Source organism: Snodgrassella sp. B3882 (assembly GCF_026535915.1).
In the GTDB taxonomy this organism is placed as follows: Bacteria; Pseudomonadota; Gammaproteobacteria; order Burkholderiales; family Neisseriaceae; genus Snodgrassella.
The window spans coordinates 716,299-831,641 of record NZ_JAFNPF010000001.1 but is presented as its reverse complement, the minus strand read 5'-3'; the positions used below and the strand labels follow the sequence as shown (position 1 = coordinate 831,641).

Below are 115,343 nucleotides of genomic sequence, written 5' to 3'. Positions count from 1 at the left end.
TTGTGAGTTTATTGCTTTATTTTTATCGGCGACATTGGTTATAACTCAAAGTTAAACCAACAAACCCCACCTTGTAGCTGATTAAGTTCACTTAAGACAACGCAGTTGCTTGCATGAGCAGTATTGTTATAAGCATTTCCCTCAACCATGGGTTTGCTTTTGTCGGGATGGGCGAACACAGAACTTTATTCTTTTTTATAGATAAAAATAACCTGCTAACTGATCAATCTAAAAAATGTCCCTGTGGGTTGACTCGCGTGCTGTTTCAATCTTTGCTTGGTTTCTATCGAATTACTATACTTATGCAAAAAAAAGTATATCTAAAGAACCGTATTGCTTGCTATGAGTTAAAAGTGGCTCAATATTATACTAACCGTGGCGCCTATTTCCGTGGTTAATCGAGTCATTCAAATGTGAGCGTTATTTCCAGATACTGATTCAACAAAAACAGCATTATCGTTATTGCGTAATGCTTATAATGAATTAGGTTTGACTGACGAAAGCCAAAAAGTTGATAAACTTATACAAGCTAATCTTGAAAATATGCCAGTTGAAGAGAACAAATCTTACTTTTCTCGCTTCTTAAGTATATTTAATGGTGGTTAATTTATTGTAGTTTAGATCTAAAAAACAATGGCTATTTATATATTTAAATGGCCATTGTTTTATCAGTAATTTATAAACATTAAATGCGCATGAGTTACTTTCTAACATATAAATAACGGTATTCTCCATGATCATAATTTGTATTTGTTAATGCTTTTGTTAGTTCTTGGATAAGTTTAGTTGATAACGTTGTATCCGATGAGGATAATGTAAAATCTGGCTTTAGAATTTGTTCCTCGACATAGCAGAAAATCAAGCAACAGGAAGGGATTTAGGAAATTTTTATAGAGAAAATGATATTAAACCTGGCGATATTTTTGACATTGAATTAATAGAATAAAATTATGGAACAACAATTTATATTGTACTTACAACAATCAGATAAGTTAAGAAGCGGTTATTACACAAGTTTGCTCCCCATATATAATAATTGGGAAGTTAAATTAAAAGAAGTTATGAATGAAATCCCTGAATTATTTAAAATAATCTATAGTAGAATATCAGGAACTAAATATGAAATTAATAACCAAATATTCATGGATTTTGTACCTGGTTTTTTATTAATACATATTTTAGAGTACCATCAAAATTATCTTGATTTGAATAAAATAACTAAGGACTTTGAAACAAAAGGAATTTTTTATCCTATCGTTAGAAATTATTCTTCTGATTTCATAGCAATGGATAAAGACTTAAATAAGATTTATTTAATATATTATGATGATCCCCAAATTTATTTAATTCATAATGATGCAAATAAGTTTTTAGAAACATTAAATGAAAATTACAAGCAAAACGTCTATTTTCTTGATCAAGACGGTTATTTAGATTATGACCAAGATTTAGAATATAAAGTAGCAAAAGAAATAAATAAAAATATTGAATTTTGGGTTGAATAAAAAAAATATATTGATGAACTCACTAGCAAATACGCTCCCGGTACTGTTATTAAAAATATCAATTGAAGAAATTGATCAAAATCTTTTTTGGATAAATATATACTTTTTGCCACCATCATATTAATAAGCTTATTGTCAAACTCCAAAATAATCGTTTGATAAGCACTACGGTACTTTCAAACAATATTACTGTTTGTAATGCTGACCATTGAAACGTTTGATTCTATTTTTTATGGTCATCAATATTAATCGAATATGATTTGACATTAAGCGTCATTTTTTACGGAACAAGCGAGCAATACACATAGCAAACAGAAAGATAGAAATAATTCCGGAACAAGCATTCCAACAATAAAATTGACCTCAAAGTATCGGTTGGGAATTATCAACATGATCGCATCAGAGAAAAATAAATACGTGAGACAACCAAGGACTAAAACCAAAGCAACAAATGAGTATCATTAAACTTATAAATGAGCGCCGAGTAAAACAGCGAAATTCAAATGTACGATTTTCCATAAACTATTCCTGATATTTTTTAGAAATAAATCTTAAGTTTTTTTAATATATACTGGGAAGCAAAGATTTATTTCTTTTAATTTATAACTTTATTGATTTTGATTCATATAAATATTGGTATCAAATCATCCTCCTTGCTTGATACATCGTTTGTAAAAAGTGCCATTCACCAATACAATTGGCAAATTATTTTTTATTAGCAATAATAGATAGGACATATATCTATCACGCAAGAGCAATATTGCCCCGATGAGATTGAAGCCAAAAAGTCGATGAACTTATTTAAAGCTATATCGGAAATATACCGGTTGAAGAAAAATATCATTTTTCACGCTTCTTAAGCGTATTTAAGGGTGGTTAATTTATTGATAAGGCAGTATTTGGGTTAATATAAATTTCTGATCAAATTTTTTATCAACCCATCATTGATCTATACCGAACATTCATAACGCTTGCAACAGATAGATTTGGATGCATAAGCTATAGCAAAAAAAATATAAAAATTCGATTTTTATTATCTACTACGATGGTGGATGTGTTTGGATAGAATCCAGGTGATCCTTAAGGAGCTAAATTAAAAGAAAATTTAAGGCAAACCCAAAAATATGGACAAGGGGGAGTAAAAGAATTAGAAAATGGAAGGATTCGTTATTATGATAAAATAAAACCAGCAAGTACACTAGGAGAGATGGCAGGTATGAGACCTGTGAGGGAATGGGATCCAGTTACAGGAAAAACTAGAACTTGGATGGAAACAGTAGATCATAGTGGAAGAGTTAGGCAAGTTAGACCTCAAGAAAGTATCACTAACGGACAGAAGATCCATTATATATTTGATGAAAATGGAAAATATATAGGAACAAAAGAGGGAATTACAAGTAAAGATTTAAAATTACCATGTAAATAAAAATTAATGATATGTTATTAAAAAAAATTATAAAAGGATATTATAATGAACTTTTTGAAGAAGATAAGTCTAAAAATTATGATGATAGTAATATTAGAGGGGTATTATCAACTAAAGCATCTGGTTTACTTGAAGTATTGGATGAAAAAGATATGAATGGAGAAAATATTGATAAAAAAATCATTTCATTTTTAAATTTTATTAGTGGTTATGATACTCCAAGATTTGAAGATGATGGATATTTGTATGATAAAAATGATTTAGAGAGAGAGTATGCACAATTAGGTAATCTTGATAGTTTAGAAGGGGCTGATATAGAATGCAAATATATCTAATTACAAACCCCTTAACTTAAATTAAAAAGCCAACCCTAAAGGTTGGCTTTTTAATTTAAGAATTATTCTTCAATTCATCTAACAATTTCCATTCGCTGGTAGAGCGTAAAGCTTTAACAAGCCAGAGCAAGTTCTAAAAGTCTAGCGGAGAGTGGCAGAGCGTAAGCCCCTTACTTTCCGTTTACGCAAGCAAAGCCGTTTGCGCAATATTACAAATAGAGTTCAGCGTAAAACCCAGCTTTTGGTAGCTTTCTAAAAAAGGGGGCCTATCCAAGGCGGTTAAAAATTCTTTAAAGTTTTCAAGGTTAAAATCTGTGTTTTTTGTTCGACATTGTCTTGTGTTAGTATAGCAAAATATTTTTGAAGTGAATAAAAAACAGCAGGCCACTAATAACAGATTCTAAAGAATAGAAAAGTCACCGGACTTTCACCTCAATTAATGCTTTGCATTCAGTTTTAGAAATAACCCCCTTGAAACCTGTTATCTACGCCAGTATGACAAATTGTTGCATTAATCGGTTTTCTTTAATTCTGAACCTTCTCTTCATTTCGTCAGTCGAAATCTATTTAATCAGTTAGATACATAAAATGTGTACCACTCACCTTCTGGTATATTAAAATCAGCATTAAACTAGTTGAAATAATCATGTCCACATCAAGCCAAATCAATTGGCGTAATACAATCAATGAAAGTTGAATCAAATGTTTACAGGCATCGTTCAAGGCTTAGGCACAATCACCAATATTATTGAACACAATCAGCTAAGGACTCTTCAAGTAGGCTTACCAGCAGGCGCAAGCGACAATTTGAGTATTGGTGCATCAATTGCCAATAATGGCTGTTGTCTAACCATTACTGAAATTAATGGTGACGAAGTAAAATTTGATGTGATGGCTGAAAGCCTGGCCAAAACTAATTTAGGACAAGTAAAAATTGGTGATAAGATTAATATAGAACGTGCAGCTCGCTATGGAGATGAAATCGGCGGGCATGTCATGAGCGGACATATTTTTACCACCACAACCATAACCAGAATTGAAGATAGCGACAATAATCGAACTGTATGGTTTGCCCTTCCCTCTGCTTTATCAGCTTATATTCTGCCTAAAGGTTTTATCGGCTTGAATGGCTGTAGCTTAACAATCGGTACAGTGACAAAAGAAGAATTTAATGTGCATTTAATTCCAGAAACAATGTCTCGCACCCTTTTTGGGCTATGTCAGGTAGGGGATGCAATTAATGTAGAAATTGATGCTCAAACTCAAGCCATTGTTGATACCGTGCAAAAATATCTGCACACGCATCATGCGTCTTAAACATAGACTGTGATGACCATTCATGCAAATATAAAAAAACATCCTATTTTTTCTCAGAGCATGGCAAGCAGTTGTACTAAAAGCAAATAACTGCTTACCCAAGCCAAGATAAAACATTCAATTTTCGCCACAGATGTCAACATTAATGAGTACACAGCTAAAAGAAACCCTTTCGCGATCGGTTAACCTTGGTGTAACTAAACGAATGTGTTCCTTTTAAACCAGTCTAAGCGGTATGAACAACTGTATGAATACATCATCGCGATAGGCCATGAACGATCAACTAATAAAATATTTAATTTAAAATTCCTATTTGATTAAATAAAATTAGATTTTTTCCTGATGCAGAATGGTTTTAGCATACAATAGCATTAAGAAAAACCGCTGTTATAACCCAACCGATCACATCAATTAAGAGTAAAATAATCATTATTTGCCGAGGGAGCGTTGTTTACTATTATGAGTATTGCCACCATTCCAGAAATCATTGCCGATATTAAAGCCGGTAAGATGGTCATTCTGACTGACGCAGAAGACCGTGAAAACGAAGGCGATTTGATTATAGCCGCACAATTTGTTACGCCAGAAATCATTAATTTTATGATTAAATATGCGCGCGGATTAGTCTGCCTGCCACTGGAAGAAGAAATAGTAGATAAATTGCGATTGCCATTAATGACCGAACATAATGGTGCCCAATATGGTACTAATTTCACCGTTTCTATTGAAGCAGCTCATGGCATTACCACCGGCATTTCTGCGGCTGATCGAGCACATACCATCCAGACTGCCGTTTCACCAACAGCCAAAGCCGAAGACATAGTACAACCTGGCCACATCTTTCCATTACGTGCAGTTAAAGGCGGTGTATTAGTACGGACTGGTCACACCGAAGCGAGTGTTGATTTGGCTAAATTGGCCGGATTAACACCAGCAGCAGTCATTTGTGAAATTATCAATGACGATGGCACCATGGCTCGAATGCCTGAGTTAAAAGTATTTGCGCAGCAACACAATATCAAAATAGGCACCATAGCGGATTTGATTGAGTATCGCAGCAAACACGAAAGTTTAATCAAAGAATTGGGCATCAACAATATTCATACAGCCTGGGGAGATTTTACTCAGCATGTATATGTTGATCAGCTATCAGGTGAAACTCATCTGGCTTTAGTAAAAGGTGATCCGGCAACCGCGGATGAGGTGATTGTGCGCGTGCATGAACCGTTTAGTGCTATGGATTTTCTTCAACCAGACCAATATCATAGCTGGCCTTTACCAGCAGCCATGGAACGAATCCAACAAGCTCAGGCAGGCGTCATTATTTTGATGCATCGCACCGAAACGGGAGCAACCTTACTTGACCGTACATTACCAAAAGGAACTCATCAAGCCAGACAATGGGATAATAAAACCTTTGGCATTGGGGCTCAAATTCTGGCTGGACTTAAAGTCAAGCGTATGCGCGTTCTAGGTAAACCGTCTGCTTTCACCGGTTTGCATGGTTTCGGGCTGGAGGTTAGCGGATTTGAGGAATTGAATCAACAATAAATATTTACCCAATCCGTCTATATTTTGCTACTGAACTTGCCATAAAATAGACCCTTCAGGCTGTTTAATATCTGTTGATCAGATATTTTGAACAGCCTATTTTGATTATTAGACCGAATGATTTGAATTGAGATGATGAAGAATGAAACTGAGTATGCTTTTTCCCATTCTTAAAGATAATCATTTTAAATAATCAGCAAACTGAATTGAGCTAAGCGAAAAATACAAATATATCGTTTTCAGCTATTTAAAATCAAAACCACTACCCCAGTGTTTTTTGTTTAGGACCAGTATTTATGCAATTTACCCCGCAGAAATGGGCTGCTTCCGGCTTAATTTTTGGCTGCATCATGTTCGGATTAGGCAGCCTGATTGTCAAATTTGTGGCGGTGGGTTCTTATGCCATCGCATTATGGCGAATTTTAATTGGCGGTTTGGTTTTCTGGTTTCTGGCACGGCGCTTTGGTCAGAAAATGCCAACCAGTACGCGTGCAAGACGTTTTGCGGTTTTATCTGGCATCTTCCTCGGCTTTGATCTGGCATTCTGGCATGAGAGTATCCATGCAGTAGGACCAGGAATATCAACTTTACTTAATAGCATGCAGATATTTTTTCTCGCTGCTATAGCTTGGTTTTTCTTCGGTGAACGCCAGAGCAAATTGCAATTATTTAGTCTGCTTTTATCCATTATTGGCATTATTTTGATTGCCTTTCCTGAGCTCAAACACAACGTTCAGGGTGGATATGGTATATTTATCGGATTAATTTCCGGTGCAGGACTCGCCTCCTCCATGGCGTGTATCCGGCAGGCACATCAAGCGGAAAAAGTGGCGATTTTCCCTTTAATGCTACTAATCAGTGTGGGGGGTGTCGCTGCACTTATCGTTCCAACGCTATTACTGGATTACCATCACTTCTGGCCTAATAACAGCATCGATTTCATCTTGATTTTGATTTATGGTGTGGTCATGCAGTGCTTTGCCTGGGGACTGATTGCTTATGCTGTACCGTTACTGTCCTTGACACTGACTGGATTATTACTATTAAGTGAACCCGTTGCCGCTTTGCTAATCGATTACTTTTTACTGCATAAACCCATCAATGCTATTCAATGGGCTGGTACCGCCCTAACTTTGATTGCGATCTATTTAGGATCCCTACACCCTGCGCCAGTACAGAAAAAAACAGCTTAGTCATTCCACCACAGCAGCAATTTCGGTAAAATTATTGCAGTAGCTCATCTGCCACCGACATCGTTTTATACGCATCGTTCACTGAGATTGCAAAAGTGGTGACAGACAGAAAATTAATGAAAAAGGAAATAAAATGAATATCCTGCCCCCTAACCACAACGGCACAGGCTTACGCATTGGCATCGTGCAGGCACGTTTTACCAATCCCATTGGAACCCAACTGGTTAAGTCATGTACTGAGCGGCTGCAAAAACTGGGGGTAAGCGCCAACGATATCACTTTAGCCACCGTACCAGGTGCACTGGAAATCCCTTTAATTTTACAAAGTATGGCTCGAAGCCGTCAGTATGATGCTTTAGTAGCTATTGGCGTCGTGATCCGCGGTGAAACCTATCATTTCGAACTTGTTGCCAATGAAGCAGCGGCGGGCGTTTCCCGCATCAGTTTGCAAGAGCATATTCCGATTGCTAACGCCATTTTAACCACTGAAAACGATGCTCAGGCCATTGCCCGCATGTTTAATAAAGGCAGTGAAGCCGCTGTTGTTGCGGTTGAAATGGCCAATCTATTGAAAACCCAAAACCAATTAGCTTAAAGGACATTATATCTATGTCAATGATTACCCCGCGCCGTCGTGCCCGTCAGTTTGCGGTGCAGGCGCTGTATCAAGCGCAATTAAATAAAGATGAATCCGCCGTGATTATTGCGCAAAATATTCGCGATAATGAACATTTTTCCAAAGCGGATGAAGAGTTATTTAATCAAATATTTTTTGGTGCCTATAATAATCAGCGCGAATACATGAAGCGCATTCGTCCCCTACTGGATCGTCATGAAGATGAACTTAATGCAGTAGAACGCGCTGTATTACTTATGGCCTGCCATGAGTTATCGTCCATGCCACAAACTCCCCATCCGGTAATCATCAATGAGGCCATTGAAATTACCAAAACATTTGGCGGTACTGATGGTTATAAATTTATCAATGGTATTTTAGATAAACTGTCTGCTGAGATACGCAGCTAATTTAAACACCACAAATCCAATGTAAATCAAACCGATATATCAATTCAGGTATATCGGTTTTTTGATAGTCATCCATACCCACCCAGCCCGCATGATATTTCTCAACATTAAAAATTCAATATCAACTTCCTTGGCAGCCATCTTGAATCTAGTTTAGGGAATTTTGGCACAACCAAATGCCGATTAATTTTCATCTTTTTTTTGTGATTTCATCCATAGCACTATTAGGTATGAGATCACGCCAACCATAAGCTGACTGGTGTCCTATTCTGCTTCTTAACATCTCCATTTTGAGGACAGATTAAGGGGTTGTACTGACAGGACAAATAGATTCAATTTGATCTGTCCATTATCTAGCTGCGAAAAAAAATCTTTAGTTTTTTTACTCTGTGCCCAACAAACCATCTGCAGTCAAATCGATATACCGCCATCATTATTGCTATGAAGATCAAAAGGTAGACACAAATTCATTGCAAAACTGCAATAAACTGATCAATAAAGAGGAAAAAAAGATTTTCAGATCTTACTGATTTGAAAAAATCATAGCAATTTTGCCAATACTCTCGCCTGAATGCTCACACAGATTAGATCAGAGTTATACCAATATACGCAAAGTGGACATCGACATCGAATGACAGTTAGATGAATAATGAACTAAAAATCATCATATTTGTTAAATAACAAAAAAACAATTCGAGATACTATGAAAGAGACTATTGAGTTATATTAATATTAGTTTACTTTTAATAACTATTTTTAATAAAGTATGCTATGATGATTTGAAGAAAAATATAATTCCTTCCCGCTTAGATATGCAAGATAATCCAAAATTGCGCCAAACCGCGATTCAATCAAATTCACTATTGACTAAGAGTGGTGTTACGGTACAACTGGCATCCCCTTGGCGCCGAATAGTCGCATATAGCATTAATTGTGCTCTGTATTATTTAATTCTTTTTATAGGGATTCAAATTTTTAATCAGTCTAATAAATTGAATGAATATGGTAATGATTACCCTTTACAGGTTTGGTTTTTGTCTGACTTTGGCGATTATAAACCGATTAATGATTTGGGAAATTTGATTTTTCTGGATGATATCTATAATCCAACCTTACTTTTAATCTATATTGTAGTGCCGATTCTATTGTTCAGACTGGTACAAACCATCCTGATGAGCAAAAAAGGACAGTCAATTGGCAAATTGATAATGGGTATCAAAGTCATCAATTATAATGGAAAGAAAGCGGGATTTGCACGACTTGTTTTAGTTCGGGAAGTGATTTTTATTTGTCTAATCTCTATGCTACTCTATAATAAATTCTTTTCAATCAAATATTTTAAAAGAACAATCAATGAGATATTTTATACAAACATTTTTTCTTCAAGTGATTTACTTTATTATAAATTATATTTAAAACTGATGAATTGCATCGACCCTATAGTTATTATTTGTGTCATTATGCTGTTTATAGCGAGAAGCAATCGTCGGACACTACAAGACTATTTTGCCGGCACCATCGTGGTTAAAGCAACAAAACCGCAAAGCTAAAGATATTCTACCTACCCTTAATTAATTATTCTGTAAGCGATCTCCTTTCACGCCATGAAACAGCTATACAGAGATTGTATGAGCTACTGCTCATTGTAAATAGTTATGATAATATATAGGCATAGTTTGTTAATTTTTATCTGAATTGGTTATTTTCGGCAAGGTGGTACCCTGGCTTAATAAGTTGCTATAGGCATAGGTTGGTGGTTGAGAGTTAAACCTTGCCCAGTATTCGATCACCAATTAAAAAATTTTATTTTTACTCGTTTTGAAGGCATCACTATTTAATTACTATCTACAATCTTACTCGTTTAAATTTTAAACTTAGTGGTATTCACTTTGGTAGCCACTGTTATGCTTGGCGTGAAATTATGGCGATGCGAACTATTTTATATCTTTTGCAATGAATTCGTTATTCAAAAATGTTTTTAGCCACTATAGGCATGATTAATTAACGCTTTGAAGTAAAAATTTAATCACCCATATACTTGATAACCTAACATTAAGGGCTAGTTATGCGTTTGGCAAATAAGTTGGTTTGGTTGTTCAGAAAAATTTTAATCGTCCTTTTAGCTGGACATATTGCACTTATTTACGCCAGCAATGCTGATATTGTGCAAGGCGCTAAAGCGCAACTGGGTAAAACCCTTTATTACGATCCAAGTTATGTGGTTTTAAGCTATCCTGGCGGAGATGTGAAGATTGACCGCGGTGTTTGCTCTGATGTGGTTATACGGGCATTCAGACAGAGTCACATTGATTTACAAAAAGCTGTTCATGAGGATATGAAAGCCCATTTTAAACAATATCCTCAAATCTGGGGCTTAAAGACGACAGATAGCAATATTGATCACCGACGAGTACCGAATTTGGAAAAATGGTTTCAACGTCAAGGTAAAGCACTAGCCATTACTCATAATGGTCAGGATTATTTGCCGGGAGATATCGTATCTTGGCGATTGGATAACGGTTTAGCACATATTGGCATTGTTAGTAATAAAAAAACCGGAACGATTCCATGGATTGTGCATAATATCGGACAAGGCGCCAAAGAAGAGAATGTATTATTTCAGTGGCGAATTGTTGGACATTACCGTTATTATAATCAGTAATAAACATTTATCATATTTAATTCCCCGAAGTAAGCATAGTATTTTTCTTTATTTTCTGGATGTTTTAAAGCATTCATTTTATTTAATTTAGGTGAAATATTTCAACATTGATCTGTTAGACCTTGGTTGCAAGGGAATTTTTTTACATGAGCTGGTTACGGCAGGAAAAGATGACTAAAAATTTTGCTTTGGAAATAGAAAAACTTCATACTTTAGATACGTCTAAAAGTAACAATGTTGTTGACTATACTTTGGCTACACCCTCTCAACGAATTGCAGCAGTGGTATTAAACCTGATCATTCTGGCTGTTGTTGCATTTTTTAGCTTTTGGTTGGTAGCTTTGATCAAATCAATGGTTTTAAACAATCCGCATAAATCTAGATCTATTGTCTATTCCTTTTTGCTGCTAACTACTTTAGTTTATCTGTGTATTCAGATTATTCAGATAACCAAGACAGGACAGTCATTAGGAAAAAAAATAATGCGCATAAAAGTGATTAAACCTAATGGTAAAGAGCCCAGCTTTATAAATTATTTTTTATTACGCGAATTATGTTGTTTTTGTTTAGTTATCTTTTTTCCGGTTTTTATATTTATTGTTTCGATACTTTTTGATATCGATTTGTCACTTAAATCAACTATTTTGATTGTTGGTTTTATCTTTTTTTCAAGCAGTTTGATTATGCTTTTTTTAAAAAATTCCAAACAGCGTACCATGCAAGACTTGATAGCGCGTACCATAGTCATTCAAACGCCAAAATAAAATAAAAACTTGCCTCAATAGCTGCGTTTTCATTTCTCTGATATACCTAATTGATTCAATTGAAAAAACGCAATTTATTGCAATAGGCGCAGTAAACATGAGTATATTGATCATCTGAACATAAACGAGTTTAAGTGAACGACCCTCATCAAACACCTCACTATTGGTCTGGGTGTTGATGGTTTGTTTAAGATTTTAATTGTTCCACCAGTCAAAATGTCGGGAAAAACATCTCTACATTTGCCAATAATGTTTTAAAGAAAAAACCCTTTTTTATTGATCATTGAGCAATATTAAGCTTTAAATGCATGAACGTAATCATTTTTCTAGATAAATATGATCAAATGTTTTGACTAAAGATAAGTTAGCGCAATTTATCTCAATGCAAGATTGTGCTTCAGTTTTACGAATCATGTGGAATAAATTTGCCTATGATTACGGTATTCAGTAACAAAAAACGACAATTTGTAGGATATTTTTGCGAGCAAATTCACTAGCTCAGTTTTAGCTAAGATGCTGAATCTTAGTTTTAATCATGGCGAAAGATTCAAATTATTCACCGTTCAGTTGCCTAAGTGGCGCGATTTACGCTGTATGGGTGCAATTTAATATTTCTTACTCTATCAATTACGCGTACACTTAACGTTTGTTTGGTTAATCTTTACACCCTTAATCAAGCTACCAGCATTAACTGCTTAACGTTTTTTTGGATTCAGTTTTTTTACAGAATAAAATTTATTTCAGGAACCCCATATGCCACAATATCGTTCACAAACTTCTACTCATGGGCGAAATATGGCCGGTGCACGTGCACTTTGGCGTGCAACCGGTGTAGGTGAAAATGATTTCGGTAAGCCGATTATTGCTATTGCCAATTCATTTACACAGTTTGTACCCGGACACGTTCATTTACATAATATTGGTCAGTTGGTTGCGCGTGAAATAGAACAAGCCGGTGGCATTGCAAAGGAATTCAATACCATTGCAGTGGATGATGGTATTGCGATGGGCCACGAAGGGATGCTGTATAGTTTACCTTCGCGCGATTTGATTGCGGATAGTGTGGAATATATGGTCAATGCCCATTGTGCTGATGCACTGATCTGTATATCAAACTGTGACAAAATTACCCCAGGCATGCTAATGGCATCGATGCGTCTGAATATTCCGACAATATTTGTATCTGGCGGTCCCATGGAAGCGGGCAAAATCATCGCAACCAGTGGTGGCGTGGAAACCATGCGCAAGCTGGACTTAATCGACGCGATGATTGAGGCAGGTAATGATAAGATCAGTGATGAAACCGTGGCCATGGTAGAACGCAGCGCTTGCCCTACTTGCGGATCCTGCTCCGGTATGTTTACTGCAAATTCGATGAATTGTTTAACCGAAGCATTAGGTTTATCTTTACCGGGTAATGGTTCTTTGCTGGCTACGCATGCTATGCGTAAAGAATTATTTTTGCAAGCAGGCCGTCTCATCGTTAGTTTGGCTAAGCGTTATTATGAACAGGACGATGCCAGCGTACTACCTCGCAGTATTGCCACTAAGGCTGCTTTTAATAATGCCATGAGTCTAGATATAGCCATGGGTGGGTCAACCAATACGGTATTGCATCTACTGGCCGCTGCTACTGAAGCCGGGGTTAATTTCAAAATGGCGGATATTGATAAGCTCAGCAGACACGTACCCTGTTTATGTAAAGTGGCACCGGCAACGCAGAAATATCATATGGAAGATGTGCATCGTGCTGGCGGGGTGATGGCTATTTTAGCCGAGTTGAATCGCGCTGGTCTGTTGGATACTTCCGTGCACACGGTACACATGCCTACCTTAGGCGAAGCGATTGCACATTGGGACATTAGCAATCCTGACAATCAAGAGGCACAACAACGTTATCAAGCTGCTCCTGGAGGAGTAAGAACCACGGAGCCATTTTCACAAAATCAAGTCTGGTCTTCGTTGGATCTGGATCGTGCACAAGGCTGTATTCGTGATCAACAACATGCCTATTCACAGGACGGCGGTTTGGCCGTGTTATTCGGTAATTTAGCTGAACGAGGTTGTGTCGTTAAAACCGCCGGTGTGGATGACAGTATTTTAAAATTTACCGGTCGCGCACGGGTATTTGAAAGTCAGGATGAGGCGGTAGAAGCCATTCTGGGTAATCAGATTGAAGCCGGAGATGTGGTTATTATCCGCTATGAAGGACCAAAAGGTGGCCCGGGAATGCAAGAAATGCTGTATCCAACGAGTTACTTAAAATCTAAGGGACTGGGTAAGGCCTGTGCACTGCTCACTGATGGGCGTTTTTCAGGTGGCACATCCGGTCTTTCCATCGGTCATGCTTCTCCTGAAGCGGCTGAAGGTGGCAACATTGGTCTGGTACATGAAGGCGACACCATTGAAATCGATATTCCTGAACGACGCATCCATCTGGTGGTGTCTGATGCTGAGTTACAGCAACGTCGTGCAGAAATGGAAAGCCGTGGAGCACGAGCATGGAAGCCACAGGCACGTCAACGCCATGTATCAGTGGCACTGCGCGCCTATGCTGCCATGACAACCAGTGCCGATACCGGTGCTGTGCGCGATGTTACTCAGGTTGAACGTCAAGATTAAAATTTCTGAATATTTTCATACCACTGTTCTACTGCATCTGCAGTAGAACAGTTTTTTTTATGCAAAAATAAAATCTTTATTGCATGCAAATACTTATACTAATCATTGATGCTTTATTTGCATAAAAATACCGCAAAAAGATTCGAGCTGGATAGAGGTGGTTGCAAAGTGATGGTATTGCTGAGTCTTTATCTGGCAAAAATCTAAAATCAGGCTCAGGTGATGATTTAAGCTGTTAAAATTAACATGTCTAACCAACAGACATCAGCATAAGCCATGGGTGATAACTAAAATCTGTTTGGGGCTATCTACTTGTTAAAATCTTTCGACTGCAATGTGTGTCAGTATCGATCTCATCACTGGTCTGGATTAAATAAAGAACCTTAATTGGTTGTATTATTCGATAGTTTGATCCATTGCCAAATTGTCCTGCTCGTTCATTTTCTGCTAATGCTCAAGGTTAGTTAAATGGTCAGTAGCAATAGATAGATCATAAGACGCGAAGTTTAGAAGGCACATAAGAAATTTAACTTTTGCGCTTTTAATGGTATTGTGATGATACTTTTTACTGAGAATCTTACGTTAACCCGCTTACCTCTGCCTATTTTGCCATGTCTGACCAATTTCATTTTCCTTTTGCTGTCAGTGCTAACACCTTATCCAAATTAGCTAAACTGAATATCCGCAATATTTGGGATCTGGCTTTACATCTGCCGTTACGTTATGAAGACGAGACGCACATCACACCCATTGCTGACGCTCAAATCGGCATACCAGTACAAATTGAAGCCACCGTCATTCAACAGCAGATTCAGTTTCGACCCCGCCGGCAATTGGTAGTGCAAGTTAAAGATGTGTCCGGACATGTGCTGCATCTACGTTTTATTCACTTTTATCCAACTCAGCAAAAGCAATTGGCAGAAGGAAATGTTATCCGTGCGCTTGGAGAAATCCGCCATGGTTTTTTTGGGGATGAAATGGTGCACCCCAAAATTCGCACCGATATTGAAAAAGGCCTATCAGAAAGTTTAACCCCAGTCTATCCCACCGTTAATGGTTTAAACCAACCTACTTTGCGTCGTCTGATTGAAACTGCGTTAAAAAATTTGCCTGCTGATGACACTTTGCCAGAAACATTATTATCCCAATTGCAATTACCGCCACTGTTGGAAAGCTTACATTTTCTACACTCTCCACCGCCGCAATATACCCCACGTGATTTACATGAGGGCACGTTACCCGCCTGGCAACGACTTAAATTCGATGAGTTGCTGGCACAACAATTATCCATGCGATTGGCTCGGCAGCAACGACTGAACGGTCATGCCTCTGCATTAATTGGAGATGGGCACATCATACAGTCATTATTAGCCAATCTGGGTTTTGAATTGACTCTGGCCCAACAGCGAGCTTTTAACGAGATTAAACAGGATATGGCGCAGAGTCATCCGATGCATCGTTTACTTCAAGGCGACGTTGGCAGTGGAAAAACCATTGTCTGCGCGCTGGCAGCAGCGGTTGCCCTCGAAGCCGGCTTTCAGGTTGCCGTCATGGCGCCTACAGAAATTCTGGCAGAACAGCATTATCTGAAATTCCAGCAATGGTTTGCTCCTTTGGGTATACAGATTGCTTGGTTATCCGGCAGCATGCGCAAAAAAGCAAAAGACGAAACCAAGGCTTTGCTGGCTAATGGAACGGCACAGTTGGCTATTGGCACACATGCCTTATTTCAAGAAGATGTGCAATTTAATCAGCTGGGGCTGGTCATCGTGGATGAACAGCATCGCTTCGGTGTCGCCCAGCGGTTAGCATTAAAAAATAAAGGGGAGGATGTGCACCAGCTGATGATGTCAGCCACACCGATTCCACGCACGCTGGCGATGAGTTTTTTTGCCGATTTAGATGTATCCGTAATAGATGAATTGCCACCAGGACGAACACCCATCGTGACTCGTCTGGTCAACAGCAGCCGACGGCAAGAAGTAGAAAAGCTGGTCAGACATACCTGCGCTCAAGGCAGACAAGTCTATTGGGTTTGTCCTTTGATTGAAGAATCAGAGGTATTGCAACTGCAAACGGCGGTGGATACTGTTGCCCAGCTGCAAGAATCTTTACCTGAACTCAAAATCGGTTTGATTCACGGGCGAATGAAACCAGCCGAAAAAGCAGCGGTGATGTCTTCATTTGTACAAGGTGAAATCCAAGTATTGGTGGCAACCACAGTGATTGAAGTTGGTGTGGATGTACCTAATGCCAGTCTAATGGTCATTGAACACGCTGAACGAATGGGGTTAGCGCAATTACATCAACTGCGAGGTCGCGTTGGACGAGGAGCCGCAGCCAGCCGCTGCGTACTGCTATTTAGTGAACCTTTGGGTGACATTGCTAAAGCTAGATTAAAAGTAATTTATGAAAATACCGACGGCTTTGAAATCGCACGTCAGGACTTACACATTCGTGGACCGGGCGAGTTCTTGGGCGCACGACAAAGCGGCGTGCCTATGCTGCGATTTGCTAATCTGGAAGAAGATTTGCCTTTACTGGAAAAAGCTCGTGATCTGGCTCCGATTTTGATCGCGCAACAACCCGAGGTAGTCAAAAAGCATCTGGAACGTTGGTTGTCTCAACGCGCTGCTTATCTGGGCGTGTAGGCAAATTCTAATGACTTATCTAAGCTGGATGAACCCAAAATAAAAAAACCTGTCTGATATACAGACAGGTTTTAAGAATCTGGTACGCCCACGGGGAATCGAACCCCGGTTACCGCCGTGAAAGGGCGATGTCCTAACCGCTAGACGATGGGCGCAGCGACTTGATGGTGCACCCGGAGCGATTCGAACGCCCGACCCTCTGGTTCGTAGCCAGATACTCTATCCAACTGAGCTACGGGTGCATTGCTTTCGATCTCGTTAAAGAGTCACCGAAAATCAAGAAGCGCGATGATACGCAATTTATTGCAGCTTGGCAAGTAGTAAATCAATCTTTAAGGTGCAATTCAAACTTATTTATTGTTTTATATAACTATTTAGCAACATCATCGATTTGATTTATAACATACCAATACCAGATACTTCACGGGCTAGCCGCGCTGCCGTGTTGTCTGTCATACCACCGATAAAATCAAGTATTTTCATATATGCCTGATATAAACTGTCCTCTTTCTTGAGTTTTTGTTCTTTTAATAAAGAAAGTGCCAGCTCTTGTCGTCGACTGACAGCAGGTGCTGTAATAAAGGCATGGACTGCAGGTACCAAAATATTCAGTATTGAAGCCAGACATGGAAATGTAGCAATTTCCGTGATCAACTTGCTTTCATGGCGAAAAATGCGTGTCCGCGCCAATTCTTTAGCTTCATTTAATGCATCATTGACATCTGGGCTGGCCAAAGCCAACAGATCTTTACCCTGAAAAGTCCCTCGTAATAAATCCCGATGGTGGGTAATAAAAGTTTGCGCAATATTCTCTACCGCCCGACCTATCGCCACACCCCGCAGCCGTGCACACCGTTCCCGGCTACTAAACGATTGCCATGCATACTCAGGATTAGTCAGTTTGGAAAGAATTTTTTCTACTTCATCAACATGAAGTAACTCAAGTTCAACCGCATCTTCTAAGTCCAGCAAGGCATAACAGATATCATCTGCTGCTTCCATTAAGTATGACAAAGGATGACGTACCCAGTGATTTTCACCGATTTGCGCTAAACCCAACTCCGCTGCAACGGCTCGGATAATAGGTAATTCAGACTGGTAAATATTAAATTTATCTTCTCGGTGAGTGGCAGAACTCGTCCATGGATATTTTAGTAGCGCACCGATTACCGCTGCCGTCAGACGCATGCCTCCATCATTTTGGTACATTTCCAATGTGGTGACCAAACGGAGGCTGTGGGCATTGCCTTCATAGGTTTCTATATCGTGGCGTTCTGCAGGGGTTAAGTCTTGTAGGTAAATATTGTGCTGAGGATCACGAAACCAGTCCCGCAGCGCATCTTCGCCTGTGTGACCAAAAGGCGGATTACCGAAATCATGGGCCAGACAAGCCACCTGCACAACAGCACCGATATCAGCCGGATGATTACTAGGTGGTAGAAAGCCCCCTTTATTGAGCATAACCCCTACTCTATTGCCTAAACTGCGCCCCACACTGGCCACTTCAACACTATGGGTTAAGCGATTATGCGTATGATCATGGGTGGCGAACGGATGTACCTGTGTTTTACGCGCCAGCCGACGAAAGCCACTGGAAAAAACCACACGATCATAATCAATGTGAAAATCGGTACGTAACGCTTCTGCCCCCTCTTCGCTGGAAGCGGTAACTGTGGGAAGGATTTGCCCGTTTTCCGGCTTAAAACGCTGGGTACTGAGTAAATTTTCCCACTGCATACAATCAGATTTGGTTTTATTCATGCCAATATGTGAACAGCCTCATGCACCTTACTGATTTTGCTGGTAGCAATCCAGATAACAACTATCGATGCTAATAAGCCTAATTCAACTCATTCTTTCTGTAGGTATTATGCGTATCAAATGATAACATAGCCATGATGATGCGTTAATCAAAAATGATTTTTCCATTCGCGTAAACAACTCAAAACAGCCATGGGCTGATTAACTTCTGCCCTCGGCAAGCCATGTTGCATCACTGCTGCTTTTACTTGTGGCTGCTGCAACCGCAAAAATGGGTTTACTAAGCGTTCATGGGCGAGCGTAACCGGTAAAGTTGGTAGAGAACTTGCATCATGCAGAGCTTGCCTAATGGCCTGATTATCTGGTTCTACAGTTTGGGCAAAGCGTAAATTAGCTGCGGTATATTCATGTGCCGGATACAACCATGTTGATGCCGGCAAATTGTTTAGTCGCTGCAAACTATGATAAAGCTGCGTCATGGTACCGGTAAAAACTCGTCCACAGCCTGCACTAAACAGCGTGTCACCACAAAAAACCCGCAATAATTGACTGGCATTTGTTAATAAATAAGCCAAATGATCTGCTGTATGCCCTGGGATGTGCCAGATCCGCACAGGATAGTCAAAAAAGTTGAATTGACTCCCTTCTGCCACAACCTTATTGACTCCATGCCAATCAGCAGCCCCTAAGACATGACACTGTGGATATGCTTGGCACAATTTGGCTACACCACCTATGTGGTCTGCATGGGCGTGGGTGAGCCAAATAGCCGTTAAAGTCAATTGATGGGTTGCCAGATACGCCAACACCGGTTCAGCTTGTCCCGGATCTACCACAATCACCTGATTTTCATGTTGCCATAACCAAATGTAATTATCTACAAAGGCTTTTAGTGGAAAAATTTGCAGCATAGATGGTGCCCTCAACGGTGTAACACACCAGTATTATAAGGCAATCAGAGTTTTTGCTGCGTGGATTGAATGAGTTATTAGTGCTGCGTATACCTCATTCTTTTCCATTCTTCTAATCCATTTCCTTGCAAAGCAAATGTTCGGTTGACTATTGCTTTACTGGGTAATAATCGAGTCCTTTGATATTATTTTTCTTTAAAAGTTGGTATAGCTTTTGCGATACAAAAACTTCTTTATAATTGGCACAACCTGAGCCAAAATTTTCTTGCGATACAAAAAAATCAAAGTTTCCCGGATGATTTTCAAAAGATGGAAAAAATCCTTGATTATTTAAATGAAACCTAGTCATTTCCCACTCTGGGATATGTATTTTCTCATCTACATTATTATCATTTATATTTAATTTAGATGAGGATATCCCCTGTGGTAACAATTGAACTACTGTAACTAGAGGTTTTTCATTACCATACTCCATGACACTTTTGCTTTGTATATTCAGTGGTTTAAATATATTTTCATAAATTGAAGGTGTAGTAAAAAATGTATCTTCAAGCCAATAGATTGTTCCTATACCCTTTTTATTCCATTTAGGTTCGCTTAATAGTGAGATATTTCCAATTTGCTTCCCTCTAATAATTCCAAAATGTTCACTTTTTTTTGTTATTTCAAATACATTGTTTAAATAAGGAAAAACATTAAAAGGAAATTTTTCCAATTCATCATTTCCGTCTAAATCTTCTGGTTGAGGATATCCCAAAACTTTACTAGACCTAATTGATAAATAATCGGCATTAATTCTTTCATTTTCTGAAAATTCTGTTTTGGCAACAGTTATATAATTTTTATAGTTGCTTCCGAATATGGATAGAAGTTGCTCGTTCATTTGGTCATGTTCATAGAATGTAAAAGCATCACATCCCACATCGACATAAATATTGCTCGTTTTTAATTTAGAAACTTCTTTGAAGGAAAAATTTTTAAAAAATCGATATTTTATTCTCATTATTTAAATACCTCTTGGATAGACTTTTTTTCCTCTTGCCATGACTTGCATTTTAATTCGCTTTTTTTTAATCAACATAGCGAAAACGTATTTGCTCGTGAGATTTTCAACTTTTTGGTGTACAGCCTATAGAACATATTTAAACCATACAAAAATCAATAGCCATCATAATCGTTTCTGCTTATTTACCTTCTCAATTCTGTTCAATAACATTGAAATATCGTCAATTTTACAACAACTTTTCTTGCCTATTTCTGCCAACCTTATCATTGCTTATGCCCTGAAATGATATCAATCAATACTGGGCGTTCGAGTTGGATGATGCCTTGGTATTGACCGAATTCGGGATATTTTTCATATAAGCCGGAAAAGTCCAGTGTTTGATTGCCTTTGTAATCTTCGTATTTCCTCTTAGAATCGATATATTTTCGGGCTGCATAGTTTCCGTCCTGATCAAATACAAAGTGGATCCGGTACTCTTCGTCTTCGCTGCTGTTTCCTGCAATGTATTGCATAAACCAAACTTCTCGTAGAAATAACGTTCGATCTTCTTTTACTTCATGAAAAAGATAAGTTAGATACTCACGATTTTCATTATCGATAAAATGAACGCCAACATGTTTATTTCTTGGCACGATGGTAACGTAACAATCGGGGTATAGTGATTGTTCGGACTGTAATACGCAAAACTCATATCGCAATAAATGCTCGTGGTTGTATCTAGCAACTTCTTCGGAGGTGAGCTGGCCTTTTTCTACTTTCTTCTCAAATTTAGTATTATTCAATAGGTCCCAATAACCAACTGCAAGCTATTCTTCTCTTACTTTTTTTTTCGGAAGTAATCTGTATATTTTATCATAATTTGCTTCTATTCTTTTGGATCAATCCACTGTCTAAATTCAATGAACAATGTTTATTTAAAAGTTCTTCTTTGTCGTGCTTCATTTATTTTGCAACGTGTACTTCGTTCATCAGTTCATGCAAATTTATACTCTCTGTGCACTATTCATCATTGCTCTTTGTCCTTTTGCTGTAACACTTTAAATGAGTCATGGTGTAACAGGAAATTGAATTGCTCATTACTGATTCATCAGTATGTATACCAAATCCGCATAAATTTCTTTTTTAAGTTTGCAACCCAGTTTTAAAACGCCTTAGTTATTTTTAGATTTTCTTTATTTTCTGAATGATTCATATATTTTTCCATTTTAAAAAAATAGAATTTTTAGTCAGGAAGGTCATTTATTCTTTCAGCTACTTGAATATGTAAATCCCATAAAACTTCTGTATTGATTATTGCCAAATTCTCAATATCATCTTCTCCACCCAAATGGAGGAATATTTTATGCCCTATGCTTTCATCATAGTTAAGTTTACTGCTATTTAAATAACCCATCACTTCTTTAAAATAATCTTCAAAGATGATATCGAACTCTCCATCTACCAGTACATTATCAAAAAAATTAGTAATTGATGTATTATCTGCGGAAAAAAAATCGCATGTTGCGGGATCAAAATAAGTTATTAAGTTATTTGCTGAATTAACACAATACATACACCCCTGCCAATTAGAGGCAAAACAAATTAATTCTTGCCCTTCTATTTCTTTTTTAAAATAATGGTTGGTTATTAAGTTTGTCCACTTTTCAAGGTATGCAAAAGTATGAATTTTAAAAAGCCCATTATCGAATACATCTCCTCCGTATTGATAAATTAAATCATAAATAAAGCTAAAAGCATGATACTTATGTTGAAATGTTTCCTTATTAATATTCTGATTAGGTTCAGAATATGAATGACTATATTTTTCTAAAAATTTTTTCATTTTCGAGTTAATTTCCGGCAATAAATTATTTACTATCAATGACATTTAGCTTAAATGGATGATAAAAGTTGATTTGATGATTATTCTCTTTTGTATAATTTTATCATTGCTTATGTCCTGAAATGATATCAATCAATACTGGGCGTTCGAGTTGGATGATGCCTTGGTATTGTCCGAATTCGGGATATTTTTCGTATAAGCCGGAAAAGTCCAGTGTTTGATTGCCTTCGTAATCTTCGTATTTCCTCTTAGAATCGATATATTTTCGGGCTGCATAGGTTCCGTCCTGATCAAATGCAAAGTGGATCCGGTACTCTTCGTCTTCACTGCTGTTTCCTGCAATGTATTGCGTAAACCAAACTTCTCGTAGAAATAACGTTCGATCTTCTTTTACTTCATGAAAAAGATAAGTTAGATACTCACGACCGTCATTATCGATAAAATTAACGCCAACATGTTTATTTCTTGGCACGATGGTAACGTAACAATCGGGGTAAAGTGATTGTTCAGACTGTAATACGCAAAACTCATATCCCAATAAATGCTCGTGGTTGTATTTAGCAACTTCTTCGGAAGTGAGCTGGCCTTTTTCTACTTTTTTCTCAAATTTAGTTTTATTCCATGCATCCCATAGTGCAACGGAGCTACCTTGATCTTTTATTTTCTGCAAATAAAATCCTAAATACTTGATTATCATAGCTTACCTCTTTTATCTGTTATATTTATATCGTTTTCCTGATATATCTCTTATTATTAAATACACCTTATCAGAGTCCTATTTCAGGTAACCTTATCGTTGTTTATGCCCTGAAATTATATCAATCAATACTGGGCGTTCAAGTTGGATGATGCCTTGGTATTGTCCAAACTCGGGATATTTTTCGTATAAACCGGAAAAGTCCAGTGTTTGATTGCCTTCGTAATCTTCGTATTTCCTCTTAGAATCGATATATTTTCGGGCTGCATAGTTTCCGTCCTGATCAAATACAAAGTGGATCCGGTACTCTTGGTCTTCGCTGCTGTTTCCAGGGATAAATTGATAAAACCAAACTTCTTGTAGAAATAACGTTCGATCTTCTTTTACTTCATGAAAAAGATAAGTTAGATACTCACGACCTTCATTATCGATAAAATGAACGCCAACATGTTTATTTCTTGGCACGATGGTAACGAAACAATCGGGGTAAAGTGATTTTTCCGACTGTAATATGCAAAACTCATATCCCAATAAATGCTCGTGGTTATATTTAGCAACTTCTTCGGAAGTGAGCTGGCCTTTTTCTACTTTATTTCTAAATTTGGTTTTATTCCATGAGTCCCATCTGCTTACTGAACTTGTTTGATCTTTTATTTTCTGCAAAAAAAATCCTAAATACTTGACTACCATAGCCAACCTCCTTTATCTGTTATATTTATATCGTTTGCCTGATATATCTCTTATTATGGCAGCTTTTTTTAGTCTCGTAGTTTAAAACTTCTTTGAAAATTTTTCTGTGTGTTTGGCTACTTCTCATATCATCTTTTCTGGTAATTCGTTTTCTCTTCTTGCAAGAACTTCGACATGTTGTTCGCTATGTGTGATAACTGTTGAGCAGGCGTATTTGCCCGTGAGTTGCTTAATAAATTTCTTTGTTTTTTTATTTATATTTTTAGAACTGAATAACTTTTTTGCTTATTATTTTTTCTAAGCCATATTATTTGCTTCTATTCTTCTGAATCTAGCCAATTTTTAAATTGCATAAATTGAGTTGCATCATTTAGTCTTTGCGCAATAGCTTTTTCAATTTCTTTGTCATCAAAATCACTAATACCAAACATTAATACAAATTCTCTGTTTAAATTTTTAAATAGTGATTCCTGTTTTAGTTCCTGCAAAACTTCTACTGCAATGTTTAAGATTTTATCTTTATGTTTTTCAAATAATATTTGCTTATCAGATATTTTTCTGTGTTCATTTAATAGTTCTTCATTTATTTTTGCAACGTGTATTTCATTTATCATTTCATATTGCCATTCATTAATACTCCATTTGAAGTAATCATCATAGCCCTTTTCCTCTTGCTGTAACTCTTTTAAATGGGTTATGGTGTTACAACAAATTGACATGTTCATAACCGACTCATCGGTATATATACCAAATCCGCAGATTTCTTCTGGTTTTAAGTTTTTAGCGCACTTTAAAAAAGTCGCTTTAGTTATTTTTTTTAGGTTTTCTTTAAATTCTGAATAGTTCATATTTGTTATTCCGGATATTTTTTAATATAGCGTTCTAGTTGTACAATGATATTCAGTATTTCTTTTTGATTAACGCTAAAGAACAATGAATATTCCGAATCAAAATCCTTTTTGTATTTAGGGTTTAATTGATACCTTAAACTATTTCAAGCTGATTATTTTTAAATTTAATCGATATGACGGGTTCTATAAAATGAATTTCATCAGTTTCATCAAAATATTTTTCAAATTACTCAACCATTCTTTTAATTTAACTAATTCTATTGTTAACAGGCAATTATCACTATTATCATAAAAAAGATTGTTTTGAAAATCTTTAATTTCAGTATTAATACTGAGCCAATTTGAATCCCAATAATCTGGAAAATGGATAAGCATAACCTTCTACAGTGAGTTTAAATGCTGTAGTATTATTTTTTAGAATGATCATATTTTTATCGCTTAAATCTTATCAGAGTTACCGCTATCCCTTATTATTTTTCAATACTCTTTTAATTTTCCACAGGTTTTTTAGCTGTTTTTTGGCTACATATTCACCATACCTGTTTAATATTTGGTCTACAGTCTTCCTCATTCCATTGAATATTTCGCTACTGTGGAGAATATTTTGGGTAAGACTGATTAATATCATCCTTGTTAATTATCCTAAGCATGGCATAGACATTTTTGCAGCTTAGAGAAATATGAAAAGGGTTTCACCTTATCTTTAAGTTAACGCTAAGTAATGGATATGATGATATAAAAAGTTCTTACCCTAAGCCCTATTATGCTGAAAGCATACCGGATTTCATCAGCCACTCGATATATTTTTTTCCACTATTGATGAGCTCGTCTTTGGTCATCGCATAGCCTGCTTCCGGTTCGTTATTGGCCCCATAAACGGCAAAGATTGACTGGTAATCAGCTTGAATATAATTCATGGTTAATTCAAAGGGTTTTAGCAGTTCTGCTAATGTAACGCCGTATTTTCCAGTTTTGGCATAATCACTTTCTCTGATCCCAGCACTGACCGCTAAGCCTATTTTTTTATTTTTCAATTTGTAGCTGTGATTGCCATACGCCCAACCATAAGTTAAAACATCATCTAACCATTTTTTTAATAAGGGTGGGCAATTAAACCAATAAATGGGAAACTGTAAAACAACATGGCTACTTTCTTCCAGTAGTTTTTGTTCAAAAGCGACATCAATGTTTCCATTAGGATAGTGCGCATAAAGATTATGTATTGTGAGTTTATCTTCATAAGTTTGAAGTTGCTCTAACCAATAACGGTTAACTGTTGAGGTATCCAAATTGGGATGGGCGACAATAATCAGTGTTTTGTTCATGTTCAATTTCTCAATGTCAATTTATCAAGGTGTGCTAACGTTTTTACGCAAAAATTAATGATCTTGATTAATTTAAGTTTACATGCATTTTGCTCTTTGGGGATTATTATCGATAAATAATTTATAAGCCTTTAATTTTATTTATCAATCTAGATACAACATAAAATTACAATCCCATGTTAATTAAACAGAATGATTTAACATGATCAATCTGATCTATTAAAATTGTGATTCAAGCCCCTTGAAGTTTTTGCAATGACAAATAATGAGTACTAAGCTTTAAGTATTGAAAGATCCACACTACAATGTTAGACCCATTTGAAGATTTTCTCTGTCTCGATCTACCTAAAGTTTTCCACGGGACGCTTTAAAATTTTAGACTTACTGCTGGGTCGGTTATATGTATTTATCAGTTATTGCTATCGCTTGTGGAGCTGCATTCGGTGCCATTTTAAGATGGCTACTGGCTATCAGTTTGAACACTTTGCATTCGGCTATACCCTATGGCACGTTGGCGGCGAACTGGGTAGGAGCCTATCTTGCTGGTATGGCAGCCACTTTTTTAACTCATTACATTGATATTGCGCCGCAATGGCGCTTACTGATCATTACGGGATTTCTTGGTGGGTTGACCACTTTTTCGAGCTTTTCTCTTGAAGCAGTCCAATTATTACAATCACATCGTTGGGGATTGGCTTTAACCCACACGCTGTTGCATACGGGGGGTTCAATCCTGCTAACCATACTGGGCATGCTCAGCATGCAGTGGCTACTCAAATAAATTCAACGCAGAATATTTTTTTAAATCATCTATCAGTAGGATGGACTTAAAATAGAGTTTTACCCGTTTGTTTATTCTGCAATAATATACCGAATAATGACTCTTTTGTCCCTTTAGGATTTGCAAACGAAAACCCAAGATGATCTGAAAAAAGTCTCATTAGCCATGATGCTTTAACCATCTATGGGTTGGTCTGGTGTGTCGAGTATCAGCTGATAAAATGCTGCATTCAGCCAGTGCCCAAATTTAAAACCAATCTGTGCTAAAGTCCCGGCGTGGGTAAAACCTAACTGTTCATGTAAGGCGATACTGCCACCATTATCAGCATCAATGACGCCAACTAAAACATGTTTACCGGCTGCTCGAGCACGGATGATCAATTCATCCATCAGTTTTTTTGCCAATCCCTGCCGTCGGTGATCTTTGTGCACATACACACTGTGTTCAATGGTATATTTATTGGCGGGATAATCACGAAATGCGCCCCATGAAGCAAAAGCCAATAATTTTCCTTGGTCATCCACTATACCGATCACTGGACAATGTTGTGCCTGTTTTTTGGCAAACCAGTGTTTCATTGATTCTGGTGGACGTGGATGATAATCATACAAAGCAGTAGAATGGACTATGGCGTCATTAAATAAGGCCAATATGGCTGCAGCATGTTCTGCCTCATTGCAGTCTATCAAATGTGTATTGTTGGTTTGTGCTTTGCTCATGTTTGTAACGCCCCTATAAAAAAGACTGCCATAAATAGGCAGTCTTGTATCGTTAAATCAAGCCTTTTTTGGTCAAATAACCTTCATAATCACCCAGATAATATTCGAAGCCACCTTCACCATCCAATTCGATGATTTGTGTCGCCAGACTGGATACAAATTGACGGTCATGGGAAACAAATATCAAGGTGCCTGGAAATTTTTCCAGCGCCATGTTTAACGCTTCGATGCTTTCCATGTCCATATGGTTGGTTGGTTCATCCATGATCATGACATTAGGTTCTTGCAAAATCAGTTTACCATACAGCATGCGTCCTTTTTCCCCACCGGATAATACCTGAACTTGTTTGCCCACTTCATTGCTACCAAACAGCAAGCGTCCCAGCGTACCACGAATGACTTGTTCATCGTCGCCTTCTTTGCCCCACTGACGCATCCAGTCGGTTAATGTTGCCGGTTTATCAAAATCATTTTCATGATCCTGCGGGTAATATCCCACTTGGGCTTTTTCTGCCCATTTGATTGTTCCAGCGTCAGCCTTAATGCCTTCGGCATATTCTTCTTGATATGCTCCAGCCAACAGTTTCAGCAAGGTAGACTTACCTGCACCATTTGGACCAATGATCGCCAGACGCTCACCGGCATCAAGCATAAAACTCAGATTTTTGAACAATTGCTTATCAAAACGTTTCGATAAGCCTTCCACTTCCAATGCCTGACGGTGAAGCTTTTTCTTATCGTCATAGTTAAAGCGAATAAACGGACTTTGGCGACTAGAAGGCTTAACTTCTACCATATCTGCTTTAATTTTATCAGCCAGCTTGGCACGACTGGTTGCTTGACGAGCTTTAGATTTATTGGCAGAAAAACGCGCCACAAATTCCTGTAGCTCTTGTAGTTTTTCCTTGGCTTTAGCATTGTCTTTCAGTGTTCGCTCACGCGCTTGGGTTGAAGCCAGCATATAGTCATCATAATTACCCGGATATAGCGTTATACCACCATAGTCCACGTCAGCCATATAGGTACACACTTCGTTCAAAAAGTGGCGGTCATGGGAAATAATAATCATGGTTGATTCGTAGCTGTTCAATACTTCTTCCAGCCAGCGAATGGTATTAATATCCAGATTATTGGTTGGCTCATCTAATAATAAAACATCTGGCTTGGAAAACAGTGCCTGCGCCAACAAAACACGCAGTTTAAAGCCCGGTGCCACTTCGCTCATGGTTGCATTGTGCAGATGTTCATCAATGCCAACACCAGCCAATAATTCTGCGGCACGTGCTTCAGCGGTATATCCATCATATTCGGCAAATTTGGCTTCCAACTCAGCCGCATGCATGTAATCATCTTCACTTGCCTCAGGATTGGCGTAAATGGCATCACGTTCAGTCATGGCTGCCCACATTTCTGTGTGCCCCATCATCACCACATCCAATACACGCATGTCTTCATAGGCGAACTGATCCTGACGCAGCTTACCCAGACGCATACCGTGATCGATGGCGACTTCTCCACTGGTCGGTTCTAAATCCCCACCCAGTATCTTCATAAAGGTAGATTTACCTGAACCGTTGGCACCAATCAGACCATAACGATGGCCACCACCAAACTTCACTGATACATTTTCAAATAATGGCTTTGCGCCAAATTGCATCGTAATATTATTGGTACTGATCACAGAAGTGATTCCTTATAAAATCATGACAAAATAGGCTAATTTTAACACAAGGTGGTCATAAAATTCGGAAAACCGGTGTTTATCGATTACAATAAAGCCATAATAATTGTAAATGAAACGCTTTCCTGAATTGAGTGCTACCTGCATTATGCCCAAACTGACCCTCAAGCTAATTGTGTTGTTAATGACCGGAGGCGTAATTGCCGGTCTAGTCGGTATCGCGCTAATCACTTTGCTGCACCAAATTCAGCAGGCAGTTTATGCTATCAGCCGCACAGATGGCGTTACTTTCCGTATCATGGTAGAACAAACTAGCGGTATTCACCGTTTTTTGGCACTACTGAGTTGTGGTGTCATTGGTGGTTTAGGCTGGTGGCTGATGCATCGTTTTTTACCCAAGCTGGTTGAGATTAAAAAAGCCATCAGCTCTGCAGCCACACCATTGCCCTTTTGCACAACCTTATTGCATGGTTTGCTGCAAATTGTCACGGTAGGCATGGGATCACCGTTAGGTAGAGAAAGTGCACCGCGTGAAATCAGCTCAGCACTCATGGAACAATGCATTCGTCGCCTGCACCTCAGCAGCGACGAGCGCAAACTATTACTCGCCTGCACGGCTGCTGCCGGTTTGGCAGCGGTATTTGATGTTCCACTTGCTGGTGCACTTTTTGCGTTAGAAACTTTGCTTATCAGTTTTCATTTCACTGCCGTGATTGCTGCTCTTATCTGCTGCACCATAGCGGCATGGGTGGGTAGTCTTGCTCTAGGTGGGATGCCTACCTATCATTTACCTGAGCTCCACTTGAATCAGGCCTTATTGTTATGGGCGGTGTTATTGGGTCCCATCATTGCCATTAGTTCCTGGCTGCTACAACGACAATTACGCGCCTGCCAACCTAAAAACCGTCAAAATCCTCAGCAGATCTTCATCAGCATTGTTGCATTTAGTCTGATTGGCATGCTCTCGATATGGCTTCCGGAGATATTAGGAAATGGTAAAGCTGGAAATGAACTGAGCTTTGCCGACGCCATCACTTGGCGCTATGCACTGGCACTTTTAATTGGAAAGTGGTTGGCGGTACTGCTCGCCAGTCGTGGCGGTGCTTATGGCGGATTTATTACCCCATCTATGATGTTGGGCAGCATGCTGGCTTTAATATTAGCGTGTTTATGGAATAGCGCGCTTCCTGAAATTTCAACAATCGCCGCATGTATTATCGGCGCCTGTGTTTTTTTGGCAGTACAACAAAAAATGCCTGTCACGGCTATTGTCTTCATTGTGGAAATTACTGAGGTTACGCCGCACATCATCATGCCTATCATGCTCTGCCTGCTCTCGGCACTGCCCACTCAGACCTATTTACAGAAAATATCATCTTCATAGCAGCAGACGAATCCATTCCCTTTTTTTTCCTGCTAAAAATCGCATTTCAGGCTAATAACTTGTACCCAATGTCGGTACTCAGGCTGAATTCAGAGGCATCATTCAGCCCGATTACAGTGATTGATAATGTGCTTCGATTAAATTAAATCGATTTCGGAGAACCTGATCAATCATATCTGCGTTTAGCTTAGCAATACATTAACTTTGGTTGAGCACAAATAATTCATCACTCAGCACCCGCAAAGGCTGCATATTACTTTCTCCTTTGATCACTCGAGACTGATCTGAACGCAAGCAAGCCCCACCATAATGACCGCCTACCGTGAAAGTACATACCTGAACATATTGATCATCTACCTTTGGTAAGCACCATAATTGCTGATAAATATTTTCCTGCTGCGCGAATTGACCATGAGTCATGTCCAAAACCTGCTGTTGATGATCCACCAGCTCAATATTATGACCACATCGCCCTGCTATTGGTTTAACGGCATAGCCTTCCTGAATCAATCGTTCATTTAACTCATAATTAGAATCAAGCAGATAACGATGATTAGGAAACATCGACCACAATACTGGCAAAATCGCTTTATTGCTGGTAATCACCGTCCACAAGGGCTCAAACACCAATATTTCGGGACGCAATAATACATCGATTAAGCGCACTTGATTATCTGGTTGCCCAGTACTCACCGGTAAGGCACTAATCTGTTGTGCATCTTCCTCACGCACCTGTTCCAACACCGTTTCCCAAGCCCATGTTTTCCACACACATTTAACTTCACGACAATCCGCATCGATCAAACGACCATACTGATCCCAATGCAATTCACCCAAGCCACATAAAATCTTACTTTGGTAACCCGCTCGTTTTAACGCCTCTTGCATAAAACGCGCATGATAATTTTCTTCTGCATCTTTATCCTGCATGATGTGGACAAAATCACATGCATCACTGTGCTTCCAGCAATCAATCAAAGCATCTAATAGACCTTCACCTGGATTGGTGCCTGCATTCAAGCCACCTTGATCAGCCCACTTCTGTAGTATCAAACCCGTTTCAGTATGGCAGGAAGCAGAATCAGCATTGTATTCATAAACTTTTAACCCTCGCTCATCCATACAGAAATCCAGTCGACCAGTGATCATTTGATAGCGGCGGTTTTGCCAGGACAAGCGCAGCCTAGGCCACAATATTTCCGGTACATTAAAATTTCTCAATAAACCATCATCTTTGATGACCTTCTCCGTTGCATGCATATACATCAAATGCAACTCATTACTAGCCATAATCAATTCCTGTTCAGCACTGGCTGACATCGTAAAATAACGGTAAGCATTATCTTTACTGACATGGTGTCCATTGGCGGCAACATAAGCCTGTTCAATTGGATCAAGTTCATTAAGCCATTCTTTTTCAAACTGCCCTTTTTGCGGCAAAAAAGCCACGTGAATGGGTCTTAATTCCGCTGCAATTTCAGGCTGAGGTAGGCTGTAAGTTGGGTCATCGGTTTGGATCATCCAGCCTAAAATAGTTGTATCTGGATAAGTATCTTGTAAAAAATATTCACCATTGATCACGGATAAGGGCAATTCACGCGTCCATTGCTGCCCGCTAGGTAAACGGTGTTCTGCTAGATTTTGCTCTACAATACGCACCTTATCACTTAACACCTCTGTAATAATGGCTACATGCCCGGTGTACTCGAATATTCCGCCTTCATCCCAGATCAACAAAGCTCCAGCCTGAGGAATTTTTCTACTACCATTGGCATAAGCTTTTAATGGCAATAACGCTTCGTCAAACACCCGACGCAAGATACGTAATGAAAAAATTTCATATGCCATGCCAACATCAGTGAATACCAGTCCATAATTGATATATAAAAAGCGTCGCGCAAATTCAACACATTGCCACTTATAACCCATGTATTCATGACCGACATAACTTCGATAGGCAGCGTCATCCTTAAACACCGTTTTATCAATATGAGTTTCGTCCGCTGAGTAGATAGCAACTCCTCCTGGCGCAAACCCCAAAAGAGTACCAAAAGGTTCACATTTTTCCAGACATTTCTTTTCCTTCATAGAGATACAAACCCATTAAATTATTAGACTTTTGCATCATAAACCTTTTTAAATCATAGTTATAATTAATTACACTAAGCTAACATTATGGGTTTACGGTATCCCTATCAGCGATATACAATCACCGAAAAATAAATCAGAGAATAAAATAGTCACAACAAGTTTAAGCTTTATTAGCGACAAACGCCTTCAAAGCGGGTCAAACCATCATTAGTGAACTTAACCAGTATAGAAAAATCCCGTGCTTTAATGCCGATATTTTCTATATTGATGTTTACAGCCGAACAAAAAAATGAGGTAATTGTATGCAACTCTATATTTATGATCATTGCACTTATTGTGTGCGAGCCAGAATGATTTTTAGCTTTAGAAATATACCGGTGACATTAGAATACATTCTGAATGATGATGAAGATACACCTAAGAAATTAATTGGGCAAAAAATGGTACCGATACTGGTGAAAGATGATCATACTGCTATGGGTGAAAGTCTGGATATCGTGTCTTACATCGATCAGTTAGCCAGCACCACACCCTTAGACACAAATATTCGTCCAGAAATCAAACAATGGCTAGACACTGTAGACGAGTACCGTAACGATTTGATCGTACCTCGAAGTACCCGCCTGAATCTACCAGAATTCGCTACGCAACAAGCAAGAGATTATTATATTGCGAAAAAAAGCGCCCGTTTTGGCGATTTTCAACAACTGCTGGAAAAAAGTCCTGAACTCATCAACCGTTTACAAAGCGATTTACATCGATTGGCACCATTAATCAAAAGCAATCAAGCTGTTAACGGAACTTTCAGCCTTGAAGATATTCTGCTTTTTCCAATAATCCGCAATCTGACCATGGTAAAAAACATTGAATGGCCTGCTATCGTATTAGATTATTTGCAAACGATGAGTAGTCAAACCAACATCCCCTTGTACCTCGACCGCGCTATTTGATCGATTAACTACAGGTAGGCAGTTTTCTCCAAACTACCTACCTGATACAGATTATGCAGCCATTATCCACGCAAATTCATCTGCTCCTTGAACTCATCATTCTTGTACAAAAGAATATGCTTCTCTCACAGCCATAGCGCAGAGATAATACCTTTATTGAGTATTGGCTGATTACGCCAATCATCTCATCTATAGCTACAAAGCAAATACAGATAGTGCGTATAAAAGCCAATTTGCCAGCTACAGATTAGTAGTCTTGTTCATCATGGGGATTTATTTCATCATTCACAAACTACATAACAACCCACAATAGTTCTGCGCAATTTCCTGAGTCAGCGCGTTCATTTCTCCGATTCCTTCGTATCAACAATCTTCGCTAAACCACAACAATTCACCCCTTTAAAGATACGAGAAGTTATTCTTGCTGAGTGACACTAAAATACTACAACTAGGCAACGCTGATGTAACCAAGAATCCAACAGCTTTTTAACATTTAAATAGCATAAAATAAGAATTATTTTATTAAATTTACATATTAATGCTATTCGAAGTTTTCATTAACTTTCTCCAGCTTATATATATGATATTAATAGAAAAATAAAGATTTAACAGATTAACAAAAACCAAACTAAACCAACATAAGTTTGACAAAGTAAACCTATATCTTACCTATTCAATGCAGCAAGTAGCCTCAGAATGGCATAACCATATTTCAGTAAAATAGTGATTTCAAACTTATTTCACTATCCTAAGATAGTCATCTTGTATATAAAAAAACTAAATACTACAATTAACTTAACTTAAGTATAGATTAACAAAACTAAAATTTATGCTTAAAAATCATAAATAAATATGAGGAAATAAAGATGTCTAAAACCAAAACAGTTTCAGAAGTACTTGTAGATGTCATGATTGAAGCTGGTGTCAGCAACTGCTACGGCATCATTGGAGATACCTTAAATTTCGTTGGTAAAGCGATTGAGAAAAGCAACATCAACTGGATTCATACCCGCCATGAAGAGGCTGCAGCCTTCGCTGCCGGTGCCGAAGCCATGATCACCAACAAATTAACTGCTTGCGCTGGTTCTTGTGGCCCAGGTAGTCTGCATTTAATCAATGGTCTGTACGAATCAAACCGTAACAATGCACCGGTACTGGTCATAGCCAGCCAATTGGCTGCTTCATCCATGGGCACAGGATTTCCACAGGAAGTGGATTTTCTAAAAGTTTATCAGGACACCAGCGTCTATTGTCAAATGGTTAACCAGCCTGATCAAGCGCAGCGTATCTTCACCCAAGCAGCGCAAGCAGCATTAAATAAACGTGGTGTGGCGGTGGTGATTCTGCCTAGCGATATCAGTAAAATGACTGTTGAGGAAAAACCGATCCATATCTGGCGTCCGCAACCAGTGATTAGTCCAAATGACGAGGAAATTAATGCGCTGGCACAATCCATCAATCAAGGTAAAAAAATTACTATTTATGCTGGTATCGGCAGTCAGAACGCCCATGATGAAGTGGTCGCTTTGGCAGAAAAACTAAAAGCGCCAGTAGTTCACACGTCACGCGCCAAAGACAGCATTGCTTATGACAATCCCTATCAGGTGGGAATGACCGGCATGTTTGGCACCAAAGCCGGATACGACGCCATCAAAGATTGCGATACCTTGTTGTTACTGGGCTGTGGCTTTGCCTGGTCAGAATATTATCCACAACATGCCAAAATCATTCAAATCGATCATGATGCCACTCAGCTTGGCTTGCGCCATCCCATCGATTTAGGTTTAGTTGGTGATGTTCAAGCCACCATCAACAAACTTCTACCCCATATTAACGCGCGCACTGATGACAGCTTTTTAAATAAATATACCGCGCTTTTTGCCAAAATCATGGCAAAATTTGAAACATTTGCCGAGCATTTAAATGATAAAAGCCCCATTCATCCGCAACAATTAGTTGAACTGATTGATAAACATGCCAATGATGATGCCTTAATTACCGCAGATGTTGGCACACCCATGCTGTGGGGCGCGCGCTACTTAACCATGAATGGTAAACGACGCTTTCTAACCAGCCTCAAACATGGCACCATGTCAAACGGCATGCCTCAGGCGTACGGATTCCAGAAAGCGTTCCCAAACAGACAAGTGATTTCCCTATCAGGAGATGGTGGATTGGCGATGCTCATGGGTGATCTGTTGACCGCGAAACAGGAAAATTTACCGATTAAAATCGTGGTGTTTAACAACAGCTCATTAAATTTCGTCGAACAGGAGCAAAAAGGTGAAGGTTTAGTCGAAGTTTATGTCGATTTGAAAAATGGTGATTTCAAAACCATTGCTGAAGGCTGTGGCTTTAGCGCACAGACAGTCAGCAAATCTTCTGAACTCGAAAATGCGGTCAAAACATTCCTGTCGACATCTGGACCAGCTTTACTCAATGTCATTATTAGCCCAGATGAACTGATCATGCCCCCAGCAATCAGCTATGAAAATGTTAAAAACATGGTCTGGTATGGTTCCAAAGCCATTCTTGAAGGCAAAGGCAAAGAAGTAATCGACATGATCAAACATAATATTTAAGCATTAGCCGATTTATCGATTGGGCGGATCTGCCCAATCGATAAATACACATTTTTCAATACTCATTCATCTATTCTAAGCCGTAGGTACATTTTTTGCTTATCGTGATAATGATCGATAAATAATTGCTTTCAAAACCGATTAAAGAAAATAATAATCTATTAATGATTTATCAATAAAATTGGTTCCAAACATATTAGATCAATCATCATGACAGTTTTAACCAATCAGCTAATGATCAATCAGTGCGATTAGCTTGGTTGTCACCCATTTATCGTGTTTTCCATCAGCAATTTAAATAATCATACAGAGTGTGATTAATCTTATCACTTAATGTCAGTTTAAAGTCTAACAGCCTCAATCAGCAATCAGAATAAACCAGCTTAAAGGAGCATAAGTGAACACAATACGTTTTGCGTACGCAACGTTGACGTATGTTTTTGTTCACAGCTCCTATAAGACTAATTGATATAACGCAGAAATCTTTGCAGTTGATCATGCAACCACTCAATAAAGTATCGATAACCCTTGATCAAATTACAACCATTACATTTTGCGTATTGCTCGCTTCATGTGGCGATACCACACCCGCTGTTGCCGTTTAGATGGTAATTGATTAGCACCATATTGCCACAAAATAAATTGATCAACTAATGTGGCTATATCGGGCGTTAGCATATTGGCTTCTTCCAACATCTGCTTAATTTCTTGCGGACCATAAGCCAGGATCTCATCTTCTTCGCCCTCAATGATGGTTTTTTTGAGTAGATTAAATCCATCTATTAAAGGAGAAGTATTATTTCGTCCCTGACGCCATACCCAGATCATCAGCGGCAATGAGGTGACAATAATGCCAACTATGATGATAAACAGCACCAACCATGATGGTAGATTTTTTAGGCCAAATTTAGAAAATAGGGTACTTCTCTGCCCTGTGTCATAATTCACCACCCATTGTTGCCAGTAAAACTGACCTTGATCGAATTTTTTCTTAATCCAAGGATATTTGGGGGTTAAATGCTCCGTTTGTTCTGCCGGTAATGCGTTTTCAATTCCACTGTCAACCCTTGTAGCCGATACGGTTCCCGTAGGATCTATCCGCTGCCATAGATTTTTTTCTGCAATCCATATTTCTACCCAAGCATGAGCATCTTTATTGCGAATCTGCCAAAACTGTCCATCAGGATGATATTCACCGCCTTGATAACCGGTAATAATTCTGGCCGGAATGCCCGCAGCACGCGCCAGCCATACCGTGGCATCAGCATAATCCTCACAGAATCCCTCATGGCTGGTAAACAGAAAATAATCAGTGTGATTTGCCTTCTCACCACCCCGCTGCGGAGTCAAGGTATATTGAAAATGTTGCTCACGATAATAAGTTAGAATACGTTGTATAAAATCTTCAGTATTTTTCGATTGCTGCGCCAATTGTTTGGCTAATATCCGTGTTTGTTGATTGATGCCAGCAGGAAGTTCCAAATAAAACCGCCTGAGTGTCGGATTTAAATTTTGTCGTAATTGAGCGGATAAAGAAGAATAAAGATGTATGCGACGTAATCCTTCGCGGCGTTTTTCCAACCTCACCACATTACCAACCTGCCGTGAAATATCAGCTTGACTATCAGCTAATGGCTGATCTAAGGCCGGAACACGTCCATTATCATCTTTAATGGTGATCTCATAGCTAACTAAGCGAGTATCTGCATTTTTTTCCAGTTCACTTCTTTTGGGTAACAAAAGAGTCTGTTTATCTGTATATTGATCATTTACAGCTTTCCATACTCCGTTTTCGTTACGCCCCATTACCAAAACTCGCCAGTAAAGATCAGCAGGTTTGACCGTAACATCCTGCGCAAAAGTCACATTAAAAGCCAGTTCATTGCTTTGAACAAGATGACTGATACTACCGGGATCCATCGTGTCTGACAGCCCGGTCGAGGTGGCAGTCGACGTGGGCGGTATACCCCATAATGGCGTATTTTTTCGCGGTACCACAATAAATAAGATTACCGCCAATGGCAATGACAAAAGCAAGACAACTGCACCTTGCTTGATCGCCGCCTTAGGTTCAATACCCGCCAACAATCCGAGCGAAGAAAGCAGGCAAAATAAAGAGATAATTATCCACGGTGCCATCAGCATATGCTGGTTAAATAACAGAGCACCGCCCATCAAAATGATCTGCGCCAACAATAATACTTGCCAGTCACGTAATGTCTCGCCCTCATAGGCTTTTAAAACCACCATGAGCAAGAGCAATGCCACACCGCCATCACGCCCGATTACAGTGCCGAGTTTATAATAGACCCATCCAGCCGAAACGGCCAATAAAACCACCAACGCCCACAAAGGTAATTTTTTTAAAGTGGTCATTAATAATAGCATTCGCATGATTAATAAAAAGCCGAATGCCACAGAAACCGTGAATGGCAACTCCAATAATAATGGCAAAGCCACCCAGCTAAGCATCAGTAATAATAAGAATTGCGCGCGAACTTTAGGCGTTTTGCGCAAAAAAATAGGATCAGCCAACCACATTACCAAGTTCCTAAAGCTGTTAAACAGTATGTCCGTTGCGCTGTTCCGGCTTCAAAACGCTGATGGGGTAATTCTAAAATATATTTTTCCCCTCTAGCCTCTGCTCTGAGCACTCGAAAACATAGCATACTGGCAAGTTTTTCTTTTGATGTATTAGCAGGATAATTGCGATAGGAAATTAAAGCAGGTTCAACCACAGAACCGCTTTGTTCAAAGTATTTATCCAGCAATTGACCACTTTTTGCATAATGCTTCCATGCGATATATTTCAAAGGCGTGGTATTTTGATGAGGAAGCAAATAAGCTGGATTTTCTCCACTCATGGTAATTTGTACAGTGTCATCACTTTGATCAACACTGGCTACAGGTAAGTCATGCATTAAAGGTGAAGGAAATATAATAATTTCATCATGAAATTCCCAATTTGCTTCTACCATTAACAGACCAAATGGAGCCATACTGGCACCAGCTAATCTGAGCGTGGGTAAATATCCCCGATTTTGTGGCGGTAAGCGCCAGCTAAACTCTCTATTTTCAGGAGTGATGTTCCATAATTGCCAGTCTTTGGCTCGTTCAGTCTCTTCTAAACCGGTACGCAACCATAGCCAGCGACGGCGTTTGCAATCATCACAAGCGCGTAACGTTAAAACGATTTCTCTTTGAGCAAAATATTCTGCCGCTGGAATAATCTCCAGAACCAAACCAGTTAATTGGCGTAGGCCGGCTGCTGCACCAAAAAAAATAATCCCCATCAACCAAAACACCAATGCATAGGCAATATTGACCTGATAGTTAACGGCCATAATCCACAGTAATATACAAGCTATACTGAGCCCCCAGCCTAGTCGTGTGAGGCTAAAACGAACATTCTTCAGACGCAATGCTTGATAGCCATCAATGTGAATTGGCGCAGGTAATTCAGACCACGGCCACATGATCAAGCATCTCGGTTAATACAGTTCTACTGTCTTGCTGACTTTGAATAGGCTGCAATCGATGCGCTGCCACAGCAACCCAAATGGCTTTAACATCTTCAGGCAGAACATGCGCACGGGCATGTACCCATGCATGCGCTTTTGCCGCTCTGACTACGGCTAGACCAGCTCGAGGACTAAGACCAACGGCAAAACGACCAGGAACACGTGTAGCTTGCACCAATCGATAAATATACTCGGCTGCGGCTGGTGAAATAGTCGTTTCCGCGGCTTCAGTTTGCCATTGCTGTAGTATCTTACTATTGGTTATAGGTTTAATTTTCGGAATATATTGGCGACGACCACCACTTAAATAAAGCTGTTTTTCTTCTTTTTCGGCTGGATATCCCATACTCAAACACATCATAAACCGGTCTAACTGTGATTCAGGTAAAGGATAAGTTCCCAATTGCTCTACTGGATTTTGCGTTGCCACCACTAAAAAAGGCTGTGGCAAATGATACGTTTTGCCGTCTACAGAAACTTGCCCTTCCTCCATTGCCTCCAAAAGAGCAGACTGTAGTTTAGGAGAAGCGCGATTTATTTCATCTGCTAATAGAAAAGGATTAAAAACCGGTCCAGGTTGAAAAATGAACTCACCGTTTTGCGGTTGAAAAATATTCACCCCTAACAAATCTGTCGGTAGCATATCGTTAGTAAATTGAACACGTTTATAGCCCATTCCTAACACAGCGGCTAAAGCATGAGCCAAAGTAGTTTTACCCACGCCTGGCACGTCATTCAATAAAACATGTCCGCGAGCAAGTACACAAGTGACAATTTGTTCCAGTAATTGTTGTTTACCCAGAATAAGGGCATTGAGCTGTTTGAATATTGGATCAAGTTTCGGGTTCATCATTATCTATATTTAAAAAACTGGATTTATGTAAATATTAACTATACAATTAAATAATTATCTCAAGCCGCTAGATTCTCCACACCAGCATATTTAAGATAATTTCACAAATATTAAACTATTTTAAATATATGTAAAGAGTATTAACTAATATTTACAATTTAGATTTTGTTAGTCAATACGAATATATTCTATCGCAAGTATTTCAATGGTTTCTACACCATCCACGCCAGCCAAGCGCACTTCATCTCCCTCATGAGCTTTCAACAAACAGCGTGCAAGGGGTGACACCCAAGAAATTTTATTCTGGCTCAAATCTATTTCGTCTGTACCAACGATTTTAACCGTTTGCTCCTGCCCGTTTGCACGTAAAATGGTCACCGTGGCACTAAAGAAAACCTGATCACAATCTCCTCGTAATTCCGGATCAATAACTTGAGCTGCTTCTAATCGTTTGGTTAGAAAACGTATTCTTCGATCAATTTCACGTAATCGACGTTTGCCATACAGGTAGTCACCATTTTCACTACGATCCCCATTGCCAGCTGCCCAGTTCACCACATTCACCACTTCAGGGCGCTCTTTGTGAACCAGTTGGTACAGCTCATCCTGTAAGGCCTGATGACCACCTGGGGTAATATAATTTGGGGTATTTTTTTGCTCACTACTCATTAGTTTTCCTAAAACAATAAAACAGGCTGTCTGTAATCAGACAGCCTGCACAGATAAAAAAGATCACGATCTGAAGAGCAACGCTCAACTTAAACGATTCAATGATTTTTATCTTAATTTAGACAGACAAATTGGTCATAGATGATCAAACCATAGTCATGACGGTCAAATCAGTGTCAATTTTTTATTTATGCTTGAAAACCTTTTTTTAGCTTTTCAGCATAAGCATTCAGATCACTGATTGGACGAGTGGCCACACCAGAATCCATTGCTGCCTTAGCTACGGCAGGCGCAACCACATAAATCAAACGCGGATCAAAAGGTTTCGGAATCAAATATTCACGACCAAAAGTCATATCAGCATCTTTATAAGCCTTAACAACTTCTGCACTTGGTGGCGTTTTCGCCAATTCGGCGATAGCATTAACACAAGCCAATTTCATTTCCGCATTGATGGTAGTAGCACCAACGTCTAAAGCCCCACGGAAAATGAACGGGAAACACAATACATTATTGACTTGATTAGGAAAATCAGAGCGTCCAGTACCCATGATGACATCAGGACGGGCTGCTTTGGCTTCATGTGGCCAAATTTCAGGAGTCGGATTGGCCATAGCCAGAACAATAGGATCATTGTTCATGGTTTTCAGCATCTCTGGGCTTAATACGCCAGGACCGGATAAACCAAGAAATATATCTTTTCCTTTTACCGCATCTTCCAGCGTCCGCTGACCTTGATCAGGCTGGGCAAAGGCTTTTTTAGATTCCACCATGTTTGCTTCACGATTCTGATAAATCACGCCTTTAGAATCACAAACAGTAATATTTTCCCTTTTCATGCCCATGCTTACCAACAATTCCAGACAGGCAATAGCCGCAGCACCGGCACCAGAACATACCAATTTAACCTGCGCAATATCTTTACCGACCACGCTCAAAGCATTTTTAATAGCGGCGACAGTAATAATGGCCGTACCGTGCTGATCATCATGAAAAACTGGAATTTTACAACGTTCGCTAAGTTTCTTTTCAATATAGAAACATTCAGGAGCTTTGATATCTTCCAGATTGATTCCGCCGAAAGTTGGTTCTAATGCGGCAATGATATCAACCAGTTTGTCCGGATCAGTTTCATCAATTTCAATATCAAAAACATCTACTCCGCCAAACTTTTTAAAAAGTACACCTTTGCCTTCCATTACTGGTTTGCCTGCCAGCGCACCAATATTGCCCAGACCAAGTACTGCAGTACCATTTGAGATTACTGCAACCAGATTGCCTCGAGCGGTATATTTATATGCATTTGCAGGATCACGATGAATCTCCATGCAAGGTGCTGCCACACCCGGCGAATAAGCCAGCGACAAATCCTCTTGGGTATTCAATGGTTTAGTCGCACAAACTTCTATTTTACCAGGGCGAGGTTCTTCGTGAAAACGTAATGCAGCTTCTTTGATTAATTCATCCATATAAGTTCTCAGTTCCAGGTTTTTAACACCAACAAGCTGTTTTTTTAAAAAGCACAATAAAAAACCTTTTAACGGGTGTCTAAAGAATTAGTACCTGTCAAAAGTGATTTATATTATAGCTTTATTTAACAAAATCATACACCGCTTTTATGGTTAATATTTCACATTCACGATTACAAAGCCGAAGATAATTGTTGAATTTCCCCATTTTTAATGGCTAAAACTAACAATCCTTTAAATTCACAAACTGTCGCTTTAACACACCACCCATATGCATCAAAAAATGCAAAGCAATTAATGATAAAATAATATACAGTGCTTTACTTTGATTTCTCTTGCTGATACTGCTGTGCATATTCCACAGCACTGCTGATCGCCATTTTCGCTTGCGGGCTATTTTTCCAACAGCTACTACCAACTAAACAAGCAATCTGTTGTGTAATATCCTGTGGGTTTTCCTCAGCAAGCTGGGCCAAAGAATTGATTCCGATCTGTTCCAAACGATCAATCACCTTGTCCCCTACACCTTTGACTTTGACCAATAATGCCCGTTCAGATTCACTAAACACCATAAGCTGCCAACCTTCTTAATAATTTTATTCAAATGTATTTATCACCGTCTCTACTGATTAAGACCTTTACCTAAATATCATAAATAGGATAATTAGTGATTGATTAATGATAACTTAGCAATTCTGATTGCGCAGTAAAATGTTTTAGAACAAAACCGCATAAAAAAAGCGGGTATTCAAACCCGCTTTTTTTATTCAAGAATAAGTTAGAACCATTGGCCGAAACGTCGGATGTACCAGCGTTTAACCATCTGAGTTACCACACAATAACAACCTAATGTCAGTACCAGCCATGGGAAATACTGCCATGGTAATGGAGTCAGTCCAATCCAGTTACTGATCGGCGAAAAGGGAATATAAATTCCGATGGCCATAATTAATCCTGTCATCAGCAATACTGGTAATGCTGCCGTGCTTTGAATAAATGGAATCTTACGGGTACGCAGCATGTGTACCACCAATGTTTGGGACAATAGACCTTCAACAAACCAACCAGAATGAAACAGATTTTGCACTTCCGGTGCATTAGCATGAAATACAAACCACATCAACGCAAAGGTACTGATGTCAAATATGGATGAAATAGGACCAATAAACAACATAAAACGACTGATGTTAGACACATCCCATTTACGTGGTTTACGTAAAAATTCATCATCCATTCGATCCCAAGGGAGCGATAACTGAGAAAAATCATACAGCAAATTCTGAATCAGAAGCTGAATCGCCAGCATGGGCAAAAATGGTAAAAAAGCACTGGCGAATAACACCGAAAAAACATTACCAAAGTTAGAGCTGGCAGTCATATTCAGGTATTTAATAATATTACCGAAGGTTTCACGCCCTTTAATCACCCCTTCTTCCAGCACCATCAGGCTTTTTTCTAACAAAATAATGTCGGCTGATTCTTTAGCAATATCCGTGGCGGTATCAACAGATATACCCACATCGGCATCGCGTAAAGCGGGAGCGTCGTTAATACCATCGCCGAGAAAACCAACAGTATGACCATTTTCTTGCAATAAACGAATAATTCGCGATTTTTGCAAGGGAGTGAGCTTAGCAAAAACAGTATGTTGTTCCAATAAAGGTTTTAGTACCTCATCACTTAAGCCCTCAATATCACTACCCAACAAAGGCAGTCCGGCTTCAATGCCCACCTCATGACAAATTTTTCGGGTGACAATTGCGTTGTCTCCGGTTAAAACCTTTACCGCAACACCATTCTCACTTAAAGCAGCAATTGCCTGGGCTGCACTGTCTTTAGGGGGATCAAGGAATGTCAGAAATCCACATAAAGTTAACTCAGTTTCATCGGCAACAGCATATTGGGCTTTTTGTGCTTCAGGATTAATGTATTTGGTGCCGATTGCCAGCACACGAAACCCTTCCTTGTTGTAGCTTTCTGTCAGCGACAACAGCCGTTCGCGTTGAGCGGCGTCTAGTGGCAAAAACTGCCCCTGCTCATATACACAGCTGGAAATCGACAGCATTTCTTCTACGGCGCCTTTACAGATCAACACATGTCGTTGGTGCTCATCACGCAACACAACTGATAAGCGCCGGCGTACAAAATCAAAGGGCAATTCATCTATTTTCTGAAACGCAGCAGAATGAATATAAGCACGGTTTTCTGGTTCTTGTGCAAAGCGAATAATCGCCTTATCCATCAGATTTTTCATTCCACTTTGAAAGGAACTATTTAACCACGCCAGCTGAAGGACTTCATGATCATTGTGACCATGAATATCCGTATAATGCTCCAGAATAATTTTATCTTGCGTTAACGTACCGGTTTTATCGGTGCATAACACATCCATCGAACCAAAATTTTGAATGGCACTTAAGCGCTTTACCACAACCTTCCGTCGTGCCATGGCCATGGCACCTTTGGCCAGATTGGCACTGACAATCATAGGTAACATTTCTGGTGTCAGACCAACTGCTACTGCCAAAGCAAATAAAGCAGCATCGCCCCAGTCACCTTTAGTAAAGCCATTTACCAGCAGCACAATTGGCACCAGAATCAGCATAAAGCGGATAAGCAGATGGCTGACACTGTTGACCCCACGGTCAAATGCCGTTTTACCGCGAGTACCGACGATAGATTTAGCTAAAGAACCAAAATAAGTATCATTACCGGTAGCCACCACCACAGCTTTGGCCGTTCCACTCACGATATTGGTCCCCATAAAGCAGATATTTTCTGCATCCAGCGGATTGGATGAGTCAGACGATGGCTGAGATTGCAAATTGGTCGATACCGAAGCACCCAAAGTATCCGATTTTTCAACCGGAATAGATTCACCGGTTAGCACGGCCTGACTGATAAATAAATCACGTGACTCAATCAGACGTACATCAGCAGGAACCATGTCACCGGCAGACAGAAAAATGATATCGCCGGGCACCACTTCTTTAATCGGCACTTCTTGTTGTTCACCAGCCAAATCCCGATGACTACGTCGCAATACCGTTGCAGTCGTGCTTATCATCGATTTCAACGCCTGCGCTGCTTTATTAGAACGGTATTCCTGCCAGAAACTGAGCAAACCACTTAGCAACACCATTACCAGAATAATAATAATGCCACTGAGGCTGGTTTCCTCACCCTGACGTAAAGGAATCAGATAATCTGAAAAGAAACTGACTGCTGCCAGTGCAAGTAAAACAAAAATAAAAGGATTTTTAAACGCGAGTAGTAATTGGATCCAAGCAGATGGTGCTTTATCGTGCACAACATCATTACTACCAAATGAAGCTAATCTTTCTTTGATATCTTGCTCGGTCAGACCACTGAGACTAGTCTGTAAATTAGAAAGCGTTTTCTCAAGACTGTTGCGTGACTCAAGCACAGCTTTAATAGTCACGGATTGATGGGTTACTTTTTTTAGTTTTTTCATAAACAGTACCTTTCCAACCATGATGTTTCCCGGTTGGCAGATACTGTTAACTGGAAAACATCAACGGCCTTGTTGCAATTGATGTATCAATAAAATAAACGGCAGACTCGAATCTTCTTCCATTGTTTTATTCCCAGTTAAATAGTCATAAACGTAATGCGAGGCATTGCGTTCACCGATACCGAAGCAGACTAATCTGCTATTGCTGTCGTCAACACGCATAAAAGACAACAATATCTTCAGCAAGGTAAGGTTTATACGGGTTTAAGATAATAACGTCAATTAAATTTACGTTACCAGTAATAAAAAACAATAATATTCACAAGCTACTACATTAACCAAGATTCATTTAAATAAACCAACAAATTTCATTTTCGCCCTATCTTGATTACCAATTGGGTATGACCAACTAATGTCCATAATGGTTAACTCCTGCGCCCAATTTCAACATTTCAACCGATAAATCAAAATAGCAAACCTTGGAAATGATTTAGATAATTATGTAATGGTTTAGGTATACCATAATCTGCTAAATGTTGCGGCGACACCCATTCGCCCGAGATGCCTTGCAGATTACGATGCAGAGATACTGACATTTGTGCATGATAGGGAAAAATATGCAGTTGCCGATGCGTTAGTCGGTGCAGAAATTCACCATCTGCATTCAAATCATCTGCTGGCAAGTCAAAAAGTGCAGCCAGTTCGTACAAAGCAGTCAAACTGTCGGCGCAGGGTACACACCACAATCCACCCCAAATGCCGTTTGCGGGACGTTTGGATAGAAAAATCGATCCACTTTGATCTCGCATCACTAGCCAATACATCGGCATGTCTTTGACAGCTACTTGAGTTTTCTTACGTGGCAACAGAGCAATCCGATCTTGAGCACGAGCAAGACAGATATCTCCCATAGGACAAGCAGTACAAACAGGCTTACTGCGTTTGCATATCGTTGCGCCCAAATCCATCAACCCCTGAATATAAGCAGGCATATCCTTACCCTCCTGAGGGAGCAAGGATTCAGCCGTTTGCCAAAGCAACTGTTCGAAACTTTTAGCGTTTAAATTTCCATCTAAAGCAAAAACACGACACAAAACGCGCTTAACATTTCCATCCAGAATAGACTCACGCGCATTAAAGCAGAAGGCAGCAATCGCCGCTGCCGTACTGCGCCCTACTCCACAAAGCATTTGCAAGTGCAGCCTATCGCGGGGAAATTCGCCACCAAACTCATTGACTACTTGCTTGGCAGCCTTATGCAAATTACGGGCACGACTATAATATCCCAGCCCTTGCCACAAACCTAACACCTCATCCTCATCAGCAGCAGCCAACGCATACACATCGGGAAAAGCCGTAACAAAACGCGGATAATAATTTAAAACCGTACTGACCTGAGTTTGCTGTAACATAATTTCCGACAGCCAAACCCGATAAGGATCGCGACTATGCCACGGCAATCCATGCCTACCAAATTGTTTTTGCCACAAAACCAAACGTTGCGCAAAATCATTACCTTTTTCCATCACAACCTAATCACAATCTTAACCTGTATTTTATTGACAATTGAATTAATAATAATTTAAAAAAATGATTAAAAAATGGTACAGCCTGAAAAATACTGATACACAAAATAAATGGATTTATTTAGATTTGAGATAAAAATCAAAAAATAAGAATTGAAATAGTTAGAAATCCAGCTGCAAAATTTTTATATAAATTCAAATTTATTGCATTATAAGCTGTCGTTATGGATTTTACACCAATCCTCTTTGCAATTTCAGATTCATAGTAATTGCATACCTACGATAGCAGTAATACAGTTAATATTTGAGCTTGAAAAATAGTCTAATATTCTAAAACTAACCCAATTAACTAGCGGACAGTTCAATAGAAAGAGAATATAAATCATCTTAATCAGAGAAAACATCGTTAATAAAAGCATCATATGTAACAACGCAAAAGATTTTTTTTTTTTGAATAAAAGCATACTCATGAAATTAACAGCTAACACGACAGAAGACAGATGAAATTAGCGTGTCTCGTCATAACATGATTGTCAAAAGTGAAGCAGGTGTTGGCAAAATCCAGAATTTGAAGTTCAAGATTGTATTTTGGATGGATTGACATCTAAATTAAATTTAACAGAATTAGCAGAAAATATTGAAAAAGCGTTTCAGTTCATTTTAGAAATGAATAACATGTTTTTTCTGATCACAACTCAAAACTTAAATTGCTCAGCTGCTAATGAAAAACTAGCCATTTTTTTCAAACAGTGAAGTCAGATTAGCGATAGCGACTAAGAAAATACGATGCTATTAATACAAACACAGATCGATATTATTGCCCTTTTGAACTGTCTAAACAAAATATTCAACTTAGTGAAAATAATTGAACACTAATTCTGAGGAATGCAGATGTTTAGGAAGCCTGGCGGAAAATAATAGAAAAGGAATAAATTAGTCAAAGATTGAACCAGAAGCTCTGTTAAAAGCGACCAATAACACCCATTTGCAACAGGTCGTTCGGTTTCTTTAATAACAATAAATGAGATAAAAAAATATGGTTATTGATCCATATTGAAATGAGTACAAAACGGCATAATCTTGCTATTTAATCAGATCATTAACACCTATACAGCAAATTTTTTAAATTCATTTCTTTAAATATAATAAAAGTCACTTTATAGGGTGAAGCATAACTTTCTTAAACTGATCGTTTGTTAATCATGCCAACTATTCCTGCCAATCATTCAATAAATCGATTTGTTATGAATGACATCGATTATTTCCAAAAAATTTTATTACATCATCGTCGTTTTCGTTTTTAATTTTTTTTAATCAACAATAAGTCTTGCTTCAAGGCTGATTCACAGACTTGGTCCACAACTATTGTCTACATATTTAAAAAAAAATTTAGGCAACATGTTTGTTCAGAACAGGCTAACTTTAATCCTTTTTTCTACTAATATGCAATAATGACTTCTCAGTGATCAAGTATTAAGATATATATTTTCTCTAAAATCTTATTATTAACTTAAAATGAATCAATCATTAGAGAATTTAATAAGAAGTTAATCGCGCTCAACAACCAAGAGCAGATGTTCTTTTTGTGTCATTTATTAGACTATATATAACAAAATTACAACATAGCGAAAAAATTTTCTCTTTAATTTTACTAAATCCAATATAACTTCAAGTCAAAGCAAAAACATCCAATATAGAGTAACGATATCAATAAATAATTGTATAGATCGCCTAACAATCAGCCAAATAAAACTGGCAATAATTAAGATTTTTTTACAGATCAATTTTGAATCACACTTTCTCAAATGCTCGAAATGATAAAAATTACATATAAAAACCTGTCTTTATCGATTTACCTATATTATAATCACTTAAGAACATCATTTTACCGAATATTGATGTTGGTATGATTTAAATAAGGATTGAAAAATGATTAAAAAATTCTCTACAACAGCCGTGTTTTGTTTACTGGCTTTAGGTCTTTTTGGTTGTGATGACGCCAAAAAAGCAAATGAAGCTGCAAGTGCTCCTGCAACGACTACAGAAGCAAGTGTTCCTGCAACTAATGAAACTTCAGCTCCTGCTCCTGCTGTAAATCCTGTCAATAACGGTTCAGAAACCGCCCCTGTTTCTACAAGTATTGAAGAATGTGATCAATATTTTGCAGCTGTTGATAAAATGCTGAAAGAACTTCCAGATAATCAAAAAGCTCTGTTTAGTGCAAGTTATGATAATTTCAAAAAATTGATCAAAGAGCACCCTGAGCAACATGAACAAACTAGAGCAAGCTGTAAACAAGCCTTAGAAGCTCTTCCTCCACAGTTTCGTTAATAAAATCAATTTAAAATAATTGTGAGGCAATTGTATTGCCTCACAATTTTTTTAACCAAGCACAGCACAATCTAAGTCAACAATGTAATATCTTTTTGTAATAATTTAATCTATTCAGAGTGAATAATACCTTTTATTCTCTTAGGATATAGTCTAAAAAATTAACCTTCAAACCAATTAATTATAAGTGCAGAAACTCTTTATAAAATTGATAACTTAAAAATTTATCCGCTAAAATTTTTCAATGTTGATATTATAAGTACCGCTATACAACCTGTATCGACTTCTCATTGCTTTATCCAACAGATGCTGACACAACTGGTTTTACTTTCAAGGTACTCATGTAGAAATATAGTGGAGTGGCAGTATTGGAGCCACAACAGTTTCAGCAGCTTATTCTGCTGAATCTAAGTCGCTACTCATCATGATGAAATAACAGTAAAAAAACTAGGTCATATACGTTACGTATTACCAAAATTCAGTTTTAAATAACTACCATGCCTTATTCAATTTATCTGACTGATCATTACAGACATTTTTTGCTTAAAAATACAATCAGCTTCCCCATTCATTTTAAAATATGAATGATCTTGGAGAAGCTGATGCAAATAATGAATGTTTATAACTTCTAAGAACATATATAACTTTGTACGTGACTCATTGGGAAGTTTTCGAATTAAATATTTAAAATGATGGCACCATACATCCGTTGCCAGCTAGAGCCGATACAAATTAAATCTAGTCCTTTTGATTCTTTTTCAAAAATAATGATTGGTTATTAAGTTTGTCCATTTTCAATGGGTTGCACAAGGATGAATTTTAGAAAACTCTTTATCAAAAACATCAACTACGTATTGATAAATTAAATCATCAATCAAGCTATAAGCTGTTTAATTATCTTTAAATGTTTCCTGATGAATATTCTGATTAAGCCAGAATTTTTCTGACTTTTTTTTCTAGTATTTTATTTTTGAATTAATTTTCAACAATATATTATCAGCTATTAATAATATTCAAGTTAAATGGATTGTAAAAGTTAATTTGTTGATTAGCCTCCTTATTAATATAAATATAGTCATCTTCTTTTTTCTTTATGTAAGTTTCTAATCTATCTACATATAATTCATTAAAATAGAAGGATATAACTGCATAAGAAATTCCCATATATAAAAAGAAAGATTTTTTGTTCGTTAATTCTTCATAGCCTACAGTAAGCTCACGAACATCTATTGTCGCGTTGTCTTTTTCTTTGATATAAATATTTTCAATATCATCAATCTTTGATTTACCTTTTTCTCTGTGATAATTTTGAACATTGAGAAAAGAAAGTTTTAAAAAATTTCTTTCGTGTTGTGGGTTAGATATATTAGGTTCGTCAACAATGAATATGAATGCAGACTGTTTTGGATCATAAATGAAATCAAATATAATTTGTTCTTCAAAAACCAATTCATCAAAAAAGTTTTCTAAATTTTGTATTTTTCTCTTTTTCTAAAATCTTATTCTTAAGTTGTTAAGGTTTTAACCCTACAGAAATAATATGGGTTATTCTCATAAATTCATCATGTGGGAAATTTTCTAAAACAACATTTCAATCAATATTTAAATACTTCCCTTTATCATTTATTATTCAGATATAACTATTCTTATGCCTTTCCGATTTAATATTTTTCCTTTTAGGTCTCATAAACCTTAAGGCTTTTACCTCTTCAACTTTTAACTATATCGCCAACATAAGTCTTAGCATTATGCTCCAGCCATGTGAGTTTGCCGAATATTAGACGCAGCATTATTCACGGGTGATTTTCAAAAGCTGCTATTAATGATGGTGTCTCAACTTCTGATGTTAAGTAAGATTTTCTACCAAAAAAATCAGTTTGATTATTATTCTGATCTATCTATTTTCCATTTTTCATCTACCCTCACCCTTTTTTGGTCAGTGGTCTTTATTCTTGGTTCCCTCATTGGTAGTAATCACTTGTCAGCAGCTTTTAATTAAAAAGTTTGTTTAAAATTCTTTTCAATTACATTAGATTATTTATTAACCGGTAACAATCAGGTATGTAGCTGTGCCAAAATTTTTCACACTTAATCACTCAATTTTTCACCCAAGAAATAATAAAAAATAGTCAACCGACCTGCTTCAATATTACAATTGAACTATTAAAACATATTCAATGTTATTGCGTATGTCCTTTTCTTCTTTTTTAAAGTACTAAATGAAATCTTATTCTCTTTTTGTCAGCTGCCCTCGTGGATTAGAGTCTGCATTAAATCAAGAACTGATCAGTTTAAAATGTGAACAAAGCATCAATCATGATGGCGGAATCGCTTTGAGCGGTGATTTAGCCACCATCTATCGTTTAAACTTGCATAGTCGTGTAGCCAGCCGCGTGCTGATTAGACTTGAGCATGGTCGGTTTCGGCAGGAAAACGATATATATAAAATTGCGCGAAAAATAAACTGGACACAATGGTTTGGTGTCAATAAAAAATTCAAAATTCATATAGAAGGTAAACAGGCACAAATTAATAGCCTTAATTTTGCTGCTTTAAAGGTCAAAGATGCATTGTGCGATGAGTTTCGTGAACGCACAGGTATTCGACCCAGTGTTGAAAAATACCAGCCCGATGTGCGTATACATGTATTTATCGACAGAAATGAATTATCCATTTATATAGACAGCAGTGGCGAAGCTCTTTTCAAACGTGGTTACCGCAGCGATACCGGCGAAGCGCCGTTACGTGAAAATCTGGCAGCCGGTTTGTTATTATTAGCCGGCTATAATGGAACACAGCCATTTATGGATCCTTTTTGTGGCAGTGGCACTGTCGCGATTGAAGCGGCCTTAATCGCCAGCAACCGAGCACCGGGTTTAAATCGAGCATTTGGTTTTGAAAATTTAAACAATTTTGATGCTGACTTATGGCACAAAATTCATCAAGCTGCTGTGTTAGACCAAACCTCACCTGAAGCACCCATTTCTGCCAGCGATATTGACTCTAAATTGATTAAATTAGCACAGATCAATGCCAGTCAAGCCAATATAGAGCAATACATTCATTGGCAAACCAAGGATGTACTCGATATCCGTCCTAACGGCGCAAACGGCATTATGATTAGTAATCCTCCGTATGGGGTTAGATTATCCGAAATCCAGTTGTTACATGCCCTGTATCCTCAGCTAGGCAGCTGGTTAAAACAACATTTTGCTGGCTGGCTGATAGGCATGTTTAGTGCTGACCGGAGTATGCCTAAGCTGATGCGCCTGTCGCCAAAACGCAAAATCCCCCTCTTCAATGGCAATTTGGATTGTCGCCTATTCCTATTAGATATGGTCGCCGGTTCTAATCGACAGAAAGAGCACAAAGCATGAGCACTACTGATGAAAATCTACCACAGCGTCTATCCAAACGAATGGCACAACTGGGCTTATGCTCACGCCGTGAAGCCGATCATTATATTGAACAAGGTTGGGTAAAAGTTAATGGCGTCACGGCTGTATTAGGACAAAAGGTAAATGTTTCAGACCGTATTGACCTTGACCGGCAAGCCCATCGTCAGCAGGCAGAGCGTGTCACTATTTTAATCAACAAACCGGTAGGTTATGTTAGTGCCCAACCAGAAAAAGGCTATCGTGCTGCGGTTGAATTGATCACCGAAGCCAATCATTGGCAAGAAGACAAAAGCCGCATTCATTTTCAAGCTGCGCACACCCGCCATTTGGCACCAGCCGGTAGATTGGATATTGATTCTGTCGGCTTACTTGTGCTGACTCAGGATGGGCGTATCGCCAAACAACTTATTGGCGATAATAGTCATATTGAAAAAGAATATCTCGTGCGCGTTAGTGGCAAACTCAGCGACAACGGTCTAGCTTTGCTCAATCATGGCTTAAGCCTTGACGGCGAAAAACTCCGTCCAGCCAAAGTCACCTGGCAAAATCAGGATCAATTGCGTTTCATTCTTAAACAAGGAAAAAAACGCCAAATTCGTCGCATGTGTGAACTGGTAGGCTTGCGGGTTACTGGTCTGAAAAGAGTACGCATGGGGAAAATCAAGCTGGGTGCATTACCACCTGGACACTGGCGTTACCTGACTAGCCAAGAACATTTTTAACAGTGTCTTCTTCATTGAATTGCCATATGGCAAACAATTATTTTGACATGATATTGAGAGCAATTATATACTTAATTAATACATTTTAAAGTAAACTTACAATGAAAAATATTTTTTTTGGTTTGATTTGTGCATGTCTGTTGGCTGGTTGTGCCACTGAAAGTTCACAAGTTATCAATACGCAAAAAGTTGCTGATTACGAGTCTATTTATCATGGCGTTAAAGCCCCCATTGCAGTGGGCAAATTTGATACCCGCGGTAATCTTGGCGGGGGAATATTCAGTAATAGTACTAATCAGCTGACTAGCCAAGCTAAAACCATCCTGATGGCTGAGTTGCAGCAAACCCATCGCTTTAGTGTACTGGATCGTACTAATATGGATGAGATCCGTACCGAAGCCAGCATCAAAGGCATGCATCAAACCCTTAAAGGGGCTCGCTACATTGTCACTGGAGACATCACTGAGTTTGGACGGAAAAATGTCGGTGATCAACAATTATTCGGTATCCTCGGACAAGGCAAAACCCAAGTCGCTTATGCTAAAGTCACTCTGAATATTGTCGACGTTAAAACTTCAGAAATTATTTTCTCCAGTCAAGGTGCAGGAGAATTCAAATTGTCTACCCGAGAAATTCTGGGTACTGGCGGTTATGCCAGCTATGATGGAACATTAAATGGCAAAGTGCTGGACTTGGCCATACGCGAAGCTGTCAAAAAATTGGTTGAAGGAATTGAAAAAGGACAATGGAGTCCAAAACCATAAGTTGTTAAACTATTAAGATAAATATGAAAAAAGTAGTCGTTACACTCATAGCCACTCTATTTTTAGCCGCTTGTGCGCATAATCAGCAGAATACAACGATGTATTACTGGGGAGATTATCAAAGACTGCAATATCAAGCCTTAACTGAAAAGAATATGCCGGAAGAACAGATTGCTAGCATGGAGAAATATTTTATTGAAGCCAGTAATCATAATAGTAAGCCAGCACCTGGAGCCCATGCGCATTTAGGTATGTTATATGCCAAAATTGGTAATCGTGCCGGAGCAAAAGATCAGTTTGAATTGGAAAAGCAGGCCTTTCCTGAATCCACTGCCTACATGAATTTTATGATAAAAAATATGAATGGAGGTAAATGATGAAGCCGATATTTAAGCTCCTTTTACCAATAACCATGTCTATTTTATTGTCGGCCTGCGCCAACAATCATAATCAAGCGAAACCACGAGACTACAGTAAATTCAGACAAAGTAATCCACGATCTATTTTAGTTGTTCAACCTACTAACTCCTCAGTTGATGTTAAAGGACCGTATGCTGTTTTGGCTCAGACCACTCAGCCATTGGCTGAGTCTGGTTTTTACGTCTTTCCCGTGGTTTTAGTAAACGAAACATTTAAGGAAAATGGTTTAAATGATGGCGCAGAAATACAAGCTGCCGCATTGAATAAACTGCAAAAGGTTTATAATGCCGATGCCATTCTTTATTTAAATGTGGATAAATACGGTACCAAATTTCAAGTAATCAATAGCGTTACTACCGTCAGTGTTAGTGGTAAATTGATTGATGCTAGAGATGGCACCACTTTATGGACAGGTCAAAAAGACATCACCATTGATTCCAACAGTAACAACAATGGTGGCTTTTTTTCGCAAGTGTTTAATGCAGTTGTCAATCAAATTTCCGACAAACTAACTGATAAAGCTTATAAGGTAGCGGGCGTTGTAGATGACAATTTACTTGCGGCTAAAAACAGTGATGCCCTGTTGTATGGTCCCTATAGTCCTCAGTATCAAGCACTAGATCAAAATAAAAACGAGCAAGAATAAATTTGTCTTTCCGTTAACCAAGCTCTTTACCTTGCTAAAGAGCTTTATTTTTCACCTCATCATTAAATAAAACAATAATTTGAATACACTATTTTAACTAGAATTGTCACAATAACGAAAATGAGCACAAATAAGTTAGAATAGCCTCTGATTATCTAAAATACAAACCACTAAGCTTTACGGAACCACACCAAACATGACCCACTCAACCAATCATCGTCTTCGCGAAATTCCCTACAATTACACCTCTTATTCTGATCGAGAAATTATTATTAGATTACTAGGTCAGCAATCATGGGAATTAATTCAGCAGCTGCGAACACAGAGGCGTACTGGTCGCTCAGCGCGTATGTTATTTGAAATTCTCGGGGATATTTGGGCGGTTATTCGCAATCCTTATCTGATCGACGATCTACTTGAACATCAACACCGTCAGCAGGCTTTAGTCAAAGAAATGCGTCACCGCATCAACGAAATACAAAAACGGCGGGATCAAAACCAACAAGTTTTGCAACTGATTGAACAAACTGATCAGGCGATCACCGATTTTGACCACAGTTTTGGTCAAACTCGCATTAAGCGCGAACAAGTATTTAACCGTTTGCGTAAAATCACCCACAAAGACAACATCATGTTTGACGGTCTGGCTCGTGTTAGTCACGTTACTGATGCCACCGATTGGCGTATCGAATACCCTTTTGTGGTCGTCAACCCTGATCACGAAAAAGAAGTTGCTCCACTGGTACGTGCCTTAATTGAACTTGATCTCACCATCATCCCTCGTGGTGGCGGTACCGGTTATACTGGTGGTGCTATCCCGATGGATGCCATGAGTGCGGTCATTAATACGGAAAAGCTTGATCGGTACAGCCCCGTCTCTATGCAAGAATTAGCTGGACTGGAAGGACTTCATCCTGTTATTAGCTGTGGTGCTGGTGTGGTTACCCGCCGTATCGAAGAGGCAGCCACTGCTGCCGGCTGGGTATTTGCTGTAGATCCTACTTCGGCAGATGCCTGCTGCATTGGTGGTAATATCGCGATGAATGCAGGCGGTAAAAAAGCCGTATTATGGGGCACCACTCTGGATAATTTGGCTTGGTGGAAAATGGTCAATCCACAAGGTCAGTGGTTAAAAGTTGAGCGAGTGCGGCATAACTTCGGCAAAATACACGACGAAAACACCGCCATTTTTGATATTCATACTTTGGGTGACGATGGACAAACCATTTTGCAAACCAAACGTCTAGAAGTATCTGGTTCGCGTTTCCGTAAAGTTGGTCTGGGCAAAGATGTTACTGACAAATTTCTTGCTGGGGTACCCGGTGTACAGAAAGAAGGGACGGACGGTATCATTACCTCAGCCGCTTTTGTCTTACATCGGATGCCTAAGTTTACCCGTACTATATGTATGGAATTTTACGGTACTGTGGCCAATGCCACTCCTTCTATCGTCGAAGTTCGCAATTACATGCTTAACCATAAAACGGTCAAATTAGCGGGATTAGAGCATCTCGACTGGCGCTACGTACGCGCAGTAGGCTACGCCACCAAAGCGGCTGGCAAAGGTCGGCCGAAAATGGTTTTACTGGCCGATATCGTCTCCGACGATGAGAATGAAGTACAGGCTGCTGCTGCCCACATTGTTCGTTTGGCTAATGCCCGTTGTGGCGAAGGCTTTATCGCCGTCACTCCCGAAGCACGCAAAACTTTCTGGCTCGACCGTTCCCGTACTGCCGCCATTGCTCGTCATACTAATGCCTTTAAAATAAACGAAGATGTGGTTATCCCACTGGAACAGCTAGGTCGCTATTCTGACGGCATCGAACGCATCAACATTGAACTTTCAATTCAAAACAAACTCGCTCTGTGTACCGCAATCATTGACTACCTGCAAACCAAGCTACCGGTAGATAAACTAGGTACCGATTTGTCTAGCGACGAACTGCTTGGCTCACGCAAACAACATGCACTCGATTATGTCATCAATATTCAAACACGCTGGTTATGGCTACTGAACCACCTCGATACGCCACTGGAAGAATACCTACAACAATTCCCGCAAAAACTGGAGGACGACGAAGCCATTGATGGTCAGAGCTGCTTTATCGCCATGCGTGACTTTCATTTGCGTGTGTCGATTAAGCGCGACATCATGCAACCTCTGGCAGAAATCTTCAGCGGTAAAACTGATACCCTTATTCTGGAAAAACTCAGTGAAATTCACCGCCATATCATTAGAGGTCGTGTTTTTGTTGCTTTGCACATGCATGCTGGTGATGGCAACGTGCACACTAACATCCCAGTAAACTCCGACGATTACGACATGCTGCAAACGGCCCACCACGCTGTCGACCGCATCATGGCATTAGCGCGTAGCCTGGATGGGGTTATATCCGGCGAACATGGGATTGGCATTACCAAAATTGATTACCTCACTGCGGCCGAAATGCAGCCTTACTGGGATTACAAAAACCAAGTCGATCCACATGGTCATTTCAACCGTGGCAAACTGATGCCCGGAGCTAACCTCGATAAAGCCTATACCCCGTCGTTTGAACTACTCGGTGTAGAGTCTTTGATCATGGAACAATCCGATCTCGGACAAATTGCCCACTCCATTAAAGATTGCCTGCGATGTGGCAAATGCAAACCGGTGTGTAGTACCCATGTACCGCGCGCCAACCTGCTCTACTCCCCACGAAATAAAATTCTTGGCGTCGGTCTGCTTACCGAAGCTTTTTTGTACGAAGAACAGACACGCCGTGGCGTTTCTTTAAAACATTTTGACGAACTTAACAGCGTAGCAGACCATTGCACTGTGTGCCATCGCTGTATTAAACCGTGCCCAGTAAAAATTGATTTCGGTGATGTAACCGTTGCTATGCGCAATTACCTGCGTAAAGCTGGCAAAAAGAAATTTAATCCCACCGTATACATGGGCATGACTTTTCTCAATGCTACTGACCCGAGAACCATCAAAGCTCTACGGCTAGGTGTCATTAAAGCGGGATTTAAACTGCAAAATTGGGGCTATGGAATCGGTAAATATTTCAGCCTTGGCTGGCTAAAACGTCAGAAAAGCGCACCACGAGCCACCACCAATAAACCGGAAATTCGTGAACAGGTTGTCCATTTCATTAATCGACCATTGCCTCGTCACGTTCCAATTAAAACCACACGTGCTCTATTAAATATTGAAGACAAGACCACCATTCCGATTATTCGTAATCCACAACTCAGTGAAGAAACAGAAGCTGTCTTCTATTTCCCAGGCTGTGGTTCAGAGCGCCTGTTTAGTCAGATAGGATTAGCTACCCAAGCCATGCTGTGGCACGTCGGCGTACAAACCGTTTTGCCACCGGGTTATTTATGCTGCGGCTACCCCCAAACTGCCGGTGGTAATCAAGATGTAGGGGATAAAATTACGATGGACAACCGTGTCCTGTTCCACCGTGTGGCTAACACCCTCAACTATTTAGATATCAAAACTGTCGTAGTCAGTTGTGGCACCTGCTACGACCAGCTTAGCGATTACCATTTTGATAAAATTTTCCCTGGTTGTCGTGTACTGGATATTCATGAATTCCTGGTAGAAAAAGGGCTAAAGCTGGAAGGTATTCAAGGGCAACAATACCTCTATCATGATCCTTGCCATACCCCGATTAAAACCACCCAGCCAATCAAAGTGGTTAACCAACTCATGGGTCAAAACGTACCGTTATCCGACCGTTGCTGTGGTGAATCTGGTATGTTTGCCGTCAAACGTCCTGATATTGCCACACAGGTGCGCTTCCGCAAACTGGAAGAAATTGAGAAAGGCAAAGCCAAACTACCAGCTGATGAACCGGTTAAAATCCTTACCAGCTGCCCTTCTTGCCTGCAAGGTTTAAACCGCTATCGTGATGAAGCCAATATCTCCGCTGATTATGTGGTCATTGAAATGGCCAAATATTTATTGGGAGAAAATTGGCAAAATGAATTTGTGCAAAAGGCCAGTAATGGAGGGATTGAAAAAGTACTTCTATAAAGACGGGCAGAAAATATTATCTCAGCCTAAAATACAAATTGATTATTTTGTATCACCAAAAGCTAACGGGTCTAAGAACAATCAAATTTGTTCATTGCTAGGATAATTAATCTGCCCACTAAAAGTACCAGTTAGTTAAATGATTAAAGCAATTTACTTTTTCTCAAGCGTAACGCATTGAGCAAAACGGAAATTGAGCTCATGGCCATGGCCGCTCCGGCAATCACAGGGCTAAGCCAACCTATGGCGGCTAACGGGATACCAAGTATATTGTAGAAAAAAGCAAAAAATAGATTTTGCTTGACTACGCGAACAGTTGCGCGAGCTAAAGCTAAGGCATCGGCGACTTGTGAAACAGAGTGGCGCATCAGCGTGGCTGAGGCAGTATTGGTGGCTACATCAGCACCACCATACATGGCAAAGCTAACATCGGCTGCAGCCAGTGCTGGCGCGTCGTTAATACCGTCACCGACCATGGCCACCACTTTACCCTGTTGCATCAGTTGGCGAACAGCGTCAGCTTTAGCGCGTGGATTCATTTCTGCTTGATAATGATTAATCCCCAGTTGTTTAGCCATGTATTCAACCACACTGTGCTGATCGCCGCTCATAATATGAATGTCGATGTGCTGTTGTTGCAAACGCTTAATGGCATTTGGGGTATCTTCTTTTAATGCATCAGCAACGGCAAAAGCACCTACCACTTTTTCGTTTATGGCTACAACAACAATACTGGCTATCTGCCATACTTTGTCTTGTTGCAATGCTTCTGGAATATGGAAGCTGCAATACGCGGGATTGCCCACTTTAACCATACCATAATCAGCGACCAGTGCCTGTGTACCTTGTCCAATATCACTCTGGCTATTGGTAGCTGTTAATGATGGTAATTGCTGCTGTTGTGCTGCCTGAGCAATAGCCTGTGCCAGTGGATGAGTAGTGAGCTGTTCTACAGCGGCGGCCAGTTGCAATATTTGTTGACTGTTAACGGTACTGTCAGCAGCGCACCAGTGAGCGACAATTTGAGGTTTTCCAGTGGTTAAGGTGCCTGTTTTGTCCAACACCACAGTATTGACCTGACTGGTGTGTTCGAGTGAAGCCGCATCTTTAAACCAAACACCATTGCGGGCAGAACGTCCCATACCGACCATCATGGCTGCAGGTGTGGCCAGACCCAATGCACATGGGCAGGCAATAACCAGTACAGCCACTGCGCGAGTTACCGCTTCATTAAAGCTATTGCCTAGCCACCAGTTTAATATAAAGGTGATTACGGCAACGGCTACCACTGTTGGGACAAATATCATCGATACTTTATCTGCTAGCCTGGCAATAGGCGCCTTACTGCCTTGCGCCTGTGCCAATGCCTGCATCATGTCACCTAATAGTGTTTCGCTGCCTAGCGTTTGAGCTTCATAGGTGATACTGCCATTGCTCAATAGGGCACCTGCCAGCACTTTGTCACCACTTTGTTTTAATAATGGTTTGGATTCGCCTGTGAGATAGCTTTCATCACACCACGCTTCGCCAGTGTGTACTACACCATCGGCAGCAATGCGATTACCAGCATTGGTTTGCAGGATATCGCCTGTTTCAATCGTAGTCAAAGGGACTTCCTGCCATACTTGCTCGGTATATTTACGTACCATTTTCGGTGTCAGTTGCAGCAGCATGCTGATGCTGTTAAGACTCTGTTTTTTGGTGCGCTGTTCAAGATATTTGCCTAATGAAACAAAGGCAATAACCATCACACTGGCTTCAAAATAAATATATTGATGTGCATGATTTTGGTGATTAAACAGCATGGTGGTGGAATAGAGCCAAATGGCCACGGTACCCAAGGACACCAGCACATCCATATTGGCTACACCACCTTGCAAAGATTTGACCGCACTCAAATAAAACGGCCAGGCAAAACCGAGTTGTATAACTGAAGCAAGAAGAAACTGCCACATTGGTGGCAACATCCACTGTTGATTGAATAACATGCCCAGCATACCAATTAGAAAAGGTGACGCGATCATCCAGATGAAAATAAGTCGCCATGGAAGACCTGAATTGTTATTCGTTGCTGCCTCAGCTATAACTGCACTCTTGTTTTGTGGTATGAGAGTTGCAGTAAAACCGGTTTTAGCCACCATTTGTGCAATCTGATCCGGGCTAAGTATATTGCTATCATAACGAGTTTGTAATTCATCACTGGCAAAATTAACATCAGCGGCCATGATGCCATGTTGACGTCGCAAGACTTTTTCAATGCGGTTAGCACATGCCTGACAGTCCATTCCTGTTATGGCAAATCGGGCATAACTATCATGATTTGATTGATTTTGCATTACTGTTTCCATCTTTTTACCCGTAATAAATGGCAACTAATTCAATAAACTTTAATTGAGCACATCAAAGCCTGCATCTTCGACCACGGTTTTTAATTCTTGCGCATTGGTTTGGGCGGAGTTAAAAACGATCTGAGCTATTCCCGATACATGATCTACTTTTACCTGCTCTACACCTGCACAGTTTTGTAAGGCGGAGGTAATACTTTTAGCACAGCCACCACAAGTCATACCGGCAATTTTTAATTCAATCTTTGCCATACTTTTCTCCTAATAATTGAGCTTAATATGAAACAAAAACAGCTTAAACCTTAACCCTGTGGTAAAGTCAAGATTTAATCATTTACCTGGGTATATTATTGTGAATATCAGTACTGCAGAAAAACTCAGTGGCTTATCCAGTAAAACCATACGTGATTATGAGCAAGCCGGTTTAATTCATCCGCTACGTCAATCAAATGGTTATCGTACTTATAGTCAGGAAGATATTGAAACTTTATGTTTTATTCGGCATGCGCGAGCTGTTGATTTTTCCTTAGCCCAAATCGCGCAGTTACTGGCTTTGCGCCATGACCCTCATCGTGCCAGTGTTGATGTTAAGGAATTAGTCGGTAAGCATATTGCTCGCCTCACGGAAAAAATAAATGATTTAAATAGCATGAAAAGCACATTAGAACAATGGTATAACAAGTGTAATGGTAACGAATCGCCTGAATGTGCCATTATTAATGGTCTGAATCAGTATGAAGGAAAAGATGTGCATAATTAAATAATCACGTTAAATGTATTTAAATCAAATTTACACCCCATTTCATTGTTTAATTTTTAGTGATGATTGTTAACTAATAAATATTATCTTTCATATTGAAATCCGCTAGAATAAGCGGCTTCAAGCTAACTTTTTTACCGCGAATTATCTGTTTATGCGTCTAACCCATATCAAACTGTCTGGCTTTAAATCCTTTGTCGATCCAACGGTGATTGCTGTTCCTGGCAAACTTGTAGCCATAATCGGGCCTAACGGCTGTGGTAAAAGTAATGTTATTGATGCCATTCGCTGGGTTCTGGGTGAAGCTTCGGCCAAACAACTACGCGGTGAAAGTATGCAGGACGTCATATTTAATGGTGCCAATACTCGACGCCCTGCCCCACGTGCCAGTGTCGAATTGGTTTTCGATAACAGTGATGGACAGTTATCAGGTACATGGGGACAATATGCAGAAGTCGCCATTAAACGACAGCTAACACGTCAAGGTGAATCCACCTATTACATCAATAATCAGGTAGTACGACGCCGTGACATTACCGACTTATTTTTAGGGACAGGTGTCGGCGCGCGAGGTTATGCAGTCATCGAACAAGGGATGATTTCACGAATCATTGAAGCCCGACCAGAAGAATTACGAGCTTATATTGAAGAGGCAGCAGGGGTTTCCAAATATAAAGAGCGCCGGCGTGAAACAGAAAACCGCCTAAATGATACGCGCGAGCATTTACAACGACTAGCGGATTTACAGACTGAATTGGATAGGCAAGTTGAAAAACTCCAACGCCAGGCTAATACAGCACAACATTATCAAGAGTTGAAAGCCCAATTAGGCAGTAAGCAAAACCTCTTCGACTACAGTCAATGGCAGCTGGCGTTAAAGCAAGCTGATACCGCTACAGAGCACTATCAGCAACATATGCAGGAGCAGGAAAACCTTACCGCTCAGTTACAATCTTTAGAAGAAAACTTGCAACAATTGCGTGAGCAGGAACAAAATCAACAACAACAGGTTCGTCATACTGAAATGCAACGTGCGAATCTACGCGAGCAATGGGCACGACTTGAAGAACAGATTCGCCATCGTCGAGACTGGCAACAACGCATTAACAAAGAGCAGGCTCAAGCGCAACAACAGCTGCAACAACTACAGCAAGAAGATATCCAACACATTGAACAATTGGAGACCGTTACTGTTGAGCTGGAAGAACAACAATTAAAACTAGAAGAATGGGCTTTTCAAGTAGCAGAATATGAAACCCAATTGCCTGAGCTGGAAGAAAAGGCTCAATTTTGTGAACGTACCCGCTACAATCAGCAAAATGAATTAACCAGAATAGAACGTGAATTGGCTGTAAGACAACAACAGCAGCAACATGCCAGCAGCAATGTTATTCAGTTACAGCAACGACAACAACGACTTGAGCACGAATTATCTCAATTAGCTTTACCCGATGAAAAGGAGGTGTGCCAAGCTCAGCAAACAGCTACTGAACTGGAAATCATCGTAAGTGGACTAGAAGAAAATGTACTCGAGCATGAGCAACAACGTCATATAGCGCGTCAGCATCTGGCCACGGCGCAACAACAATATCGTGAGTTAGACAAACAGCAATTGACTTTAGCTGCACAGGTGCAAGCCATCAGAGCCATGTTGCCTTCCTCAGAGCAACACCCTGATCTAACTGACAACGATGAGTCAATACCTGTCTTATGGCAATATATGCAGGTCACACCAAAATGGCAGCATGCAACCAGCGTCATACTTGGACTCAAATTGCAAGCTCAGCAAACTACTGCCCTCCCACCTGATATAACCTCACACAACCAGCCGAAGGTATGGATTAATCAAAACCCTTCAGCAAAACAGCCATCAGCTCAGGAAGCTGCTCACTCATTATTACAGCATATTGAAATTAAACCGCCTTTTACCGCTGCAATCATCCATTGGCTGGAGCAAATTTTCTGTGCCGAAACACTGGATATCGCCTTACAACGGCAAGCCAGTTTACACGATCAACAAATTATCGTTACACCCGAAGGGCACTGTGTCGACGCCGTTAGTGTGACGTTATATGCACAAGATCAGGCAGACAACTTATTACAGCGACAGCAACAACTGCTTGAGCTTGAAAAAGCGTTGATCGAGGTACATATACCGTTAGAACAGGCTCAAAAGGCTGTACAACTCGCTCAGATTAATCTGGATAATATCGAAAATCAACTTCAACAATGTCAGCAACAATTAAAACAACATCAACAAACCTGGCAAAATGCAGTAACTCAAACAAATGATTTGATAGCGCGCAGCAATCAAGGTCAATTACGCGGTGAACATATTCGTCAAGAGAATATAGCCATTGCCTCAGAAGTAGAGCAACAGCAACATGTGAATCAACAGGCACAAGCAGACATCGAAAATCTGACATTGGCTATTGAACAGCTACAACCTCAACTACAGAATCACACTGCACAGCAGCAATTGGCTCAGCAAACCCTCAAACAAACACAACTTGCTCATTTAGAAGCCAGACGACAGCAAGGCATTGTTGAAATGACTATTGTGCGGCTCCAGCAACGTGTTCAAAATGCCCATCAAGAAAGAGAGCGTATTGAAAGAGAAAAAGAGCGCTGGCAGGAACGTCAAACAGAATTGGCATTAGGGATTGCTGAGCAACAACTGGAAGAAGGCCAGGCCGAACAAATTGAGACACTCAATACCCAGATCACAGCAGCAACCGAGCTGTGTGATCAAGAGCAACAGCAATTACTACTATTACAACAGCAGATCCAACAAATCCAACAGCAGCAAAATCATCTCAATAGCAGTCTACCCGAGATACAAGCGGCAACACAGAAACAATTATTACAACAGCAGGAAGCATTAATTAATGCCAAGCGTTATCATGAAGTTTTACAACAACAGCATGTTAATACAGAGGCTTTGGCGCAACAATTTGACCATCTAGCACAAACAGTTCCACAATTGAGTCAACAAATAGCTGCACTAACACAAAAAATCAATGCATTAGGCGCAGTAAATTTGGCAGCCTTGCAAGAGCTGGAAGAAGCAAATGAACGAGCTCAATATTATCAGGCTCAAACTGCAGATGTGCAGGCAGCTATTGCTCTTTTAGAAGAAGCGATTAGTACCATAGATAATGAAACCAAAGCTCGCTTTAAAACCACGTTTGATGCCGTCAATGAAAAAGTACAAAATTACTTCCCCACACTTTTTGGAGGTGGTGAAGCACGGCTGGATATGGTGGGAGATGACCTGCTTACAGCGGGCGTTTCCATCATGGCTCGTCCACCAGGTAAGAAAAACAGTACCATACATCTACTTTCCGGTGGCGAAAAAGCCCTAACTGCCATGAGTCTGGTTTTTGCTCTATTTAGTTTGAATCCTGCACCATTCTGTCTATTAGATGAAGTAGATGCACCATTAGATGATGCCAATACCAGCCGGTTTTGCAATCTGGTCCAGCAAATGTCAGCGCAAACACAATTCGTCTATATTTCCCATAATCGCTTGACTATGGAGATGGCCGAACAGCTTGTTGGCGTCACCATGCAAGAAAAAGGGGTATCACGCATTGTCGAAGTCAATATTCGTCAGGCACTCGAAATGGCAGAAGCATAAAAACTACAACTAAACATTATGCAATTAAAGAATCAATTAACTCTTTCAAAATTAGGCTAAAGAATTTATTGTATAATGCATTTTAAAAAACTATTCTGATGGTTAACTTTACATGTTATTGAATTGTCTCTATCAAATTTTATGGCAGATTGCTCCGCCTTTTTTACGACGATATCTGCGTCGACGTGCAAAATTGGCTCCAGATTATGCCAACCATTGGACAGAACGTTTTGGTCATCCTTATCCTCATCCACTCAAACAAGCTATATGGATTCATGTCGTTTCCGTAGGTGAAACCCGAGCTGCCATACCCTTGATCCATCAGTTGCAACAGCTTTTCCCACATGCCCCACTATTAATGACTCAAACCACCCCCACGGGGCGTGCTACGGTCAAACATCTATTTCCACAAGCACAATGTCGCTATTTACCTTACGATAAAAAGTCTTGGGTCAAACAGTTTTTACAAGACCATCAGCCTAGATTTGGCGTCATCATGGAAACTGAAATTTGGCCTAATTTGTATACTGCCTGTGCTCAAAAAAATATTCCTTTATTTTTGGCTAATGCTCGATTGTCTGAAAAATCATTGCGTGGCTATCGCAAAATACGAACATTAGTCGCTCCTGCCCTATCCAGCTTAAGCGGTTGCTTTGCACAGACCGATGCCGATGCTCAACGTTTAAAAACCATTGGTGCTGCTCATATTGAGGTATGTGGCAATATCAAATACGATATTACCGTACCACCACCAATGCATGAACTGGCTCAATCTTTTAAATATCGTATTGGTAACAGACCAGTAGTAGTTTGTGCCAGTACACGCTTCTATCATAACCAAGACGAAGCACATCTTCTTTTAGATGCCTGGGCCAAACAAGAAACTGGTGACATTCTTCTGGTGATTATTCCACGCCATCCTGAACGATTTGATACCACTTTTGAATATGCTAAAAAATTAAATTTTTCATGTCAAAAACGCAGCGATAATCAAACTATCTCTGCCAAAACACAAATATGGATCGGCGACAGCATCGGTGAAATATTTGCTTACTACCAATGTGCCGATATCGCTTTTGTGGGTGGAAGTCTGGTAGATAGCGGATGTCATAATATTATCGAACCAATGGTATGTCATTTACCGACTTTATTTGGTCCCTCAACCTACAATTTTGCCGATGTTGCAGCCAAAGCAATTACTGCGGATGCTGCTCAACAAGTTCAGTCTGCAGATGATTGGGCCACAACCGTATTGGACTTACTCAAAAATCCGCAACAAAGAGAAGAGATGTCTAACTGTGCTAGCCGTTTTATTCAACAACATCGTGGTGCCAGTAAAAAAATCGCCTTGAATATTGCGCAAAAAATTAATCAAAAAACAGATTAAAATATTAGATAATGTGAAATAAGAAAGAAATTTTATTGGATCATTATTGATTATTTCCCATAAAAAATATTCAAATTCAATATGTATCTATATTATATTATTTTTTATGACCTTAAAAGCTATTGATAATAGATATAAATCCTGAAAACATCGACATCTAATTTACATAATAATCAATATTATTGTCTGAAACACATCAATATTTTATAAACTGGCATTATTATTGCTTAAGTTTATTTTAATAACAGTTAATTATTGATGATTATGCACCAGCAGAAAATTTTTCATACTAAAGCTGCTTTACAAAAAGGTTTTAGCTTAATTGAGTTGATGATCGTAATTTCCATAATCGGCATTTTAGCCGCGATAGCCATTCCGATCTATCAAGATCATGTAATTAAAACCCAGCTAACATCCGCTTATTATGAAATTAAGTCTTCTACCACCGCGATTGATACCATCATTGCTGTTGGTAACATTCCCACCATGAATAAAGATCAAACAGGAAGAAGTAGTAATGGCAAATTATATGAGTATACCGGTATAGACGGAAGCAACCCAGATTCTCAGTTGTTAGCAACAATAGCTATAGAATCAGCAGCAGATTTAGACGATGTAAAGGGTTTAGCTGGGACATTAGGAAGAAATGTTTCTGCGGCGATTGAAGGAACAGTGATCAGTTTGAAACGATCAGAAAATGGTACCTGGGGATGTCAAATTACCCCAGCAGGAAGTAAAGCAAAAAAAATTTCCGCTCTTCAGATAGGTAATTGTGCCGTAATTTCTTGAATTTCAGGATAGGATACCTAAACTAAGCCAAAACCTAGGTTTTGGCTTAAAATTTTTTATTAACCTTTTTGACATAAGGGTGAGAAATAAACGGAAAGTTAAACATCGCATTCAGCAATATTTAAGATATAGTTTCACATGATCGATAGATAAAACAATACTTAATGATGCTTAAAGAATTTAAACAAGATGAAGCGATAGCTAATTGAGCAAAGTTTAACAAATATCTAAACATTAGTTTCAATAAAAAAAGCCAATTACTGAATTGGCTTTTTCTGTCTACTTGATAATAAAAAAGGTTAGTTGTTTACATTTTTATTATTTCAGCTTGAAATGTAACCAGGACACAGTGTAGTCATGATAAGTAGCTTGTTGGGCAGCTAAATCAAACATAGGCGGCATATGATCGCCGATGACGACCACTTCAAGCCCTTTCAATGCAGGATCATCCAGCCATTGCGCCAGTTGATCAAAGAATTGGGCATGAAGTATATTGTTGCGACAAGCTCTGCTATCGGGGCTTAGCCCATATTGTTCACAGTGTATTCTTTTCAGCTCAATATCTTGTTGAGCATAAGGAAAATGAGTGGTTAAGGTCATCCAATACACAAAAGATTGTTGATTTGCCAGTAACATTTTTTTGATATCAGGAAATATAGCACTATCACAAATTCCTTCGAATGCAGAACATATTGGTTTACTTTTCATGTTTTCCGAAAACAGCAAATGCTGAAAACCCACCGCCGGATACCAATCATCTCGATCATAGAATGTGCCGGTTGAACCATGCACGGCGTAGGTTGTATAACCCCGATCGCGTAACAATTTAGGCAAACATTTGCTTAAATCTTTCTTCTTAATATTTTGCGTATCGATAACTGGCAGGTCTAACTGACACAGTTCTTTTAACTCTGCTTGAACCGTAACCCCAGAAAATTTTTTTATTCCTCGCTCAAAATATTCAAAATTATCCCGCTTATCTAATATTTTCTGCACTATCGCGTCTTGTAGTTTCGGATTTAAAGCTGAACCCCAGGATTCATCAACAATCAGCAGGATTCGATTGCTGTCCGTTTGCGGAAGCAATTGTAAACTCAATGACTTATGCCCAGAATTAAGCATTCTTGCATCTGCATTAAGGTTGTCTTCTTGTTTAAAGTTGTTGTACTTACCTTCTAAATAACCTATGAATCTACTGGAAGCAAATTTTGGCGAATAACTATAAGCGACAATTAAACTTCCTAATACTATATATAATGTTAATATTATTTTAAATTTAATATCCTGTTTTTTTCTTTGCAAGTTCATAGCAAAGACAATTATCAGCAACCATATTAACGCTAACCCCAGCATTAGGCGATACTCTAATGGGGCTGTTCCTATTAGGGGTAGCAATTGAATTGAATCACTGATTCCCTTAACTGGAAATAATTGAACAACAATTAGCAAGCTGTCTATAAAAAAATCAACTAATAATAAAAGGGTTGCTAATAATCGAATCCAGATACATGGTATACAAAAAAATAAAGCGATCACAAAATAATCTAGATTTATCCAAGATCTGATGGTATGAGTATAATTACTTACGATCCAAAATAAAAAATTAGGTATGAGCGCACATACCATAAAGTATATTAAGGATCGATGATTTGATTTAAATGATCTTAACTTCACTTTATTTCTTTCATAAACTAACTAAGTTTACATAATTATAGAGAAATGTATGTAGGTATTCATTTAGTTAAAAGATTTCAGTGCTGATCTTTTTCGAACAAATACATAAGATAAATAACTAAAAAGGCGGGCCAAACCCGCCTTTTCTTCACAAATTATGAAAATTTATTAATTTGTAGTACCACCACCAGTACTACCACCGTTACCACCGTTACCACCAGTAGAGGCGCTAGAAGTACCTATCGCACATCCAGTTGGAGCAAATTTAGGTTTTACATCAGTTTTACAAGTCCAAGAACCAGAAGAATCACGAGACCAAGTTACAGTATTTGAATGTAGCATAGTGGCTGCACTGTGACCAAAGGTTGCAGTAACTGTTGCTTTATTGCTGGAGCCATCAATAGTCACTTGAGGAACACCCAAACCGTCTGGAAGTGCTGGAGCACCATCTTGGATGTCACCGTCTAGGATATTAGAACCAGTTGCACCTAACTGACACTCTTTATGACCTTGACCTAAAGTAGTTTTACCTTCCAACATACAAGTTTCAACTACAGTTTTCAAAGAACCAGCTTCAGACATAGCACGGGTAACCTGAGAACGGGCAATGTAGTTTTGATATTGAGGAATTGCAATAGCAGCCAAAATACCAATAATCGCAATAACGATCATCAATTCAATTAAAGTAAAACCTTTTTGTAAAGATTTCATTATTTACTCCTGGGAGGTTAAGTTAAAAACATACTGCAAATAAATTAAATTTTTTCAGCTTTCGTTAACTAAAATTTTTAATAATTTTATTCTACTCACTTCACTTGCACTACAAGCATAAACTGTGCCAACTTTATGAATTTTTTTAAATCATTTAAAATCAATTATTTAATTTTGGTTAATCAACAAAGTAAACATCACGCTAATACAACTGCTAAATAAATTCTCATTTTCTTTTTTAATCCCTTAATTCCATTAGAACAAGATTAATTTAATTTTCTTACCTCTTTATTTTTGCGCAATAGGACTGCGAAGCTATTCTTATTATATTTTTTTTCATTTTAAATAATATGTTTGCATATATGCCCATACTGCGTGCAGCATTTCTACCTGATTATCGTTGTGCCCTCTTTCTGCTTCAATATTGATGTAGTCTATCTTCTTATGTGCAGCCCAAACTGATAAAGATCCGTCATCTTGTACTCGATCATTATCTTGTAGTATCACGTTAAACCCTCGTTTAGATAAAAATTCATAGGCTTGCCGAGATGTAACTAAGAAAAAATTATGTGGATTTTGCTGTGGATTGATCGCTGTTTGCAAGGTATCGTTGGCTCCGGCTGAACCATTGGCGTAATGCAAAATAGATAATCCGTGAGCATGATTGTTATGCACGGCAACGATCAGTTGTGCATATTGCAGATATTGGCTGATTAATTGTTCAACTGCCTGAGTCAGTTCCGGCATGGCCAAGCGACAATCACCATCATCACATTTTATTGCTTCCTGCCTCCCCTGCTGGGTAAATATTCTATTAGGATCAAAATGATAGCTTATATCGGCGTTTTGAACATAAATATCTCTACTGCCACCATGCTGTAAATCTAATAAGCAGCCTTGCTGTAGATGTGACAAAGTTTGTAAGGCTACTTCTCTGGCGGTTTCTTCATCATCATGTACATGTATCCAAACTATATTTGCCCAAGGTGATCTGGAACAAATATTTTTCAGCGGTAATATTTGTTGGTCTTTTGGTTCTGTAAACAATTGTTCTTTTAATGGTTCTGCTGCAATTTGAAGTGTGAAAAATGTAAATATTATGATGATTAAATGATGATAAAAAGGTAATAATTGTTTTTGCATAACGGATTATCATTTTTGTTAAGATTGCAATAAGTGCGCTATTTTGTAGGAAAAACCTAAAAAATACCAGCAGTTAAAGCTAAATATATTTTTTTAAATTTTTAGTAGAAAAAAATTCTTTTATTTATTCATCATTTTAGCAATCGAAAGAAAATTTCTCGTGTTAACAACTTTAGCTAATGTAATTATCAACTGCCAATTTTTGACACATTTAACTGAATTATGTAATCCCATGCAAAATAGATTTTTCAATAATTAAGTTGTTGTGGTTTTTTGTTAGAAAAGGATGTTACTAATTTGCAATTAGTAATGATTCTCATTATTATTCTATTTTTAATTGAATTCTTATTTTATGAATTATTATACTTTTCCTTTATTTAAACTGGCTTTAATCCCTCTGCTAGTGAACTGTAGCTTTGCCTATGCTACAGAATCAGATGCAGCCAAACTGAACGATATTTATGTGACGGCTGAAAAACAAGTTAAACAATCATTGGGTGTTTCAAAAATAGATGCTGAGGATATTGCACGCAAAATCCCTGTTAATGATATTTCTGAGTTGATACGTACCATGCCAGGAGTCAATCTAACTGGCAACACTGCCTCCGGTCAGTATGGTAATAAGCGTCAAATTGATATTCGTGGCATGGGACCTGAAAATACGCTGATTATGATTGATGGTCGTCCGGTGACATCTCGTAGTAGTGCGCGTATGAGCTGGCGCGGTGAAAGGAATACGATTGGTGATAGTAATTGGGTACCAGCAGCAGAAATACAATCAATTGAAGTGATTCGCGGACCGGCTGCGGCGCGTTACGGATCAGGCGCAGCTGGGGGGGTGGTGAATATTGTGACCAAAAAAGTCAGTAATGAATTTCATGGGTCTATTGATGCTTATATCAACCGCCCCGCCGATAATCAAGAAGGGGAAACCAATCGGATTGGATTTGATTTAAGTGGGCCTATTTTTAAGGATAAACTCGGATTTCGTCTTTATGGTAATTTTAACCATACTGCAGCCGATTCGCCTTTTATCAATCAACGAGATTTAACCAAAAACAGTAAATCTATGGTTGCTGGTCAGGAAGGCTTGATCAATAAAGATGTGGGAGGCCGTTTGGCTTGGCGCCTATCTCCAGCACAAACGCTGACTTTTGATGGCAGTTTCAGTCGTCAGGGTAATCGCTATAATGGTGATGGACCAAACAATATGCAAACCGATTACACTAAAAGTTTATGGGGCAAGGAAACTCGGCGAATCTATCGGCAAAGTTTGGCTTTGACTCATGAAGGGGTGTGGAATTGGGGAGATACTAAATTGGTGGCCCAGTATGACAAAACGACCAATAGCCACTGTTCTGAAGCCTTAGCTGGTGGCCCAGAAGGTTTATGTCAGGATCTAGGTACAGAAAATATTCATTATACAGATAGTGTGCTGACCACCAAGCGCCTAACAGGTGAAGTGCATTTACCTTTTGAGTTAGGTGTAGCGCATGTATTGACGATTGGTGCTGAATATCAGCATGACAAGTTAGACGATCCCGACGGTTTACGTCGCACCATACTACCTGGTGCCATTTATCCTGCAACGGTTAATTACACGCCTAGTTTAAGCAGTTGGGCAGCTTATATTGAAGATAATGTATCTCTATCGAATGCGTTTAGTCTGGTGCCAATGCTGCGATATGATCACAATACTAAAACCGGTGGAAATTTCAGCCCTGCTTTAAATATGGCTTGGCAAATTCATCCAAACTGGCGGATTAAAGGAGGCATTGCTCGGGCTTATAAGGTGCCGAATTTATATCAGAGCACTGATAGTTATATGCTATATAGCAGAGGGAATGGATGTGCTACTTCTTCTGGAGGGGGACGTGGCTGTTATCTGATAGGTAATAGTCATTTGAAAGCGGAAACAAGTATTAATAAAGAATTGGGCTTTGAATTTAGTCGGAATGGATATTTGGCCTCACTAGCTTATTTTCGTAATGATTATAAAAATAAGATTGAAGCGGGAAGGCAGATTATTTTTACTGGAATCATTGCGCAAGGAGGTAGACCTGGGGGATATGATTATTTTGAATGGACTAATACGCGCAAGGCAGTGGTTGAGGGTTTAGAAGGTAATTTGACCCTGCCATTAACGGATAAGTTGAAATGGGTAAGTAATTTCACTTATATGTTTAATTCGAAAAATAAGGATACTGGTAATCCTTTATCGGTTATCCCTAAATATACTATTAATTCTTCTTTATCATGGACGCCCACGGAAAGATGGGATACTTTATTAACCTATACTTTCTACGGTCGCCAAAAACCCAGAATGGTACCGGTAAATCCAGTGGAAGCTGGAAGAGGTAATGGTGGACAAGGGAGCATAGGTCTCAGTGGAGAAGAAATCGGTAGCTATGGTATCTGGGGAATTTCTGCCGGCTATGCTGTTAATAAACACTTTAATATCAGAGCAGGAATGACAAATATTTTTAATAAACGCATATTTGCCTCTACTTTGCGCGGAACGGCTTACACTTATAATGAGCGCGGTCGAGCATTGTGGGCTAATATGAAGGTTTCTTTTTAAACCGATGATGATACAGACTATAAGGGTGAGCACTATATTTTTTTCTAAGTTATACAACTTTAATTTATAGCGTGACTTGGCCGAAAAAAACTGTTATAGTCGATTAAATAGGAATGATTATTATTTATATTTATCCATAACCCGTTTTTTATCATTCATCTAGCTATGGGATTGAATGATCAGCATTAATGGTTATTAATAAATTAAATCTTTATAACTTGACATCGCTGTATGCTTGCAGCAATGTTTCTATACTTCACCGTCATGTTATTTATATATGATTGACATATCAATAGCATGACGGAAAGATTAAATATGCGTCAGGTAATTATTTTTTTATTAATGTTTGTAACGGCCTTAATCTTGCACAATACCGCCAAAGCTCAGCCAAATATGAATCAAGAGGTAAACCTTGCTGTATTAACACAGCAAAACGCTGGTTATCATTTTATCACTATACCGATGTCATCTGCAGATGGACAGCGGTCATATCGCATTTACGTTGCCATTCCCGACCAAAAAGCACCACCCGATGGCTATCCGGTTTTTTATGCGCTAGATGGTAATGCAGTATTGGATTTTCTTACCCCAGATAATCTTCATCTGCTGGCAGAAAAATCTTCGCCACCCGTATTGATTTTATTGGGTAATCACACTGATAAACGGTATGATTTTCAAGCTCGCGCCTTTGATTACACCATTGCTCCAGTTGATGACAATCAAGACCCATTGGATCCAAGCCGTTTGAATGGTGGTGCAGATCTTTTTCTGGATTTTATTCAGTATCAAGTTATGCCTGCAGTAAAGCAAAGCGTTCCGATCAATCTGCAGCAACAAACATTATGGGGACATTCTTATGGCGGTTTATTTGTGGTACACACTTTATTGACGCGACCAGATCTTTTTCAACATTATATTGCTGCTGATCCATCTATCTGGCTGCATAGTGACATCATTCAGACAGAAACCAATGCCTTATTAACACAAAAAGTGGCTTTAGCCGGCAAAAGTCTGTGGATGATGAACGGTAAAATGAACACGAGTAAGTTACCTAAAAACCCGCAGATCGCTGCACGAATCAATACGCGAAATAAATTGACGGCTAAACAGGCAAATTTGGTGAAAAATTTAATCGATCAGTTACAACATCATACTGATTTAGTGGTCAGATATGAGCAGTTCCCACAGGAAAACCACGGATCTCTATTTGGGAAAAGTTTACAACTGGTTTTATTTCAACCCATACTAAAACATAAACAATGACAAATATTCCCCCTCCCTGCGCTTATCTGGTACGAGTAATTGAAATTATTGATTTGAGTCCAAATTTGCGGCGTTTGGTTTTATATAGTCCCGAACTGGCTCAATATCCTCACCAGTATAATGGTGCTCATTTAAAAATTTTTCTGGCTCCTAGTGGTCAAAATAAACCGCAATTGCCGCAATTTTTAAATCATGGTTTTAGTTGGGAAGATCCAGATAATAAACCTATTGTCCGAACTTATACTTTGCGTGATTATGATGCTCAGCAGTGCACGGTGACTATAGACTTTGTCAAACATGGTGATAATGGTCCGGCCTCTGCCTTTGCAGAGCAGGCTCAGCTTAATGATTTGCTGGGGATCAGCTCACCTGGTGGACCATTTCCAATGGTGAAATCAGCTCTTCGCTATCTGTTTGTGGCTGATATTACCGCACTACCCGCCTTAGAGGCTCTTTTAGCCGATATGGATCAGTCAGCTAAAGGCGATGTCATCGTGCTTTTACCACAAGTAGAAGATCTACCAGCGACACTTCAACTACCTGCAGGTATGAACTTACATGAATTTTACGGTAATTTAAAGCAGATTCCTGCTGTTTTAAATTGTGTTTCTAACCTAGCACCGATGATTGAAGATGATTTTGCCTGGATTGCGGGTGAAGCATCCTTGGTCATGCCCATCCGCGCACATTTGCGTGATAAATGGCATTTACCACCCAAGCGACATTATGCCGTTCCTTACTGGCATGATGGCAGAACGGAAGAAAATTATCATACAGCTCGGCATAAATTCATAGATGAATAATGCTCGGTTAGCAAAAGTTCACTCTGCTTGGTTCAAGCAGTATCATTCATGTAAACGATAATGATAGGAAGTTCTAATATGTTTAAATTTGATTGGAAGCCTTTTGTTTTATCTGTTTTGGCACTGTCTTTACTCTCGGCCTGTGACAAAAAAAATGGTGGGGATAATCAGGCTATTCATAGCTCAACTGAATCTGCGGTTGCAAGTAATGCCACAGCTATGCCTAGCACCACCATCAATGGACCAACGATTACAATCAATACCGCACGAGGTGAAATGATCGTACCGGAAAATCCAACTGATGTAGCAGTATTTGATATGGCTACTTTGGATGATTTACAAGCCTTGAACGTAGTGGTTAAAGGAGCACCAAAAAAAGTTTTGGTGCCTTACCTACAGGAAAAGCTAAAATCTGTCAGCAATGTCGGCACTTTGTTTGAACCAGATCTGGAAGCATTAAATGCCTTGAAACCACAACTGATCATTATTGCCGGCCGAAGTGCCCCCAAATATGATGTACTTTCAGCACTCGCTCCGACAATAGATATGTCTGATAATGGGCAAGACTTAATCGGTGACGGTTTGAAACGACTGGATACCTATGGTCGATTATTCAAAAAAGAAGCTGAAGCACAAAAATTGCATGGCGATATACAGAATTTGCTGAATGAAACTGCTCAAGCTGTTAAAGGAAAAGGAAATGGTCTGATTCTGATGGTCAATGCCGGTAAACTTTCTGCTTTTGGCTCATCTTCACGCTTTGGCTGGATCCACACTCAAGTAGGTGTTCCGATGGCAGACAACAATATTCCAGCTGCACCGCATGGTCAATCCGTTTCCTTTGAATATGTACAGAAAATTGATCCAGACTGGATTTTTGTTCTCGACCGAACCGCGGCGATTGGAGAAGAAGGAAAAACGGCACAAGCTGTACTGGATAATGAGCTCATTCGTCAGTCCAAAGCATGGAAAAATGGGCATATTATTTATCTAAGTAGTGCTGCTTATTTAGCCGCTGGTGGTGTGCAACAAATTAAAACTGATCTGACAAATATTAAGACAGCTTTTAACAAATAACCTACCTATATTTTGCATTGATGAACAGGTTACGCTTTAGCAACCATTTGACAGACTAAAGCGTTTACCTGTTTTCTTTCTGTTTGTTCTTATGTTTCGACCATCTCAGATAAATAGCCTAAATTTACTGCTGTTGCCATTTTTGCTTATTACCAGTATCTGCATCGGTGCTGCAAATTTGGATTGGCATCATCTCTTCACTGATCACAGTAGTTTTTCCTTACTGATTTACAGTCGGTTACCCCGTACTTTGGCTATTTTACTCACCGGTGCAACGTTAGCTGTAGCTGGCATGGTATTACAAATCGTACTGCATAACCGTTTTTTGGAACCCAACATGGTGGGGGCAACCCAAAGCGCAGCATTGGGCGTATTGTTAGTATCTCTTATTTTTCCGCAGGCATCACAGCTAGCGAAAATGAGCAGTGCCACGGTGACAGTGTTATTCGGCATGACTTTGTTCATTCTATTATTTCGGCGCTTACCACCGCAACGGCATATCATGATTCCACTGATTGGCATTATTTACGGCTGTATTATTGAAGCTGTGGTTAATTTTATCGGCGTTGAAACCAATACTTTACAATTGCTCGCAGTTTGGTTTGCCGGTGATTTTTCAGCGGTGCTGGCCGGACGTTACGAATTATTATGGCTAACAGCCGTGATGGCCATGGTCATTTATTTGCTCGCTGATCGGCTCACGATTGCCGGCTTGGGTCAAAATATCAGCATCAGTCTGGGCATTAATTATGCACAATTGATGTGGATTGCTCTGTTTATCGTCGCCATGATCACAGCTATTGTGGTGGTGACTGTGGGGCAAATACCCTTTATCGGTTTGGTGGTTCCGAATATTGTTTCGCGTTTGGCCGGTGATCGCTTACGCCAGAATTTACCTGCTGTGGCATTACTTGGTGCCAATATGTTACTGATATGTGACATCATTGGTCGTACCATTGATCCCCCATACGAAGTACCGGTTTCCATGATTTTCGGCATTGTTGGAACCGTTATCTTTCTATATCTGCTGTTCAAAAGGTCGCCCCTCCATGCTGCATAGTTTTTCACCGTCGCAAACTCGCTCTGGTGTGCGATTTTTATTCACACTCAGCATTCTGTTAATTCTAGCCAGCATTTTTTTTATGACGTTTGGCATCAAAGGTAGTTGGGATTTTGCTTTTCAGTTGCGTGGAAAAAAACTGTTGATGTTGTTGACAGTAGCCTATGCCGTTGGTGTATCAACCTTACTTTTTCAGACTCTGACCCATAATCCTATTTTGACCCCAGGCTTGCTGGGCTATGATTCACTTTATCTTTTACTGCAAACCATTACCGTATTTGTTGTAGGCGCAATTGGTTATAGCAGCATTGACGCACTTAATAAATTTATTCTTGAAACGCCGGTCATGTTGTTGGCGTCCTTACTCCTGTTTCGCACCTTAACCAAAAACAGCCATGGAGATCTGGCTCGTCTCATTCTAACCGGTATGATCTTTGCAGTGATGTTTCGTAGCTGTAATAGCCTATTGCAACGGTTACTTGATCCCACTATGTTTACTGTTGCTCAAACCAGTTACTTTGCACAGTTTACGTCAGTTAATGTCAGTACTTTGAGCATCGGTATCATTATCATGTTGTTGAGCATCGTCTGGATCTGGCGTATGCGTTTTCAACTTGATGTTTTAATGCTTGGGCGCGATGCTACCATTGCACTAGGGATTAATTACCTCAAAATTAGTCGCCAAATATTATTGTGGGTTGCTTTGCTGGTGTCCGTATCCACCGCATTAGTCGGTCCGGTTAGTTTTTTCGGCTTATTGATTTGTGCTTTGGTTAATTTATGCTCTACCAGCATGCAACATGCATTGCGTATTCCTGCGGCTTTTCTGATGGCAGCATTAATATTAATTGGTGGTCAGTTTATATTTGAACATTTACTCGGCATGCAAGGAGTATTAAGCGTGGTTATCGAATTTTGTGGAGGAATTGTTTTTCTATGGTTAGTTTTAGGTCGCAAATATTCATAACATGCCAACAACATCATAATTAATCTGCTGGTCTAAGGATTAACCTTCTTCAAACCTAATGAAACAGTCACATGATTACCATCAATCATCTCAATCATCAAATAAATGGCACCACCATTCTGCACGATATCAATCTGGTCATTCCAGATCACAGCATTACCGCTCTGATCGGACCAAATGGTGCCGGAAAATCAACTTTGTTTTCATTGATAGCCCGGCTGCAATCAATACAACAAGGTAGCATTTATCTGGATGAACTGGACGTTAATCACAGTAACTTCACAGTTATTGCTCAAAAATTGGCGATACTGTCACAGGATAATGATATTCACAGTCGCATCACCGTACGCGATTTATTGCTTTTTGGTCGTTATCCGCACAATCAAGGACGGGTCAACCACCATGATCAGCTGATCGTGGATCAGATTTTACACGCATTCGAATTGCAAACACTTCAGCACCGCTATCTGAGCGCTCTTTCTGGAGGACAGCGTCAGCGTGCTTTGGTTGCCATGACCTTTTGTCAACAAACCAAACACATCATCCTCGATGAGCCATTGAATAACCTTGATATGTATCATGCGCGCGAGCTGATGCGATTACTGAGTCAGCTGACCCAAGAACAAGGATTAACAACGGTTATGGTGGTGCACGATATTAATATGGCTGCAGCCTATGCAGATAACATCGTGGCCTTGAAAAACGGCCAGATTATTATGCAAGGCTCTCCTAAAGAGATCATAACTACAGATAATATGCTAACTATATTTAATTTAGAGGTTGAAGTGATAGAACATAAAGGTAAACCTCTAGTCATACACCATCATTAATTGATCTAGTGCAGAACCATAACTTAGTGATGATCGATAGTACTAAGATCAGATCATTCAATCCTTATGATCATCTAACTTTCATACTTTTGCGCACATTAAATCAATATAAATCGATTTAGGTGGCAATACCTTTGGGTTGGGATTACTCAACTCACTGTATTCCTATTAATTTTCATATTTCAACATTAAATTAATACCAGCAAAAATAGTCTCACCTGCTAACAGATTTATTTAATCGCCCACATTCCTGTATCAAAAAAGCATTTTTGCCAAATTTGATATAATAAGCTTATTCATTAAATTTACGGCAGTGACTGTGCCATGTCAGCATACGAATTCAATCAAATCCTGAGTAAAGATCGCTACTTTCTGCAACGTGCTTGTAAAAATCCGACCCGTTTTGGCGGAGAGGAAAAAGTAAACAGCCGTTACCAGCGCTCCCATCAGATTTACATGCAACGACTGCACAACTTACCTGTACCGGAATATGACAACACATTACCTGTACATGAAAAGCGCGCTGAAATCAAAAACGCCATTGCTGAGAATCAAGTAGTCATTGTTTGTGGTGAGACCGGATCAGGTAAAACCACTCAATTGCCCAAAATTTGCCTGGAATTGGGTCGTGGTGTGGCCGGTCTGATTGGCCATACCCAGCCTAGACGATTAGCAGCCAGATCCGTAGCAGAACGGATCGCGGAAGAATTACACAGCCAGATTGGGCAAATTGTTGGTTATAAAGTACGTTTTAACGATAAAACAGCTGCGCAAAGTTATATCAAACTGATGACCGACGGTATTTTATTGGCAGAAAGTCAAACCGACCATTTTTTAACCGCTTACGACACCATCATTATTGATGAAGCCCATGAACGCAGTTTAAATATCGACTTTCTGTTAGGCTACTTAAAGCAACTTTTGCCCCGTCGACCAGACCTCAAAGTCATCATCACCTCAGCCACCATCGATGCAGAACGCTTTAGCCAACACTTCACCATTCAAGGTAAAGCTGCACCGGTAATCGAAGTATCTGGCCGTACCTATCCGGTGGAAATCCGCTATCGCCCTCTGCATACTACCGATGCGGATGAAGCAGAAATTGAAATTAACGATGCCATAGTCGATGCAGCAGATGAGCTGGCTCGCGAAGGCAATGGCGATATCCTCATATTCCTGCCGGGTGAGCGTGAAATACGTGAAGCAGCTCATGCACTTCAACACTCTCCACTACGACAAAATGATGAAATCTTACCCTTATTTGCACGCCTTTCTGCCACCGAACAACATAAAATATTTCATCCCAGTGGGCGACAACGCCGAATAATACTCGCCACCAACGTAGCCGAAACCTCGCTCACCGTGCCTGGTATTCGCTACGTTATTGACACCGGATTGGCACGAGTCAAACGCTACTCTGCACGTGCTAAAGTAGAACAACTCCATATAGAACCCATCAGTCAAGCCGCTGCACGCCAGCGTGCAGGACGTTGCGGTCGTGTTGCTGCCGGCATCTGTATTCGCCTGTATAGCGAACAAGATTTTGATCAGCGCCCTGCTTTCACCGATCCAGAAATTATCCGTAGCAGTCTGGCTGCCGTCATTCTTCGCATGCTTAGCCTCAAACTTGGTGATATTAACGCATTCCCTTTTTTACAGGCTCCTGATCAGCGTTACATCAATGACGGCTATCAAATTTTACTTGAACTGGGTGCGGTAAACGAACAAAACCAGCTGAGCAAACTGGGCGAACAAATGGCACGTCTGCCAGTGGATCCACGTATTAGTCGCATGCTTTTGGCTGGCTCTCGCCTTCAATGCGTGGCAGAAATGTTGATCATCGTCGCTGCACTTTCTATTCAGGATCCGCGAGAACGCCCCATGGAAGCACGCGAGGCCGCAGCCAAAGCGCATGAGCGCTTTAATGACAAACAATCCGACTTTCTTGCCTACCTGAATATCTGGGATTCATATCAGCGCGAGCGTGATAAAGGTTTATCCAATCGTCAAATGATACAGTGGTGTCATCGATACTTTCTCTCTCATCTGCGTATGCGAGAATGGCGTGAGTTACATCATCAACTGGCACAAATTGCTATCGACATGGGGTTAACGGATAAAACTTCGGTTTACCGTCAAACACCGGTCAATAATATTGAACAACCCATAAACAATCCTCATCCAGATCAGGACTTATCCGCCAAACTGAAACAGAAACAAATCGAGCGCCGTCAGCAGCGACATAATCGACAACAAGCTAAAGAAGCAAGTTATGAACAGATTCACCGCGCACTACTGACCGGCTTAATCGCCAATATTGGTTTAAAGAGTCCAGAAGGCCATGACTATATCGGCGCACGAGGAATTCATTTTCATCTGTTCCCAGCATCTTCATTGTTCAAAAGCAAACCGAAATGGGTGGTGGCAGCAGAATTAACCGAAACCTCGCGCCTGTATGCTCGTGATGTCGGTAAAATCGAACCAGAATGGATCGAAAGTGAAGTGCCCCACCTGCTACGTTATCATTATTTCGAGCCACATTGGGAACAAAAACGCGGCGAAGTGGTCGCCAGCGAACGCATCACTCTATATGGGTTAACCGTATTACCACGAAGACCAGTCGCCTATGGCCGCATCAATCCAACCGAAGCACGCGAAATATTTATTCGTGGTGCCTTAGTGGCACAGGAATGCAAACTCAATGCACCATTTTTCCGCCATAATCGACAACTGATTGATGAAGTTGCAGAATTGGAGCACAAATCACGCCGACAGGACGTTTTGGTTGATGAAGAGGCCTTATTTAGCTTTTATGATCAACGCTTACCTGCCAGCGTTGAAAATCGTGGTCGTCAGTTGCCCTTAGCCGATATCCGCACATTTGAAATGTGGCGCAAACAGGCTGAACAAGACAATCCAAAACTACTGTATCTTAGTCGTGATGACCTGATGCAACATGCTGCTAGCAACGTCACCGAAAGCCAGTTTCCTGAATACCTTGATACCAAAGACGGTCAGTGCCCACTTACCTATCGCTTTGAACCTCATCATCCTTTAGACGGCGTTACCGTCACCATTCCCCTACCCTTACTCAACCGCATTAATGCTGCTCGGCTTGAGTGGCTGGTACCTGGAATGATCCGGGAAAAACTACAATTATTGATCAAAGCATTGCCTAAACAAATACGACGCATTTGCGTTCCCGTACCTGATTTCATTACGGCATTTCTCAATAGCAATCCAGACATCAATGCACCTTTATTGCCCCAACTGGCTCGCGCCATTGCAAAACAAAGTGGTGATATGCAATTGCTCAATCAAATCGATCTAGACCATTGGCGTACCCAGCAACTGCCTGCCCACTGTTATTTCAACATCATCATAGTAGATGACAGTGGAACAGAACTGGCCACCGGTCGCGATATCAACCTTTTGCAACAACAATTGGGGCAAGCAGCAGCAGTAACCTTCCGCGATAATAGCAACGAATTTGAGCGAGACAATATAACCAATTGGGATATCGGTTCCTTACCGGAAAGCATTAAATTTGCTCGTGCGCAGCAACAGCTCACCGGCTATCTGGCGTTACAAAACCAGAAAAATGGCACCATCGCCCTCAGATTATTTGATACAGCCGAGGCAGCTACTCAAGCACACCGAAAGGGCGTGATTGCATTAATGAGTATGCAACTGAAAGAACAAGTTAAAGACCTCAATAAAGGACTAGCGGATTTCACCCAAATCGCCATGTTTCTAAAACACCTTGGCACAGATACTTTACGCCAAGATCTAACCCAAACCGTACTTGACCGGGCATTAATCGGTGATGATGAATTACCGCGGGATGAAAAAGCATTCAAAGAACAATTGAAGCGTGCCCGTAGTCGTTTGCCTGCGGTAAAAGAAGCCGTTAATCGCTATGCTTTGCAAACCGCTCAAGCTTATGCAGAAGTCAACAGTCATCTGGGCAGACATCCCTTAACTCAACTACTGCGACAGCACCTTGACAACCTAATTTACCCAGGCTTTGCCAGTGCCACACCATGGCAACAATGGCCTCGATTGCCGATTTACTTGCAAGCCATGATCAAACGCATGGATAAATATGGCGCTAACCCAGCCAGAGATGCAGCACGAGAAGCCGATGTGCAAGGACTGACCACCATCTGGCAAACCAAAGTTCAGCAATATCAACAAGACAATCAGCCCATACCCATTGCTATTGCTGATTTTCGCTGGATGCTGGAAGAATTACGCGTCTCACTGTTTGCTCAAGAGCTCAAAACCCCATATCCCGTTTCCGCTAAACGGCTGAGTAAAGAATGGGATAAGCTGATTGCAATAAAATAAAACCACGACCAAAGCACACAAATATTAATCATATTTGTGTGCTCAACAATTAGCCACAATAAGAAACAAAACCTCAGCCTATAAAATCATGAATATGCAGTTGGCGAAGTCTAGCTCAGTATTACGAAACTATAATGTAACAAGCTGGACAACAATACCGATAAAAAAATCTAAAAATTATGTCTTTGTATTGCTAGCATTAACCACAACGAGCCTCTAATTTATACAATGAGCACCTAATTAAATACCGCAACACGGATCTTTTCCACATCAACATTTTCAATATATTTGACGATATTGGGGTAAACATTATAGTGATGTCCAAATTCAGGCTTCATTAATTCTTCAATTGCCTGAGATTTAGTCCAGTTTTGAAAAACCATCCGATACATTGCCACAACCACACCAGTACGATCACTACCATGCCAGCAATGAATTAAAACCGGTTTTGGATAACGATGTATTGCTCGTAGCGCCTCAATAACCTTTGCATCAGTGATTTTACCGGCACGCATTTTAACAGCAACTGCTGACAATTTCGTGTCCACCATTTCAGCTTCATCACTGTGCCATTGACGCAGATTAATAATCGTTTTGACACCCATTTTTTCAAGATATTGCATCTCTTGTGCTGTCGGTTGTTCAGACCGAAAAAGATCTTCAGATATCCGATAAAAATTATTGGGTAAATTAGTTGGTTGGTTGATTTGCGTCTGACAGCCACTGGCAATCAAACACACTACAAACATAAAATTAATGAATTTAGTCAACCAATTTATACCAAATCGCAGCATCTTATTTATCATTATGAGCATGTAACAAAAACTTTTCTAAAAGCAGAATCCAACATCATCGTCATACATATTTATGGTAAGTAAATCGAAGCAAAACAGTAAAATATCATTTCAAAGGTCAATCAATGTTCCCATTCAGCCAATCCCTCTCATACCCAGACCCACATTAATCAAAAATCATAACATAAATCAATGCCAGACTATGCTGCTACTTGTACCAAACAGCCCTCTGCTAAATAGACCTGTTATGAATATATTGCCCTCATTGACAGCCTAACTGGACTTCAACATCATACAAACCAAGTCTTTATAGAGAAATACGCAAACCCAGTTAACGACAATAAAGTCAGCATATGATCAACATCTCAATCATATAATCAATTCCTTAAACAAAACTTAACCCTTGCCAAATAAAAAAGCAAAAATCAATATTTACCCAAAAAAATAAAAAATAACAATATTGAAAAATTGATAATTAACAATTACTTATCTTAAAAGAATCTACGTAGACAGCTTTGAGCAATAGTAGTTTACTTAAAAATACAAAGACAAAAGTCTTAATTTTTAAATAAAAATAAGGAGATTCAAAATGGGCAAACCACTTAAACGCGACGTAAAATTCAGCACCTTTGATGAATTAAGAACCAACGCGCGCAAAAATTATCAAGATGGTGCAGTAACCTCAACTTACGAACTGGATGTCAATAAAGTCATAGAAATGCTCAACATAGCCTTGGCGTCAGAATGGGTATGCGTATTGCGCTATTTACGTCATTATTATATGGCTAAGGGTTTGTTTATGGACGCAGTTAAAGAAGAATTTATGGAGCATGCTGAGCAAGAACAAAAACATGCAGAAATGTTGGCAGAACGTATCACACAGCTTGGCGGTGAACCAGATCTGAATCCCGATGTCTTCATCCAACGCTCGCCAACCGAATACGTAGAAGGCGAAACCTTACGTGACATGGTTGAATCAGATCTAATTGCAGAGCGCATTGTTATTGACTTATATCGTCAAACCATCATGTACGTAGGCGATTACGATACCACCACCAAACGTATGCTGGAACACATACTTGCTGAGGAGGAAGATCATGCCGATGAATTATCGGATATGATGGAAGGTTTAGACGGAAAACCAGTATCAAGCAAAATCATCTAATATTCTCCAAAATATCCGCACCACTTCCGTGCGGATATTTTATCTATACCGTCATGACCATCAAAACCACCTGTCAACAAAATTCATTGCCAATCAATATCATTCCTTCTGCAAATTCTTCACTGCGCAACCACCGACAAACTCAACCATTTAATCCTCTTCATCATCTTCATTTTCCTGCACACTCACACTGTGCTCGATCAGCCCCGGCACCGCGAAGGTAACCAGATTATGTTTATTATCTGACAGCCGTTGTAAATAGGCTTCATCAATATCTCCGGTAATATAGCGACCATCAAAGCAAGAACTGTCAAATCCTTCGATTTGCGGATTCAGACTTAAAACCACTGCTTTAAGATCCTCCAAATCTTGAAAAACCACACCATCAGCACCGATTTCCTCAGCCACCTGATCTGCATCACGCTGATAAGATATCAACTCTTCACGCGTGGGCATATCAATACCGTAAACATTTGGAAATAAAACCGCCGGAGCTGCTGAGGCAAAATAAACCTTAGTTGCCCCTGCTTCTCGAACCATATCAACTATTTCACGGCTGGTGGTGCCTCGCACAATAGAGTCATCAACCAGCAACACTCTTTTTCCCTTAAATTCATAATTCATTGGATTAAGTTTCTGCCGTACCGACTTCTTCCGCACAGATTGTCCCGGCATAATAAACGTTCTACCAATATAGCGGTTTTTAAATAACCCTTCACGGTACGGTTTATTAAGATGTTGCGCCAATTCCATAGCACTAGGGCGACTGGTATCCGGCACCGGCATAACCACATCAATATCATCTAAATTGAGCGTTCGCCTCACCTTCTCGGCCAGCGTGATACCCATGTTCAGCCGTGCCTGATAAACTGATACTCCGTCCATAACCGAGTCTGGACGGGCGAAATAGACATATTCAAATAAACATGGCATTAAATGTGGCTGTTGTACACATTGACGGGAAAATAATTGACCATCGTTACTGATAAATATCGCCTCTCCTGGAGCTACATCGCGCATTAATTCAAAATCCAAACTGGGAAAAACCACTGATTCAGAAGCCACCACAAAATCAGTTTCTCCGTTTTTTACTCGCTTGCCCAAACATAACGGCCGTATTCCAAACGGATCACGAAATGCCAACAAACCATATCCAGCAATTAAGGCAACCACCCCATAAGCTCCATGAACACGCTGATGTAAAGCAGTCACAGCAGCAAAAATATCTTCCAGATTCAAAGAAGTTCGATCACCCACCTGATGTTCCAACGCACAAGCCAAAACATTCAGTAAAACCTCCGAATCAGAACGAGTATTAATGTGGCGAAGATCACCAAAACAGACATTCTTGAATAATTCTTCAGTGTTGGTCAGATTGCCATTATGTGCCAGTACAATACCAAACGGAGAATTAACATAAAAAGGCTGGGCTTCAGCACTACAATTGGCATTACCGGCAGTAGGATAACGTACATGGGCAATACCAACCTGTCCTACTAATTCACGCATATTACGCGTTCGGAATACATCCCGAACCATTCCTCGCCCTTTATGCATGTGAAACATAGTGCCTTCAGCGGTCACAATTCCGGCAGCATCCTGACCACGGTGCTGTAGCATTTGTAAACCGTCATACAACAACTGATTAACCCCTTCATGAGCAACAATACCCAAAACACCGCACATCTGAAACTCCATTCAAGACAAAAAAATACGCGCGTTCTAAATAGATAAAACGCGCGAGATATAGTTATATTCCATTACTATCTTACCGTTGAAGAAGGTAATTTTTCAATTACTGAGGATGGCAAATAGGGAATCGCCAGCAAAGCTATGTGTCCAAAAGTGCTGGCAGTTGCCGAATTACGCCATGTTGGCGTTTGTGGTAAATCAGTGAAAGAACAAATGATGACAACCAAAGTCACCATAATTACCCCTTTAACAATTCCGAAACAGGCACCCAAAAAACGATTCACTCCTCCCAATCCCATAGATTGCAAAAAAGTAGTGATTAAAGTACGAAACAAACGTTGCACAATCATCATGATCACAAAAATAATGATAAAAGACAGACCAAAAGCGATCTCTCTTGGTTGCATACTGGCAAATGCGATATTCGCCAAATGTGTAGCAAAAAATTTTGCTACAATGAATGACACAATCCAGCTTAGCAAAGAAGCTACTTCATTTACCAGTCCACGCATCATGGCCATCACCGTGGTCAGCAAAATAAAACCAAGTGCAAATAAATCAAACGTGGTCATGCAACTACCATTCCCTACAAACCAATAACAATGCCACTCATTCCGGCTGCCTGAATTTTATTCAAATTTTGTACCGCCAGCTCTCTGCTGTTATAGATACTACTGCGCACCCGAAACAACGTCCCCTTACTGGTCTGACCAGAACTAATATTACTGGTGATGCCAATAGCTGCCAGCTTTTGCTGTACAATTTTTGCCTGTGCTTCAGTAGTATAAGCTCCGACCTGAATAATTGTCCGTTCTTTCGGCACAGAATTTGTCGTAACCGTCTTGGCTACTTTATTGGTTGCTGGAGAAACCATACTCAGGTTAGCTGCTTTATTCTCCAAAATTTGCTGCGGAGTTAACTTTTTCAGAGAAGGTTTGTTATTTCCTTTAGCAGCATTGGCTTTATTTACTGATTTTTTAGATCCCGTTTCCGTTTTACCTGCTACAGAAGTAGATGATCTATTTTTATTTTCTTGAACATGATGTTGACCATTAGCATTATCCGGAACATGAGCAACAACATTACCAGTTGAAGTTTGTGCGGATGTATTAGAAGTGCTATCAGTGGAGACATTAGCAACAACATTGTGATTATTTTCACCTGAAGTATTACCCGTAGAATGAACTTGTTGCTGCGTCTGCTGTCCCGATATTTCCGAAGCAGAAGGATTGGGGTAGATAGGTGAGTGTACATTAGCTACAACGGATTGACTAGCGGATGCAGCGGAAGCATCGGCTGGCAAATTATTCACCAAAATTTCAGGATTTGGATTTACATCTTGTCTAGCTGAAGAAACAACATGATCATTGCCAGAATTAGGCTGACTGGAAGCATTCGTCACCACATCCAATTGCGGAGCAACAACCTGCTTTGCAGATCGATGATTAATCATCGTGACGAGTAAAATAACCGCCACCAATACCATAATTAAAGCACCCATCAGACGTCGACGATTACGCCGCTTCAATTGCTCATAATTTTGTTGTGCATTCATTTATACCAACCTCCTCCGAACTGAGTGCATTTGTGCATAAATTCCTACTATGTGAGTGATGTTAATATTTCTGCAACGGTATGAAATGATCCAAATATCACAATTCTATCATTTTCACCAGCCCGTGTTAAAGCAGCTTGATACGCTAGTTGAATATTATCAAAGCTATGTACCTGACAACTATTAAATTTTGCAAAATGCATCTGTAGTTGTTTAACATTTAAACCACGTGACGTAGACAATGACGCAATAAACCATTCATCAAACTGGTCGCGCAAAATCTCCAGTACTGTTTCAATATCCTTATCAGACAACATACTGAAAACCGCCAGCCTTTTTGCTGCAGTAGGCAAAGCCTGAAGCGATTGTCTTAAAGCACGTGCTGCATGTGGATTATGACCAACATCGACAATCCGCATCGGTTTACCCGGTAAAACTTCAAACCTACCCGTATGCTTAACCTCAATCAATCCTTGTCTGATCGCCCCTACTTCAACAGGCAATAACTCTTGCAAACAAGCAAGCACAGTTAACGCGCAAGCCGCATTATTCAACTGAAAACCACCCTGCAAAGCAGGCATCGGCAAATCAAATTTGTGCTCATGACCAACTAAACCATTACTGAATTGTGGCTGAAAACAATACGTCCACATTGATTCAGTACGTTGATTACAAGCAAAATCCTTGCCAAGTATTAATAAATCTGCAAATATTTTCTGTGCATAATTATTTAATTTCAATGGGATATACTCTTGTCCCAAAATAGTTGGTCTACCTGAACGCATTACCCCTGCTTTTTCATAAGCAACGTCCTCAATCGTATTGCCTAAATACGCCTCATGATCCAAATCTACAGTAGTAATAACCGATACATCAGCATCAAAAATATTCACCGCATCCAACCGTCCACCCAGCCCCACCTCGAGAACCATCACATCAACCTGTTGCAAATTGAAAATTTGCACCGCAGCTAACGTGTTGAATTCAAAATAAGTCAGAGCCACATCCTGACGAGCTTCCTCAATGCATGCAAATGCAGAAACAATCTCATCATCACCAACAGCCTGACCATCCACTGCAATTCTTTCATTAAATCGCAATAAATGTGGGCTCGTTAGCGTTCCTACCCGATATCCTGCTGCATGATAAATTTGAGTTAAATAAGCGCAGACGGAGCCTTTACCATTCGTTCCGGCAACCACAATAACCGGGCAATTAGGATGTAAATCCATGCGTTTGCGCACAGACTCCACCCGCTCCAACCCAAGTTCAATCTTGCCGTCAACCATCCCATTTTCCAGATAGTTGAGCCATTGTGATAAAGAATTAGCACTAAACTTGTTATTCATTAGATGTTTGCTTATCCCTTTGCTTATTTATCTGCATAGACTTACCTACTACATTCCGCCAGAAACTGGATCGCGCATGTTGCGGCTGACACCAGCGCGCCCAAACCTGTAATCTTCGCCATGACTGCTTATCTGTCATGTCTGGCAACAACACAATTCTTACCTCTCCGTCACCAGTACGCCACTTCAACGCCAAAAAACCTCGCCGAACCATACTGTCAGCCAACAACACTGCTGATATCCTTTTAGAATGTTTAGTCAGAGTCAATTGCGCTTGTAACTCAGCATTAATTGTAATCCGTTTAACTACCGGCTGGCGTAAATGATAAAACGACCAGCATCCACAGCCAAACAGTCCGGCTAACCACCCTATCCTTTCCCATCCCGAAAAAAAAAGCATAATGACTGGCAACGTTAGCAAATAAAGCACCACAGCTAATAATTGCAGTTTACGCGAAGGATAAACCCGCACAATAAAACCTTGCATCAGCCAATCCTACTCCTTTAGTCACCATAAACAGGTGAGATCTCTAAATCTGCATCAATTAAATCAAGCACCATATCATGCACTTCAACCGTAAAAAAATCCCAAAACCGAGAAAGATCAATTTCCGGCCATACTTTCCGATTAATTTCCCAGCCAGACAATTCAGCTTCAAAAATCTGCCTAAATCGTTCGCCGATAAAACCCATTACCTCTTCTGGTGATTCAAATTCCGGTACCAGCAAAGTAGTACAATTACTTTGTAATTGTGGTAAAGTTAAATCAGGCATGTCTTCATCTGTGCTTTTCAACCAATCAAGAAAAGATTGCGTCGGTTTCAGTACCACAGCACTACGATCTACAAAATACATGAACTATTCCTCATCCAAAAACAATTAAACAACATTATTGTACTGTACAACTTCCATAACGTATATTTCCCTTTCCCAATACAGAATATAGCCAGAACAACTGGAAAAATCCATAGAGGAGCAAGCATAGATGTACAGCGACCATCTGCATAAATTTAATCAAATACTGCCATCGAGTAATATTTTAACCGATCCAGATATCACCTCTTCATTCTGTACCGACCATCGCAACCGTTACCATGGCGAAGCATTTGCAGTACTCCAGCCAGATAATGTTGACGCCATTCAAAAAATTATGCGCTATTGTCATCAGCATCACATACCCGTGACACCTCAAGGTGGCAATACAGGACTATGTGGGGGCGCAACGCCACATAGCAGCATCAGTAAACAAGGCATAATATTGTCCCTATCCAAACTTAACCGGCTACGAAACCTAAGCTATGATGACAACACCATCACAGTTGAAGCCGGAATGATACTGGCTGATTTACAAACTGAAGCCCGAAACGCTGGTCTTTACTTCCCCCTTAGTCTTGCTAGTGAAGGTTCCTGCCAAATTGGCGGAAATATTGCCTGTAATGCTGGTGGTGTTAACGTCGTACGCTATGGCACAACACGTGATCTGGTTATCGGACTAGAATATGTATTGCCCACAGGCGAATTGATAAGCCATCTACAACCCTTACACAAAAACACCAGCGGATATGAAATGCGCCAAATCATCATCGGCAGCGAAGGGACACTCGCCATCATTACCGCAGCTACCCTAAAACTCTTTGCCCAACCCTTAAGCATACTCACAGCTTGGATAGGAATCGACACAATTCAGACTGCCATCGATCTGTTACAACGACTCAGAGATCAGCTTAGTGATCGTATTTCCAGCTTCGAGCTAATCAGTAGTCAAGCCCTGAAATTGTCTTCATCTTATAGCCAACTACAGCCGCCTACCGAAGCTGCTTGGCATATACTTTTAGAATTGACCGACAGCATTCCCAATCAAAACCTGACAGATCCATTAATCAGCGTACTTGAACAGGGGAACTGGTTGAATACAGTTATTGCCCAGTCAGAAACAGAACGAAATCAGCTTTGGAAATTACGTGAAAACATCTCCGAAGCTCAACGCCATCTTGGCGCCAGCATCAAACATGATATTGCTTTACCCATAGAGTACATAGCGGATTTTGTTGAACACTCACAACAACAGTTGCAGCAAGCATTTCCTCATGCACAAACCATACTGTTTGGTCATTTGGGCGATGGCAGCTTACATTACAACGTCTTCCTAGGCGATACACTAAATAACGACGTCTATCAACATGAAGACAACATCAACAAAATCGTCTATGAATGCGTTATAAAACATCATGGCACCGTTGCAGCCGAACATGGAATCGGACAACTGAAAACTCAATGGATTCCACAAATACGTACCCAGTCAGAAATTAATTGGATGAGAATACAAAAACAAACCCTGGATCCGCATAATATCCTCAACATCGGTAAAGTTCTGCCACCCCTACCATGATATAGTAACGTCTTTAAATCAAATGGCCACAACATGCAAGAAGTAACGCTTTATACAGATGGAGCCTGCAAAGGCAATCCCGGAATTGGTGGCTGGGGCGCATTTCTACAATTTGGTATACACAGCAAAGAATTATATGGTGGAGAAGCCAGCACCACCAACAACCGTATGGAACTAACAGCCGTCATACAAGGACTGGCTGCACTTAAGCGCCCGTGCATCGTCCATATTTATACCGACTCGCAATATGTTAAAAACGGTATGCAGGAGTGGATTCATAACTGGAAAAATCGCGGTTGGAAAACCGCTGCAAAACAGCCGGTAAAAAATGTTGAACTATGGCAAGCGCTTGATAAAGAAGTAAACAAACATCAAGTACAATGGCACTGGGTAAAAGGTCACGCCGGAAACATAGGCAATGAAAAAGCCGACCAACTGGCTAATCGAGGCGTTGAATCTTTAGCACAGCAACAAATACAAGCTCTTCAAACAGACATCATCGATCATGAAAATAATCCATAAATTTCAACATTAATTATGCTGGACTAAACTTAGTCACATTAGTAGTTACCAAAAATAAAAGATAAAAATATTATGCTTATAATCTATTTGAAAATATGCAAACATCAGAGTCAGTTAAACTCATTAAAAGCAAATAAAAAAACTTTGAATTGATCACTTTAGACATACTAATCACTAAAACTTACCTACATCTTTAAATTCACTACCTTCTTAAACATCCATGAAAAACAATCAGAGAAAAAACTTGATCAAATATTCATAAGCAAACCAAAAAACACCGGCAGTTTAATCAATCCATCTTCAGGCAAAACAAAACCGGATACCTAAAGTATCCGGTTTTAATCAGCTAAGTAAGCAACTAAGTAGTATTACATCATACCGCCCATGCCACCCATACCGCCCATGCCACCCATATCTGGCATAGCAGGTTTATCTTCTGGCAATTCAGTTACCATGCAATCAGTAGTCAACATCAGGCCAGCGATAGAGGCAGCATGTTGCAAGGCAGTGCGGGTTACCTTAGCAGGATCCAACACACCCATTTCCAACATATCACCATATTCGCCAGTACCAGCGTTGTAACCATAGTTACCAGAGCCATTCAATACATTGTTTACCACTACGCTTGGCTCATCACCAGCATTGGCAACGATCTGACGCAGAGGAGCTTCAACCGCTTTCAATACAATTTTCACACCAGCATCCTGATCTGCATTAGTACCTTTCAGATCAGAAATAGCAGCACGAGCACGCAGCAAAGCCACACCACCACCAGCTACCACACCTTCTTCAACGGCAGCACGAGTAGCATGTAAAGCATCATCTACACGGTCTTTCTTCTCTTTCATTTCAACTTCAGTTGCAGCACCAACCTTAATTACAGCCACACCACCAGCCAATTTAGCGACACGTTCCTGTAATTTTTCTTTATCATAATCACTGCTGGCCACTTCGATTTGCTTACGGATTTCGCCAACACGAGCTTCAACCGCCGCTTTATCACCCAAACCGTCAATAATAGTAGTATTCTCTTTAGCAACTTCAATACGTTTTGCCTGACCCAGATCTTCCAGAGTCACTTTTTCCAAAGTCAAACCAACTTCTTCAGCGATAACTGTACCGCCAGTCAAAATTGCGATGTCCTGCAACATAGCTTTACGGCGGTCACCAAAACCAGGAGCTTTCACAGCAACAGTTTTCAGAATACCGCGGATATTGTTTACCACCAGCGTAGCCAACGCTTCGCCTTCAACATCCTCAGCAATAATCAACAACGGACGGCTAGTTTTAGCAACCTGTTCCAGTACTGGCAACAAATCACGAATATTAGAGATTTTTTTATCGAACAACAAAATGAAAGGGCTATCCAGACCGGCAATCTGTTTTTCCACATCAGTAACAAAATATGGAGACAAGTAGCCACGGTCAAACTGCATACCTTTAACTACTTCAACTTCATTCTCTAAAGATTTACCGTCTTCAACAGTAATCACACCCTCTTTGCCAACTTCATTCATTGCTTTGGCAATGATTTCACCGATTGATTCATCAGCATTAGCAGAAATAGAAGCAACTTGAGAGATTTCTTTAGATTTTTCTGGAACAGGTTTAGATATTTTTTTCAGTTCAGCCACAATCGCTTCTACTGCTTTATCAATACCACGTTTTAGATCCATCGGATTCATGCCAGCAGTAACATATTTCATACCTTCAGCAACCACGGCCTGAGCCAACACAGTTGCAGTAGTAGTACCGTCACCAGCCACATCATTCGTTTTAGAAGCCACTTCCTTAACCAACTGCGCACCCATATTCTCGAATTTATCTTTCAATTCGATTTCTTTAGCTACAGATACACCGTCTTTAGTAATGTGTGGACCACCAAAAGCACGATCTAACAGAACATTGCGACCTTTAGGGCCTAAAGTAACCTTAACTGCATCAGCCAATACATTGACACCAGCAACCATTTTCTGACGGGCTTCGTCAGCGAACTTCACGTCTTTTGCAGCCATTTCAAACTCCTAATAATTAAAAATCAATATTTACAATAGTCTAATAACTTATTCAACAATACCGAAAATGTCTTCTTCGCGCATTACCAGCAGCTCTTCACCATCAACTTTAACAGTCTGACCACTGTATTTGCCAAAAATCACCTTATCGCCAACTTTAACATCCAATGCCTGACGATCACCGTTTTCCAACAACTTACCATTGCCCACAGCCAATACCTCACCCATATCCGGTTTTTCTGCTGCTGAACCAGGCAATACAATACCAGAAGCAGTTTTCTCTTCTGCTTCCAGACGTTTAACGACAACGCGATCATTTAAAGGACGAATAGTCATAATATCTTCTCCACATCTTCGGTGCCATGAAGCACATAAATTTGGTCAATACAAACCCGCAAAACTTGCAGGACATAAAAAATTGTTTCGGTAAATAAAGTAAGGATAGACCACCACAATTCAAGGGGAAATCTAATAAATTTTTTCCCTTTTCTTATCAACACTTAGCAAAATTAAAGAAATATTAGACAGTTAGCATCACTTCTTTCAATAAAACAAAACCTAATTTTCTAGATAATTGAAATAATTGAAACATTGAAGAACTTATGTACAGACAGGCTCAAATCAAACCTAAGCATAAAAAACTGGGCAGACAATTGAATAAACAACGGTTATTCAAATAAAGAGATAAATAAATCATTAAAAACCTTAAACCCTTATGCTATTTCATTCTTGGTATTTGGTATAAAGCAGCACCAAAATGTCACCTTCAAGCACAAAAGTTTTATAGAAAATAAAGAATATTACTCAACCACAACATATCATTTTAATAACCATCTATCTGAACGATAAACGATTAAAAACCGTCTACACCCCTTAGATCTCTTCCTGACCAAAATGATGCTTGATTTGCACCGATATTAATTCACGCGCACGAGCAATGCGCGAACGGATAGTGCCAATTGGACACCGTTGTCTATTAGCGATTTCCTCATATGACAATCCTTCAATTTCACATAACAAAATCGACTCACGCAAACATTCAGGCAACTGCTTAATCGTCTTATCCAAAATATCCAGAAGCTCCCGATTAAGCAAATATCTTTCTGGAGTTTTAAAATCCGGTAGCATATCCATAATCATCATTGCTTCACCATCATCATCATTAAAATCACTAATTAAAGCTGAATGGCGGCTATTGATGGTATGCATCGTTCTTGCAGTATTTTTACCAATACAACAAAGCCACGTAAAAAACCGGCTATCACCTCTAAATTGAGGTAACGCCCTATATGCCTTGAGCAAAGTTTCCTGCATAACATCCTGTGCCGATTGTTCATCATGAGTGCAACGATGAAGAAAATGAATAAGACGATGTTCATAACGGCGCACCAATTTATCAAAAACCTGCCTGTCACCTTTTTGTGCCTGACTAATTAACAATTGCTCCTCTACAAAATTACTTAACCCATCTTGCATATTTCTTTCTCCTTTTTATTGTCAGCCCCTTGTTAGACTTAGCAGAAAACACCAATAAATATGGATAAGAAATACTTAACAGGCAAACCCATTTTTTTCAGTAGACCCTTTATCAACAGCATCCCATTATTCATCCAACCGACTTCACCTGCTCATTTAATAAATTAATTTTCCAACAACCTTTTACCAACCTATTAACAAGCCTGAACAACAGAAATCAAATCCCTTAACAAAAAGTTCTGACATTTATATTCAACATCACACAGCAAAATCTGATTAAGTTTAGATACAACCCAATTACTCCTCCTCCGAGTAATACTGGCAACCATATCCATTTCACCAAATCATCAACCCATAGTCAGTAGACATACATTAACATTTATAAACATAAACCATGCCAACCAACATCATTACCACGTAATATTCTGCCTATTAATCCATAATTTATATTTATAATATAACACTTTAACCACAAAAAGATACCTTACCATTACAACTTTGCTTTCCATCAACTACTTAGCGGATTCATTTCTCCGGCTGAAACATGTAAAGATTTAAATAATGAAAACTTAAAAAAAACTAAGCTTACAATTAGTACTTTAAAAATTTTGCTCTGGTAATTTTTTTATATTTATCATGATTTAAAATAGAAAATTATAAGTCATGATACGGAATTATTCCTACCTAAACGATTTATAATCAGTATAAATAAAATTTACTTATTTTTTTAGAATTGATTAAGTATAATACTCCATTCAACTTATGAGTCAAAATAATGAAAACTAATGTAATAAAAGCTATATTAAATTTAATACACCTACCTCCATCTTCTATACAAAATAACTATAGTGGAAGAAATAAAGTCAACAATGAAGGTAAAGGACTTGAAGAATTTATTATTGATTTATTTTGTGGAACTGTTAATGAAATAGACCAATTAAAACGTGTAGAAAAAAAAGCGGAATTATTTAGTTATATTGGAAATCAAAGTAATCCTCCCGATGCCATGATAAGAGAAGGTGATGCGATCGAAATAAAAAAAATTGAAACTTCCAACGCCGCCCTAGCTTTAAATTCTTCCTATCCCATGGCAAAATTACATTACGATTGTCCAATGTTGAATAATGCATGTATTTCTTGTGAAAATTGGATTGAAAAAGACATGATTTATGCAATAGGAGAATTAAAAAAAGAACAAAATAATGAAAATAAAGAAACCAAATCACTTATTTCTTTATGCTTTGTATATGGTGTTGATTACGCAGCTAGTTTAGATATTTATAATAAGATTAAGTCGAAAATAAAAGATGGGATTTCTACTATAAACGGAATTGAATTTTCTGAGACAAAAGAATTAGGAAGAGTAAATAAAGTAGATCCTTTAGGAATTACAAATTTAAGAATACGTGGGATGTGGCATATTGATAATCCTTTCAAAGTGTTTAATTATATATATCAACCTAAAAAAAACGCTTTGTTTAACATGATGACTTTAATTAACATAGAAAAATATTTAACATTTAGCGATGAAGATCGCAACGAGTTAGAAAATACTGCAAAAGAGTTTAAAAACTTAGTGATAAAAGACGTAAAAATAAAAACTCCTGATAATCCTGCAAAACTAAAAGATGCTAAACTAATCACCTTTTTTTTAGAGTAAAAAGAGTTGTATAAATGAATATAATTTCATTGTTCTCAGGAGCTGGTGGGCTTGATTTGGGTTTCAAAAATGCTGGTTTTAAAATCATTGGTGCAAACGAGTATGATAAATCTATTTGGGAAACTTATGAAAAAAACCATTCTGCACCTTTAATCAAAGGAGATATTCGAAATATAAACTCTGATATATTTTTAAAAAATACTAATATAATTGATGGAATTATAGGTGGTCCACCTTGTCAAAGTTGGTCTGAAGCAGGGGCATTAAGAGGTATAAGTGACGATAGAGGTAAATTATTTTTTGAATTTATTCGAATTTTAGCAGATTTACAACCGAAATTTTTTGTTGCTGAAAATGTATCTGGAATGATGTCCAAGCGACATCTAGAAGCTGTTCAAAATATTACATATTTATTTGGAAATGCAGGAATTGGATATGATTTATTCATAAAAACTTTAAACGCTTCCGATTTCGGCGTTCCTCAGGATCGTAAAAGAGTATTTTATGTAGGTTTTAGAAAAGATTTACAAATTAAATTTGAATTCCCGACACCTTTTGAAAAAAAAGTTTCATTGAAAGATTCAATTTTTGATTTACAGAATTCCGCAGTTCCAGCTTTGGAAAAAAATAAATCACATGGAGATAATTTAGTTGTACTCAATCATGAATATTTTACTGGTGATTTTTCAACAATATTCATGTCTCGTAATAGAGTTAGAACCTGGCAGCAGCAAAGTTTTACTATTCAAGCTGGAGCTAGACACGCCCCTATTCATCCTCAAGCTCCAATTATGATTAAGGTAGAGAAAGATAAATTCCAATTTGTTAAAGGAATGGAAAAGTTATATCGAAGATTATCAGTGAGAGAATGTGCAAGAATTCAAACATTTCCTGATGATTTTAAATTCTATTACAATTCTTTATCTGATGCCTATAAAATGATTGGAAATGCTGTACCTGTAAAATTAGCTGAGTCTATTGCCAATCAAATTAAATTGTTTCTAAGATGAATGATTTTAATTTTAATTATAGAAAACTATTAATATAATTTAAGCATTATTATGTTATTCATCAACTTGTAGCGTATACTGGAATAGTATTTATTTCAAATAATTTAATTTAAAGCCAAGTCTACATTTAATCAAATCTGTCATTATAATTAAAAAAATTAAGTTGTATCTAGTCAGAATATTTTATCCACGTTTAAACGCCAGCCGGTAGACTGGATATATATGGCATCCATCCATTTGCCACACCCAAATCAGTGGCCACCACAATATTGATCACTGCGATACATTGGTTTTCTCCATTACAGATTACTGGCCAAATACGGCGCATAAATGGGGGGATTTTGCGTTCTTGTAAGAGTTTCTTGACGTTTTTATGCATGCCCCGTAACGTTATTTTGTCTTGGGATTGAACAGTTCGTATGATCCAATTAGGCTGGATTTCTGCCAGACCAAAACTATTTTTACGCCATACCATTAGTCCATCTGATGGCAAATCTTTAATTTTTGCTGGTAACCAAGTTAACCATGGCCATTGTTGCACAGCATTTTTGGGATGAATCCATAATTTATCAGCATAGGATAAGACCTTGCCTTCCGGTAGCGACCATTCAGCCCCAGTTTTGTTGTTCATAAGCTGACGGGCGAATTCATCCAAAGCCACAGTTGTAGACAAACCCAGATTATTATTTTGTGCAAACAACCGCAATTGCTGTTTACGCCTTGTTTCGGTTAATTTTTGCCATTGGGAAATTTGAAAGCGCTGGTTCTGATCTTGAATTTTGCCCCAATCTTCCGCTGCCACCTCTTCTATCAAGGTGAGTTCATCCTGCAAACGTTTGATTCCTGCTTCAATTTGATGATCCAGATGCGGTACGCGCTCGCGCCATGGCGGTAGACCACACAAGCGTAACCAGTTACGCAAATAGGCGGTATTGGTGTTGCTATCGTCATCTATGTAAGCTAGTTTCCAAGCTTCTGCATAAGCCTGTAAATCTTCACGGCCAAACGATAACAATGGACGCCAAAGCATACTGTGCTCAGTCAGCTGACGCTGTGCAGGCATAGCCGCCAATGCTCGCAAACCTCCGCCACGCAATGCGGCGAGAAAAAAGGTTTCAATCTGATCATTTAGATGGTGCGCCAGCACAACTGCATCAGCCTGACATTCACGATAAATTCGATAGCGTTCTTTACGTGCTGCCGCCTCTATCCCATCTCCATTGGCATGCACTTTAACCTTAAAAGATTGCAGCGGTACAGACCAATTGTGACAAATTTGCTGACAAAATTGCTGCCATTGATCAGCATACTGACTTAAACCATGATGAACATGAATCGCTGATAAGGTTATTGGTAGGGTTGAACGCAGTTGCGCCAAAAGATGTAATAATACGACTGAATCCAAGCCACCACTTAGACCCACAGCCAAAACACAACGGTCAGCCATTGTGGCTGACCATTGCTGTGCAATACTTTGGCTTAAACGAATAGTAATATTATTTACTGCTGCTGAATTGTCCATAATTCATCAGACGATCAAATCGACGAGTTAATAGATCAGCCATTGGTTTTCCTTTGGCCTCATGTAACTGAGCCGTCAAAACTGTTTTAACCCGTTGCATAATTTCTGGATAATTGCGATGTGCACCGCCTAGTGGTTCCTCGATCACTTTATCAATCAGTTTCAGATCACGCAATCTTTTAGCCGTTATTCCCAACGCTTGTGCCGCCTCTGGTGCTTTTTCTGCTGTCTTCCATAGGATGGATGCACAACCTTCAGGAGAAATCACAGAATAAGTTGAAAATTGTAGCATATTGACGTAATCACCCACAGCGATGGCTAATGCTCCGCCTGAACCGCCCTCACCGATAATGGTACAAATAACCGGAACACGTAAACTGGTCAGTTCATAGATATTTCGTCCAATGGCTTCTGACTGACCGCGCTCCTCGGCACCGATACCTGGATAAGCTCCCGGAGTATCAATAAAAGTCAGTACTGGAATCTGAAATTTTTCCGCCAATTTCATCAAACGCAATGCCTTGCGATAGCCTTCGGGCTTGGGCATACCAAAATTACGACGAATTTTTTCTTTGGTATCGCGCCCTTTTTGGTGGCCGATAACCATCACTGTTTCGCCATTAAAACGTGCCATACCACCAACAATCGCCGCATCATCGGCAAAAGCTCGATCACCATGAAGCTCTTCAAAGTCTGTACACAGGGCATCAATATAATCTAAGGTGTAGGGTCGCTGAGCATGACGAGAAACCTGTGAAATTTGCACAGGAGTCAGCTTAGAAAATAAACTTTTGGTTAAATCATCGCTTTTCTTTTTCAAGCGCGAGATTTCTTCGGAAATATCTACAGCCGATTCGTCCTGTACAAAGCGAAGTTCATCAATTTTCTGTACCAATTCAGCTATAGGTTGTTCAAAATCCAAAAAAATCTGTTTCATTGTTTAACATTCCGCAAAAACACTTGGTTGCTATAATACGCTAAGAACCAAACCGATGCAGCCCCAAAATCACAATTGTTCTTGCATAAATCAGGGTATAAATAAAATAATCCCCTGATTTATATAAATTAAAATATCGTTTTCTTTGGATATTTAATAAAATATATTTCACAAAAACAATGCTAATATCTGACACTTCAGCACAGATCGTTATGCTATTCAGTCGATAACAATAACTATTTCTCAACTTGTTCAGTTCAACTCTACCGCCAACTTTTCGATGACTACGCCCTATCGCCACAGCACCACTTAACTGGTAGCAATTTATTATTTTCAATTTTTCTGCGTTTTATTATCTTGTTCGACTCACAATCCTATCGCCTTTATGTCTTTTAGATACTAATTACCTTGATTATGAATTTAATTAAAGTTGAATTCTGCCAGCATTAAGAGAATATAAATTTACGATAAACAAAACTTTTATCCTAATGATCCAGATGCGTATTTTAGTTAGTAAGATTCATCCATGTTAGATCCACATAATTGATGAATAAATTGTCGCGAAACCATGAACAGTGAAACTTCATCCTATGCCATTTAGACTAAGATGAATTTGTTTTATTTCAAGGACAGAAAGGGTGAATTGAATCCTAAACAGCGTTTAATGACAGTAAATGTACAACATCTACCGATTAACAACTTGCCAAGACAGGGTTTTACCCACTAAAATTAGCAGTTTTCTGTCTCCTTTGACAGAATAATAAACTTCGATTTTTTCATTAAGGAATACACAATGGTAGTTATTCGTTTGGCTCGCGGTGGTTCAAAACATCGCCCATTCTATAATATTGTCGTAGCAGACTCTCACAACCGTCGTGATGGTCGCTTCATTGAACGTGTCGGTTTTTATAACCCTGTTGCAAATGAAAAACAGGAACGCGTTCGTCTGAATGCTGATCGCTTGAATCACTGGGTTGGTCAAGGCGCTCAGCTTAGCGAAGCAGTGGCCAAGCTGGTTAAAGAACAGAAAGTTTCTGCTTAAGCTGTATAACGATGAATACGACACAGTGCCAATGGGTGGCAATGGGCTATATTAAAGGCGTATTTGGTGTCAAAGGATGGGTAAAGATCCATACCGATACTGAATATACCGATAGTTTATTGGATTTTCCACAATGGCAGCTGAGCAAAGACGGTCAGACACAGACCGTAACTGTAGCCGAAAGTAAAATTAACGGCGAAGAATTACTGGTCAGATTTGAAGGCATAGCCGATCGTGATGCAGCTGCATTACTGCGTGGCTATACCATCGAAATTGATCGCGCCTCATTTGCCGAAACCGAAGACGATGAATATTACTGGGCTGATTTAGTAGGTTTAACCGTTTACAATCGTGAACAACTGAATCTAGGCACAATCAGCTCGTTGATGGATACGGGTGCCCACGATGTATTGGTAGTTGACGGCACTTATGGTCGTAAGCTGATTCCGTTTGTTGCGCAATATATTATTGAAGTCAATCTGGCACAAAAAAATATCTGCGTTGACTGGGGCAGTGACTATTAATGCACATTCAGGTCATTACCCTGTTTCCAGAAATGTTTACTGCCCTAACGGGCAGCGGCGTAACTGGAAGAGCATTACAGCATGGTCGGTGGCAATTTAGTGCCATCAATCCACGTCAGTATGCTGATAACCCTTTAGGCTATATCGATGATCGCCCCTTTGGCGGTGGTCCAGGCATGATTATGATGGCACCACCATTACAATCAGCCATTGATGCAGCCAGACAGACTTGTCCACAAGGAAAGCTGATCTACATGAGTCCGCAGGGTAAACCACTTACCCACACTCGAGCAGTGAGTCTGGCACAAGAGTCAGCCCTTATTGTTTTGTGCGGTCGTTATGAGGGTATAGATGAACGTATCCTCACCAGTAATGATATTACAGAAATCAGTATTGGTGATTTTGTGGTATCGGGCGGTGAGTTACCCGCCATGATGTTGATGGATGCGGTTATCCGCTTATTACCTGGTACACTCGGTGATCAACGCTCAGCAGTAGAAGATTCATTTGTTAACGGTTTATTAGATTGCCCGCATTACACTCGTCCGGTAGAATTTCGTCAGCAGACCGTACCCGACGTGTTACGCAGTGGGAATCATGCTTTAATCGCGCAATGGCGGTTAACCCAATCGCTTAAGCGCACTTTAACACGACGTCCAGATTTACTGGTTGATCGTGAATTAACCCCAGAGGAATCCAGTCTCTTGCAGCAAATCAGACAAGAGGAACGGGAAATCCCATCATAACAGGAAATATGAAATGAACTTGATTCAACAATTAGAGCAGGAAGAAATTGCTCGCCTGAACAAAGACATCCCTGCTTTTGCACCAGGTGATACCGTGGTTGTTTCAGTACGTGTTACTGAAGGCAGTCGTACCCGTTTACAGGCCTACGAAGGCATTGTTATCGCCCGTCGTAACCGTGGTCTAAACAGCAACTTCATCGTACGTAAAATTTCTAGCGGTGAAGGTGTAGAACGTACATTCCAGTTATACTCTCCAGCCGTTGAAAAAATCGAAGTGAAACGTCGCGGTGATGTACGTCGTGCTAAGCTGTATTACCTGCGTGGTCTGACTGGTAAAAAAGCTCGCATTCGCGAAAAATTGCCAGCTCGCAAAGCCTAAGCATTTCTTTGTTCGGCTATTATTCATTAGCCTGATAAAAGCCAGATCATCTGATCTGGCTTTTTTAATAAATCTTATTACAAGATACAATTAGCTTAGTCAAGCATCTTCCCAAATGATTAGCTTATGGATTTATCGCTATTGTTCCAACCCTGACAATTTCTATATTCCCACAAATACTTTCCAATCAAACTAATGATTAAATGCCACTGATCAAAGGCAACATACCGAAAAGAGGATTTTGACTAATATCACGCCTTATATTAACAACAGAAACTTTTTTCTTCCGCAAACGACACAAATCAACAGCGGTGGATATTGAATAATGTTAAACTAGACAAGTTTTGATTTATTCTTAGTGCCTCATTTTACGCAAAGGAAGCAACAATAATGAGCCAGTCCCTAAGTTATCGTGATGCCGGTGTTGATATTGATGCTGGTGATTCACTGGTTGAAAAAATTAAACCCTTCGCCCAACGTACCATGCGACCAGAGGTTTTGGGTAATTTAGGCGGGTTTGGTGCCTTGGTGGAAATCAGTCAAAAATATCGTCATCCTGTACTTGTCTCTGGAACAGATGGCGTAGGTACAAAATTAAAACTGGCTGTAGAATGGAATAAGCATGACACCATAGGCATTGATCTGGTAGCAATGAGTGTCAACGACATTTTAGTACAAGGTGCTGAGCCACTTTTTTTTCTGGATTATTTTGCATGTGGCAAGCTGGATGTTGAACAGGCAACATTAGTGATAAAAGGGATCGCAGCCGGCTGTGAACAGTCTGGTTGCGCTTTAATCGGCGGTGAAACTGCTGAGATGCCTGGCATGTATCCTCAAGGAGAATATGATCTGGCCGGATTTGCCGTTGGTGTAGTGGAGAAAGAACAAGTCATTAACGGGCGTAACATCGTAGCCGGAGATATTGTTCTTGGATTGGCGTCGAATGGTATTCACTCCAATGGGTATTCGCTGGTGCGGCAAATTCTCGCACGCGCCAACCCTGATCTGGATGCCGAATTTGCCAATGGTCAAACACTGCGTGAAGCCATTATTGCTCCTACCCGCCTATACGTAAAACCCATACTGGCTGCACTCAAGCAATTCAGCATTAAAGGGATGGCACACATAACAGGCGGAGGCATCAGCGAAAATGTACCTCGCATTTTGCCCGAGAATACCGTGGCTGCTATTGATGCCCACTCTTGGTCAATGCCTGCATTGTTTCAGTGGTTGCAACAGGCGGGTAATGTCACTACACAAGAGATGTATCGCACTTTCAACTGCGGTATTGGCATGGTGATCATTGTAGACGCTACAGAAGCAGAAGCTATCAAGCTATTTTTACAACAACAGGGCGAAACTGTGTATCAACTCGGTTACATCCGTCCCCGTCATGGAGATGAGCACCAGACACAGATAAATTGATAGATAATAAATGTCCTAAAAAAATTACAAAGCCCTACGCAAAATATTTAGAATAGGGCTTTATTTACATCCAGAAGTTTAAGAGAATGAATATTATAAAATCTTTGAATTTTTGAAATATGATACTTTTACAGGTTTAAATCATGTTTTGAATATTCGTTTTATGCTTTTGTTAGCTTTTAAACTGAAGATCTTTTTTCTTCATTATTTAATTATTTCTATAATCGTTCAGATAATATAATAAGCCATATAAGGTTTTACCATTTTAGATATTTTTAAAATGATATTAACTTTGAATAAAGATATAAAGTTATATTATAGATATATTTTTTTCACATGATCATAATATGATCCTGGTACAGTATTTTTAACATACCTTAATTTATGAATACTCGTTCTTTGTTGAATTTGTGCAAATTCTTCAGCATCATAAATTTCATGCATTTTGGTTTGCAAAAGATGAACTAATGTATCATCTTTCACCGTACAATTTTTTTTCTCAAAATCTTTATGATGAATTAATTCATGAAATATTATTTGAAAAAAGAAATAATGTTTTATTGAAGTTTGCGTTTTCCAAAAATTTAACAATAAATCCAGCCATGTATGTATAACCTCATTTTTTCTTTTACCCACCATAAAGCTACTTAAAATATTTACATAATGAGAATTATGCCAACCGAAATATAAAGGATCATATGTTTCAAAATAAGCTTTATCTAAAGCATTTTCATCACGCTGAAAAACAAAAAAATTCATATTGGCCACGTTTTCAGGTATAGGATTGGTCAACAAAATAGTAGCATCCATCCAAATACCACCATATGTATCCAGTAGGGCTAATCTTAGCAAATCGGAAAAGAAAACATGTTTAAATTCTTTGTTTAGTCTTTTTTCAAAAATAAATTCAGGTAAGTCTAAATATTCATGAATAGTTGTATCATCCAGTCTGATTATTTGATAATCCTTTTTATACTTATCGACAGAGTTAAAACAGATTTTCACAGTTTCAGGCAATGTTTTATCATCAACACCTTGACCCCAATATTGCCAGATAATTTTATTTGTATTTAATGTTTTTTTTGCCTTAAGATTGAATTTTTCTAAACTACCATTTAAATAAAGATTCAAAAAATTTTTTGATGCTTTAGCCATCTGTTTTTGTAGTTCAATATCTGCTTTGAGAGCTACTTTTTTTCTAATTTTTTTAGGCACTAATCCAAAATAGAATATGCGCCATGGTTGTAAATTCATCGTGCTGACGAAAGAATTCCAACGTGTATTTTTTGAAAACAAGGTGGGTAAATCAGAATTAATATTTTTAATTTGTGAATTCATTGAATCGGTATTATAAAATTTGCCATATAACATCAAATTAGCATAAAACTGTCTAAGTGAAAACTTTTAAATTTTTAACGATCTGTAGTACTGCAATTCAAACCGGCAAAAATGAGTATAAAGTGTCAGTATGGCTATAATCAAAATTACTTAAAACCTTTAGAGCTACCATTTTTTTCCATTTTACATAGTAAAGTTATATTAATCACTGGTTAAATTGTTGTCAATCTATACCACTGTATATATAGGATATATCAATAGTTTATATTTTTGTGTGTCTTGACTTTTCCAGATATTTTTGATGATTTTAAACGGTTAAGAGTAATGCTTCATTCTAATTCGTCTTGTCGATTACCATTATTGTTTTTTTTGTATTTAAAAACTTCAATTTATATCCGCTTATAATCTGCAATACCTATCTATTTTATTGCTAGATTCTACCAGTTTTAACAAACCAAATTTAACCCTATAATGTTAAATTAGATTTCTCAAAGCAACAATAAACTATTGTTTATTTTATTACTTTCTCCATCTTTACAACAATCAGAGATGAATACATATTTATCTATATGATATTTTTAATATCATATAAAATACATTCCATACCAAGAATTTTCTGTTACAGGACCATTATTTTAGAATTATACTTCGCTAAAGTACTGTTTCTGGATGTTGCTAGAAGAATAGCTAACTTGTTTTGAATGCAGACATATTTGAGAAAAACACTTTTTTGAAACCTTCATTTTTTTAATATTCTGTTCCAAAAAAGTGTCCTCTAAATAGCATGTTCTATTTACAATCAATTAGTTCGGTTTATCAAAAAAATATTGCTATTTTGACAACTTAAAATGAATCATTTATAAATAAAGAAGTTATTCATTTTTCAGCAAGGCTGGAAACAAACGTTCAATCCACTGACGTAAGACAATCAATTTTCCATGAAAAAAGTGTCCTGAGCCTGGAATGACCACGACAGGCATATCCTGACTTTCTGCCCATTTTAAACTGTTTTCAATTGGAACAACTTCGTCTTTTTCGCCGTGGATCAATAAGGTTGTCGCTGGGTTATAAGCCTGCGGAACGTCAATTGTATACATCCCAATTGCAGGACCTAATAAAAGTAGTGCATCAGGACGAGCAGTTAGTGCACTAAAAAGAGAAACATAACCACCAAATGAAAAACCAGCAATGACCAGTTTTTGCGCATCTGGATGTTGTTGACGCGCAAAATCAACTACAGCCAAACAATCGGCTACTTCACCGCGCCCATAATCATGCTCACCATCACTGTTACCTACTCCACGTAGATTAGGCAAATAACAATGAAAGCCAAGTTCGGTCAAGGCTTTGGCTGCTGTTTGCACGACTTTATTGGTATTTAAGCCACCTTGTAGCGGATTAGGATGGTTAATCACGGCCACGCCACGTGCTGCACCTTGTGCGCTCAGATAAATGGTTTCAAGTTTTCCTACTGGTCCATTAACCCATATATTAGGTTGTTTTTTTAGCATCAATTTACTCACTCAGTTTTATTTGTCTAGCAGCAGACGTGTAACCACACGATCATTAGCCAGTTCTTCATCAAGTATTTCTTGCAAATCACTATCATCCACATAAGTATACCAGCGCGCCTGTGGATACAGTACCATCACAGGACCTTCGTCACAGCGTCCAAGGCAACCGGCACTACTGATGCGTAATTTACCTGCTCCCATCAATCCCATGGCTTTAGCACGACTTTTGAGATAGTCAACTGCATCAGCACCCACGTTATCATCACCACAACTTTGACGACAAGGATTATCGCGACGATTGGTACAGATAAAAAGGTGTTTAGCAAAATAACTCACAAATTTTCCTTTTCTGATTCGATTGGTTCGCAAACCAGACAAACTATTTAAACCCGTATAAAATTTAATTGAATGTTAGCGAACGATTATTGTGCTGCTGCATGGCTTTAACTGCAGCCAACATAGCTGGCAAATCTAAATGAAACTGTTCTGCCCGTTGCTGAGCCCGTTTTTTCAGTTTATCCCAGTCTCGCATTAACGGGGGTTGCTGAAAAGCCAATACCGCAATATTGCCATGAGTTTCGGCCGGCACCATTAACACACGGTTTTCAAATACTTCTTGTAAACGACGAACAAAAGTAGGAAATCGTTTATCGCCATGCCACCAATTGGTTACAAAAATACCTTGCTCATTTAATGCTTGCCGACAATCAGCAAAAAAAGGTTCAGCAACCAGACTATCGATAATCTGTTCACCATCAAAACCATCTACCAAAATAATATCGGTATTGGCACGTAAAACTTTAATATATTCGGCGCCATCATCTTCGATAATTTCAAATTTATCTCCTTCAAACGGCAGTTCAAACATACTACGAGCAATACTGATTACTTGAGGATTGATGTCAACCGCAGTTTGACGGGTATCGGGTAAATAAGCATCTATCCAACGGGCAAAAGAACCACCCCCCAACCCGATCTGTAGAATATGTTGAGGCAAATGCTCAACAAATAATAACCATGCCATCATAGCGCGACTGTATGACAATACCAGCTCAGCTGGATTATCGACATTCATCGAACTTTGGATAGTCGGTGTACCCAGATGTAAGGAACGGATGTTGCCAGATTCAGATATCCCTACTTCCGGTAATTCATGGCGTGCAGGACGTAAACGGCGATACGGATGTTGTGGCATGGTGGCTTTCATCAGCTGATAACAAAAATAACTTAATCAACGCAAAAAATTTTGATTAGTATTAACTAGTTGCAAATTTATTTAGCGCTTCAGTGCACATGCCATCAAACTATACCCAGCAAGGTTGAGTTTGATGATGTGCATATTAGCAACAAATAAGCACAACTCATTAGTAAAAGCCTCACCGGCGAGTCTGAACTTAACCAAACTTGGTGTGAGGCTTGTGGAGCTGCATTATAAAGGTTTTTTTATCATTTATAGTATTAAAAACCCAGTTCTTTGATGGCTACAGTTTTATCATTTTGCTTGAAAATGATTAGGCGATTATTTACTGACTGTTGCTTGAGCAAAGAACCAACCAGCGTACTTTGATCGCACAAGTCGTATTGTAGGTCACTTCTAATTACCCCAATTTTTGCTACAAGCTATTTTTTACTAAAGTAGCTTGTTTTTTGGGTTAATACTCAGTAAGCAAAATGACTTAAACGTAATGATCACATTTAAACTCTATCCTTTTATTCAAGAGTATTGAAATCTAATCATTCACAACAGAATGATCATCCTATAAAAAAACCAATACAGCTGTTGGTAAATCTTTAAAACATTTTACTGCCCATCAATATTCTTTATTTCCTTAATTGTGGAAATGGTTTAAATCCACCAACGAAACTCTCTTACTCTCAAAGACCCCCTTTTAAAAAAATGACCTTCACCATCAATAGTCAGTAATTTCCTTCAGTCATTATTTTTCATATTCGTTTAGCCACAAGAAAGGACAACTCATTTTAAAAGCCTCACCAATCTGTTTGGGCTTAACCCAAATAAGTGAGGCTCGTTTAGCGGTATTTAAGATCTAGTACTGACAAAAACCCTGCTCTTTAATGACTGCTGCAATATCATCCCGCTTGAAATGACTCTGTGACAATTTACTGGCTATTTGTTGGGTAAATGAATCAACATGCTTACTGCGATCGCGTAAATCGTAATAGGTTTTAACAGTTGCATCATATTCAGCAAAATGGTTTAAATCAAATACATCTTCGTAACTATTTTCAAATGATCGAAGAGTTAATGGCATACGAGGTTTTAGTTCAGGAACTTGATCTGGTTCACCAATCTGTAAGCCAACCAGCGGGAAGGTCAATTTGGGCAAATTCAGTATTTGAATTATAGGACGGACATCGTTCTGAATACTGCCCAGATAGACACTTGCGAGCCCCATACTTTCGGCTGCCATCACCACACTCTGCGCAGCGATAATGGTGTCCTCTATTCCCTGAATAAAAGCATCGGTTGAAGCTAAACCATCATCTGCTAATCCCAATTGAGCACGGATACGATGATTACGATATAAATCAACCACAAAAATAATCAAATCACCATAAGCGCCGACATATTTTTGCTGACAGATATTTCTGATACGTTCTCGTTTTTCAACATCTGTCACTCTGATCATGGAACATTGTTGTAAAAAATTTGAAGTAGGTGCTTGACGCGCCACTTCCAACAATCGCTGATATTGCTCCTGACTGAGCGTCTTATCCTTAAAATGGCGTACTGTGCGCCGCTGTAACAAGAATTGTTCGGTGGTAGTCAACTTATTCATCATTCTCTTTCAGAGTGATTAAAAAGAGTTAGTTCAATAAACTGTGTCATTTCATCAAAGCGTTTTTGAATTCCGGCAATCTGTTTTGTCTAGCAACGCTTCTTTTCGTTAATCTGCAAATCAACTGGCTAATGACAGATAATCGCCGAGCCTGTAAAACACTTAAAAATATCTAAAAATATGCCGATTTCGATCGTTAAATCATACATAAATCAGGATACAAAAACAAATACAAAGACATAAACAATATTCAACAAGCTTAATATAAGTTGCTTGTTACAGCTTATACCGTCACTTAAACACGATATCATGTATCCTTTATGCAGCTAAATGAGTAATTGATTGATAACTTAGATAAACCACAACTGAGTTTCAAATATTTCTGAATAATTGAAATCTGTCTGGCGATTGATTCAAATTCATAAGCAAAAAATTTTCAATTGAAATGTAGTATAAATTTTCTAATTCTTTGCTAGCAAATAAAACTCGAACACAATCTTATCCACGCGTAGCTCTATAAACCCATCTACTTAATTTAGATTATTTACGATGTAATGAATTATTCTGTGCTTCAGCTCACTTTGGCAATACGCAAGGCAAAATAAATCACCACACGATTAAAGGATATAAGACCGAAACACTTCATCTGATTGGGTTTATTGTGCAGTGAGTCGATCTAAAGCCTCTTCATATTTAGCCAAAGTTTTGGCAATAATTTCGGCGGGGATATGAGGTGCTGGTGGCTGTTTGTTCCATCCACTTTCCATAAGCCAATCTCGAATAAACTGTTTATCAAACGATGGCGGGTTGCTACCTACACGATAATTTTCAACTGCCCAGAAACGGCTGGAATCAGGTGTGAGAACCTCATCCATCAATGTTAAGGTACCCTCAGCATCAAGACCAAATTCAAATTTAGTATCTGCTATGATGATTCCTTTACTTAACGCATAATCCGCGGCCGCTGTATATAGTTCAATGGCTTTATTTTGTACTTGTGCGAATAAGTCTTCGCCCAATAAATGGGCACAGGTTTCATGAGTGATGTTTTCATCATGATCCCCAACTGCAGCTTTGCTTGATGGAGTAAAAATGGCCGCTGACAGTTTTTCTGCTTCTTGTAATCCAGCCGGCAAACTGATACCACAAATTGATCCGGTTTGCTGATAATCCCGCCAGCCACTGCCTGAAAGATAACCACGAACAATCGCCTCTATTTTTAACGGCTTAAGCTTTTTCACTACGACAGCTCGTTTAGCCAATTCATTAGCTTGTTGAGGGGGTAAAACATCATAAACTGTTTCGCCTGTAAATTGATTAGGCATGATATATTGCAGTTTTTTAAACCAAAAATTCGAAATTTGTGTCAGTATTTCACCTTTACCTGTTATCGGTTCAGGTAAAATTACATCAAAAGCGGATAAGCGATCCGTGGCCACCATCAGCAATCTGTTCTCGTCTATCGCATATAAATCTCGTACTTTGCCTGAATATATTTTGTTCAGCGCCAGTTTATTCATAATTCACCATTCTGTAAGTCAACAATTGCCCATTTTAGGTATCTGTGCAAATGCACATCCTTGTGCTATGGTAGTCATTAAGTAGTGAACATTGTCACAATCAGGAAACATTTTAACTGAAATCAGAGTTGTTTAGGCATGATATTCACAACCATTTCAGTTAGTTTAATGTCTGGTTGCAATTTTCATTTTTACATGTCATTGAAGGAGAATTTTATGGCTGATTTTGAATCTCAAAAAAAAGATTTAATGAAAGAAGTTCGTTCAGTGTTGGATGAAGTGGAAGAATTGTATGCAAATGCCGGTAATGATGGCAGTGAAAAGGGCAAAGAATTAAAAGCCCGCCTTCAAGACCGATTGAGCAAAACCAAATCCAAGATGAGTGACCTGGAAGAAACCTTAGTCGATAAAGCACGTGCTACTGCTGAACGTACAGATGAAATGGTACGTGAACAACCCTACTA

The 115,343-nt window shown here is 39.3% G+C and carries 92 protein-coding genes, 2 tRNA genes and 2 pseudogenes (2 of these 96 only partly in view); 49 read left to right on the top strand and 47 right to left on the bottom strand.

Annotation, left to right across the window (positions count from 1 at the left end; genetic code table 11):
- From corA to recG, 15 genes and pseudogenes are all read left to right on the top strand, one after another.
- A protein-coding gene (gene corA, locus J3U68_RS03560) for a magnesium/cobalt transporter CorA (protein WP_267374687.1) crosses the window boundary here: on the top strand, positions 1-44 show its 3' portion. 1,033 nt of this gene lie to the left of the window's left edge; 44 of the gene's 1,077 nt are visible here — the last part of the coding sequence; its start codon lies off the left edge, out of view; the stop codon is at positions 42-44.
- 69 nt (positions 45-113) lie between these two features.
- Positions 114-398 carry a hypothetical protein gene (locus tag J3U68_RS03555; RefSeq protein ID WP_267374684.1) on the top strand — a complete coding sequence of 95 codons (285 nt, stop codon included), beginning with the start codon at positions 114-116 and terminating at the stop codon, positions 396-398.
- A gap of 552 nt (positions 399-950) precedes the next feature.
- Positions 951-1,505, top strand: a complete 555-nt coding sequence (locus tag J3U68_RS03550; RefSeq protein WP_267374682.1) for a hypothetical protein — start codon at positions 951-953, stop codon at positions 1,503-1,505.
- Between the two features lie 1,267 nt (positions 1,506-2,772).
- Positions 2,773-2,931: a hypothetical protein gene (locus tag J3U68_RS03545; RefSeq protein ID WP_267374680.1), complete on the top strand. Its 159-nt coding sequence runs from the start codon at positions 2,773-2,775 to the stop codon at positions 2,929-2,931.
- A gap of 11 nt (positions 2,932-2,942) precedes the next feature.
- Positions 2,943-3,266, top strand: coding sequence for a hypothetical protein (locus tag J3U68_RS03540; RefSeq protein WP_267374677.1), 324 nt, complete (start codon positions 2,943-2,945; stop codon positions 3,264-3,266).
- A gap of 702 nt (positions 3,267-3,968) precedes the next feature.
- Positions 3,969-4,583, top strand: a complete 615-nt coding sequence (locus tag J3U68_RS03535) for a riboflavin synthase subunit alpha (RefSeq protein ID WP_267374674.1) — start codon at positions 3,969-3,971, stop codon at positions 4,581-4,583.
- Between the two features lie 465 nt (positions 4,584-5,048).
- Positions 5,049-6,134, top strand: a pseudogene (gene ribBA / locus J3U68_RS03530) (bifunctional 3,4-dihydroxy-2-butanone-4-phosphate synthase/GTP cyclohydrolase II); the annotation flags it as partial.
- 296 nt (positions 6,135-6,430) lie between these two features.
- Positions 6,431-7,327, top strand: a complete 897-nt coding sequence (locus tag J3U68_RS03525) for a DMT family transporter (RefSeq protein WP_267374671.1) — start codon at positions 6,431-6,433, stop codon at positions 7,325-7,327.
- Between the two features lie 133 nt (positions 7,328-7,460).
- On the top strand, positions 7,461-7,922 hold the full coding sequence (ribH, locus tag J3U68_RS03520) for a 6,7-dimethyl-8-ribityllumazine synthase (RefSeq protein WP_267374669.1): 462 nt from the start codon (positions 7,461-7,463) through the stop codon (positions 7,920-7,922).
- A 20-nt stretch (positions 7,923-7,942) separates the two neighbouring features.
- Entirely contained in the window at positions 7,943-8,353 is a 411-nt protein-coding gene (gene nusB, locus J3U68_RS03515) for a transcription antitermination factor NusB (protein WP_267376200.1), read from the top strand.
- Between the two features lie 716 nt (positions 8,354-9,069).
- Positions 9,070-9,903 (top strand): RDD family protein, encoded by an 834-nt coding sequence (locus J3U68_RS03510; protein ID WP_267374667.1) that lies wholly within the window; start codon positions 9,070-9,072, stop codon positions 9,901-9,903.
- Between the two features lie 515 nt (positions 9,904-10,418).
- Positions 10,419-11,015, top strand: a complete 597-nt coding sequence (locus tag J3U68_RS03505; protein WP_267374665.1) for a DUF1287 domain-containing protein — start codon at positions 10,419-10,421, stop codon at positions 11,013-11,015.
- Positions 11,016-11,185: 170 nt separating this feature from the next.
- Complete coding sequence (locus tag J3U68_RS03500) at positions 11,186-11,779, top strand: RDD family protein (RefSeq protein WP_267374663.1); 594 nt, start codon at positions 11,186-11,188, stop codon at positions 11,777-11,779.
- Positions 11,780-12,532: 753 nt separating this feature from the next.
- Positions 12,533-14,401 carry a dihydroxy-acid dehydratase gene (ilvD, locus tag J3U68_RS03495; protein WP_267374660.1) on the top strand — a complete coding sequence of 623 codons (1,869 nt, stop codon included), beginning with the start codon at positions 12,533-12,535 and terminating at the stop codon, positions 14,399-14,401.
- Positions 14,402-15,012: 611 nt separating this feature from the next.
- Positions 15,013-17,052, top strand: a complete 2,040-nt coding sequence (gene recG, locus J3U68_RS03490) for an ATP-dependent DNA helicase RecG (RefSeq protein ID WP_267374657.1) — start codon at positions 15,013-15,015, stop codon at positions 17,050-17,052.
- Between the two features lie 80 nt (positions 17,053-17,132).
- On the opposite strand, the gene J3U68_RS03485 is transcribed toward recG, so the two are convergent.
- The 11 genes from J3U68_RS03485 to J3U68_RS03435 all read right to left on the bottom strand — a co-directional run bounded on the left by J3U68_RS03485 (position 17,133) and on the right by J3U68_RS03435 (position 26,115).
- Positions 17,133-17,207, bottom strand: a tRNA-Glu gene (locus tag J3U68_RS03485).
- A 10-nt stretch (positions 17,208-17,217) separates the two neighbouring features.
- Positions 17,218-17,294, bottom strand: a tRNA-Arg gene (locus tag J3U68_RS03480).
- Positions 17,295-17,448: 154 nt separating this feature from the next.
- Positions 17,449-18,789 (bottom strand): deoxyguanosinetriphosphate triphosphohydrolase, encoded by a 1,341-nt coding sequence (locus tag J3U68_RS03475; RefSeq protein WP_267376199.1) that lies wholly within the window; start codon positions 18,787-18,789, stop codon positions 17,449-17,451.
- A 173-nt stretch (positions 18,790-18,962) separates the two neighbouring features.
- Entirely contained in the window at positions 18,963-19,721 is a 759-nt protein-coding gene (gloB, locus tag J3U68_RS03470) for a hydroxyacylglutathione hydrolase (protein ID WP_267376198.1), read from the bottom strand.
- A 151-nt stretch (positions 19,722-19,872) separates the two neighbouring features.
- Positions 19,873-20,727, bottom strand: a complete 855-nt coding sequence (locus tag J3U68_RS03465; protein ID WP_267374655.1) for a hypothetical protein — start codon at positions 20,725-20,727, stop codon at positions 19,873-19,875.
- Between the two features lie 266 nt (positions 20,728-20,993).
- Positions 20,994-21,512 (bottom strand): hypothetical protein, encoded by a 519-nt coding sequence (locus J3U68_RS03460; RefSeq protein WP_267374653.1) that lies wholly within the window; start codon positions 21,510-21,512, stop codon positions 20,994-20,996.
- Positions 21,513-21,952: 440 nt separating this feature from the next.
- The gene (locus J3U68_RS03455; protein WP_267374651.1) at positions 21,953-22,552 is read right to left on the bottom strand and encodes a hypothetical protein; all 600 of its coding nucleotides are present in this window, start codon (positions 22,550-22,552) and stop codon (positions 21,953-21,955) included.
- Between the two features lie 103 nt (positions 22,553-22,655).
- Positions 22,656-23,222, bottom strand: a complete 567-nt coding sequence (locus J3U68_RS03450) for a hypothetical protein (RefSeq protein ID WP_267374649.1) — start codon at positions 23,220-23,222, stop codon at positions 22,656-22,658.
- Positions 23,223-23,342: 120 nt separating this feature from the next.
- Complete coding sequence (locus tag J3U68_RS03445) at positions 23,343-23,939, bottom strand: hypothetical protein (protein WP_267374647.1); 597 nt, start codon at positions 23,937-23,939, stop codon at positions 23,343-23,345.
- A gap of 317 nt (positions 23,940-24,256) precedes the next feature.
- On the bottom strand, positions 24,257-24,787 hold the full coding sequence (locus tag J3U68_RS03440) for a DUF4303 domain-containing protein (protein WP_267374645.1): 531 nt from the start codon (positions 24,785-24,787) through the stop codon (positions 24,257-24,259).
- Positions 24,788-25,551: 764 nt separating this feature from the next.
- Positions 25,552-26,115: an NAD(P)H-dependent oxidoreductase gene (locus J3U68_RS03435; RefSeq protein ID WP_267374642.1), complete on the bottom strand. Its 564-nt coding sequence runs from the start codon at positions 26,113-26,115 to the stop codon at positions 25,552-25,554.
- 400 nt (positions 26,116-26,515) lie between these two features.
- Here J3U68_RS03435 and crcB point away from each other — a divergent pair, with 400 nt between their 5' ends.
- Complete coding sequence (crcB, locus tag J3U68_RS03430) at positions 26,516-26,896, top strand: fluoride efflux transporter CrcB (protein ID WP_267374640.1); 381 nt, start codon at positions 26,516-26,518, stop codon at positions 26,894-26,896.
- A 173-nt stretch (positions 26,897-27,069) separates the two neighbouring features.
- On the opposite strand, the gene J3U68_RS03425 is transcribed toward crcB, so the two are convergent.
- Positions 27,070-27,615: a GNAT family N-acetyltransferase gene (locus tag J3U68_RS03425; RefSeq protein WP_267374638.1), complete on the bottom strand. Its 546-nt coding sequence runs from the start codon at positions 27,613-27,615 to the stop codon at positions 27,070-27,072.
- Positions 27,616-27,667: 52 nt separating this feature from the next.
- Complete coding sequence (locus J3U68_RS03420; protein ID WP_267374636.1) at positions 27,668-29,296, bottom strand: ABC-F family ATPase; 1,629 nt, start codon at positions 29,294-29,296, stop codon at positions 27,668-27,670.
- A 112-nt stretch (positions 29,297-29,408) separates the two neighbouring features.
- Here J3U68_RS03420 and J3U68_RS03415 point away from each other — a divergent pair, with 112 nt between their 5' ends.
- Positions 29,409-30,680 (top strand): chloride channel protein, encoded by a 1,272-nt coding sequence (locus tag J3U68_RS03415; RefSeq protein WP_267374634.1) that lies wholly within the window; start codon positions 29,409-29,411, stop codon positions 30,678-30,680.
- A 198-nt stretch (positions 30,681-30,878) separates the two neighbouring features.
- On the opposite strand, the gene gss is transcribed toward J3U68_RS03415, so the two are convergent.
- Positions 30,879-32,768, bottom strand: a complete 1,890-nt coding sequence (gss, locus tag J3U68_RS03410) for a bifunctional glutathionylspermidine amidase/synthase (protein ID WP_267374631.1) — start codon at positions 32,766-32,768, stop codon at positions 30,879-30,881.
- A 305-nt stretch (positions 32,769-33,073) separates the two neighbouring features.
- Here gss and grxB point away from each other — a divergent pair, with 305 nt between their 5' ends.
- Both grxB and J3U68_RS03400 read left to right on the top strand, forming a co-directional pair.
- Positions 33,074-33,721 (top strand): glutaredoxin 2, encoded by a 648-nt coding sequence (grxB, locus tag J3U68_RS03405; protein ID WP_267374629.1) that lies wholly within the window; start codon positions 33,074-33,076, stop codon positions 33,719-33,721.
- 866 nt (positions 33,722-34,587) lie between these two features.
- Complete coding sequence (locus J3U68_RS03400; RefSeq protein WP_267374627.1) at positions 34,588-36,303, top strand: thiamine pyrophosphate-dependent enzyme; 1,716 nt, start codon at positions 34,588-34,590, stop codon at positions 36,301-36,303.
- A 546-nt stretch (positions 36,304-36,849) separates the two neighbouring features.
- Here J3U68_RS03400 and J3U68_RS03395 read toward each other — a convergent pair.
- The 9 genes and pseudogenes from J3U68_RS03395 to mutY form a co-directional block, all read right to left on the bottom strand.
- Positions 36,850-38,844, bottom strand: a complete 1,995-nt coding sequence (locus tag J3U68_RS03395; RefSeq protein WP_267374625.1) for a DUF3488 and transglutaminase-like domain-containing protein — start codon at positions 38,842-38,844, stop codon at positions 36,850-36,852.
- Entirely contained in the window at positions 38,844-39,779 is a 936-nt protein-coding gene (locus J3U68_RS03390; RefSeq protein WP_267374623.1) for a hypothetical protein, read from the bottom strand. Before J3U68_RS03390 ends, J3U68_RS03395 begins: the two co-directional genes overlap by 1 nt.
- Positions 39,763-40,674: an AAA family ATPase gene (locus J3U68_RS03385; RefSeq protein WP_267374621.1), complete on the bottom strand. Its 912-nt coding sequence runs from the start codon at positions 40,672-40,674 to the stop codon at positions 39,763-39,765. Before J3U68_RS03385 ends, J3U68_RS03390 begins: the two co-directional genes overlap by 17 nt.
- Positions 40,675-40,845: 171 nt before the next feature.
- Positions 40,846-41,346 carry a transcription elongation factor GreB gene (gene greB / locus J3U68_RS03380; protein WP_267374619.1) on the bottom strand — a complete coding sequence of 167 codons (501 nt, stop codon included), beginning with the start codon at positions 41,344-41,346 and terminating at the stop codon, positions 40,846-40,848.
- A 209-nt stretch (positions 41,347-41,555) separates the two neighbouring features.
- Positions 41,556-42,815, bottom strand: a pseudogene (locus tag J3U68_RS03375) (malic enzyme-like NAD(P)-binding protein); the annotation flags it as partial.
- Between the two features lie 320 nt (positions 42,816-43,135).
- Entirely contained in the window at positions 43,136-43,387 is a 252-nt protein-coding gene (locus tag J3U68_RS03370) for a DUF4332 domain-containing protein (protein ID WP_267374617.1), read from the bottom strand.
- A 206-nt stretch (positions 43,388-43,593) separates the two neighbouring features.
- Complete coding sequence (gene mgtA, locus J3U68_RS03365) at positions 43,594-46,290, bottom strand: magnesium-translocating P-type ATPase (protein WP_267374615.1); 2,697 nt, start codon at positions 46,288-46,290, stop codon at positions 43,594-43,596.
- A gap of 60 nt (positions 46,291-46,350) precedes the next feature.
- Complete coding sequence (locus tag J3U68_RS03360; protein ID WP_267374612.1) at positions 46,351-46,512, bottom strand: hypothetical protein; 162 nt, start codon at positions 46,510-46,512, stop codon at positions 46,351-46,353.
- A gap of 242 nt (positions 46,513-46,754) precedes the next feature.
- Positions 46,755-47,816: an A/G-specific adenine glycosylase gene (gene mutY / locus J3U68_RS03355; RefSeq protein WP_267374609.1), complete on the bottom strand. Its 1,062-nt coding sequence runs from the start codon at positions 47,814-47,816 to the stop codon at positions 46,755-46,757.
- A gap of 1,929 nt (positions 47,817-49,745) precedes the next feature.
- Between mutY and J3U68_RS03350 the strand changes: the two genes are divergently transcribed.
- Positions 49,746-50,147 (top strand): DUF5339 family protein, encoded by a 402-nt coding sequence (locus tag J3U68_RS03350; RefSeq protein ID WP_267374606.1) that lies wholly within the window; start codon positions 49,746-49,748, stop codon positions 50,145-50,147.
- 996 nt (positions 50,148-51,143) lie between these two features.
- On the opposite strand, the gene J3U68_RS03345 is transcribed toward J3U68_RS03350, so the two are convergent.
- Entirely contained in the window at positions 51,144-51,596 is a 453-nt protein-coding gene (locus tag J3U68_RS03345) for a hypothetical protein (RefSeq protein ID WP_267374604.1), read from the bottom strand.
- Between the two features lie 770 nt (positions 51,597-52,366).
- On the opposite strand from J3U68_RS03345, the gene J3U68_RS03340 reads away from it, so the two are divergent.
- From J3U68_RS03340 to J3U68_RS03315, 6 genes are all read left to right on the top strand, one after another.
- Positions 52,367-53,524, top strand: a complete 1,158-nt coding sequence (locus J3U68_RS03340; protein ID WP_267374602.1) for a THUMP domain-containing class I SAM-dependent RNA methyltransferase — start codon at positions 52,367-52,369, stop codon at positions 53,522-53,524.
- Positions 53,521-54,267 (top strand): pseudouridine synthase, encoded by a 747-nt coding sequence (locus J3U68_RS03335; RefSeq protein ID WP_267374600.1) that lies wholly within the window; start codon positions 53,521-53,523, stop codon positions 54,265-54,267. The genes J3U68_RS03340 and J3U68_RS03335 overlap by 4 nt, the downstream gene beginning before the upstream one ends.
- A gap of 101 nt (positions 54,268-54,368) precedes the next feature.
- The gene (locus J3U68_RS03330; protein ID WP_267374598.1) at positions 54,369-55,031 is read left to right on the top strand and encodes a CsgG/HfaB family protein; all 663 of its coding nucleotides are present in this window, start codon (positions 54,369-54,371) and stop codon (positions 55,029-55,031) included.
- A gap of 23 nt (positions 55,032-55,054) precedes the next feature.
- Complete coding sequence (locus J3U68_RS03325) at positions 55,055-55,408, top strand: DUF4810 domain-containing protein (RefSeq protein WP_267374595.1); 354 nt, start codon at positions 55,055-55,057, stop codon at positions 55,406-55,408.
- Positions 55,408-56,097, top strand: coding sequence for a DUF799 domain-containing protein (locus J3U68_RS03320; RefSeq protein ID WP_267374592.1), 690 nt, complete (start codon positions 55,408-55,410; stop codon positions 56,095-56,097). The genes J3U68_RS03325 and J3U68_RS03320 overlap by 1 nt, the downstream gene beginning before the upstream one ends.
- A gap of 196 nt (positions 56,098-56,293) precedes the next feature.
- A complete protein-coding gene (locus J3U68_RS03315) occupies positions 56,294-60,124 on the top strand; it encodes a DUF3683 domain-containing protein (RefSeq protein WP_267374590.1) in 3,831 nt (1,276 codons plus the stop codon).
- A gap of 143 nt (positions 60,125-60,267) precedes the next feature.
- On the opposite strand, the gene J3U68_RS03310 is transcribed toward J3U68_RS03315, so the two are convergent.
- Both J3U68_RS03310 and J3U68_RS03305 read right to left on the bottom strand, forming a co-directional pair.
- Entirely contained in the window at positions 60,268-62,460 is a 2,193-nt protein-coding gene (locus J3U68_RS03310; RefSeq protein WP_267374589.1) for a heavy metal translocating P-type ATPase, read from the bottom strand.
- Positions 62,461-62,511: 51 nt separating this feature from the next.
- The gene (locus J3U68_RS03305; protein WP_267374587.1) at positions 62,512-62,721 is read right to left on the bottom strand and encodes a heavy-metal-associated domain-containing protein; all 210 of its coding nucleotides are present in this window, start codon (positions 62,719-62,721) and stop codon (positions 62,512-62,514) included.
- 100 nt (positions 62,722-62,821) lie between these two features.
- Between J3U68_RS03305 and J3U68_RS03300 the strand changes: the two genes are divergently transcribed.
- The 4 genes from J3U68_RS03300 (at position 62,822) to J3U68_RS03280 (ending at position 69,045) form a co-directional block, all read left to right on the top strand.
- On the top strand, positions 62,822-63,229 hold the full coding sequence (locus J3U68_RS03300) for a MerR family transcriptional regulator (RefSeq protein ID WP_416384623.1): 408 nt from the start codon (positions 62,822-62,824) through the stop codon (positions 63,227-63,229).
- A 154-nt stretch (positions 63,230-63,383) separates the two neighbouring features.
- A complete protein-coding gene (gene smc / locus J3U68_RS03295; protein ID WP_267374583.1) occupies positions 63,384-66,869 on the top strand; it encodes a chromosome segregation protein SMC in 3,486 nt (1,161 codons plus the stop codon).
- A gap of 112 nt (positions 66,870-66,981) precedes the next feature.
- Positions 66,982-68,256, top strand: a complete 1,275-nt coding sequence (gene waaA, locus J3U68_RS03290; protein WP_267374580.1) for a lipid IV(A) 3-deoxy-D-manno-octulosonic acid transferase — start codon at positions 66,982-66,984, stop codon at positions 68,254-68,256.
- A 264-nt stretch (positions 68,257-68,520) separates the two neighbouring features.
- Positions 68,521-69,045 (top strand): prepilin-type N-terminal cleavage/methylation domain-containing protein, encoded by a 525-nt coding sequence (locus J3U68_RS03280; protein WP_323811423.1) that lies wholly within the window; start codon positions 68,521-68,523, stop codon positions 69,043-69,045.
- Between the two features lie 318 nt (positions 69,046-69,363).
- Here J3U68_RS03280 and J3U68_RS03275 read toward each other — a convergent pair whose 3' ends face one another.
- The 3 genes from J3U68_RS03275 to J3U68_RS03260 all read right to left on the bottom strand — a co-directional run bounded on the left by J3U68_RS03275 (position 69,364) and on the right by J3U68_RS03260 (position 72,573).
- Complete coding sequence (locus J3U68_RS03275; RefSeq protein ID WP_267374578.1) at positions 69,364-70,143, bottom strand: sulfatase-like hydrolase/transferase; 780 nt, start codon at positions 70,141-70,143, stop codon at positions 69,364-69,366.
- A 744-nt stretch (positions 70,144-70,887) separates the two neighbouring features.
- Positions 70,888-71,430: a pilin gene (locus J3U68_RS03270; RefSeq protein ID WP_323811422.1), complete on the bottom strand. Its 543-nt coding sequence runs from the start codon at positions 71,428-71,430 to the stop codon at positions 70,888-70,890.
- 336 nt (positions 71,431-71,766) lie between these two features.
- Positions 71,767-72,573, bottom strand: coding sequence for a hypothetical protein (locus J3U68_RS03260; protein WP_267374576.1), 807 nt, complete (start codon positions 72,571-72,573; stop codon positions 71,767-71,769).
- Positions 72,574-72,925: 352 nt separating this feature from the next.
- On the opposite strand from J3U68_RS03260, the gene J3U68_RS03255 reads away from it, so the two are divergent.
- From J3U68_RS03255 to hrpA, 8 genes are all read left to right on the top strand, one after another.
- Positions 72,926-75,154 (top strand): FepA family TonB-dependent siderophore receptor, encoded by a 2,229-nt coding sequence (locus tag J3U68_RS03255; RefSeq protein ID WP_267374573.1) that lies wholly within the window; start codon positions 72,926-72,928, stop codon positions 75,152-75,154.
- A gap of 315 nt (positions 75,155-75,469) precedes the next feature.
- A complete protein-coding gene (locus J3U68_RS03250) occupies positions 75,470-76,417 on the top strand; it encodes an alpha/beta hydrolase (protein WP_267374571.1) in 948 nt (315 codons plus the stop codon).
- Entirely contained in the window at positions 76,414-77,220 is an 807-nt protein-coding gene (locus J3U68_RS03245; RefSeq protein WP_267374569.1) for a siderophore-interacting protein, read from the top strand. Before J3U68_RS03250 ends, J3U68_RS03245 begins: the two co-directional genes overlap by 4 nt.
- Positions 77,221-77,298: 78 nt before the next feature.
- Positions 77,299-78,297 carry a siderophore ABC transporter substrate-binding protein gene (locus J3U68_RS03240; RefSeq protein ID WP_267374567.1) on the top strand — a complete coding sequence of 333 codons (999 nt, stop codon included), beginning with the start codon at positions 77,299-77,301 and terminating at the stop codon, positions 78,295-78,297.
- Between the two features lie 91 nt (positions 78,298-78,388).
- A complete protein-coding gene (locus tag J3U68_RS03235) occupies positions 78,389-79,357 on the top strand; it encodes an ABC transporter permease (RefSeq protein ID WP_267374565.1) in 969 nt (322 codons plus the stop codon).
- An 82-nt stretch (positions 79,358-79,439) separates the two neighbouring features.
- Positions 79,440-80,324, top strand: a complete 885-nt coding sequence (locus tag J3U68_RS03230; RefSeq protein WP_267374563.1) for an iron chelate uptake ABC transporter family permease subunit — start codon at positions 79,440-79,442, stop codon at positions 80,322-80,324.
- Between the two features lie 71 nt (positions 80,325-80,395).
- Positions 80,396-81,154, top strand: coding sequence for an ABC transporter ATP-binding protein (locus J3U68_RS03225; RefSeq protein ID WP_267374561.1), 759 nt, complete (start codon positions 80,396-80,398; stop codon positions 81,152-81,154).
- A gap of 324 nt (positions 81,155-81,478) precedes the next feature.
- Positions 81,479-85,504, top strand: a complete 4,026-nt coding sequence (hrpA, locus tag J3U68_RS03220) for an ATP-dependent RNA helicase HrpA (RefSeq protein ID WP_267374559.1) — start codon at positions 81,479-81,481, stop codon at positions 85,502-85,504.
- A 236-nt stretch (positions 85,505-85,740) separates the two neighbouring features.
- On the opposite strand, the gene J3U68_RS03215 is transcribed toward hrpA, so the two are convergent.
- Positions 85,741-86,298 (bottom strand): tyrosine-protein phosphatase, encoded by a 558-nt coding sequence (locus J3U68_RS03215; RefSeq protein WP_267374557.1) that lies wholly within the window; start codon positions 86,296-86,298, stop codon positions 85,741-85,743.
- Between the two features lie 589 nt (positions 86,299-86,887).
- Here J3U68_RS03215 and J3U68_RS03210 point away from each other — a divergent pair.
- Positions 86,888-87,463 carry a ferritin-like domain-containing protein gene (locus J3U68_RS03210; protein ID WP_267374555.1) on the top strand — a complete coding sequence of 192 codons (576 nt, stop codon included), beginning with the start codon at positions 86,888-86,890 and terminating at the stop codon, positions 87,461-87,463.
- 150 nt (positions 87,464-87,613) lie between these two features.
- Here J3U68_RS03210 and purF read toward each other — a convergent pair whose 3' ends face one another.
- The 6 genes from purF to J3U68_RS03180 all read right to left on the bottom strand — a co-directional run bounded on the left by purF (position 87,614) and on the right by J3U68_RS03180 (position 92,914).
- The gene (purF, locus tag J3U68_RS03205; RefSeq protein ID WP_267374553.1) at positions 87,614-89,149 is read right to left on the bottom strand and encodes an amidophosphoribosyltransferase; all 1,536 of its coding nucleotides are present in this window, start codon (positions 89,147-89,149) and stop codon (positions 87,614-87,616) included.
- A gap of 77 nt (positions 89,150-89,226) precedes the next feature.
- Positions 89,227-89,727 (bottom strand): CvpA family protein, encoded by a 501-nt coding sequence (locus J3U68_RS03200; protein WP_267374551.1) that lies wholly within the window; start codon positions 89,725-89,727, stop codon positions 89,227-89,229.
- A gap of 14 nt (positions 89,728-89,741) precedes the next feature.
- Positions 89,742-90,710 (bottom strand): SPOR domain-containing protein, encoded by a 969-nt coding sequence (locus J3U68_RS03195; RefSeq protein ID WP_267374549.1) that lies wholly within the window; start codon positions 90,708-90,710, stop codon positions 89,742-89,744.
- Positions 90,711-90,757: 47 nt separating this feature from the next.
- Positions 90,758-92,059 (bottom strand): bifunctional tetrahydrofolate synthase/dihydrofolate synthase, encoded by a 1,302-nt coding sequence (folC, locus tag J3U68_RS03190; RefSeq protein WP_267374547.1) that lies wholly within the window; start codon positions 92,057-92,059, stop codon positions 90,758-90,760.
- Positions 92,052-92,546 carry a protein YgfX gene (locus tag J3U68_RS03185; RefSeq protein WP_267374545.1) on the bottom strand — a complete coding sequence of 165 codons (495 nt, stop codon included), beginning with the start codon at positions 92,544-92,546 and terminating at the stop codon, positions 92,052-92,054. The genes folC and J3U68_RS03185 overlap by 8 nt, the downstream gene beginning before the upstream one ends.
- A 17-nt stretch (positions 92,547-92,563) precedes the next feature.
- Positions 92,564-92,914 carry a hypothetical protein gene (locus J3U68_RS03180; protein ID WP_267374543.1) on the bottom strand — a complete coding sequence of 117 codons (351 nt, stop codon included), beginning with the start codon at positions 92,912-92,914 and terminating at the stop codon, positions 92,564-92,566.
- 130 nt (positions 92,915-93,044) lie between these two features.
- On the opposite strand from J3U68_RS03180, the gene J3U68_RS03175 reads away from it, so the two are divergent.
- Both J3U68_RS03175 and rnhA read left to right on the top strand, forming a co-directional pair.
- Complete coding sequence (locus tag J3U68_RS03175) at positions 93,045-94,448, top strand: FAD-binding oxidoreductase (protein ID WP_267374540.1); 1,404 nt, start codon at positions 93,045-93,047, stop codon at positions 94,446-94,448.
- Positions 94,449-94,481: 33 nt separating this feature from the next.
- Positions 94,482-94,970, top strand: a complete 489-nt coding sequence (gene rnhA / locus J3U68_RS03170) for a ribonuclease HI (protein WP_267374538.1) — start codon at positions 94,482-94,484, stop codon at positions 94,968-94,970.
- 368 nt (positions 94,971-95,338) lie between these two features.
- Here the strand turns inward: rnhA and groL are convergent, their stop codons facing one another.
- The 3 genes from groL to J3U68_RS03155 all read right to left on the bottom strand — a co-directional run bounded on the left by groL (position 95,339) and on the right by J3U68_RS03155 (position 98,461).
- Positions 95,339-96,985, bottom strand: a complete 1,647-nt coding sequence (gene groL / locus J3U68_RS03165; RefSeq protein WP_267374536.1) for a chaperonin GroEL — start codon at positions 96,983-96,985, stop codon at positions 95,339-95,341.
- Positions 96,986-97,033: 48 nt separating this feature from the next.
- On the bottom strand, positions 97,034-97,321 hold the full coding sequence (gene groES / locus J3U68_RS03160; protein WP_267374534.1) for a co-chaperone GroES: 288 nt from the start codon (positions 97,319-97,321) through the stop codon (positions 97,034-97,036).
- 537 nt (positions 97,322-97,858) lie between these two features.
- On the bottom strand, positions 97,859-98,461 hold the full coding sequence (locus J3U68_RS03155; RefSeq protein WP_267374532.1) for a sigma-70 family RNA polymerase sigma factor: 603 nt from the start codon (positions 98,459-98,461) through the stop codon (positions 97,859-97,861).
- A gap of 775 nt (positions 98,462-99,236) precedes the next feature.
- Here J3U68_RS03155 and J3U68_RS03150 point away from each other — a divergent pair.
- Both J3U68_RS03150 and J3U68_RS03145 read left to right on the top strand, forming a co-directional pair.
- Positions 99,237-100,121 (top strand): NgoPII family restriction endonuclease, encoded by an 885-nt coding sequence (locus tag J3U68_RS03150; protein ID WP_267374530.1) that lies wholly within the window; start codon positions 99,237-99,239, stop codon positions 100,119-100,121.
- A gap of 14 nt (positions 100,122-100,135) precedes the next feature.
- Complete coding sequence (locus J3U68_RS03145) at positions 100,136-101,131, top strand: DNA cytosine methyltransferase (RefSeq protein ID WP_267374528.1); 996 nt, start codon at positions 100,136-100,138, stop codon at positions 101,129-101,131.
- 193 nt (positions 101,132-101,324) lie between these two features.
- Here the strand turns inward: J3U68_RS03145 and tilS are convergent, their stop codons facing one another.
- Together tilS and J3U68_RS03135 are read right to left on the bottom strand one after the other, a co-directional pair.
- Positions 101,325-102,653 (bottom strand): tRNA lysidine(34) synthetase TilS, encoded by a 1,329-nt coding sequence (gene tilS, locus J3U68_RS03140; protein WP_267374526.1) that lies wholly within the window; start codon positions 102,651-102,653, stop codon positions 101,325-101,327.
- Positions 102,628-103,590, bottom strand: a complete 963-nt coding sequence (locus J3U68_RS03135; RefSeq protein WP_267374524.1) for an acetyl-CoA carboxylase carboxyltransferase subunit alpha — start codon at positions 103,588-103,590, stop codon at positions 102,628-102,630. The genes tilS and J3U68_RS03135 overlap by 26 nt, the downstream gene beginning before the upstream one ends.
- 793 nt (positions 103,591-104,383) lie before the next feature.
- Here J3U68_RS03135 and rpsP point away from each other — a divergent pair.
- From rpsP to purM, 5 genes are all read left to right on the top strand, one after another.
- Positions 104,384-104,632, top strand: a complete 249-nt coding sequence (gene rpsP, locus J3U68_RS03130) for a 30S ribosomal protein S16 (protein ID WP_267374522.1) — start codon at positions 104,384-104,386, stop codon at positions 104,630-104,632.
- An 11-nt stretch (positions 104,633-104,643) separates the two neighbouring features.
- Complete coding sequence (rimM, locus tag J3U68_RS03125; RefSeq protein WP_267374520.1) at positions 104,644-105,156, top strand: ribosome maturation factor RimM; 513 nt, start codon at positions 104,644-104,646, stop codon at positions 105,154-105,156.
- Positions 105,156-105,902, top strand: a complete 747-nt coding sequence (trmD, locus tag J3U68_RS03120) for a tRNA (guanosine(37)-N1)-methyltransferase TrmD (RefSeq protein WP_267374518.1) — start codon at positions 105,156-105,158, stop codon at positions 105,900-105,902. The genes rimM and trmD overlap by 1 nt, the downstream gene beginning before the upstream one ends.
- A 13-nt stretch (positions 105,903-105,915) precedes the next feature.
- On the top strand, positions 105,916-106,281 hold the full coding sequence (gene rplS, locus J3U68_RS03115; protein ID WP_267374516.1) for a 50S ribosomal protein L19: 366 nt from the start codon (positions 105,916-105,918) through the stop codon (positions 106,279-106,281).
- Between the two features lie 390 nt (positions 106,282-106,671).
- Complete coding sequence (gene purM / locus J3U68_RS03110; RefSeq protein WP_267374514.1) at positions 106,672-107,706, top strand: phosphoribosylformylglycinamidine cyclo-ligase; 1,035 nt, start codon at positions 106,672-106,674, stop codon at positions 107,704-107,706.
- Positions 107,707-108,021: 315 nt separating this feature from the next.
- On the opposite strand, the gene J3U68_RS03105 is transcribed toward purM, so the two are convergent.
- The 6 genes from J3U68_RS03105 to J3U68_RS03080 form a co-directional block, all read right to left on the bottom strand.
- Entirely contained in the window at positions 108,022-109,044 is a 1,023-nt protein-coding gene (locus tag J3U68_RS03105; protein WP_267374512.1) for a capsular polysaccharide synthesis protein, read from the bottom strand.
- A gap of 872 nt (positions 109,045-109,916) precedes the next feature.
- Positions 109,917-110,555: an alpha/beta hydrolase gene (locus J3U68_RS03100; protein WP_267374511.1), complete on the bottom strand. Its 639-nt coding sequence runs from the start codon at positions 110,553-110,555 to the stop codon at positions 109,917-109,919.
- An 18-nt stretch (positions 110,556-110,573) separates the two neighbouring features.
- A complete protein-coding gene (locus J3U68_RS03095) occupies positions 110,574-110,894 on the bottom strand; it encodes a (2Fe-2S) ferredoxin domain-containing protein (RefSeq protein ID WP_267374509.1) in 321 nt (106 codons plus the stop codon).
- A gap of 64 nt (positions 110,895-110,958) precedes the next feature.
- Complete coding sequence (locus J3U68_RS03090; protein WP_267374507.1) at positions 110,959-111,753, bottom strand: polyamine aminopropyltransferase; 795 nt, start codon at positions 111,751-111,753, stop codon at positions 110,959-110,961.
- Between the two features lie 853 nt (positions 111,754-112,606).
- The gene (locus J3U68_RS03085) at positions 112,607-113,359 is read right to left on the bottom strand and encodes an NADPH-dependent oxidoreductase (RefSeq protein WP_267374504.1); all 753 of its coding nucleotides are present in this window, start codon (positions 113,357-113,359) and stop codon (positions 112,607-112,609) included.
- 656 nt (positions 113,360-114,015) lie between these two features.
- The gene (locus tag J3U68_RS03080) at positions 114,016-114,879 is read right to left on the bottom strand and encodes a phosphoribosylaminoimidazolesuccinocarboxamide synthase (protein WP_267374501.1); all 864 of its coding nucleotides are present in this window, start codon (positions 114,877-114,879) and stop codon (positions 114,016-114,018) included.
- A gap of 216 nt (positions 114,880-115,095) precedes the next feature.
- Here J3U68_RS03080 and J3U68_RS03075 point away from each other — a divergent pair, with 216 nt between their 5' ends.
- Positions 115,096-115,343, top strand: partial view of a DUF883 family protein gene (locus J3U68_RS03075; protein ID WP_267374499.1) — the 5' portion only. The gene runs 67 nt beyond the window's last position; only the first 248 of its 315 coding nucleotides appear in the window; it begins with the start codon at positions 115,096-115,098; its stop codon lies off the right edge, out of view.

What these genes read in the sequence shown, in the direction of transcription:
- mgtA (WP_267374615.1), bottom strand. Translation starts at nt 46,290, where the DNA reads ATGAAAAAACTAAAAAAAGTAACCCATCAATCCGTGACTATTAAAGCT.
- J3U68_RS03225 (WP_267374561.1), top strand. Translation starts at nt 80,396, where the DNA reads ATGATTACCATCAATCATCTCAATCATCAAATAAATGGCACCACCATT.
- folC (WP_267374547.1), bottom strand. Translation starts at nt 92,059, where the DNA reads ATGAATAACAAGTTTAGTGCTAATTCTTTATCACAATGGCTCAACTAT.
- recG (WP_267374657.1), top strand. Translation starts at nt 15,013, where the DNA reads ATGTCTGACCAATTTCATTTTCCTTTTGCTGTCAGTGCTAACACCTTA.
- J3U68_RS03415 (WP_267374634.1), top strand. Translation starts at nt 29,409, where the DNA reads ATGAAACGCTTTCCTGAATTGAGTGCTACCTGCATTATGCCCAAACTG.
- tilS (WP_267374526.1), bottom strand. Translation starts at nt 102,653, where the DNA reads ATGGACAATTCAGCAGCAGTAAATAATATTACTATTCGTTTAAGCCAA.
- J3U68_RS03210 (WP_267374555.1), top strand. Translation starts at nt 86,888, where the DNA reads ATGGGCAAACCACTTAAACGCGACGTAAAATTCAGCACCTTTGATGAA.
- J3U68_RS03395 (WP_267374625.1), bottom strand. Translation starts at nt 38,844, where the DNA reads ATGTGGTTGGCTGATCCTATTTTTTTGCGCAAAACGCCTAAAGTTCGC.
- J3U68_RS03370 (WP_267374617.1), bottom strand. Translation starts at nt 43,387, where the DNA reads ATGGTGTTTAGTGAATCTGAACGGGCATTATTGGTCAAAGTCAAAGGT.
- J3U68_RS03230 (WP_267374563.1), top strand. Translation starts at nt 79,440, where the DNA reads ATGACGTTTGGCATCAAAGGTAGTTGGGATTTTGCTTTTCAGTTGCGT.
- J3U68_RS03235 (WP_267374565.1), top strand. Translation starts at nt 78,389, where the DNA reads ATGTTTCGACCATCTCAGATAAATAGCCTAAATTTACTGCTGTTGCCA.
- groL (WP_267374536.1), bottom strand. Translation starts at nt 96,985, where the DNA reads ATGGCTGCAAAAGACGTGAAGTTCGCTGACGAAGCCCGTCAGAAAATG.
- J3U68_RS03270 (WP_323811422.1), bottom strand. Translation starts at nt 71,430, where the DNA reads ATGAAATCTTTACAAAAAGGTTTTACTTTAATTGAATTGATGATCGTT.
- J3U68_RS03185 (WP_267374545.1), bottom strand. Translation starts at nt 92,546, where the DNA reads ATGCAAGGTTTTATTGTGCGGGTTTATCCTTCGCGTAAACTGCAATTA.
- J3U68_RS03425 (WP_267374638.1), bottom strand. Translation starts at nt 27,615, where the DNA reads ATGAGCAAAGCACAAACCAACAATACACATTTGATAGACTGCAATGAG.
- J3U68_RS03440 (WP_267374645.1), bottom strand. Translation starts at nt 24,787, where the DNA reads ATGAACTATTCAGAATTTAAAGAAAACCTAAAAAAAATAACTAAAGCG.
- J3U68_RS03090 (WP_267374507.1), bottom strand. Translation starts at nt 111,753, where the DNA reads ATGCCACAACATCCGTATCGCCGTTTACGTCCTGCACGCCATGAATTA.
- J3U68_RS03145 (WP_267374528.1), top strand. Translation starts at nt 100,136, where the DNA reads ATGAATATAATTTCATTGTTCTCAGGAGCTGGTGGGCTTGATTTGGGT.
- J3U68_RS03150 (WP_267374530.1), top strand. Translation starts at nt 99,237, where the DNA reads ATGAAAACTAATGTAATAAAAGCTATATTAAATTTAATACACCTACCT.
- purF (WP_267374553.1), bottom strand. Translation starts at nt 89,149, where the DNA reads ATGTGCGGTGTTTTGGGTATTGTTGCTCATGAAGGGGTTAATCAGTTG.
- J3U68_RS03340 (WP_267374602.1), top strand. Translation starts at nt 52,367, where the DNA reads ATGAAATCTTATTCTCTTTTTGTCAGCTGCCCTCGTGGATTAGAGTCT.
- J3U68_RS03465 (WP_267374655.1), bottom strand. Translation starts at nt 20,727, where the DNA reads ATGAGAATAAAATATCGATTTTTTAAAAATTTTTCCTTCAAAGAAGTT.
- trmD (WP_267374518.1), top strand. Translation starts at nt 105,156, where the DNA reads ATGCACATTCAGGTCATTACCCTGTTTCCAGAAATGTTTACTGCCCTA.
- J3U68_RS03085 (WP_267374504.1), bottom strand. Translation starts at nt 113,359, where the DNA reads ATGAATAAGTTGACTACCACCGAACAATTCTTGTTACAGCGGCGCACA.
- waaA (WP_267374580.1), top strand. Translation starts at nt 66,982, where the DNA reads ATGTTATTGAATTGTCTCTATCAAATTTTATGGCAGATTGCTCCGCCT.
- J3U68_RS03250 (WP_267374571.1), top strand. Translation starts at nt 75,470, where the DNA reads ATGCGTCAGGTAATTATTTTTTTATTAATGTTTGTAACGGCCTTAATC.
- crcB (WP_267374640.1), top strand. Translation starts at nt 26,516, where the DNA reads ATGTATTTATCAGTTATTGCTATCGCTTGTGGAGCTGCATTCGGTGCC.
- groES (WP_267374534.1), bottom strand. Translation starts at nt 97,321, where the DNA reads ATGACTATTCGTCCTTTAAATGATCGCGTTGTCGTTAAACGTCTGGAA.
- J3U68_RS03305 (WP_267374587.1), bottom strand. Translation starts at nt 62,721, where the DNA reads ATGGCAAAGATTGAATTAAAAATTGCCGGTATGACTTGTGGTGGCTGT.
- J3U68_RS03335 (WP_267374600.1), top strand. Translation starts at nt 53,521, where the DNA reads ATGAGCACTACTGATGAAAATCTACCACAGCGTCTATCCAAACGAATG.
- J3U68_RS03200 (WP_267374551.1), bottom strand. Translation starts at nt 89,727, where the DNA reads ATGACCACGTTTGATTTATTTGCACTTGGTTTTATTTTGCTGACCACG.
- J3U68_RS03260 (WP_267374576.1), bottom strand. Translation starts at nt 72,573, where the DNA reads ATGCAAAAACAATTATTACCTTTTTATCATCATTTAATCATCATAATA.
- J3U68_RS03555 (WP_267374684.1), top strand. Translation starts at nt 114, where the DNA reads ATGAGCAGTATTGTTATAAGCATTTCCCTCAACCATGGGTTTGCTTTT.
- J3U68_RS03435 (WP_267374642.1), bottom strand. Translation starts at nt 26,115, where the DNA reads ATGAACAAAACACTGATTATTGTCGCCCATCCCAATTTGGATACCTCA.
- ilvD (WP_267374660.1), top strand. Translation starts at nt 12,533, where the DNA reads ATGCCACAATATCGTTCACAAACTTCTACTCATGGGCGAAATATGGCC.
- J3U68_RS03240 (WP_267374567.1), top strand. Translation starts at nt 77,299, where the DNA reads ATGTTTAAATTTGATTGGAAGCCTTTTGTTTTATCTGTTTTGGCACTG.
- J3U68_RS03400 (WP_267374627.1), top strand. Translation starts at nt 34,588, where the DNA reads ATGTCTAAAACCAAAACAGTTTCAGAAGTACTTGTAGATGTCATGATT.
- J3U68_RS03360 (WP_267374612.1), bottom strand. Translation starts at nt 46,512, where the DNA reads ATGCGTGTTGACGACAGCAATAGCAGATTAGTCTGCTTCGGTATCGGT.
- J3U68_RS03325 (WP_267374595.1), top strand. Translation starts at nt 55,055, where the DNA reads ATGAAAAAAGTAGTCGTTACACTCATAGCCACTCTATTTTTAGCCGCT.
- J3U68_RS03540 (WP_267374677.1), top strand. Translation starts at nt 2,943, where the DNA reads ATGTTATTAAAAAAAATTATAAAAGGATATTATAATGAACTTTTTGAA.
- smc (WP_267374583.1), top strand. Translation starts at nt 63,384, where the DNA reads ATGCGTCTAACCCATATCAAACTGTCTGGCTTTAAATCCTTTGTCGAT.
- J3U68_RS03195 (WP_267374549.1), bottom strand. Translation starts at nt 90,710, where the DNA reads ATGAATGCACAACAAAATTATGAGCAATTGAAGCGGCGTAATCGTCGA.
- J3U68_RS03390 (WP_267374623.1), bottom strand. Translation starts at nt 39,779, where the DNA reads ATGTGGCCGTGGTCTGAATTACCTGCGCCAATTCACATTGATGGCTAT.
- rpsP (WP_267374522.1), top strand. Translation starts at nt 104,384, where the DNA reads ATGGTAGTTATTCGTTTGGCTCGCGGTGGTTCAAAACATCGCCCATTC.
- J3U68_RS03245 (WP_267374569.1), top strand. Translation starts at nt 76,414, where the DNA reads ATGACAAATATTCCCCCTCCCTGCGCTTATCTGGTACGAGTAATTGAA.
- J3U68_RS03535 (WP_267374674.1), top strand. Translation starts at nt 3,969, where the DNA reads ATGTTTACAGGCATCGTTCAAGGCTTAGGCACAATCACCAATATTATT.
- J3U68_RS03105 (WP_267374512.1), bottom strand. Translation starts at nt 109,044, where the DNA reads ATGAATTCACAAATTAAAAATATTAATTCTGATTTACCCACCTTGTTT.
- J3U68_RS03505 (WP_267374665.1), top strand. Translation starts at nt 10,419, where the DNA reads ATGCGTTTGGCAAATAAGTTGGTTTGGTTGTTCAGAAAAATTTTAATC.
- J3U68_RS03330 (WP_267374598.1), top strand. Translation starts at nt 54,369, where the DNA reads ATGAAAAATATTTTTTTTGGTTTGATTTGTGCATGTCTGTTGGCTGGT.
- rplS (WP_267374516.1), top strand. Translation starts at nt 105,916, where the DNA reads ATGAACTTGATTCAACAATTAGAGCAGGAAGAAATTGCTCGCCTGAAC.
- J3U68_RS03445 (WP_267374647.1), bottom strand. Translation starts at nt 23,939, where the DNA reads ATGGTAGTCAAGTATTTAGGATTTTTTTTGCAGAAAATAAAAGATCAA.
- mutY (WP_267374609.1), bottom strand. Translation starts at nt 47,816, where the DNA reads ATGGAAAAAGGTAATGATTTTGCGCAACGTTTGGTTTTGTGGCAAAAA.
- hrpA (WP_267374559.1), top strand. Translation starts at nt 81,479, where the DNA reads ATGTCAGCATACGAATTCAATCAAATCCTGAGTAAAGATCGCTACTTT.
- J3U68_RS03320 (WP_267374592.1), top strand. Translation starts at nt 55,408, where the DNA reads ATGAAGCCGATATTTAAGCTCCTTTTACCAATAACCATGTCTATTTTA.
- rimM (WP_267374520.1), top strand. Translation starts at nt 104,644, where the DNA reads ATGAATACGACACAGTGCCAATGGGTGGCAATGGGCTATATTAAAGGC.
- J3U68_RS03280 (WP_323811423.1), top strand. Translation starts at nt 68,521, where the DNA reads ATGCACCAGCAGAAAATTTTTCATACTAAAGCTGCTTTACAAAAAGGT.
- J3U68_RS03455 (WP_267374651.1), bottom strand. Translation starts at nt 22,552, where the DNA reads ATGAAAAAATTTTTAGAAAAATATAGTCATTCATATTCTGAACCTAAT.
- J3U68_RS03550 (WP_267374682.1), top strand. Translation starts at nt 951, where the DNA reads ATGGAACAACAATTTATATTGTACTTACAACAATCAGATAAGTTAAGA.
- J3U68_RS03175 (WP_267374540.1), top strand. Translation starts at nt 93,045, where the DNA reads ATGTACAGCGACCATCTGCATAAATTTAATCAAATACTGCCATCGAGT.
- J3U68_RS03215 (WP_267374557.1), bottom strand. Translation starts at nt 86,298, where the DNA reads ATGCTGCGATTTGGTATAAATTGGTTGACTAAATTCATTAATTTTATG.
- J3U68_RS03180 (WP_267374543.1), bottom strand. Translation starts at nt 92,914, where the DNA reads ATGTATTTTGTAGATCGTAGTGCTGTGGTACTGAAACCGACGCAATCT.
- J3U68_RS03475 (WP_267376199.1), bottom strand. Translation starts at nt 18,789, where the DNA reads ATGCAGTGGGAAAATTTACTCAGTACCCAGCGTTTTAAGCCGGAAAAC.
- purM (WP_267374514.1), top strand. Translation starts at nt 106,672, where the DNA reads ATGAGCCAGTCCCTAAGTTATCGTGATGCCGGTGTTGATATTGATGCT.
- J3U68_RS03310 (WP_267374589.1), bottom strand. Translation starts at nt 62,460, where the DNA reads ATGCAAAATCAATCAAATCATGATAGTTATGCCCGATTTGCCATAACA.
- grxB (WP_267374629.1), top strand. Translation starts at nt 33,074, where the DNA reads ATGCAACTCTATATTTATGATCATTGCACTTATTGTGTGCGAGCCAGA.
- J3U68_RS03255 (WP_267374573.1), top strand. Translation starts at nt 72,926, where the DNA reads ATGAATTATTATACTTTTCCTTTATTTAAACTGGCTTTAATCCCTCTG.
- J3U68_RS03155 (WP_267374532.1), bottom strand. Translation starts at nt 98,461, where the DNA reads ATGCAAGATGGGTTAAGTAATTTTGTAGAGGAGCAATTGTTAATTAGT.
- J3U68_RS03080 (WP_267374501.1), bottom strand. Translation starts at nt 114,879, where the DNA reads ATGAATAAACTGGCGCTGAACAAAATATATTCAGGCAAAGTACGAGAT.
- J3U68_RS03350 (WP_267374606.1), top strand. Translation starts at nt 49,746, where the DNA reads ATGATTAAAAAATTCTCTACAACAGCCGTGTTTTGTTTACTGGCTTTA.
- J3U68_RS03100 (WP_267374511.1), bottom strand. Translation starts at nt 110,555, where the DNA reads ATGCTAAAAAAACAACCTAATATATGGGTTAATGGACCAGTAGGAAAA.
- J3U68_RS03385 (WP_267374621.1), bottom strand. Translation starts at nt 40,674, where the DNA reads ATGAACCCGAAACTTGATCCAATATTCAAACAGCTCAATGCCCTTATT.
- ribH (WP_267374669.1), top strand. Translation starts at nt 7,461, where the DNA reads ATGAATATCCTGCCCCCTAACCACAACGGCACAGGCTTACGCATTGGC.
- J3U68_RS03135 (WP_267374524.1), bottom strand. Translation starts at nt 103,590, where the DNA reads ATGAAACAGATTTTTTTGGATTTTGAACAACCTATAGCTGAATTGGTA.
- J3U68_RS03525 (WP_267374671.1), top strand. Translation starts at nt 6,431, where the DNA reads ATGCAATTTACCCCGCAGAAATGGGCTGCTTCCGGCTTAATTTTTGGC.
- J3U68_RS03500 (WP_267374663.1), top strand. Translation starts at nt 11,186, where the DNA reads ATGACTAAAAATTTTGCTTTGGAAATAGAAAAACTTCATACTTTAGAT.
- nusB (WP_267376200.1), top strand. Translation starts at nt 7,943, where the DNA reads ATGATTACCCCGCGCCGTCGTGCCCGTCAGTTTGCGGTGCAGGCGCTG.
- greB (WP_267374619.1), bottom strand. Translation starts at nt 41,346, where the DNA reads ATGAGTAGTGAGCAAAAAAATACCCCAAATTATATTACCCCAGGTGGT.
- gss (WP_267374631.1), bottom strand. Translation starts at nt 32,768, where the DNA reads ATGAAGGAAAAGAAATGTCTGGAAAAATGTGAACCTTTTGGTACTCTT.
- J3U68_RS03315 (WP_267374590.1), top strand. Translation starts at nt 56,294, where the DNA reads ATGACCCACTCAACCAATCATCGTCTTCGCGAAATTCCCTACAATTAC.
- J3U68_RS03545 (WP_267374680.1), top strand. Translation starts at nt 2,773, where the DNA reads ATGGAAACAGTAGATCATAGTGGAAGAGTTAGGCAAGTTAGACCTCAA.
- rnhA (WP_267374538.1), top strand. Translation starts at nt 94,482, where the DNA reads ATGCAAGAAGTAACGCTTTATACAGATGGAGCCTGCAAAGGCAATCCC.